Source organism: Variovorax sp. DXTD-1, assembly GCF_003984625.1.
GTDB lineage: Bacteria > Pseudomonadota > Gammaproteobacteria > Burkholderiales > Burkholderiaceae_C > Variovorax.
Genome location: NZ_RWKH01000003.1, coordinates 55,669 through 163,363, shown reverse-complemented (window position 1 = coordinate 163,363; position 107,695 = coordinate 55,669). Strand labels below are relative to the sequence as shown.

Annotated in this window: 111 protein-coding genes and 2 pseudogenes (2 of these 113 running past the window's edge); 54 read left to right on the top strand and 59 right to left on the bottom strand. The window is 66.4% G+C overall.

All coding sequences use genetic code 11. The annotated features are described in order from the left end of the window. Nucleotides 1-1,869: the 3' portion of a TonB-dependent receptor gene (locus tag EJI00_RS04270; protein WP_126746232.1), read on the top strand. 246 nt of this gene lie to the left of the window's left edge; only the last 1,869 of its 2,115 coding nucleotides appear in the window; its start codon lies beyond the left edge, outside the window; the stop codon is at nt 1,867-1,869. Nucleotides 1,870-1,949: 80 nt separating this feature from the next. Beyond that, nucleotides 1,950-2,900, top strand: a complete 951-nt coding sequence (locus EJI00_RS04265; RefSeq protein WP_126746231.1) for an AEC family transporter — start codon at nt 1,950-1,952, stop codon at nt 2,898-2,900. A gap of 97 nt (nt 2,901-2,997) precedes the next feature. Here the strand turns inward: EJI00_RS04265 and EJI00_RS04260 are convergent, their stop codons facing one another. Then, entirely contained in the window at nt 2,998-3,369 is a 372-nt protein-coding gene (locus EJI00_RS04260; RefSeq protein ID WP_126746230.1) for a hypothetical protein, read from the bottom strand. A 24-nt stretch (nt 3,370-3,393) separates the two neighbouring features. On the opposite strand from EJI00_RS04260, the gene EJI00_RS04255 reads away from it, so the two are divergent. Beyond that, nucleotides 3,394-4,596, top strand: a complete 1,203-nt coding sequence (locus tag EJI00_RS04255) for an OmpA family protein (protein WP_260590446.1) — start codon at nt 3,394-3,396, stop codon at nt 4,594-4,596. Between the two features lie 6 nt (nt 4,597-4,602). On the opposite strand, the gene pdxH is transcribed toward EJI00_RS04255, so the two are convergent. Next, nucleotides 4,603-5,256, bottom strand: a complete 654-nt coding sequence (gene pdxH, locus EJI00_RS04250; protein ID WP_126746228.1) for a pyridoxamine 5'-phosphate oxidase — start codon at nt 5,254-5,256, stop codon at nt 4,603-4,605. 55 nt (nt 5,257-5,311) lie between these two features. Between pdxH and EJI00_RS04245 the strand changes: the two genes are divergently transcribed. Beyond that, complete coding sequence (locus EJI00_RS04245; protein ID WP_126746227.1) at nt 5,312-5,884, top strand: NTP transferase domain-containing protein; 573 nt, start codon at nt 5,312-5,314, stop codon at nt 5,882-5,884. A gap of 7 nt (nt 5,885-5,891) precedes the next feature. On the opposite strand, the gene EJI00_RS04240 is transcribed toward EJI00_RS04245, so the two are convergent. Both EJI00_RS04240 and EJI00_RS04235 read right to left on the bottom strand, forming a co-directional pair. Further along, nucleotides 5,892-6,434, bottom strand: a complete 543-nt coding sequence (locus tag EJI00_RS04240) for a superoxide dismutase family protein (protein WP_126746226.1) — start codon at nt 6,432-6,434, stop codon at nt 5,892-5,894. Further along, nucleotides 6,431-7,186 (bottom strand): gamma-glutamylcyclotransferase, encoded by a 756-nt coding sequence (locus EJI00_RS04235; RefSeq protein ID WP_126746225.1) that lies wholly within the window; start codon nt 7,184-7,186, stop codon nt 6,431-6,433. The genes EJI00_RS04240 and EJI00_RS04235 overlap by 4 nt, the downstream gene beginning before the upstream one ends. 123 nt (nt 7,187-7,309) lie before the next feature. Here EJI00_RS04235 and EJI00_RS04230 point away from each other — a divergent pair, with 123 nt between their 5' ends. The 4 genes from EJI00_RS04230 (at nt 7,310) to EJI00_RS04215 (ending at nt 11,214) form a co-directional block, all read left to right on the top strand. Then, nucleotides 7,310-7,861 (top strand): OmpA family protein, encoded by a 552-nt coding sequence (locus tag EJI00_RS04230; RefSeq protein ID WP_126746224.1) that lies wholly within the window; start codon nt 7,310-7,312, stop codon nt 7,859-7,861. A gap of 160 nt (nt 7,862-8,021) precedes the next feature. Continuing rightward, on the top strand, nt 8,022-9,848 hold the full coding sequence (gene edd, locus EJI00_RS04225) for a phosphogluconate dehydratase (protein ID WP_126746223.1): 1,827 nt from the start codon (nt 8,022-8,024) through the stop codon (nt 9,846-9,848). Beyond that, entirely contained in the window at nt 9,839-10,483 is a 645-nt protein-coding gene (gene eda / locus EJI00_RS04220) for a bifunctional 4-hydroxy-2-oxoglutarate aldolase/2-dehydro-3-deoxy-phosphogluconate aldolase (RefSeq protein WP_126746222.1), read from the top strand. The genes edd and eda overlap by 10 nt, the downstream gene beginning before the upstream one ends. A 2-nt stretch (nt 10,484-10,485) precedes the next feature. Further along, complete coding sequence (locus EJI00_RS04215) at nt 10,486-11,214, top strand: haloacid dehalogenase type II (protein ID WP_126746221.1); 729 nt, start codon at nt 10,486-10,488, stop codon at nt 11,212-11,214. Between the two features lie 26 nt (nt 11,215-11,240). Here EJI00_RS04215 and EJI00_RS04210 read toward each other — a convergent pair whose 3' ends face one another. The 9 genes from EJI00_RS04210 to EJI00_RS04170 all read right to left on the bottom strand — a co-directional run bounded on the left by EJI00_RS04210 (nt 11,241) and on the right by EJI00_RS04170 (nt 19,869). Beyond that, nucleotides 11,241-12,221 carry an acyltransferase gene (locus EJI00_RS04210; protein ID WP_260590456.1) on the bottom strand — a complete coding sequence of 327 codons (981 nt, stop codon included), beginning with the start codon at nt 12,219-12,221 and terminating at the stop codon, nt 11,241-11,243. Nucleotides 12,222-12,298: 77 nt separating this feature from the next. Then, a complete protein-coding gene (locus tag EJI00_RS04205) occupies nt 12,299-13,456 on the bottom strand; it encodes a hypothetical protein (protein WP_126746219.1) in 1,158 nt (385 codons plus the stop codon). 307 nt (nt 13,457-13,763) lie between these two features. Further along, entirely contained in the window at nt 13,764-14,204 is a 441-nt protein-coding gene (gene gloA, locus EJI00_RS04200; RefSeq protein WP_126746218.1) for a lactoylglutathione lyase, read from the bottom strand. A gap of 47 nt (nt 14,205-14,251) precedes the next feature. Beyond that, nucleotides 14,252-14,929, bottom strand: a complete 678-nt coding sequence (locus tag EJI00_RS04195) for a glutathione S-transferase family protein (RefSeq protein ID WP_126746217.1) — start codon at nt 14,927-14,929, stop codon at nt 14,252-14,254. A 99-nt stretch (nt 14,930-15,028) separates the two neighbouring features. Then, entirely contained in the window at nt 15,029-15,712 is a 684-nt protein-coding gene (locus EJI00_RS04190) for an ABC transporter ATP-binding protein (protein ID WP_126746216.1), read from the bottom strand. Then, a complete protein-coding gene (locus tag EJI00_RS04185) occupies nt 15,709-17,373 on the bottom strand; it encodes an ABC transporter permease (RefSeq protein ID WP_126746215.1) in 1,665 nt (554 codons plus the stop codon). Before EJI00_RS04185 ends, EJI00_RS04190 begins: the two co-directional genes overlap by 4 nt. Before the next feature lie 49 nt (nt 17,374-17,422). Beyond that, nucleotides 17,423-18,484 carry a Fe(3+) ABC transporter substrate-binding protein gene (locus tag EJI00_RS04180; RefSeq protein WP_126746214.1) on the bottom strand — a complete coding sequence of 354 codons (1,062 nt, stop codon included), beginning with the start codon at nt 18,482-18,484 and terminating at the stop codon, nt 17,423-17,425. Between the two features lie 132 nt (nt 18,485-18,616). Continuing rightward, complete coding sequence (locus tag EJI00_RS04175) at nt 18,617-19,309, bottom strand: nitroreductase (RefSeq protein WP_126746213.1); 693 nt, start codon at nt 19,307-19,309, stop codon at nt 18,617-18,619. A gap of 14 nt (nt 19,310-19,323) precedes the next feature. Beyond that, nucleotides 19,324-19,869, bottom strand: coding sequence for a PaaI family thioesterase (locus EJI00_RS04170; protein ID WP_126746212.1), 546 nt, complete (start codon nt 19,867-19,869; stop codon nt 19,324-19,326). A gap of 50 nt (nt 19,870-19,919) precedes the next feature. Between EJI00_RS04170 and EJI00_RS04165 the strand changes: the two genes are divergently transcribed. From EJI00_RS04165 to EJI00_RS04155, 3 genes are read left to right on the top strand one after another with little or no spacing between them, the layout of a single operon-like run. Further along, nucleotides 19,920-20,417 carry a MarR family winged helix-turn-helix transcriptional regulator gene (locus EJI00_RS04165; RefSeq protein WP_126746211.1) on the top strand — a complete coding sequence of 166 codons (498 nt, stop codon included), beginning with the start codon at nt 19,920-19,922 and terminating at the stop codon, nt 20,415-20,417. Further along, nucleotides 20,410-21,645, top strand: a complete 1,236-nt coding sequence (locus EJI00_RS04160; protein WP_126746210.1) for an MFS transporter — start codon at nt 20,410-20,412, stop codon at nt 21,643-21,645. Before EJI00_RS04165 ends, EJI00_RS04160 begins: the two co-directional genes overlap by 8 nt. Nucleotides 21,646-21,679: 34 nt before the next feature. Next, nucleotides 21,680-23,089, top strand: coding sequence for an MATE family efflux transporter (locus EJI00_RS04155; protein WP_126746209.1), 1,410 nt, complete (start codon nt 21,680-21,682; stop codon nt 23,087-23,089). A 36-nt stretch (nt 23,090-23,125) separates the two neighbouring features. On the opposite strand, the gene EJI00_RS04150 is transcribed toward EJI00_RS04155, so the two are convergent. The 5 genes from EJI00_RS04150 to EJI00_RS04130 form a co-directional block, all read right to left on the bottom strand. Next, nucleotides 23,126-23,449: a hypothetical protein gene (locus EJI00_RS04150; protein ID WP_126746208.1), complete on the bottom strand. Its 324-nt coding sequence runs from the start codon at nt 23,447-23,449 to the stop codon at nt 23,126-23,128. Nucleotides 23,450-23,607: 158 nt separating this feature from the next. Beyond that, entirely contained in the window at nt 23,608-24,345 is a 738-nt protein-coding gene (locus EJI00_RS04145; protein WP_126746207.1) for an aldolase, read from the bottom strand. Nucleotides 24,346-24,391: 46 nt separating this feature from the next. Continuing rightward, the gene (locus EJI00_RS04140) at nt 24,392-25,033 is read right to left on the bottom strand and encodes a 2-dehydro-3-deoxy-6-phosphogalactonate aldolase (RefSeq protein WP_126746206.1); all 642 of its coding nucleotides are present in this window, start codon (nt 25,031-25,033) and stop codon (nt 24,392-24,394) included. Next, a complete protein-coding gene (locus tag EJI00_RS04135) occupies nt 25,030-25,938 on the bottom strand; it encodes a 2-dehydro-3-deoxygalactonokinase (RefSeq protein ID WP_126746205.1) in 909 nt (302 codons plus the stop codon). The genes EJI00_RS04140 and EJI00_RS04135 overlap by 4 nt, the downstream gene beginning before the upstream one ends. Before the next feature lies 1 nt (nt 25,939). Next, nucleotides 25,940-27,679 carry an IlvD/Edd family dehydratase gene (locus EJI00_RS04130; protein ID WP_126746204.1) on the bottom strand — a complete coding sequence of 580 codons (1,740 nt, stop codon included), beginning with the start codon at nt 27,677-27,679 and terminating at the stop codon, nt 25,940-25,942. Between the two features lie 198 nt (nt 27,680-27,877). Between EJI00_RS04130 and EJI00_RS04125 the strand changes: the two genes are divergently transcribed. The 5 genes from EJI00_RS04125 to EJI00_RS04105 all read left to right on the top strand — a co-directional run bounded on the left by EJI00_RS04125 (nt 27,878) and on the right by EJI00_RS04105 (nt 32,845). Further along, nucleotides 27,878-28,627: a FadR/GntR family transcriptional regulator gene (locus EJI00_RS04125; RefSeq protein WP_126746203.1), complete on the top strand. Its 750-nt coding sequence runs from the start codon at nt 27,878-27,880 to the stop codon at nt 28,625-28,627. Between the two features lie 47 nt (nt 28,628-28,674). After that, nucleotides 28,675-29,220: a TRAP transporter small permease gene (locus EJI00_RS04120; RefSeq protein ID WP_126746202.1), complete on the top strand. Its 546-nt coding sequence runs from the start codon at nt 28,675-28,677 to the stop codon at nt 29,218-29,220. After that, the gene (locus tag EJI00_RS04115) at nt 29,217-30,518 is read left to right on the top strand and encodes a TRAP transporter large permease (RefSeq protein WP_126746201.1); all 1,302 of its coding nucleotides are present in this window, start codon (nt 29,217-29,219) and stop codon (nt 30,516-30,518) included. The genes EJI00_RS04120 and EJI00_RS04115 overlap by 4 nt, the downstream gene beginning before the upstream one ends. A gap of 47 nt (nt 30,519-30,565) precedes the next feature. After that, on the top strand, nt 30,566-31,576 hold the full coding sequence (locus EJI00_RS04110; protein ID WP_126746200.1) for a TRAP transporter substrate-binding protein: 1,011 nt from the start codon (nt 30,566-30,568) through the stop codon (nt 31,574-31,576). Nucleotides 31,577-31,648: 72 nt separating this feature from the next. Continuing rightward, a complete protein-coding gene (locus EJI00_RS04105; protein ID WP_126746199.1) occupies nt 31,649-32,845 on the top strand; it encodes a mandelate racemase/muconate lactonizing enzyme family protein in 1,197 nt (398 codons plus the stop codon). A 25-nt stretch (nt 32,846-32,870) separates the two neighbouring features. On the opposite strand, the gene EJI00_RS04100 is transcribed toward EJI00_RS04105, so the two are convergent. Beyond that, the gene (locus tag EJI00_RS04100; RefSeq protein WP_126746198.1) at nt 32,871-33,884 is read right to left on the bottom strand and encodes an endonuclease/exonuclease/phosphatase family protein; all 1,014 of its coding nucleotides are present in this window, start codon (nt 33,882-33,884) and stop codon (nt 32,871-32,873) included. A 244-nt stretch (nt 33,885-34,128) separates the two neighbouring features. Between EJI00_RS04100 and EJI00_RS04095 the strand changes: the two genes are divergently transcribed. Further along, nucleotides 34,129-34,560 (top strand): hypothetical protein, encoded by a 432-nt coding sequence (locus tag EJI00_RS04095; RefSeq protein WP_126746197.1) that lies wholly within the window; start codon nt 34,129-34,131, stop codon nt 34,558-34,560. A gap of 77 nt (nt 34,561-34,637) precedes the next feature. Here the strand turns inward: EJI00_RS04095 and EJI00_RS04090 are convergent, their stop codons facing one another. Then, the gene (locus tag EJI00_RS04090) at nt 34,638-36,452 is read right to left on the bottom strand and encodes a DEAD/DEAH box helicase (RefSeq protein ID WP_126746196.1); all 1,815 of its coding nucleotides are present in this window, start codon (nt 36,450-36,452) and stop codon (nt 34,638-34,640) included. Nucleotides 36,453-36,750: 298 nt separating this feature from the next. On the opposite strand from EJI00_RS04090, the gene ettA reads away from it, so the two are divergent. Next, entirely contained in the window at nt 36,751-38,412 is a 1,662-nt protein-coding gene (ettA, locus tag EJI00_RS04085) for an energy-dependent translational throttle protein EttA (protein ID WP_126746195.1), read from the top strand. A gap of 166 nt (nt 38,413-38,578) precedes the next feature. On the opposite strand, the gene EJI00_RS04080 is transcribed toward ettA, so the two are convergent. Together EJI00_RS04080 and EJI00_RS04075 are read right to left on the bottom strand one after the other, a co-directional pair. Next, nucleotides 38,579-39,976, bottom strand: coding sequence for a TAXI family TRAP transporter solute-binding subunit (locus EJI00_RS04080; protein WP_126746194.1), 1,398 nt, complete (start codon nt 39,974-39,976; stop codon nt 38,579-38,581). Between the two features lie 7 nt (nt 39,977-39,983). After that, on the bottom strand, nt 39,984-41,033 hold the full coding sequence (locus EJI00_RS04075; protein WP_126746193.1) for a P1 family peptidase: 1,050 nt from the start codon (nt 41,031-41,033) through the stop codon (nt 39,984-39,986). Between the two features lie 40 nt (nt 41,034-41,073). Between EJI00_RS04075 and EJI00_RS04070 the strand changes: the two genes are divergently transcribed. Next, the gene (locus tag EJI00_RS04070) at nt 41,074-42,372 is read left to right on the top strand and encodes an NAD(P)/FAD-dependent oxidoreductase (protein ID WP_126746192.1); all 1,299 of its coding nucleotides are present in this window, start codon (nt 41,074-41,076) and stop codon (nt 42,370-42,372) included. 29 nt (nt 42,373-42,401) lie between these two features. Here EJI00_RS04070 and EJI00_RS04065 read toward each other — a convergent pair whose 3' ends face one another. Genes EJI00_RS04065 through EJI00_RS04050 form a run of 4 tightly spaced genes read right to left on the bottom strand, consistent with a single transcriptional unit; the run spans nt 42,402 to nt 44,687 of the window. Beyond that, nucleotides 42,402-42,869, bottom strand: a complete 468-nt coding sequence (locus tag EJI00_RS04065) for a DUF411 domain-containing protein (protein WP_126746191.1) — start codon at nt 42,867-42,869, stop codon at nt 42,402-42,404. Nucleotides 42,870-42,880: 11 nt separating this feature from the next. Next, a complete protein-coding gene (locus EJI00_RS04060) occupies nt 42,881-43,159 on the bottom strand; it encodes a hypothetical protein (protein WP_126746190.1) in 279 nt (92 codons plus the stop codon). Next, entirely contained in the window at nt 43,156-44,148 is a 993-nt protein-coding gene (locus EJI00_RS04055; protein ID WP_126746189.1) for a glycerophosphodiester phosphodiesterase, read from the bottom strand. Before EJI00_RS04055 ends, EJI00_RS04060 begins: the two co-directional genes overlap by 4 nt. Then, on the bottom strand, nt 44,145-44,687 hold the full coding sequence (locus EJI00_RS04050; protein WP_258501519.1) for a DUF1439 domain-containing protein: 543 nt from the start codon (nt 44,685-44,687) through the stop codon (nt 44,145-44,147). Before EJI00_RS04050 ends, EJI00_RS04055 begins: the two co-directional genes overlap by 4 nt. A 165-nt stretch (nt 44,688-44,852) precedes the next feature. On the opposite strand from EJI00_RS04050, the gene EJI00_RS04045 reads away from it, so the two are divergent. Continuing rightward, nucleotides 44,853-45,815, top strand: a complete 963-nt coding sequence (locus tag EJI00_RS04045) for a DUF72 domain-containing protein (RefSeq protein WP_126746187.1) — start codon at nt 44,853-44,855, stop codon at nt 45,813-45,815. Between the two features lie 24 nt (nt 45,816-45,839). Here the strand turns inward: EJI00_RS04045 and EJI00_RS04040 are convergent, their stop codons facing one another. From EJI00_RS04040 to EJI00_RS04010, 7 genes are all read right to left on the bottom strand, one after another. After that, nucleotides 45,840-46,607: an amino acid ABC transporter ATP-binding protein gene (locus EJI00_RS04040; protein WP_126746186.1), complete on the bottom strand. Its 768-nt coding sequence runs from the start codon at nt 46,605-46,607 to the stop codon at nt 45,840-45,842. Next, nucleotides 46,591-47,244 (bottom strand): amino acid ABC transporter permease, encoded by a 654-nt coding sequence (locus tag EJI00_RS04035; protein ID WP_126746185.1) that lies wholly within the window; start codon nt 47,242-47,244, stop codon nt 46,591-46,593. Before EJI00_RS04035 ends, EJI00_RS04040 begins: the two co-directional genes overlap by 17 nt. A gap of 18 nt (nt 47,245-47,262) precedes the next feature. Further along, nucleotides 47,263-47,919 carry an amino acid ABC transporter permease gene (locus EJI00_RS04030; RefSeq protein WP_126746184.1) on the bottom strand — a complete coding sequence of 219 codons (657 nt, stop codon included), beginning with the start codon at nt 47,917-47,919 and terminating at the stop codon, nt 47,263-47,265. 48 nt (nt 47,920-47,967) lie between these two features. Next, on the bottom strand, nt 47,968-48,768 hold the full coding sequence (locus tag EJI00_RS04025; RefSeq protein WP_126746183.1) for a transporter substrate-binding domain-containing protein: 801 nt from the start codon (nt 48,766-48,768) through the stop codon (nt 47,968-47,970). Continuing rightward, a complete protein-coding gene (locus tag EJI00_RS04020; protein WP_126746182.1) occupies nt 48,765-49,535 on the bottom strand; it encodes a GntR family transcriptional regulator in 771 nt (256 codons plus the stop codon). Before EJI00_RS04020 ends, EJI00_RS04025 begins: the two co-directional genes overlap by 4 nt. A gap of 408 nt (nt 49,536-49,943) precedes the next feature. Next, on the bottom strand, nt 49,944-50,921 hold the full coding sequence (locus tag EJI00_RS04015; RefSeq protein WP_126746181.1) for a Bug family tripartite tricarboxylate transporter substrate binding protein: 978 nt from the start codon (nt 50,919-50,921) through the stop codon (nt 49,944-49,946). A gap of 44 nt (nt 50,922-50,965) precedes the next feature. After that, on the bottom strand, nt 50,966-51,406 hold the full coding sequence (locus tag EJI00_RS04010; protein ID WP_126746180.1) for an OsmC family protein: 441 nt from the start codon (nt 51,404-51,406) through the stop codon (nt 50,966-50,968). Nucleotides 51,407-51,632: 226 nt separating this feature from the next. On the opposite strand from EJI00_RS04010, the gene EJI00_RS04005 reads away from it, so the two are divergent. Together EJI00_RS04005 and EJI00_RS04000 are read left to right on the top strand one after the other, a co-directional pair. Continuing rightward, a complete protein-coding gene (locus EJI00_RS04005; protein WP_126746179.1) occupies nt 51,633-53,333 on the top strand; it encodes a long-chain fatty acid--CoA ligase in 1,701 nt (566 codons plus the stop codon). Between the two features lie 85 nt (nt 53,334-53,418). After that, complete coding sequence (locus tag EJI00_RS04000; protein WP_126746178.1) at nt 53,419-53,955, top strand: thermonuclease family protein; 537 nt, start codon at nt 53,419-53,421, stop codon at nt 53,953-53,955. A 31-nt stretch (nt 53,956-53,986) separates the two neighbouring features. On the opposite strand, the gene EJI00_RS03995 is transcribed toward EJI00_RS04000, so the two are convergent. Then, complete coding sequence (locus tag EJI00_RS03995) at nt 53,987-54,238, bottom strand: hypothetical protein (RefSeq protein ID WP_126746177.1); 252 nt, start codon at nt 54,236-54,238, stop codon at nt 53,987-53,989. A 33-nt stretch (nt 54,239-54,271) separates the two neighbouring features. Continuing rightward, on the bottom strand, nt 54,272-55,618 hold the full coding sequence (locus EJI00_RS03990; RefSeq protein ID WP_126746176.1) for an NAD(P)/FAD-dependent oxidoreductase: 1,347 nt from the start codon (nt 55,616-55,618) through the stop codon (nt 54,272-54,274). 168 nt (nt 55,619-55,786) lie between these two features. Here EJI00_RS03990 and egtB point away from each other — a divergent pair, with 168 nt between their 5' ends. The 5 genes from egtB to EJI00_RS03960 all read left to right on the top strand — a co-directional run bounded on the left by egtB (nt 55,787) and on the right by EJI00_RS03960 (nt 60,318). After that, nucleotides 55,787-57,043, top strand: coding sequence for an ergothioneine biosynthesis protein EgtB (gene egtB, locus EJI00_RS03985; RefSeq protein WP_126746175.1), 1,257 nt, complete (start codon nt 55,787-55,789; stop codon nt 57,041-57,043). 3 nt (nt 57,044-57,046) lie between these two features. Continuing rightward, a complete protein-coding gene (gene egtD / locus EJI00_RS03980) occupies nt 57,047-58,066 on the top strand; it encodes an L-histidine N(alpha)-methyltransferase (RefSeq protein ID WP_126746174.1) in 1,020 nt (339 codons plus the stop codon). A 668-nt stretch (nt 58,067-58,734) separates the two neighbouring features. Then, nucleotides 58,735-59,019 (top strand): DUF427 domain-containing protein, encoded by a 285-nt coding sequence (locus EJI00_RS03970; protein WP_015866436.1) that lies wholly within the window; start codon nt 58,735-58,737, stop codon nt 59,017-59,019. Next, the gene (locus EJI00_RS03965; RefSeq protein WP_126746173.1) at nt 59,016-59,765 is read left to right on the top strand and encodes a 2OG-Fe dioxygenase family protein; all 750 of its coding nucleotides are present in this window, start codon (nt 59,016-59,018) and stop codon (nt 59,763-59,765) included. The genes EJI00_RS03970 and EJI00_RS03965 overlap by 4 nt, the downstream gene beginning before the upstream one ends. A 109-nt stretch (nt 59,766-59,874) precedes the next feature. Beyond that, a complete protein-coding gene (locus tag EJI00_RS03960; RefSeq protein ID WP_015866434.1) occupies nt 59,875-60,318 on the top strand; it encodes a universal stress protein in 444 nt (147 codons plus the stop codon). Here the strand turns inward: EJI00_RS03960 and EJI00_RS03955 are convergent. Further along, nucleotides 60,302-61,003, bottom strand: coding sequence for an RluA family pseudouridine synthase (locus EJI00_RS03955; protein WP_126746172.1), 702 nt, complete (start codon nt 61,001-61,003; stop codon nt 60,302-60,304). The genes EJI00_RS03960 and EJI00_RS03955 overlap by 17 nt on opposite strands. A gap of 86 nt (nt 61,004-61,089) precedes the next feature. On the opposite strand from EJI00_RS03955, the gene EJI00_RS03950 reads away from it, so the two are divergent. Further along, on the top strand, nt 61,090-62,388 hold the full coding sequence (locus EJI00_RS03950) for an MFS transporter (protein WP_126746171.1): 1,299 nt from the start codon (nt 61,090-61,092) through the stop codon (nt 62,386-62,388). 12 nt (nt 62,389-62,400) lie between these two features. Here EJI00_RS03950 and EJI00_RS03945 read toward each other — a convergent pair whose 3' ends face one another. From EJI00_RS03945 to EJI00_RS25015, 3 genes are read right to left on the bottom strand one after another with little or no spacing between them, the layout of a single operon-like run. Further along, a complete protein-coding gene (locus EJI00_RS03945; protein WP_126746170.1) occupies nt 62,401-62,682 on the bottom strand; it encodes a 2Fe-2S iron-sulfur cluster-binding protein in 282 nt (93 codons plus the stop codon). Beyond that, the gene (locus EJI00_RS03940; RefSeq protein ID WP_126746169.1) at nt 62,679-62,963 is read right to left on the bottom strand and encodes a VF530 family DNA-binding protein; all 285 of its coding nucleotides are present in this window, start codon (nt 62,961-62,963) and stop codon (nt 62,679-62,681) included. The genes EJI00_RS03945 and EJI00_RS03940 overlap by 4 nt, the downstream gene beginning before the upstream one ends. After that, a complete protein-coding gene (locus tag EJI00_RS25015; protein ID WP_164547877.1) occupies nt 62,960-63,109 on the bottom strand; it encodes a hypothetical protein in 150 nt (49 codons plus the stop codon). Before EJI00_RS25015 ends, EJI00_RS03940 begins: the two co-directional genes overlap by 4 nt. A gap of 93 nt (nt 63,110-63,202) precedes the next feature. Between EJI00_RS25015 and EJI00_RS03935 the strand changes: the two genes are divergently transcribed. Further along, nucleotides 63,203-63,721 (top strand): GNAT family N-acetyltransferase, encoded by a 519-nt coding sequence (locus EJI00_RS03935; protein WP_126746168.1) that lies wholly within the window; start codon nt 63,203-63,205, stop codon nt 63,719-63,721. An 84-nt stretch (nt 63,722-63,805) separates the two neighbouring features. Further along, nucleotides 63,806-64,705: a DUF808 domain-containing protein gene (locus EJI00_RS03930; protein WP_126746167.1), complete on the top strand. Its 900-nt coding sequence runs from the start codon at nt 63,806-63,808 to the stop codon at nt 64,703-64,705. Nucleotides 64,706-64,724: 19 nt separating this feature from the next. Here EJI00_RS03930 and EJI00_RS03925 read toward each other — a convergent pair whose 3' ends face one another. Then, a complete protein-coding gene (locus tag EJI00_RS03925; RefSeq protein ID WP_126746166.1) occupies nt 64,725-64,931 on the bottom strand; it encodes a hypothetical protein in 207 nt (68 codons plus the stop codon). A gap of 95 nt (nt 64,932-65,026) precedes the next feature. On the opposite strand from EJI00_RS03925, the gene EJI00_RS03920 reads away from it, so the two are divergent. The 3 genes from EJI00_RS03920 to EJI00_RS03910 all read left to right on the top strand — a co-directional run bounded on the left by EJI00_RS03920 (nt 65,027) and on the right by EJI00_RS03910 (nt 66,706). Continuing rightward, nucleotides 65,027-65,299 carry a DUF2164 domain-containing protein gene (locus tag EJI00_RS03920; protein ID WP_126746165.1) on the top strand — a complete coding sequence of 91 codons (273 nt, stop codon included), beginning with the start codon at nt 65,027-65,029 and terminating at the stop codon, nt 65,297-65,299. 127 nt (nt 65,300-65,426) lie between these two features. Then, nucleotides 65,427-65,849, top strand: a complete 423-nt coding sequence (locus EJI00_RS03915; protein WP_126746164.1) for a hypothetical protein — start codon at nt 65,427-65,429, stop codon at nt 65,847-65,849. Nucleotides 65,850-65,908: 59 nt separating this feature from the next. Then, nucleotides 65,909-66,706: an enoyl-CoA hydratase/isomerase family protein gene (locus tag EJI00_RS03910; RefSeq protein WP_126746163.1), complete on the top strand. Its 798-nt coding sequence runs from the start codon at nt 65,909-65,911 to the stop codon at nt 66,704-66,706. Here the strand turns inward: EJI00_RS03910 and EJI00_RS03905 are convergent, their stop codons facing one another. After that, nucleotides 66,707-67,366, bottom strand: a complete 660-nt coding sequence (locus EJI00_RS03905; RefSeq protein ID WP_126746162.1) for a glutathione S-transferase — start codon at nt 67,364-67,366, stop codon at nt 66,707-66,709. A 110-nt stretch (nt 67,367-67,476) separates the two neighbouring features. On the opposite strand from EJI00_RS03905, the gene zigA reads away from it, so the two are divergent. Beyond that, the gene (gene zigA / locus EJI00_RS03900; RefSeq protein ID WP_126746161.1) at nt 67,477-68,670 is read left to right on the top strand and encodes a zinc metallochaperone GTPase ZigA; all 1,194 of its coding nucleotides are present in this window, start codon (nt 67,477-67,479) and stop codon (nt 68,668-68,670) included. 17 nt (nt 68,671-68,687) lie between these two features. Here zigA and EJI00_RS03895 read toward each other — a convergent pair whose 3' ends face one another. Further along, nucleotides 68,688-69,152: a Fur family transcriptional regulator gene (locus tag EJI00_RS03895; protein WP_126746160.1), complete on the bottom strand. Its 465-nt coding sequence runs from the start codon at nt 69,150-69,152 to the stop codon at nt 68,688-68,690. A 108-nt stretch (nt 69,153-69,260) separates the two neighbouring features. On the opposite strand from EJI00_RS03895, the gene EJI00_RS03890 reads away from it, so the two are divergent. From EJI00_RS03890 to EJI00_RS03865, 6 genes are all read left to right on the top strand, one after another. Next, entirely contained in the window at nt 69,261-69,926 is a 666-nt protein-coding gene (locus EJI00_RS03890) for an alpha/beta hydrolase (RefSeq protein ID WP_126746159.1), read from the top strand. Nucleotides 69,927-70,109: 183 nt separating this feature from the next. Then, nucleotides 70,110-71,666 carry a glutamate--cysteine ligase gene (gshA, locus tag EJI00_RS03885; protein ID WP_126746158.1) on the top strand — a complete coding sequence of 519 codons (1,557 nt, stop codon included), beginning with the start codon at nt 70,110-70,112 and terminating at the stop codon, nt 71,664-71,666. 193 nt (nt 71,667-71,859) lie between these two features. Next, nucleotides 71,860-72,240 carry a response regulator transcription factor gene (locus EJI00_RS03880; RefSeq protein ID WP_126746157.1) on the top strand — a complete coding sequence of 127 codons (381 nt, stop codon included), beginning with the start codon at nt 71,860-71,862 and terminating at the stop codon, nt 72,238-72,240. A gap of 113 nt (nt 72,241-72,353) precedes the next feature. Further along, nucleotides 72,354-73,277, top strand: a complete 924-nt coding sequence (locus EJI00_RS03875; RefSeq protein WP_126746156.1) for an SDR family NAD(P)-dependent oxidoreductase — start codon at nt 72,354-72,356, stop codon at nt 73,275-73,277. Between the two features lie 99 nt (nt 73,278-73,376). Beyond that, nucleotides 73,377-73,802 (top strand): nuclear transport factor 2 family protein, encoded by a 426-nt coding sequence (locus tag EJI00_RS03870; protein ID WP_126746155.1) that lies wholly within the window; start codon nt 73,377-73,379, stop codon nt 73,800-73,802. After that, on the top strand, nt 73,792-74,247 hold the full coding sequence (locus tag EJI00_RS03865; protein WP_126746154.1) for a MerR family transcriptional regulator: 456 nt from the start codon (nt 73,792-73,794) through the stop codon (nt 74,245-74,247). Before EJI00_RS03870 ends, EJI00_RS03865 begins: the two co-directional genes overlap by 11 nt. Nucleotides 74,248-74,266: 19 nt before the next feature. Here the strand turns inward: EJI00_RS03865 and EJI00_RS03860 are convergent, their stop codons facing one another. The 3 genes from EJI00_RS03860 to bamE all read right to left on the bottom strand — a co-directional run bounded on the left by EJI00_RS03860 (nt 74,267) and on the right by bamE (nt 75,904). Continuing rightward, the gene (locus EJI00_RS03860; RefSeq protein WP_126746153.1) at nt 74,267-74,626 is read right to left on the bottom strand and encodes an HPF/RaiA family ribosome-associated protein; all 360 of its coding nucleotides are present in this window, start codon (nt 74,624-74,626) and stop codon (nt 74,267-74,269) included. Between the two features lie 97 nt (nt 74,627-74,723). Continuing rightward, nucleotides 74,724-75,152 carry a CBS domain-containing protein gene (locus EJI00_RS03855; RefSeq protein ID WP_126746152.1) on the bottom strand — a complete coding sequence of 143 codons (429 nt, stop codon included), beginning with the start codon at nt 75,150-75,152 and terminating at the stop codon, nt 74,724-74,726. A 143-nt stretch (nt 75,153-75,295) separates the two neighbouring features. After that, on the bottom strand, nt 75,296-75,904 hold the full coding sequence (gene bamE / locus EJI00_RS03850; RefSeq protein WP_126746151.1) for an outer membrane protein assembly factor BamE: 609 nt from the start codon (nt 75,902-75,904) through the stop codon (nt 75,296-75,298). 210 nt (nt 75,905-76,114) lie between these two features. On the opposite strand from bamE, the gene ylqF reads away from it, so the two are divergent. Then, entirely contained in the window at nt 76,115-77,086 is a 972-nt protein-coding gene (gene ylqF, locus EJI00_RS03845; protein ID WP_126746150.1) for a ribosome biogenesis GTPase YlqF, read from the top strand. 12 nt (nt 77,087-77,098) lie between these two features. On the opposite strand, the gene EJI00_RS03840 is transcribed toward ylqF, so the two are convergent. After that, nucleotides 77,099-78,748, bottom strand: coding sequence for a DUF4139 domain-containing protein (locus tag EJI00_RS03840; protein WP_126746149.1), 1,650 nt, complete (start codon nt 78,746-78,748; stop codon nt 77,099-77,101). A gap of 213 nt (nt 78,749-78,961) precedes the next feature. Between EJI00_RS03840 and EJI00_RS03835 the strand changes: the two genes are divergently transcribed. Beyond that, on the top strand, nt 78,962-79,381 hold the full coding sequence (locus tag EJI00_RS03835; RefSeq protein WP_126746148.1) for a PaaI family thioesterase: 420 nt from the start codon (nt 78,962-78,964) through the stop codon (nt 79,379-79,381). Here EJI00_RS03835 and EJI00_RS03830 read toward each other — a convergent pair. Beyond that, complete coding sequence (locus tag EJI00_RS03830) at nt 79,317-80,555, bottom strand: acyltransferase family protein (protein WP_126746147.1); 1,239 nt, start codon at nt 80,553-80,555, stop codon at nt 79,317-79,319. The two genes, EJI00_RS03835 and EJI00_RS03830, sit on opposite strands and share 65 nt — an antisense overlap. Nucleotides 80,556-80,713: 158 nt before the next feature. Between EJI00_RS03830 and EJI00_RS03825 the strand changes: the two genes are divergently transcribed. The 4 genes from EJI00_RS03825 (at nt 80,714) to EJI00_RS03810 (ending at nt 85,225) form a co-directional block, all read left to right on the top strand. Next, nucleotides 80,714-81,613 carry a LytTR family DNA-binding domain-containing protein gene (locus tag EJI00_RS03825; RefSeq protein ID WP_126746146.1) on the top strand — a complete coding sequence of 300 codons (900 nt, stop codon included), beginning with the start codon at nt 80,714-80,716 and terminating at the stop codon, nt 81,611-81,613. Nucleotides 81,614-81,802: 189 nt separating this feature from the next. Next, a complete protein-coding gene (locus EJI00_RS03820; RefSeq protein WP_126746145.1) occupies nt 81,803-83,005 on the top strand; it encodes an ammonium transporter in 1,203 nt (400 codons plus the stop codon). 73 nt (nt 83,006-83,078) lie between these two features. Then, a complete protein-coding gene (locus EJI00_RS03815) occupies nt 83,079-84,209 on the top strand; it encodes a Fic family protein (protein WP_185868061.1) in 1,131 nt (376 codons plus the stop codon). Nucleotides 84,210-84,289: 80 nt separating this feature from the next. After that, entirely contained in the window at nt 84,290-85,225 is a 936-nt protein-coding gene (locus EJI00_RS03810; protein WP_126746143.1) for a succinylglutamate desuccinylase/aspartoacylase family protein, read from the top strand. A 6-nt stretch (nt 85,226-85,231) separates the two neighbouring features. Here EJI00_RS03810 and EJI00_RS03805 read toward each other — a convergent pair whose 3' ends face one another. From EJI00_RS03805 to EJI00_RS03790, 4 genes are all read right to left on the bottom strand, one after another. Further along, the gene (locus EJI00_RS03805; protein ID WP_126746142.1) at nt 85,232-86,182 is read right to left on the bottom strand and encodes a restriction endonuclease; all 951 of its coding nucleotides are present in this window, start codon (nt 86,180-86,182) and stop codon (nt 85,232-85,234) included. A 68-nt stretch (nt 86,183-86,250) separates the two neighbouring features. After that, on the bottom strand, nt 86,251-87,165 hold the full coding sequence (locus tag EJI00_RS03800; RefSeq protein ID WP_126746141.1) for a M23 family metallopeptidase: 915 nt from the start codon (nt 87,163-87,165) through the stop codon (nt 86,251-86,253). A gap of 42 nt (nt 87,166-87,207) precedes the next feature. Beyond that, nucleotides 87,208-87,744, bottom strand: coding sequence for a pseudouridine synthase (locus EJI00_RS03795; protein WP_126746318.1), 537 nt, complete (start codon nt 87,742-87,744; stop codon nt 87,208-87,210). Continuing rightward, nucleotides 87,744-89,558: a glutamine--tRNA ligase/YqeY domain fusion protein gene (locus EJI00_RS03790; protein WP_126746140.1), complete on the bottom strand. Its 1,815-nt coding sequence runs from the start codon at nt 89,556-89,558 to the stop codon at nt 87,744-87,746. Before EJI00_RS03790 ends, EJI00_RS03795 begins: the two co-directional genes overlap by 1 nt. Nucleotides 89,559-89,693: 135 nt before the next feature. Here EJI00_RS03790 and EJI00_RS03785 point away from each other — a divergent pair, with 135 nt between their 5' ends. Continuing rightward, the gene (locus EJI00_RS03785; RefSeq protein ID WP_126746139.1) at nt 89,694-90,059 is read left to right on the top strand and encodes a hypothetical protein; all 366 of its coding nucleotides are present in this window, start codon (nt 89,694-89,696) and stop codon (nt 90,057-90,059) included. 86 nt (nt 90,060-90,145) lie between these two features. Here EJI00_RS03785 and EJI00_RS03780 read toward each other — a convergent pair whose 3' ends face one another. From EJI00_RS03780 to EJI00_RS03765, 4 genes are all read right to left on the bottom strand, one after another. After that, nucleotides 90,146-90,982, bottom strand: a complete 837-nt coding sequence (locus EJI00_RS03780) for a LytR/AlgR family response regulator transcription factor (RefSeq protein WP_126746138.1) — start codon at nt 90,980-90,982, stop codon at nt 90,146-90,148. Continuing rightward, a complete protein-coding gene (locus EJI00_RS03775) occupies nt 90,979-92,061 on the bottom strand; it encodes a sensor histidine kinase (RefSeq protein WP_126746137.1) in 1,083 nt (360 codons plus the stop codon). Before EJI00_RS03775 ends, EJI00_RS03780 begins: the two co-directional genes overlap by 4 nt. Further along, the gene (locus tag EJI00_RS03770; protein ID WP_126746136.1) at nt 92,058-92,354 is read right to left on the bottom strand and encodes a 2TM domain-containing protein; all 297 of its coding nucleotides are present in this window, start codon (nt 92,352-92,354) and stop codon (nt 92,058-92,060) included. Before EJI00_RS03770 ends, EJI00_RS03775 begins: the two co-directional genes overlap by 4 nt. A gap of 68 nt (nt 92,355-92,422) precedes the next feature. Beyond that, nucleotides 92,423-92,944: a DUF6622 family protein gene (locus EJI00_RS03765; protein ID WP_126746135.1), complete on the bottom strand. Its 522-nt coding sequence runs from the start codon at nt 92,942-92,944 to the stop codon at nt 92,423-92,425. A 229-nt stretch (nt 92,945-93,173) separates the two neighbouring features. On the opposite strand from EJI00_RS03765, the gene EJI00_RS03760 reads away from it, so the two are divergent. The 4 genes from EJI00_RS03760 to EJI00_RS03745 are packed head-to-tail and all read left to right on the top strand — an operon-like array spanning nt 93,174 to nt 102,352. Then, nucleotides 93,174-94,508, top strand: coding sequence for an efflux RND transporter periplasmic adaptor subunit (locus EJI00_RS03760; RefSeq protein ID WP_126746134.1), 1,335 nt, complete (start codon nt 93,174-93,176; stop codon nt 94,506-94,508). A gap of 43 nt (nt 94,509-94,551) precedes the next feature. Continuing rightward, complete coding sequence (locus EJI00_RS03755; protein WP_126746133.1) at nt 94,552-97,659, top strand: efflux RND transporter permease subunit; 3,108 nt, start codon at nt 94,552-94,554, stop codon at nt 97,657-97,659. Continuing rightward, nucleotides 97,656-100,898 (top strand): efflux RND transporter permease subunit, encoded by a 3,243-nt coding sequence (locus EJI00_RS03750; protein ID WP_126746132.1) that lies wholly within the window; start codon nt 97,656-97,658, stop codon nt 100,896-100,898. The genes EJI00_RS03755 and EJI00_RS03750 overlap by 4 nt, the downstream gene beginning before the upstream one ends. Before the next feature lie 11 nt (nt 100,899-100,909). Next, on the top strand, nt 100,910-102,352 hold the full coding sequence (locus EJI00_RS03745; RefSeq protein ID WP_126746131.1) for an efflux transporter outer membrane subunit: 1,443 nt from the start codon (nt 100,910-100,912) through the stop codon (nt 102,350-102,352). An 11-nt stretch (nt 102,353-102,363) separates the two neighbouring features. Here the strand turns inward: EJI00_RS03745 and EJI00_RS03740 are convergent, their stop codons facing one another. Both EJI00_RS03740 and EJI00_RS03735 read right to left on the bottom strand, forming a co-directional pair. After that, the gene (locus EJI00_RS03740) at nt 102,364-102,729 is read right to left on the bottom strand and encodes an SPW repeat protein (protein ID WP_126746130.1); all 366 of its coding nucleotides are present in this window, start codon (nt 102,727-102,729) and stop codon (nt 102,364-102,366) included. A 114-nt stretch (nt 102,730-102,843) separates the two neighbouring features. Next, nucleotides 102,844-103,535 (bottom strand): annotated as a pseudogene (locus EJI00_RS03735) (MurR/RpiR family transcriptional regulator); the annotation flags it as partial. Between EJI00_RS03735 and EJI00_RS03730 the strand changes: the two are divergent. From EJI00_RS03730 to EJI00_RS03720, 3 genes and pseudogenes are all read left to right on the top strand, one after another. Beyond that, nucleotides 103,526-104,133: pseudogene (locus EJI00_RS03730) on the top strand (transporter substrate-binding domain-containing protein); the annotation flags it as partial. The pseudogenes EJI00_RS03735 and EJI00_RS03730 sit on opposite strands and share 10 nt — an antisense overlap. Nucleotides 104,134-104,146: 13 nt before the next feature. Continuing rightward, complete coding sequence (locus EJI00_RS03725; protein ID WP_126746129.1) at nt 104,147-104,809, top strand: aspartate/glutamate racemase family protein; 663 nt, start codon at nt 104,147-104,149, stop codon at nt 104,807-104,809. An 84-nt stretch (nt 104,810-104,893) separates the two neighbouring features. Then, nucleotides 104,894-105,718 (top strand): undecaprenyl-diphosphate phosphatase, encoded by an 825-nt coding sequence (locus tag EJI00_RS03720; RefSeq protein WP_126746128.1) that lies wholly within the window; start codon nt 104,894-104,896, stop codon nt 105,716-105,718. 3 nt (nt 105,719-105,721) lie between these two features. On the opposite strand, the gene EJI00_RS03715 is transcribed toward EJI00_RS03720, so the two are convergent. Both EJI00_RS03715 and EJI00_RS03710 read right to left on the bottom strand, forming a co-directional pair. Next, the gene (locus tag EJI00_RS03715) at nt 105,722-106,408 is read right to left on the bottom strand and encodes a response regulator transcription factor (RefSeq protein WP_126746127.1); all 687 of its coding nucleotides are present in this window, start codon (nt 106,406-106,408) and stop codon (nt 105,722-105,724) included. A gap of 94 nt (nt 106,409-106,502) precedes the next feature. Beyond that, nucleotides 106,503-107,695: the 3' portion of an ATP-binding protein gene (locus EJI00_RS03710; protein WP_260590445.1), read on the bottom strand. Its footprint extends 598 nt past the window's final position; only the last 1,193 of its 1,791 coding nucleotides appear in the window; its start codon lies off the right edge, out of view; it ends in the stop codon at nt 106,503-106,505.

The following is a 107,695-nucleotide window of genomic DNA, read 5'->3' as shown; positions in this document are numbered from 1 at the left end:
GAAACGCTCAACAACCTGCCCGGCGTGAGCAGCAGCTACTTCGGCCCCAACGCGAGCCGGCCGATCATTCGCGGGCTGGACGGCGACCGCATCCGCATCCTGCAGAACGGCGGCGGCGCGCCCGATGCTTCGGCGCTGAGCTACGACCACGCGGTGCCGGTGGATTCGCTGGTGACCGAGCGCGTCGAAGTGCTGCGCGGGCCTTCGGCGCTGCAGTACGGCGGCAGCGCGGTGGGCGGTGTGGTCAACGTGATCGACAACCGCATTCCCACCGAGCCGATCAACGGCTTCGGCGGCCGTGCCGACCTGGGCTTTTCGACCGGCAACAAAGAGAAGAACGGCGGTGTGGTGCTCGAGGGTGGCAACGACCGCTTCGCGCTGCACGTCGATGCGTTCAATCGCGACTCCAAGGATGTCTCGGTGCCCATCGACCTGGAGTGCACCAAGCCCGGCCGTCCCACGCTCGCGCGCAGGATCTGCAATTCAGCCAACGAAGCGCACGGCGGCGCGGTGGGCGGCACGCTGTTCTTCGACCGGGGCTGGATCGGCGCTTCGGCCAGCACCTACCGCAGCAACTACGGCACCGTGGCTGAAGACGACGTGACCATCGGCATGAAGTCCGACCGCTATGCGCTCGAAGGCGAGTGGCGCCCGGGCGGCATCATCAGCAGCGTTCACGCCAAGCTCAGCCACACCGACTACCGCCACACCGAATTCGAAGGCCGCGAAGCCGGCACCACCTTCTCGAACATGAGCAACGATGTGCGCATCGAGGCGCGCCACCGGAAGATCGGCAACCTCGAAGGCCTGGTCGGCTTCAGCAGCGAAACCAACCGCTTCGCCGCGGACGGCGCCGAAGCCTTTGCGCCGCACAGCCGCACGCGCTCCAACGCGCTGTTCATGTACGAAGAGCTCGGTACCTCATGGGGCCGGCTGAGTTTTGGCGCGCGCACCGAGAAGGTCCGCGTCACCTCGCTCGGCTATCCGGACGATCCGACGGTGACGCGCTTTGCCGTTGGCGAGCGCACCTTCAACCCGCACAGCGCGGCCCTGGGCGCGCTGGTGAACCTGACACCGCAGTGGCAGCTCACCTCGAACCTGGCCTACACCGAGCGGGCACCGAAGGACTATGAGCTGCTTGCCAATGGCCCGCACGTGGCAACGGCCGCATGGGAGGTCGGCAACCCGAACCTCGAGAAGGAAAAGTCGACCGGGTTCGACCTGGGGGCGCAATGGAAGTCGGGCGCCAACACGGCCCGCGTCAATGCCTATGTCACCCGCTTTCGCAACTACATCGGCCTGACGGCATCGGGCCGCACGCTCGACGAAGAGGGCCAGGTGGTGACCGACCCGGAGGCGACGGACACGCTGGCCGAGTACCTCTACAGCGGCGTGCGCGCGCGGTTCACCGGCATCGAGGCGAACGGCAACCTGCGCCTGCTGGGCACCGATGGCTTCGCGCGTTCGGCGGACGGCTCGACGCTCGACCTCGAATGGCGTGGCGACATCGTGCGGGCCAAGAACCTCGACACCGGCGAGCCGCTGCCCCGCATTGCGCCGCTGCGGCTGGGCGCCACGCTCGCCTACGGCAACGGCCCGTGGGGTGCGCGCCTGGGCTTCGACTACAACGCGGCGCAGCGCCGGGTGCCGAGCGTGGGTGCGCGCGAGATCGACTCCTACACGCTGTGGAATGCGGCCGTCACGTACCGCATGAAGGTGCAGCGCACCAACCTCACCTGGTACGCGCGTGTCGACAACATCACCAACAAGCTGGCCTACAGCCCGACGTCGATCCTGACGACGACGGTGTACCCGAACGCACCGCTGCCGGGGCGCTCGCTGAAGGTCGGCCTGCGCGTGACGTTCTGACCTGAAGCCCATCAGGCCTGCTCTTTCTCGAAAGGAAAGGGCAGGCCGGGCTGAACGCACCCTCGGCTATCCTCGACCGGGTGAACCCGTTCGTCATTTCCTCGCTGCTGCCGGTCGTCGTCCTGATCGCAGCAGGCTACCTGGCCGGCCGGCGCCGCTGGATCGGCGGCAACGCCGTCAAGGACCTTTCCAACCTGATCTTCCTGCTGCTTGCACCCGCGCTGCTGTTCCGGGCGATGAGCACGGTGCACGTGGAAGAACTCAGCCTCAAGCCCGTGGCGGCGTACTTCATCGCCTCGGGCCTGCTGTTCGCGGGCACGCTGGCGCTGCGCGGCTTCAACCGCACGGCAGCCGTCATTGCGCTGGCCAACACCTACAGCAACACCGTGATGATCGGCATCGTGCTGGTCGGCCTGGCCTACGGAGAGCAGGGCATGGTGGTGCTGCTCACGCTGATCTCGCTCCACTCGCTGGTGCTGTTGACGAGCGCCACCGTGGTGCTGGAGTTGGCCGTCGCGCGCGAGCACGCGGTGGTGAGCGGGGAGGAGAAGCGCTCCATGGTTCGCACGGTGTTGAGGGCTCTCCGCAACGCCATCATTCACCCGGTGCCGATGCCGATCATCGCGGGGCTGCTGTTCGCGCAGACGGGGCTCGTGATGCCCGACTTTCTCGACAAGCCGATCATGCTGCTCGGGCAGGCCTTCGGCCCGGTGGCACTCGTCATGGTGGGCATCACGCTGGCGCTGACGCCCATCGGCCGGCACTGGCGCGGTGCCACGGTGCAGGCCCTGGTGAAGAACCTGCTGCATCCGCTGCTCGTGGCCGGCATCGGCTGGCTGCTGGGCGTGCGCGGCATTCCCCTCACCGTGATGGTGGTGGCGGCTGCGCTCCCAATCGGCGCTAACGTCTTTCTTTTTTCGCAGCGCTACCGCACGGCCGAAGACCTGGTGACGGCCAGCGTGGCCGTGTCGACGGTGCTCGCGCTGGCCACGCTCACGCTGGTGATGACGCTGGTGCAGTGGCTCCCCTGAAGTTCTAGTAGCGCCGGGCGCCTATGCCGTTCGGCAGGGTGGCCATTTGGCGAGATGGCGAGCGGCGCCTGCCGCTCTACATTTGCGGGCTGATGATTTACCAGGTGCGGTCTTCGCCGTTTTCCGCCATGGCGCCGATCGCGATGGTGGTCGCGCTGTGCTGTGCCACGTTTGCTGCGACGGCCACGGCAGATACCAAGCCGTGCAGGACGCCGTGCCTTTCGGCGGGGGTACCGAGGGAGGCGGTGCCGCCGGCAGCCGAGCCACCGGCAGCCAGGCCAGCGGGGCCCAAGCCGGCTGCGGCAACGCGGCCCAGGCCGCAGGCGGTCGCGGTGGCCGCGCAGCCGGCGCCGCTCACAGTGCCGGAGGTGGAGAAGCCCGTGGCCCCCACAAAGCCGCCGCTCTCCAGGCGCTGCAGCGAAATCAACATGCGCGCAGCGGTGGGTGAGCCGCTGTCGGACGAAGACATGAAGATCTTGAGGAGCCAATGCTGATGATGAAGACCATCCAACCGATCGGGACCGTGCTGCGCGTGCTCGCGCTGTGCGCCGCGGTGCTTTCCGTTGCGTGCGCGCACCGGCCAGCGCCGGGCAACGCCATGCCTTTCGAGCAGGCCGTCAACCAGGCGGTGGACGACCTGATCGTGCAGACGCAGAAGCTGCCGGCCTTCCTGGCCAAGGTGGAGTCGACCATCAAGCAGAGCCGCATCGTGATCGATCCGCTGCTCGAGGGTTCGAGCGGCCAGCAGACCGAAGTGACGCGCGTGGCCGAGCAGCGCGTGGTGCAGCGGATGCAGTCGCAGTTCAAGCAGTTCACCGTCACGCCGTTCAACAGCGCCGAGATCGAGCGCGCCCAATACGTGCTGAATGGCACGCTGGTGCGCGACAAGGATTCGTCCGATGGGCGTTACCGCCTCAACCTGGCGCTGACGGAAATCAAGAGCGGCGTGGTCATCGCGCAATCGGTGGCGCGCATCAGCGATACCACGCTCGACACGCGGCCGACGGCCTTCTTTCGCGACAGCCCGGTGAACGGCAAGGACCGCGGCGTGGAAGGCTACATTCGCACCGCCGAAACGCAGCCGGGGCAAGCAGCCGACGCGCTCTACCTGGAGCGCCTGCCCACCTCGACGGTGCTGCAGGAAGCCACCGCCGCCTACGAGGCCGGCCGCATGAGCGAAGCCCTGAGCCGCTACGAAGCCGCATCGCGCCGGCCCGACGGGCAGCAGTTGCGCATCTACAGCGGCCTGTACCTCACGCAGGCGCATCTGGGCCGCGCGGCCGATGCGGAAAAAACCTTCGGCACCCTGGCGCGGCTCGGGTTGGAAACCAACAACCTGAGCGTGAAGTTCCTGTTCAAGCCAGGCTCGACCGACTTCCTCGCCGACCCGAAGATCAGCGCCGCCTATCCGATGTGGCTGAGGCAGATCGCGCGCCAGGCGGCGCAGATCGATTCATGCGTGGTGGTCACGGGCCACACGAGCCGCACCGGCCCCGAGGCGGTCAACGAGCGCCTCTCGCTGCAGCGCGCGGTGAGCGTGAAGACCCGGCTCGTGGGCGAGGCGCCGCCTCTGTCGAAAAAGCTGCGCGAATCGGGCATGGGGTTCCGCGAGAACATCGTCGGCACCGGGGCGGACGACGCAAGCGATGCGCTGGATCGCCGCGTCGAATTCAAGGTCGCGGCCTGCGAGGCCTGACCGGACTCAGGGTGCGAGCCGTTCGCGCACCCAGTTGCCGCCTTCGAGCCGGTAGCGCAGCCGGTCGTGCAGGCGGCTCTTGCGGCCTTGCCAGAATTCCCAACGGTCGGGCACAAGCCGGTAGCCGCCCCAATGCGGCGGGCGCGGCGGCGACAGCAGGTGCTTGGCGGCAGCCACGGCGGCGTTCTTCACCAGCACGTCGCGGCCGCTGATCACTTCGCTCTGCGGGCTGGCCCAGGCGCCGATGCGCGAGTCCAGTGGGCGGCTGGCAAAGTAGATGTCGCTTTCCTCCGCGCTGGTTTTCTCGACCCGGCCCTCGATGCGCACCACGCGTTCGAGCTCGACCCAGTGGAACTGCAACGCCGCATACGGATTGCCCGACAGCTCGCGCCCCTTGCGGCTTTCGTAGTTGGTGTACCAGACGACTCCGCGCGCGTCATAGCCCTTGATGAGCACGATGCGGCTCGAAGGCCGCAGGTCGCTGCCCACGGTGCACAGGGTCATGGCATTGGGCTCGGGCACCTGGGCGTCGATGGCTTCGCCGAGCCAGCGTTCGAACTGCTTCAGCGGATCGTCGGCGCTGTGGGTTTCGCCGAGTTCGGCCCGCTCGTAGCTCTTGCGCAGCGCGGCCAACGTTTCGTTGGTTGGAGAAGAGGTCATGCCGACATTGTTGCGCAAGCCTTGCCCGCCGCCATTCCGCGCACATACTCGGCCCATGGCGACAAAGGCAAATTCTCCGTGGGTGATCGTGCTGGCTTCGGGGCGGGGCGAGCGTTTCAACGCGGCCGGCGGCGTGGGCTCCAAGCTGCAGGCGCCGCTCGCGGGCAAGCCGGTACTCGAGCGAACGCTCGATGCCGTTCGCGCCAGCGGACTGCCCTGGCGCCTGGAAGACGCCGGGCACCCAGGCATGGGCGATTCGATTGCCGCCGCGGTGCGGGCCACGCCCGACGCCGCCGGCTGGCTGATCCTGCCGGGCGACCTGCCGCTGGTGCGCCCTGAAACGCTGCGCGCGGTGGCGGGGGCCCTCACCGGCCGCACGTGCGCTGCGCAGCCGCAATACAAGGGCGAGCGCGGCCATCCGGTGGGCTTTGCGGCCGGATGCCGCGCGCAGCTCGCGGCGCTGCAGGGAAACTTCGGCGCCGCGCCCATCCTGAAGGCCATGCGCGCCATCGATGCGGTGGCCGACCTTGTGGTGGACGACGTGGGCATCGTGACCGACATCGACACGCCGGAGGCCCTGGCGCACGCCGAGGCCCTTTGGCGGGAGCGCTCGGCGGGTTTGGCTTAACCGGCGATCAGCGCCGCGCGATCACTGCGCATGCCGTGCGCGGGCCGGAATTGCCGGCTGGCTGGGTCGTGAAGTCGTCGCGGTCGCGATGCACGACGAGCGCGCGGCCCACCACGTTGTTGGCGGCGCCTTCGGTCAGCGAAATCGAGTGGATGTCGACGCGGAAGCGTGCCACGCCGCTGGCATCGGCCACGAGGCTGGGGAGCTCGCCGGCGTGGCTGCCCGGCGCGCCGAACTTGCCGTGCGCGCCGCCGGTGGGATTGAAGTGGCCGCCCGAGGCGTTGCCGTTGTCGCCGCAGTCGCCCTTTTCATGGATGTGGAACCCGTGCTCGCTGCCCGGTGCCAGGCCGCGCACTTCGCCGGCCACCCGCACGCCGTGGTCCAGCGCGGTGAAGGTCACCGTGCCGCGCGTGGGGTTGGGCGAGATCGCCGCGGTGGGCATCAGTTCGGCGGCCGCGCTCGGCTTGCCGCCCATCATGCCGCCGCAGGCCGAAAGCAGGGCGCTGGCGAGAATGGCGGTGCCGATGGCAATCGAGAGACGATGGTTCATGGTTTTTCCTTGGACGGTCCGGAAGATTGTTGAGAAGAAAAGGAACGGGAAGAAGAAGTCTTTTTGTCCGGAGACCCCGGAACATATACCGGAGCAGGAGGCGTGCCGCAATCAGCCGCGGCGCCGGATTGCGCCTGCTGCGCCTCACGGTCGTGCTGCTCCTGCTGCTCTTGCCTCTCGTGCGCCAGCGCAACCAGCCGGGCCAGTGCCGCATCGTGAATCGAGTGGCGGCGCAACTCCAGCAAGGTCTGGCGCGCGTAGTCGAGCGAGCTGCCGTAGCGGCCCACCGCATGGGTGAAGATGTGGCGATAACGCTCGTCGCTGAGCTCCCCCGTGAAATTGGGGCTGCGCCTGGAGAGCGTGAAGGCAAGCGCACGCACCGGGCCTTCGGGTGTGACGCACTTGAGCCATTTCGGGTCGTACACGCCGGTGGGCATTTCGCGCAGCCAGAGCCTGCGCAGGGTTTCGAGACCCTGGGACGCTGGCACCCGGAACACCATGCCGCGGCAACTGCCGCCTGACAGCAGGCCGAAGACGAGGCCCGGCGTCTGCACGCTGCCGCGGTTGATGCGGCTCCACATCTTCAACGCGCGATGCCAGCCATGCACCCAGGCGAACCGGCGCTCGGCAAAGTCGAACTCGGGGCGCCAGATGAGCGAGCCGTAGCCGAAGAGCCACAGATCCTCGCGGCCACCCCAGTCGGCGATGGCCTGTTCGAGCATCGGCTGCGGGTCGCGCAACGGCCGCGGCATCGGGTCCAATCCCGGTGGTCCGGGATCGGGTGCCGGGCCCGAGGCATCGGCGCCTACAATTTGGCGATCATGGTTCACCGCACCATTATTTACCGACCTCTTCCCTACGGAGAACGCAGACCCATGAATGAAGACGACAGCCAGCAAAAATTCGCCCTCGGGTTTCTCGTGATATTGATCGCGCTGGTGATCTCCTTCGTACTGGGCATCGCGTTCTGGCACAAGGGCAAGAACGCGGCGGCAAAGGCCAGGCCCGCCGTAGCGGCTGCAGCGGCCCCTGCGGCGCCGGCGCCCACCACCACCGTGGCCGAGGTCACCGAAACGGTCACAGTCGTGATCCCCGACGGCGCCAGCATCCGCGTGGCCAACGGCGTGGTGAACTTCTATTTCGCGACCGGCAGCGCCGATCTCGCACCCGGTGCCGCCGAGGCGCTGGCCGCCGTCATCAAGGGCGTGGAGAGCGGCCGCAAGGCCGTGGTCTCGGGCTTTCATGACACCACCGGCGACGCGGCCCTCAACGAGCAGCTCGCCAAGAAACGCGCCGATATGGTCCGCGACGTGCTGGTAGGCCTTGGCGTGCCCGCCAGCAAGGTCGATCTGCAAAGGCCCGCCGTCACGGCAGGTTCGGGCAACAACGCCGAGGCGCGCCGCGTCGAGGTCAAGCTGATCGATTGAGCGCCGTTCGCTCAAGTTGGCGCGCGGATGTAGATTCGTATTGCCAGGGTGGCCGTTTTCGATCGGCCTTGTTCTGCTGTCTTGGTACTATTGACTTCCAAGTCGAAGGTCGCAAAAGTGACAGTGGCCAGTTGCCGGCAGCGCGACCGAATACATCCCCATGAGCACACATCCCACCGTCCTTGACGTTACCGATCGCATTCGCGAACGCAGCCGGGGGCCGCGCAGCGCGTACCTCCAGCGCCTCACCGAAATCCGCAACCGCGACCGCGGCTCCGATCGCATGGGCTGCGCCAACGTCGCGCACGCCGTGGCCGGCATTCCGGCCAACGACAAGTTCAGGGTGGTGACGGAGCGCGCGCCCAACATCGGCATCGTCACCGCCTACAACGACATGCTCTCGGCCCACGCGCCGTACCAGAGCTATCCCGACATCATCAAGAACGAGGCGCGCAGCCTCGGCGCCACGGCGCAAGTGGCCGGCGGCGTGCCCGCCATGTGCGACGGCGTGACCCAGGGCACGCCCGGCATGGAGCTGAGCCTCTTCAGCCGCGACGTGATCGCCATGGGCACCGCGGTGGCGCTCACGCATGACATGTTCGACGGCGCGCTGCTTCTGGGCGTGTGCGACAAGATCGTGCCGGGCCTGTTGATCGGCGCATTGCACTTCGGGCACCTGCCCACGGTGTTCGTGCCCGCCGGCCCCATGCCCTCGGGCCTGTCGAACGGCGAGAAGTCCAAGGTGCGCGAACAGGCGGCGCAAGGCCTGGTCGGCCGACAAGGCCTGCTCGACGCCGAGATGGCGGCCTATCACACCGTGGGCACCTGCACCTTCTACGGCACCGCCAACAGCAACCAGATGCTGCTCGAGGCCATGGGCCTGCACGTGCCTGGCACCGCGTTCATCCAGCCTGGCGATGCCATGCGCGAAACGCTCACGCGCGAGGCCGTTCGCACGGTGCTCGGACGCGCGAGCGAAACCGCATTCAATTGCCCGCCCATCGGCGAGGTTGTGGACGAGCGCTGCATCGTCAATGCCATGGTCGCGCTGCTGGCCACCGGCGGCTCCACCAACCACCTGATCCACTGGGTGGCCGTGGCGCGCTCGGCCGGCATCGTGATCGACTGGGACGATTTTTCGCAGCTCTCCGACGTCATTCCGCTGCTGACACGCGTCTATCCCAACGGCAGCGCCGACGTCAACGCATTCCAGGCCGCGGGCGGCCCGGGCTTCGTGATCGGCGAGCTGCTCGACGCAGGCCTGATGCATGCCGACGTGCTGACCGTGCGCGCCGGCGGCATTCGCGAATTTGCGAACGTGCCCACCATGGCCGGCGACAAGCGCCTGGTGTGGCAATCCGCCGCGCCTTCGAAGGACGAGGCGGTGGCTCGGCCCGTGGAGAACCCCTTCAGCGCCACCGGTGGCCTGAAGCTGCTCAACGGCAACCTGGGGCGCAGCGTGATCAAGGTGTCTTCGGTGCCCGACGACCGCCACGTGATCGAAGCACCGGCGCGTGTCTTCGATTCGCAGGCCGCGCTGCAGCAGGCCTTTACCGCCGGCGAACTCGAGCGCGACGTGGTTTGCGTGGTGCGCTGGCAGGGACCGCAGGCCAACGGCATGCCCGAGCTGCACAAGCTCACGCCGCCGCTGTCGGTGCTGCAGGGCAAGGGCTTCCGCGTGGCGCTGGTCACCGACGGCCGCATGAGCGGTGCATCGGGCAAGGTGCCGGCCGCCATCCACGTTTCCCCCGAAGCCGCCGCGGGCGGCCCGCTCGCCAAGGTGCGCGACGGCGACGTCATACGCCTGGATGCGGTAGCGGGTACGCTTGCCGTGCTGGTGCCCGACGACGAATGGGCCGAACGCGAGCTTGCCAAGCTGCCCGAAGCCAAGCGCATCGCCGACGGCCACGGCCTCGGCCGCGAACTGTTCGCCGGCATGCGGCGCAATGCATTGACTGCTGAAGAAGGAGCCTGCTCATGGCTGTAGATAACAACAAACTCACCGCACTCGACGTCATGCGCGATGCACCGGTCATCCCGGTCATCGTGCTGAACGACGTGAAACATGCCATTCCACTGGCGCGCGCGCTGGTGGCCGGCGGCATCCGCATGCTCGAAGTCACGCTGCGCACGCCGCAGGCGCTCGAATGCATCGAAGCCATTGCCAAGGACGTGCCCGAAGCCGTGGCCGGTGCGGGCACCATCCGCAGCGCGGCCGATGCGCAGGCCTCGGCCCTGGCGGGTGCCAAGTTCGGCGTGAGCCCTGGCTACACGCGCGCGGTGGGCAAGGCCTGCCACGATCTCGGCCTGCCGCTGCTGCCCGGCGTGGCCTCCGGCAGCGAGATCATGACGGCGCAGGAAGACGGCTATACCGAGCTCAAGTTCTTTCCCGCGCTGCAGGCGGGCGGGCTGCCGATGCTCAAGGCCTGGCAAGGGCCGTTCGGCGACGTCACCTTTTGCCCCACCGGCGGCATCCATGCGGGCAACGCGGCGGAGTTTCTCGCGCTCTCGAACGTGGCTTGCGTCGGGGGCTCGTGGATCGTGCCGACCGACGCCATCCGTGAGGGCAACTGGGCGCTGATCGAGCAGCTGGCACGCGCCGCGAGCCAACTGCAGCGCTGACCATGCGCGCGGATTTCGACGCGAGCGACCTGAAGGTCATCGCGTTCGACGTTTTCGGCACGGTGGTCGACTGGCACAGCGGCATTGCCGCCGAGGCCGAACTCGCGTTGCCGGGCGTGGACGGCGCCACCTTCGCGCTGGCGTGGCGCGCCGGCTACCAGCCCGCAATGAAATCGGTGATGGAGCGCATTGCCGCGGGCGAGGGCGGCTTCACGCTGCTCGACGAACTGCACCTGAGCATGCTCGAGCAGGTGCTGCACGATTTCGGCCTGACCGAGCAACTCGACACCGCCGCCAAGCGCCACCTGAGCCGCGCCTGGCATCGGCTGCCCGCATGGCCCGATGCGGTCGAGGGGCTCACGCGCCTGAAGAAGAAGTTCACCATCTGCACGTTGTCCAACGGCAACATCGGCCTGCTCACCGAAATGGCCAAGCGAGCCGGCCTGCCGTGGGATTGCGTGCTCTCGGCCGAAGTGTTCAAGGCCTACAAGCCCGATCCGCGCACTTACCTTGGCGTGGCGGGCGTGTTCGACGCGACGCCAGGCCAGGTCATGCTGGCGGCGGCGCACCACGACGACCTTGCCGCGGCGCGCGTGTGCGGCCTGAAGACCGCCTACATCGAGCGGCCCCACGAATACGGCCGCGCGCAGCCCAAGGATGTTTCGCCGAACGCAGAGAACAACCTGCACGCGCGAGACATCAATCAATTGGCCGATCTGCTGGGCTGCTGATCGCGCCGAGGCTCAGCGGGCCGCAATTACCTTGCTCTTGCTGCGCCAAGCGATTTCGCGGACCTGATCATTCCGCGCATCATTTGCGTGAGCGGAAACTCCACCAGCTTGAAGACCATGTGCGAAGCCGCAATGGCCGCAACGCCGACCGCTGCGGAAATGGCGAGTATCTGCACTGCTGAGGAAATGCCGAGCAGCTTCACCGTGATGGGAATGCCGACCAGGATGAACGGGTGGAAGAGGTACAGCGAATAGGAGCTGTCACCAATGGCGAGCACCGTGCGCATTCTTTTCCAGAATGTTCCAAGCAGGATGATCCCGATGAACATCATGGCCGAAGGAATCGCCAGCGCAAATCCCCTCAGTTGGCCGCTGCCAAGGCCCTGGGATATCGCCAGGTGGGCGAGAAAAGCACCGGCAACGGTCAGGCCGATGGCGGCAGGAATGTGCTGGCGGAACAACCCCTTCTTGAACGCGACGCCAACGGCCACACCAAAGGCAAATTCCACGAACAGCGAAAAATTGATGACCTTGGGGTCTACGTTGAAAAGCAGCCCCATGAATGAACCCGCGGCCAGTACCAGGCAAGCAATGGTTGCGGTTTTTCGGTTGGCCGTGGGCAGCGCGACAAGCGCCCAGAGCGCATAGAAGATGATCTCGTAAGTCAGCGTCCAGCCGTTGTTCACCAGGTACGGCGCGGTGGTGGGCCACAAGAAAAACGAGGCGGCAATATCCGTTGCTTGCTGCGCGTTGCTGTTGATCAGGTTCGGCTTGAAGATCAGAACCAGCAATGCCAGCAACGAGAGCCCCCAATACAGCGGAAACACCCGCACGATCCGCTTTTCCATGAACTCCACATGCGTCATCGTCTTGTTGGCGGTGACAAAGTAGATGATGAAGCCGCTGATCATGAAGAAGATGTCGACACCGACGATGCCGAAATCGAACAACGGAATGGCGCCGCCCGAGAGCGCATGCGATTTTTGCGCGATGTGGTGAACGACCACCAGGAGAGCGGCAATGCCTCTTCCCGCCTGGATGGATTCAACGTACTGGGGCTGGTCGACCGCAATGGATTGAGACTTCACGAGATGCGATCCTGCTGAAGGGCGCCAACGAGAGCCGGCGAACCGGAAGGGGCGGCATTGCTGCTGCGCCGCAGCCGCCTTTCTTCACGCAGTTCGGCTTTTTGCAGCATTGCCATGGCGGAAAAAACAAGCGGACTCACAATGGCGAAGTGACGCGCGAAGGAGCCGAAATCAGGCTCGAACACGCCTTCGATAATGAGAAAAGACAAAGGCGCCAAGGCAATCTTGCCGGCCTGGATGATCTTTTTATTGTCGGACTTCGCACTCTTGACGATGACCTTCACCATCCAGATGAAGGTGAAAGGCATGATCGAAATAAATGCCAGCTGGCTGACCGATCCAAAGCGCAGAAGCTCGAGCGGGAATGCGAGCCTGAAAAACGTGATCGTCGCATTGAGCGCTTGCAGCAGTGCATTGTCGGAAGCAATGACCGCCTCGATCACCGTTCGCGATCCTTCGGCACCAACCTCCCGGTTTTCATTGACGGCGAGCCGCGCAAAGTCCAGCGTGACGCCCAGCGCAATCTGGAAAGTCAGCGCAAGTGCGATGTAAACCAGAACAATGATGACCAGCAGCCTGAACACAGTGAGCTGCTTTCTGATGAGCCTCAGCCCGAACCAGACGCCGCTGACCAGCAGCCAGTACTTTCTGACGACCCAGCCGTAAATCGTGGCGGACAACAGCCACGTGAGCCCGAACCATGGTTGCCGCGCCGCCATGACCGAGACGAGGACCACGGCGGCAGACAGCATGTCCTTGGAGAGAACCGAAAGAAAAATCGCCCGGATGACGCCCCAGGCCAGCGACGCGAGAAATACTCCCAGGGGAATGCGGGCGAACTGAAAGATGGGAATCAAGGTGAGCGACACGCTCAGCAGGGCGCCCGCCAATGGCGCGGTGCCGGCGCTCAACCCCACCGATTCAAGAAGGAACGCGCTGCAGGCGTAGGAGTTTCTTTCCTCGATGGTCGTGGATGTCAGCTGGCATGAATCGGCGCCGAAGAAGCTCAGCAGCGTGTCTTCGTCCGGAAAGATCTGGGCTGCCGTGTCGTGATACGCGAACGGAATGGCTCCAACGACGAGTGCGGCAAATAGAAATACGATGAGCGATATTGCCGGGTCGATCGCCTTGCCGCGGATGCTTAAACTGGTCAAATTCGTTCCGCTTTAGAAGAAAGCGCTCATTTGGAAGACGGGCAAAAATCAACGAGCCATTTCAATACTTTTGAACTGCTATCCGCGTTCAAGCATGAAAGTTCTTGTTGCAAATTCGGGCGTCTGAAGCGTTAAGCATTAACGCCTCTTGCCAAGGAACAGCAGCAAAGAATATGCCGGTCGCCCCTGCGAAGGCGGCTATTTTGTCTCGTTAATTCGCCCGCGCATTCCAGGCCTCGCGTTTCTTACGGTTGCTTGCAACCCGGCGGTAGCGGCCCGGTGGCCGGGCACTCATTGCGGCGGCTGATCAAGGTGCGCGCAAAGCGTCTGCGGCAGCTTCTGCCTTGTCGCCGGAGGCCTTCGATTTGTCCTGGATCAGTTCGACTTTGTAGCCGTCCGGATCGGTGACGAAAGCGATGACCGTACTGCCGCCCTTTACTGGGCCGGCCTCGCGCGTGACGTTGCCGCCGGCCGCCTTGATCTTTTCGCACGCCGCGTAGGCGTCGGGCACGCCGAGCGCGATGTGGCCGTAGGCCGTGCCGAGTTCGTAGCTTTCGGTGCCCCAGTTGTAGGTGAGTTCGATCTCTGCCTGGTCGGGGTTGCCGTTGCCGTAGCCGACGAAGGCGAGGCTGTATTTGTACTCGGGGTTCTCGGAGGTGCGCAGCAGGTTCATGCCCATCACTTTCGTGTAGAAGTCGATGGAACGCTGGAGATTGCCGACGCGCAGCATGGTGTGGAGAAGTCGCATCTCGTGGGTGCCTGTTCGTTGTTGTGGGAAGAATTCGATTGTCGGTTTTACGCGAGCGTGAGCAAGTGCGCCTCGTGCTTCTTCAGGAATTCGCGCAGGTGCTGCGGATACTCCGGCACCACGGCGCTGCGCACGCTGGGCCGCTCGGCCAGTGCCTTGCGCCATGCATTCACCTTGGGCAAGGCATCGAAGATGTGCGAGTCGCTGATCTCGTCGAACATCTCGAAGTAGCGAAAGACGGGCGCGAAGACCGCATCGACCAGGCTGAAGTCTTCGCCCGCGAAGTACGGGCCGGCGCCCAGCGCTGCTTCGACGCGCTCGAACTTGGCGGCGAGCGCCAGGCGCTTCTGCTCAAACACTTCGGCATCGCGCGTGGTCTCGTAGCCCCACAGGTCGCCCAATATGGCCGAGCCGAATTCCATCCACGCGCGGTGCTCGGCGCGGGTGAGCGGGTCTTCAGGATGCAGGCGCGGGCCGGGCTGGGTTTCTTCGAGGTATTCGCAGATCACGTTGCTTTCGAACAGCACTGCCTCGCCGCCGCTTGGCCGCTGAAGGCGCAGCAGCGGAACCTTGCCGAGCGGCGAGATCGCAATGAACCAGTCCGGCTTGTCCGCGAGGTCGATCACCACGCGTTCGAAAGGCACGTTTTTCTCGGCCAGGGCAATGGCTGCGCGCTGCACATAGGGGCACAGCAGGTGGCTGACGAGGGTAAGGGGTTGGGCCATTGGCGTGCTCCGGAAAAATAGGAAGGTGGGAGCGCCGCATTCTTGCGATCCCGAACAACCTTTTCCCGAAAAGCCCATTCGCCGAACGGGCGCCTTGTGCTATTTGGCGGTGTCCAGCCAGTGAGTGATGCGGCCCGCATGCATCACGCCGATGCGGTCGGCCATGGCATGGGCTTCGGCATCGTTGTGGGTCACCAGAATTGCGGTCTGCCCGGCGCGCTTGAGAATACCGCGCACCTCCGCCGTCAGGCGTTCGCGCGTGCCGCCGTCGAGGTTCGAAAAAGGCTCGTCGAGCAACAGCAGCGCGGGCGAAGGCGCCAGCGCACGGGCCAGCGCAATGCGTTGCTGCTGGCCGCCCGAGAGCTCGTGCGGAAAGCGTTCACCGGCGTCCGCCAGGCCGACGAGCGACAGCATTTCGGCCACGCGCGACTGCTGTTGCGCACGGCTCGAGCGGCGCAGCCCAAAGGCCACGTTCTGGCTTGCCGAGAGGTGAGGAAACAGCGCGTATTCCTGGAACATCATGCCCACGCGCCGCTGCTCGGGCGGCAGGTGCACCTGGGTCGAAGACAGCAGCACGTCGCCGAGCCGGATCGTGCCGGCGCGCACGGGCTCGAAGCCGGCGATGGCGCGCAGCACGGTGGTCTTGCCGCAGCCCGAGGGGCCGAACAGGCAGGCTATTTCGCCCGCGGGCAGGGGCAGCGAGAAGTCGTTCACCACGGTGTGCAGGCCGCGCGGTGTTTCGTAGGCGAGCTGGATCGACTCGAGGGAAAGAGGGGAACTCATGTTTTGTCCGGACCGGGCAAGGCCGATGGCGTGCCCAGTTGATTGCGTGCCAGCAGCACCACGGGCAGCAGCCCGGCCGCGACGATAGCCAGCGCGGCAATGGCGCCTTCTTCGTACGTGCCGCGGGCGGCCTCGGCATAGAGCCATGTGGCCAGCGTGTCGAAATTGGCGGGGCGCAGCAGCAGCGTCGCGGGCAGCTCTTTCATCGCGTCGACAAAGACCAGCAGCGCGCCCGTAGCGATGGCGGGCTGCAGCAGCGGCAGATGCACACGGCGCAGCGTGCCGCCGGTGGTTTCGCCCAGCAGCCGCGAGGCCTGTTCGATGGCCGGCGGAATACGGGCGAGCCCGGCTTCGATGCCGCCCACCGGCATGGCGAGAAAACGGATGGCGCAGGCCACCACCAGCACCACACCCGCGCCCATCAGCGGCAGGCCCGTGAAGCCGAAGGCGTTTGCCAGCGCGGCATCGATTGCCAGCGCGGGCGTGAGCAGCCCGATGGCGAGCACCGTGCCCGGCACCGCGTAACCGAGCGCGGCCACGCGTGCCTGCCAGCGTGCGCGGTTGGGCCGCGACCCCTGGCTGCGGGCCGCCCATGCCACCACCAGCCCCGCGGCCACGGCGACGACAGTCACGCCCGCGGCCAGTGCCAGCGTGTTGCCGAGGCTCGAGAGCAGGCCTTGCGAAATGCCGCCGCCCTGGCGCAGGCGCTTGCTGCTTTCCCAGACGAGGTAGAGAGCAGGCGCTGCGAATCCGATCATCACCGGCAACGCGGCGGTGGCGGTGGCCAGCCATGCCGCCCAGCCGTGCAGGCGGCGCGGCTGCATCGGGCGCATGCGCTGCGTCGAGCCGAAACGCTGATGCCGGCGGCCGTTGCGTTCGAGCCAGACCAGGGCCACCACCACGAACAGCATGGCGCAGGCAATCTGCGCCGCGCCGGCCAGGTCGGAGCGCGTGATCCACGTGGTGTAGACCGCCACGGTGAGCGTGTTAACGCCCAGGAATTCGGAGGCGCCGATGTCATTGAGCGTTTCGAGCAGCGCAAGGCTCAGCCCCACGGCAAGCGCCGGGCGCGCCAGTGGCAGCGCCACGCGAAAGAACGCGCCGCGCCGGCTCTCGCCCAGTGTGCGGGCGGCTTCCATCAAGTGCGCGGGCTGCGTCATGAACATCGCGCGCGCCGTCATGTAGACGTACGGGTAGAGCACAAAGCCCAGCACGAACATTGCACCGGGCATCGAGCGCAGGTCAGGCAGGCGGAACTGGCGTGGGCTGTCGAAGCCCAAGGCCCAGCGGATCGCACCCTGCACGGGGCCGATAGGGTGCAGCAGGTCCAGGTAGGCGAATGCAACGATGTAGGTCGGCATGGCCAGAGGCAGCAGCAGTGCCCAGTGCAGCACGCGGCGCCCCGGAAAGTCGCAGGCCGTGACCAGCCAGGCGCAGCCGGTGCCTATCACCAGCACCAGCGCGCCGACACCCGCAAGCAGCACCGCCGTGTTGAGCGCCGCCTGCGGCAGCACGTGCGCGAACAGCGGCCCCCAGTGCGCCACGCCGGAGCCGAACGCGAGCCAGGCGAGCGTGAGCACCGGCGCAAGCACGCCGATGGCAATTGCAAACGAAGCGCTGCGCCAGAGCGGGCCTGCGGCGTGCAGGCCACCGAAACTCATGCGAACCACAGGCCTTCCATTGCTCCCGCTCCCCGGGGGGCGAGCAACATCACTGATCGAAGCCGACCTTGTCGACCAGCGCGCTGGCTTGCTTGCGGTACTTGGCAATGTCGGTGAGCGGCAGCGGGTCGACCTTCAACTCGCCGATGGTCTCGCCGATGATCGGGTCGAGCGCCACGCCCTTGCGCACCGGGTATTCGTAGTTGGCTTGCGCGTACAGCGATTGCGCCGGCTCCGACACCAGGAACTCGAGCAGCTTGACCGCGTTGGCGCGCTGCGGCGAGTTCTTGGCCACGGCCGCGCCGCTGATGTTGACGTGCGTGCCGCCGCTCTTGCCACCCGCGAAGGTCGGGCGGATCACCTTGATGGCGTCGCCCCACTTGCGCGCGTCGGTGCCTTCCTTGGCGCTCTTCATCTGGCCGACGTAGTACGAGTTGGCCAGGCCGATGTCGCAGATGCCGCCGAGAATGTCGCGCGCCACGTCGCGGTCGCCGCCGGTGGCCTTGCGGGCCAGGTTGGCCTTGACGCCGCGCAGCCACTGTTCGGTCTTGGCTTCGCCGTCGTGCGCGATCATCGATGCGATCAGCGCCGTGTTGTAGGGGTGCTGGCCCGCGCGGATGCAGACCTTGCCCTTCCACTTCGGATTGGCCAGGTCTTCATAGCGGAGGCTCGTGATCGGCTGGTTCTTGTCGGCGTAGAGCACGCGCGCGCGCAGCGAAAGCGCAAACCACTGCCCATCGGCGCCGCGCAGGTTGGCGGGAATGGCCGACTCGAGCGCGGCCGATTTCACCGGCTGCGTCACGCCGCCGTCCACCAGGTCCATCAGGTTGCCGATGTCCACCGTCATCAGCACGTCGGCCGGCGAGCGTGCGCCTTCGGCCTTGACGCGCTCCAGCAGGCCGTCCTTCACGAACACGGTGTTGACCTTGATATTGGTCTGCGTGCTGAAGGCCGTGATCAGCGGCTGGATCAACGCGGGCTCACGCGTCGTGTAGAGCGTGAGTTCGTCGTTGGCGGCAAAGGCAGGCAGGGCGGCAGCGGCCAGCCAGGCGGCGGAGACGCCGAGCAATGCGCGGGCGGCGCGGCCTTGAACGCCGAGGCGGTCGGTCATGAAGGATCCTCCAGGTGCAGGGACAGGTTTCGAGAGAAGCATCGCGCCGCATGGCAACGATGCGAATCATTATCACTGCCATTGAGGCGGTTTTACGTCCTTGCACTTACAAGAAGCACCGGGCCGCGCCGGTTAATCCACCCATTGACAAGCCTCGCCCGGCGCTGCGCGCGTGGTGCGAAAGCGGTTGGCCGGGTGCGACGGGTCCTCGTAACCGAACGAGATGCCGCAGACGATCTGGCGGTCGTCCGGAATCTCGAACCAGCGGTGCAGGAACCTGGAGCGCGACGCGACGGCCGCCTGCGCGATGCTGGCCACGCCCAGGCTGCGTGCCGCCAGCATGAAGTTGCCGACATAGGCGCCGCAGTCCAGTGCGCCGTAGGTGCCGAGCACTGCCTCAGTGGTCACGAGGGCAAGGTGCGGCGCCCCGAAGAACCTGAAGTTCTCCTTGGCCTGCCGCGCCGAAGCCTCGCGGTCGCCGCGCACGATGCCGACGCTCTCGTACAACTGAAAACCGCATTCGCGGCGGCGTTCCTGGTACACGCCGCGGTATTCCGCGGGCGGCGCAATGTCGAACGCGGCATCGGCCGCGGCTTCGTCCGAATCGAAGGCCTGGCGCAGCCGCTCGGTGGCTTCGGCACTGGTCACGATCACCTGCCATGGCTGCGAGTTGCACCAGGAGGCGGTGCGCTGCGCCATCTGCAGGACCGCGTCGACGGTTTCGCGCGCAACGGGTTCTGCAAGGTAGGCCCGGCAGCTGTATCTCTCCGAAAGAAGAGTCTTGAAGGCCGGAGCAAGGCCAGGGTCGAGCGGCGTGAGTGGCATGGCGGCGGCCCGGCTTACCGGGGAGAAGGCATTTCGAACACCAGGCAGGTGGTGGTGGCGTGCGCGTACAGCGTACCGTCGGGGCCGAAAAGCCGCGCCTCGGCGGTGGCGAGTTGCCGGCCGCAATGGATGACCTTGCCCTCGGCGCGAACCCGCTGCACCTTGGGCGTGAGTCCTTTCACGTAGTTCACGCTCAGCTCGGCGGTGGTGTAGGCGCGGCCGACCGGCATCATGGTGTGGACAGAGCAGCCCAGCGCCGAATCGAGCAGCGTGGCAACCCAGCCGCCATGGATGGTGCCGAGCGGGTTCAGATGCTGCGGCAGCGGTGTGCCCTGGAACACGGCCACGCCGGGGCTCACCGAAAGAAGCGTGAAGTCGAGCGTCTTCGCGATGGCGGCATAGGGGATTTCGGCGCGCAGCATCGCTTCCATCATCTGCAGGCCGGTCTTGCCGGCAATCTGCTCGGGGCGTGCGAGTCCCGGGCCGGGCCCCGCGTCCAGGCGCTGGACGATCTCCGCCTCCTGGGCGATCCAGGCATCGATGGAATGGGGCTCGGACATGAAAACTCCTTGATAGTTGCAGGTGCAATTATTGTAGCTACAATGAAATCATGAATGTCGCTCTGAAGCCCCCTCAGTTGAAGCCCCAGGGATGTACCAATTTCCGCTTGCGCCGGCTCTCCAGGCTGGCGTCGCGCCTGTATGACGCGCACGTTGCGCCCAGCGGGCTCAAGACCACGCAGTATTCACTTCTCTCGCACGTGCTGCATTTCGGGCCGCTGCGTCCGGTCGACCTGGCGCGCGAGATGAACGTCGACGCCTCCACGCTCACGCGCAATCTCAAGCCGATGCTGGCGGCGGGCTTTCTGGTGCAGACCGAGGGCCCCGATGCGCGCAGCCGCATGCTGTCGATCACCGACGCGGGCCGCGAGAAGCGGGCCGAGGCGCAGCGGCTGTGGCACGGCGCGCAGCTGGCGCTCAACGATATCCTCGGCACGGAGCGCGTGCTGGCGCTGCATGCCCTTCTCGACGAAAGCCTGGAATTGCTGCAGCGCGCCGGGCTGGGCGATGCACAACCGGAAGACCAAGCGGGAGCCCGCGATGAATGAAACCTCAGTGCGGCGCCATGCGCTCTGGCTCGTGCTTCTGGCCGCCGCGGGCGCTTTCGCGCTCACGATGGGCGTGCGCCAGACGATGGGCCTGTTCCTCTCGGCACTCAACACCTCGACCGCGCTCGGCATCGGCAGCATCAGTCTCGCCTTCGCGTTCGGGCAGCTCTGGTGGGGACTCACGCAGCCCTTCGCGGGGGCCGTGGCCGACCGCATCGGCACCGGGCGGGTGGTGTTCATCGGCGTGCTGCTGGTGGCCATCGGCACGCTCGTCACGCCGCTCATGACGAGCACGGCCGGCCTGATCTTCGCCATTGGCGTGCTCGCGGCGGGCGGCGCCGGCATGGCGGGCCCTTCGGTGCTGATGGCCGCGACCACGCGCCTGGTGCCGGCGAACAAGCGCGGCCTGGCCACCGGCTTGGTGAATGCCGGCGGCTCCTTCGGACAGTTCGCGATGGCGCCGATCGCCGTCGGCCTGACGGCGGCCGTGGGCTGGGCCGGCGCGATGCAGTGGCTCGGCATGCTGGTGCTGCTGGCGTTGCCGGCCGCATGGGTGCTCAAGGGCAATTCGAACGCCATGGCCGCGGCGTCGGCGGCCGCATCGGGCACCAAGCCGCTGAGTGCGCGCCAGGCCATCGGCCAGGCGCTCGCGACGCCCAGCTACCGTTACCTGAGCCTGGGCTTCCTGGTCTGCGGTTTCCACGTCGCCTTCCTGGCCACGCACCTGCCCGGCGTCGTGGCGGCCTGCGGGCTGCCGGCCGAGGTCGGCGGCTGGGCGCTCGCGATGATCGGGCTCTTCAACATCGTCGGCAGCCTTGCCATGGGCTGGGCCGTGGGGCGCTGGCGCATGAAGTCGCTGCTGTCGCTGGTCTATGCCGCGCGCGGCATCGCCGTGCTGGTGTTCCTGCTGGCGCCGAAGACGACCACCGTCATGCTGGTGTTCGCCGCCGTGATGGGTGTGACCTTCCTGTCGACCGTGCCGCCTACCGCGGGCCTTGTCGCCAAGATGTTCGGGCCGGCCAACATGGCGATGCTGTTCGGCATCGTGATGCTGGCGCACCAGGTCGGCGGCTTCCTGGGCGCGTTCCTGGGCGGCTATGTCTTCCAGGCCAGCGGCAACTACGACATCGTCTGGTACATCGACATCGCGCTTGCCGCCGGTGCCGCGCTGGTGCACCTGCCGATCCGCGAAGCGCGGCTTGTGCGTTCGAAGCTGGCGGCCGCATGAGCGCGCACCGCGTGCAAAGCACAGGGGTCGATAAATGAACCAGGAACTCGATCCGCGCACGCGGCGGCTGCTCGAAGCGCCCATCGTGCCCACGCTGCTGCGGCTGGCCGCGCCCAATGTGCTCGTGATGGTGGCGCAGGCTTCCGTCGGGCTCATCGAAACCTACTTCGTCGGCAAGCTGGGCACCGATGCGCTCGCTGGCATGGCGCTGGTGTTCCCGATCGTCATGCTGATGCAGATGACGTCGAGCGGCGCCATGGGCGGTGGCATTGCCTCGTCCATTGCGCGAGCGCTGGGGGCGCGCCGCCGCGATGACGCTGACGCGCTGGTGTGGCACGCGGTCGTCATTGCCATCGGCTTCGGCTTGCTCTTCTCGCTCGCGCTGCTGGCCGGTGGGCGCTGGCTGTACGGAATCATGGGCGGCACCGGCGCCTCGCTCGAGGCAGCGCTGACGTACTCGAACTGGGTGTTTGCGGGCGCCGTGCTGGTGTGGCTCTTCAACTCGCTCTCGGCGATCATCCGCGGCACCGGCAACATGGCGGTGCCGGCGAACGTGACGGTGGCGGGCGTGGTGTTCCTCATTCCCGCATCGCCGTTGCTGATCTTCGGCTGGGGGCCGCTGCCGGGCATGGGCATTGCGGGCGGCGCGATGGCACTGCTGCTGTATTACCTGCTGGGCTCGGTGGCGCTCATCGTCTACCTGCGCTCGCCGCGCAGCCTGCTGCGCCCGACGCTCGCCGCGCTGAAGTTGCGCTGGCCGCTGTTCCGCAACATCCTGGGCATCGGGCTCGTGGGTGCGGTGTCCACGGTGGCAACCAATCTGTCGATCGGCATTGCCACTGCCTTGACCGGCCACTTCGGTTCAGGCGCGCTGGCAGGCTACGGAACCGCATCACGGCTCGAATACCTGCTGGTGCCGCTGGTGTTCGGCCTTGGCGCGCCATTGGTCGCGATGGTTGGCACCTGCATGGGCGCCGGGCAGCGCGAACGTGCGCTTCGTGCCACATGGGCGGGTGCCGCCCTGGCTTTTGCATTGACCGAGACCATCGGGCTCGCCGCGGCGCTGTTTCCGCGGCCCTGGCTGCTGCTGTTCGGCAACGATCCCGCCATGCTCGAAACCGGCGCGCACTACTTGCGCGTGGTGGGGCCGCTCTACGGCCTCTTCGGCGTCGGCCTGGTGCTGTACTTTGCCTCGCAAGGGGCGGGGCGCCTGCTGTGGCCCGTGCTTGGCAACATCGCGCGGCTGGCCGTGGCCGGAATCGGCGGATGGCTCGCATTGCGCTGGGGCGGCGGGCTGACCGGCGTGTTCGCCGCGCAAGGCGTGGCGCTGGTGGTCTACGGCATCGTCATCGCGTCGGCAATTGCAGGCGGCGCGTGGTTCGGCCGTGTCGGCTGGCCGCGCTCGCCTGCAAACCTGCTGCGGCGCGTGGCGGCGCAAGCCTGAGCCGGCTTTGCCCCAGGCAAGGCCTGGCGGGCGAAATCAATAGCGGTAGGGATTGTTGGGCCGGCGGTCGTAGCGGTTGGGAACGCCGTCGCCGTCGTAGTCCCTGCGGCCGTAGCGGCGCTCTTCCCAATGGCGATGCCGGCGGTGCTCGTAGCGGTCGTGTCCATGGTGGTAGCCCGGACCGTAATAGGGCCGCGGGGGCGGCGGAGCGTAGTAGTGATGGCGCGGCGGTGGCGGCGCGGGCACGACATACACCTGGGCCTGAATGAAGCGGCCGCCGGTCTGGGCTTGGGCCGGAGCGCTGAGGGCGGTCAGCGAGAGCAGGGCAGCGGCGCTGATTGCGAAGATGAGCTTTTTCATGGCAACTCCAATGGAGTGGTTGGAAGCCCTATCGTCGTGCTTCCATGTGAACGCTGTGTAAGGCTCGCGCGAAATCCGATAAAGAGCTGTAAGCCGCTGCGCAGCCGTTCCGCCATCCTAGGCGCCCTGTGCCGTGGCCGGAACCTGTCGAACGGACGTCAGCCGTGTGGCGGAGGCAGCATGCGCCGGAGCGCCTCGAAGAACAAGTCGGACTGCTCGCGTTCGCCCTGGATTTGAGCGGCGGCGTGGGCCGCCATCTCGGGGTCGACAGGAACCAGCGGGCGGCCGGTCGATTGCGCAATCACCTGGTGCAGGCTTGCGCGTTCGAGGTAATAGAGATCGTCGTAAGCGTGCGCAATGGTGGCGCCCGCCACGACGACGCCGTGGTTCGCGAGAAAGGCCACGTCTTTTCCCACCATGGCGCGTGCGATGCGCTCGCCCTCGGCATCGTCGAGCGCGAGCCCGTTGTACACCGCGTCGATCGCGATGCGGTTCATGTAGCGCATGGCGTTCTGACTCAGCGTGGGATCGAGCGCGCGGTCGACCGTGAGCGTGAGCGCGGTCGCGTAGGGCATGTGGCAGTGCAGCACGACGGCGTGGCCGGTGATGCGATGCACCGCGCCGTGGATGAAGAGGGCGGTCGGTTCCACCCGGTGGCGGCCGGCAAGCACCTCGCCGTGCACGTCGATCAGCACGATGTCGTCGGGGCCGATCTCGCTCCAGTGCAGGCCGCGAGGGTTGATCAGGTAGCGGTCTTGCGCGCCCGGGAGCATCACGCTGAAATGGTTGCAGACCCCTTCGGACAGGCCGTGGTGTGCGGCTGCGCGCAATGCGAGCGCAAGGTCTTCGCGCAACTTGCGCACGGCGGGGCTGGCGTAGTCTGAATCTGCGGACATCGACGGGGCCTCGTGGAGGTGGATGGATGTGGGTTGAAAAATTCGATCAGGCGCGGATCGCGCCCGTATAGGCTGCAACGAATTTCTGGGCATCGGCGCGCACCTCCGAGGCTTGCTTGCCCGGCTTGTACAACGCCGATCCGATGCCGAAGCCGGACGCACCGGCCGCACGCCACTCGGCCATGTTGGCTGGCGTGATGCCGCCCACGGGCATCAGCGGCGTGCCGGCAGGCAGCACGGCGAGCAATGCCTTCACCACCGCAGGCGATGCCAGTTCGGCCGGAAACAGCTTGAGCCCGGTCGCGCCCGCCGCCAGTGCGCCGAAGGCTTCGGTCGGCGTCATCACGCCGGGCAGGCAGACCATGCCGAGCCGCACGGCTTCGGCGATGACCTCGGCGTTGAAGTTGGGCGAGACGATGAGTTCGCCGCCGGCCGAATGCACATAGCGCACCTGCTGTGCGTCGAGCACCGTGCCGGCGCCCACCAGTGCCTGCGGAAAGCGCGTGCGCATCAGCGTGATGCTGGCATAGGGCTTCGGCGAATTGAGCGGCACCTCGAGCAGCCGGAAGCCCGATTCCACGATGGCGTCGCCCACGTCGGCGGCCTCGGGCGGCGTGAGCCCGCGCAAGATGGCGACCAGCGGCAGTTCGCGCATCGCGGCGTCGAATTTTTCTTGAGGAGTCGTCATGAGGGTGTTCTGTCTGCGTCGAGAAAGCCGGACAGCGCGTGCAGCCCGGCCCAGGTGGCTTCGGCGCCGAGCGTGCGGGTGGCGGTGCCGGTAGCGCTCAGCGCAAGTGTGTAGCGTTGGGTGAGTGCGGGGGAGCCGATCAGCACCACTTCGCCGAAGGCATGCAGCGATTGCGTGCGCAGCTCTTCGCCGATCAACAGGCCCGAGAGATAGCTCGCGAGTTCCTGCGTGGGCATGCGTTCGAACAGCGCCAGCGTGCGTGCGCCGAAAGCGTTGTGCAGCAAGCCCTGGCCGTTGTCGGCGCGGGTGACGCCTTGCACGAAGGCTGCCTCATCGAGCGGTGCATCGACAGCGAGCGTGCGCGCAAGAATCGAATGCTGGCTCAGCAGCGCATAGAACTCGCCGGTCATGAAGGTGCGAAATCCGGTGACGCGGCCTTTCTGGACCGTGGCCCACTTGTTGTGCGTTCCCGGCAGTACGAAGACGCCTTCGTCGACATCCATCAACGCCATGGCGCCGAAGATCTGCACTTCTTCACCGCGCATGACATCGGGAACGCCATCGTGCTCGTCGCTGAGGCCCGGAACGATGGCAATGCGCGAACCCGGTCGCGCATCGATGTCGATGATCTTGCGGCCCACTTCGACGCGGCCCGCGGGGCAGGCGCAATACGGCGCCTCGACCCAGCCCTGCTTGCTGCCGGCCATGCCGGAGATCAGGCAGCGCGTGCCTTCGAGCTGCATCCAGTCGCCGAACAGCTCATCGAATACCGCGGGAAAGCCGCCCGCGGGCACCTTGAGAATGCCGCGTGTGTCGCTGCGTTCTTCGAGCACCTTGCCGCCGGCATCGAGCAATGCGCCGCGCAAGGAGCTCGTGCCCCAGTCGATGGCTACCAGTCTGTTCATTCTAGTGATTGTCGCGCGGCACAAAGCTTCCGCGGCGGCCGCGCAGGAAGGCCAGGTCGGCCCCCTGGTCGGCCTGCAGCACCGTGTCGACATAGAGCTTCCAGTAGCCCGAATCGAGCGGCGCCTTGGGCGCGACCCATTTTTCGAGCCGCTTGGCCAGTTCTTCGTCGCTCACGTGCAGGTGCAGCTTGCGGTTGGGCACGTCGAGCTCGACGATGTCGCCGTCCTGCACCAGTGCGAGCGGGCCGCCCGCCGCGGCCTCGGGCGACGTGTGCAGCACCACCGTGCCGTAGGCCGTGCCGCTCATGCGCGCATCGCTGATGCGGACCATGTCGGTGATGCCCTTGCGCAGCACCTTCGGCGGCAGCGGCATGTTGCCCGACTCGGCCATGCCGGGGTAGCCGCGCGGACCGCAGTTCTTCAGCACCATGACGCAGTGCTCGTCGATGTCCAGGTTCTCGTCGTCGATGCGCTTGTGCAGGTCGTCGGCGTTTTCGAATACCACCGCGCGGCCCTTGTGCACCAGCAGCTCGGGCGTGGCAGCGCTCGGCTTGATGATGGCGCCGTTGGGTGCGAGGTTGCCGCGCAGCACGCAAATGCCGGCCTTGTCCTTGAAGGGCTCTGCCAGCGAGCGGATCACTTGCGGGTTGTAGTTCTCGGCGTCCTTCACGTTGTCCCACAGCGTCTGGCCGTTGGCGGTGATGGCGTCCTTGTGCAGGTGCTCCGCAATTTCCTTGATGACCACCGGCAGGCCGCCCGCGTAGCAGAAGTCTTCCATGAGAAAGCGGCCCGAGGGCTGCAGGTCGACCAGGCACGGCAGCTCCGAAGCCAGGCGGTCGAAGTCGTCGAGCGAAAGATCGACGCCGATGCGGCCGGCAATGGCCAGCAGGTGAATCACCAGGTTGGTCGAGCCGCCGATGGCTGCATTCACCTTGATGGCGTTCTCGATCGCCTGGCGCGTGAGGACCTTCGACATGTTGAGGTCTTCATGGACCATGTCGACGATGCGGCGGCCGGCCATGCGCGCCAGCACGTTGCGGCGGCCGTCGACCGCCGGGTACGCCGCATTGCCCGGCAGGCCGATGCCGAGCGACTCGACCATGCAGGCCATGGTGCTCGCGGTGCCCATCGTCATGCAGTGCCCATGGCTGCGGTGCATGCAGCTCTCGGCCTCGAAGAAGTCTTGCAGCTTGAGCGTGCCGGCACGCACCTGTTCGCTCATCTGCCACACGCCGGTGCCCGAGCCCAGTTCCTGGCCGCGCCATTTGCCCGAGAGCATCGGGCCGCCCGAGACGCCGATGGTCGGCAGGTCGACGCTGGCCGCGCCCATCATGAGCGCGGGCGTGGTCTTGTCGCAGCCCATGAGCAGCACCACGCCGTCGAGCGGGTTGCCGCGAATGCTTTCCTCCACGTCCATGCTCGCAAGGTTGCGGTACAGCATGGCGGTGGGGCGCAGCAACGTTTCGCCGAGCGACATGACCGGAAACTCGACGGGAAAACCGCCTGCCTCGTACACGCCGATCTTGACTTGCTCGGCCAGCGTGCGGAAGTGCGAGTTGCACGGCGTGAGCTCGCTGAAGGTGTTGCAGATGCCGATGACCGGACGTCCGTCGAACTGGTCGTGCGGCACACCCTTGCCCTTCATCCAGCTTCGATAGATGAAGCCGTCGCGATCATTGCGGCCGAACCATTGCTGGCTGCGCAGGTCTTCGGGATTTTTCTTCTTCGGCGGGGTGGTCATCGCTTGTCTCCGGTAACTGGAAGTGTGCCGGCAGGTCAGGGTTTTTCCTGCCGAAACGCGTTTTCAATCATCATATGATAAGCGTGAGACGCTATCGCTGCGTTCAGGGTTTTCGAGTGGCTGGCAGTGCGCGCACCCAGTCATTAACGGCAAGAAGCAAGAGCAAGAAAACCCAACAAAGACAAACAACAGGCACGCATGATCAAGAACGTTCACGGCAATACCGTCGACCGCATCGGAAGCGACATCGTCGCTGGCCGCTATGCGCCCGGCGCGTCCATTCCGCCGGAACCTCTTCTGTGCGAGGAGCTCGGCGTCAGCCGCACCGTGATTCGCGAATCGATCAAGTCGCTGATTGCGAAGGGCCTTGTCACCAGCGGGCCCAAGGTGGGCACGCGCGTGCAGCCCGCGGACCAGTGGAACTGGTTCGATGCCGACGTGATCGTCTGGCAGACCGAGGCGGGCCTGTCGGCCGAGTTTTTGCGCGACCTGCAGGACCTGCGCCGCGTGGTCGAGCCTGCCGCCGTGGGGCTGGCCGCTCTGCGCGCCACGGCCGAAGACATCGCCGACATGGAAGAAGCCTACGCGGGCATGAAGCGCGCCATCGAGTTCGGCGGCGACTACATCACGCCCGACCTGCGGTTTCATCAGGGGCTCATCCGCTCCAGCCACAATCGCATGCTGGTGCAGATGAGCCGTGCGCTGGGAGCGCTGCTGCGTACGAGCTTCGAAATATCGACCAGCCGCAAGAACGGCCCCGCCAGTTCGCTGCCGCTGCATCGCGCGGTGCTCGACGCCGTGATTGCGCGCGATTCGGCGCGGGCTGAAAAAGCCGTGCTGGTGCTGATCGACGGTGCACGGCACGACATCGAGCAGGTGCTCGCCTCGCGCAAGAAGCTCCCGCGCATCAGCCGCCCCGCCACCAGGCTCAAGGCCTTTCCGCTCTAACGGGCGATAAATTTCATAACAACAGCAGAAGTGACAGGAGATGGGCTATGAATAGAGTGATCGACGGGTTTTTCCGCGTGCTGGAATTCCTTGTGGTGGTGTGCATGGTGGCCATGGTCATCATGGTGTTCGGCAACGTGATCTTGCGGTACGGCTTCAACTCGGGCATTTCCGTGTCCGACGAAATGTCGCGCTATTGCTTCATCTGGCTCACCTACATCGGTGCCATGGTGGCAATGCGCGAAGGCGCGCACCTGGGTGTCGACACGCTCATCAAGCGCCTGCCGCTGGGCGGCAAGAAGTTCTGCTTCTTCATGAGCCAGTCGCTCATGCTGTTCTGCAACGTGCTGTTCCTCATGGGCACTTACGAAATGCACGAACTGCAGGTCACCAACATATCCCCCGTGGTCGGCATTTCGATGATCTGGATCTACGGCATCGGCTACGTGGTTGCCGTGGTCATGGGCATCTTCAATATCGAAAAGCTGTGGCGGCTGTTCCGCGGAAGGGTCTCTGAGCAGGAGCTGATCCAGGTCATGGAATCTGAAGAGCAGGTGCTCGAAGTGGCTGCACACGGCAAGGTGGCGCAATGACAGTCACCATCTTCATCGTGTCGCTGCTTGGTGCCATGGCGCTGGGCATTCCAATTTCGTATTCGCTGCTGGTGTGCGGCGTGTCGCTGATGGGCTGGCTGGCCTACACCGGTGGCCTGCCGGCGTTCGACAGCCAGATCATTGCGCAGCGCTTTGTCGACGGCGCCGACAACTTTCCGCTGCTTGCCGTGCCGTTCTTCCTTCTGGCGGGTGAATTCATGAATGCCGGGGGGCTGAGCCGCCGCATCGTCAACCTCGCGATGGCTTGGGTGGGCCATTACCGGGGCGGCATGGGCTACGTGGCGGTGCTGGCGGCCATCATCATGGCGTCGCTGTCGGGCTCGGCCGTGGCCGATACGGCCGCGCTGGCCGCACTGCTGATTCCCATGATGAAGGCCGCCGGGTACCGGCTCGATCGCTCGGCCGGCCTGATTGCCGCGGGCGGCATCATTGCGCCGGTCATTCCGCCGTCGATCGGTCTCATCGTGTTCGGCGTGGCCGGCAACGTGTCGATCACCAAGCTGTTCCTGGCCGGCATCGTGCCCGGCATCCTGATGGGCGTGGCAGTGGGCATCGCCTGGTGGATCGTCGCCAAGAAGGAGAACGTGAAGTCCGCGCCGCGCGTCGGCTGGGGCGAGCGGCTCAAGGTCACGGCACAGGGAAGCCTTGCGCTGGCGCTGCCCCTCATCATCATCGGCGGCATGAAGTTCGGCATCTTCACGCCGACCGAAGCGGCCGTGGTGGCGGCGGTCTACTCGCTGATCGTCGGCCTTTTCGTCTACGGCGAGCTGAAGTTCAAGGACCTGTACCGGCTCACGCTGGCGGCCGGCAAGACGACCGCCGTGGTGATGTTCCTCGTGGCGGCCGCCATGGTGAGCGCCTGGCTCATTACGGTAGCCAACATCCCGGGCGAAGTGGTGTCGCTGCTCGAGCCGTTCCTCGACAACAAGATCCTGCTGATGTTCGTGATGATGGTGCTCATCGTCATCGTGGGCACCGCGCTCGACTTCACGCCCACCGTGCTGATTCTTACGCCCGTGCTGATGCCGGTGGTGCTCAAGGCCGGCATCGACCCGGTGTACTTCGGCGTGCTGTTCATCATGAACAACGCCATCGGCCTCATCACGCCGCCCGTGGGCACGGTGCTCAACGTGGTGAGCGGCGTTGCGCGCATCTCGATGGACGACGCTTTCAAGGGCGTGATGCCGTTCTTCATCGCTCACCTGGTCGTGTTGTTCACGCTGGTGTTCTTCCCTCAGATCGTGACCGTTCCGCTCCAGTGGTGGATGGGTCGCTAGTTGCTTTTTTCGTCAGTTCATTCAACCTCAATCGAAGGAGACAAACCATGTTGTTCCGCAGAACCCTGATGACCGCCGCCCTCGTGGCCGGCGGCCTGATGGCATCGACCGGTGCCATTGCGCAATTTGCCGAGCGCACCATCAAGTTCACCAATGGGGTGAACGAAGACCACCCGGTGGGCGTGGGCGTCAAGAAGATGCAAGAGGTGCTGGCCGCCAAGACCGGCGGCAAGATGAAGATCGTCGCCTTCTGGGGCGGCGCCGCGGGCGGCGACCTGCCGGCCACGCAGGCGCTTCGTGCCGGTACGCAAGAGATGGTGTGCACCTCCAGCTCGCCGCTGGTCGGCATCGTGAAGGAGCTCGGCGCGTTCGACCTGCCGTTCCTGTTCGCCAACGAGAAGGAAGCCGATGCAGTGCTCGACGGCCCCGCCGGTGAATACTTCAACAAGAAGCTCGAAGCCGCGGGCCTTGTGAACCTGGCCTACTGGGAGAACGGCTTCCGCAACCTGACCAACAGCAAGAAGCCTGTGGCCAAGCCCGAGGACTTCGAAGGCGTGAAGCTGCGCGTGATGCAGAACAACATCTTCCTGGACTCGTTCAAGACCCTGGGGGCCAATGCCGTGCCCATGGCTTTCGGCGAAGTGTTCACCGCACTTGAAACCCGCACCATCGACGGCCAGGAAAATCCCTTCGTGACCATCGAGACCTCGAAGTTCAGCGAAGTGCAGAAGTACCTGAGCGTGACGCGCCATGCCTACACGCCGTTCCTCATCCTCTACAGCAAGAAGCTGTGGGACCAGCTCAACCCGCAAGAGCAGGCCGTCCTGCGCGAAGCCGCCAAAGAAGGCCAGAAGGTCCAGCGCGAAGCCAATCGTGCGCTCAACGAGAAGGCGCTCGCCAACCTGCGCAAGACCATGACGGTGAACGACGTGTCGCCGGCCGAGCAGAAGCGCATGCTCGACAAGGTGAAGCCCGTGTACGACAAGAACGTGCCCAACATCGGCGCCGAAGCCGTAGGCGTGGTGACCGACGCGCTGAAGAAGGCGCGCGGCGGCTGATCGATTCCTGACGTGGTATCGGGGCCGCGCAGCGCAAGCTGCCGCGGCCCTTTTTTTGTGGAGTTTCAAAAATTGAAGATCACCGAAGTCGAAACCATCCGCCTTGGCGAGTTTCCCAACATCCTGTGGGTGCGCCTGCACACCGACGAGGGCCTGGTCGGCCTCGGCGAAACCTTCATGGGCGCGGAGGCGGTCGAAGCCTATCTGCATGAATGGGCGGCGCTGAAGCTGCTCGGCACCGACCCGCTGCAGATCGAGGCGCGCAACCGCGACATCACCGGCTATCTGGGCTGGCGCGGGTCGGGCGTGGAAACGCGCGGCAACTCGGCCGTCGATATTGCGCTGTGGGATTTGTTCGGCAAGGCCGCCAACATGCCGGTGCACACCGCCCTGGGCGGCAAGAGCCGGGACGCGATCCGCATCTACAACACCTGCGCCGGCTATCAATACATTCGCAGCGCGACCAACCAGACCAGCTCCAACTGGGGCCTGTCCAACAACAACGGCCCCTACGAAGACCTGCAGGGCTTTCTGTACCATGCCGACGAGCTGGCCGAATCGCTGCTGTCCGAAGGCATCACGGCCATGAAGATCTGGCCGTTCGACCCCGCTGCGGAAAAGAGCCACGGCCAGTACATCAGCAATGCCGATCTCGACACCGCCTTGGAGCCGTTTCGCAAGATCCGCAAGGCCGTCGGCAGCAAGATGGACATCATGGTCGAGTTCCACAGCCTGTGGCGCCTGCCCATGGCGCAAAAAATCGCCCGCGCGCTGAAGGAGTTCGACACCTTCTGGCACGAAGACGCCATCCGCATGGACAGCCTCGACCTGCTCAAGCAGTACGCGAAGGATTGCGATGCGCTCATCTGCGCCAGCGAGACGCTCAGCTACAAGTGGGGCTTCAAGGACTACCTGCAGACCGGCGTGGCCGGCGTGGCCATGCTCGACCTGAGCTGGTGCGGCGGCCTTACCGAAGCACGCAAGATCGCCGCCATGGCCGATGCCTGGCAACTGCCGGTGGCACCGCACGACTGCACCGGCCCCGTAGTGTGGGCTGCGTCGACGCACCTGAGCCTGCATGCGCCCAACGCGCTCATCCAGGAGAGCGTGCGCGCCTTCTTCACCGGCTGGTACAAGGAACTCGTCACCGAGCTGCCGAAGGTCGAGAACGGCATGATCAGCCTGAACGACAATCCCGGGCTCGGCCTCGAGCTGCTGCCCGACCTGCACAAGCGGGCCGACGCGATGGTGCGGGTTTCGAAGCTCTGAGCTTTGCTTCGTTGGCCGATTGCGTTCAGTCGGTGCGCAGCCTCAGCAGCGCACGCACAAAGCCGTGGTCCGAGCGCGAGCGGTCGCGCCCTTCGTGGAGGTGATCGTTGAAATAATCGACCCGGCGCACGTCGCCCAGGCTGCGCCGGCTGGCCGCAACGAACTCCTCGCTCACGAAGATCTGGTCGAGCACCGCCGGAAAGCCCTGGTGGATGTGCGAATAGGCCACGTCTTTCTTGAGCGCCGACTCGCCCTGCATCTCGTAGGCGTTGAAGAGCGCCACGTCGCGCGCGGCCTTGTCGTAGGCCACGTCGGAAGTGGCGGCCACCAGTTGCGTGGTCACGCTGTGCGGCTCGTCGTTGAAGTCGCCCATCACCACCAGCGGCGTGTCCGTCCCTTGCAGCAGATCGATCACGATGCAGCGCAGGGCGGCGGCCTCGACCCCCCGCATGACCAGAGAGCGCAGCGAAGCCATCGCGCCCACCTTGCGGTCCTCTCGGTCTTCCAGGTGATTGCCTTGCGCGTCTTGAAGGAATTTCGGGCGCTTGGACTTCAGGTGCACCGTCAGCACATGCACCTGTTGCCCGTGCTTCATGCGCAGCGTGACCAGAAAGGGCGGTCGCTCGAAGCGCGTGTGCGGGCCCAGGCCCGGCACGTCGACGCCGAAGCCCGGCGGAAAGCCGACAAAAGACTGGGCGTGGTCCACGTGCAGCCGCGTGGCAATGCCGACCCGCGGCGTGCCTTGCGCACCGTCGTGCGGCGGCGTGTTCTCGGCGCCGGGTACCGAGACGAAGTCATAGCGCAAGCCGCTGCGCGCAATGGCGGCCTTCAGCGCGCTCTCGTCCCAGACCTCCTGCACCGCGAGCACATCGGCGTTGAGCGCATGAAAGCGCTCGCCGATCCAGCCGATCTTGCGTTCGTATTCACGCTCGTCGTAGGCATCCTGGTTCTCGTAGAACACCCGATGCGGGTTCGCGAGATTCAGCAGGTTGCACGTGGCGACAAAGAGCGTGGCGTAGTTGGGCGGGATGTATTGCATGGCCCCGCGATTGTGTCCGCCCGTCGTGGCGGACGGAGCGATACCTTTGGTATTAATGGGCGAAGAGGCGGCCGGTGCGGCTTTGTTGCGTCGCTGACAAAGGCGCGAGGAATGTGCTGAATTTGTGTTCTGACGACGTTTATGTCGGGACTTGTAAAACGACAATTCAATGCTGCGGCCTTTTGAGTCCGCACTCGCGCAGACCCATGCTCCGCGCCAAATGCCCAACGGGAGGAAATAGAAGATGACGATTCGATCGACCTGTGCTGTCTTGCTGGCGTGCGCTGCACTCGCCGCGTGCCAGTCTGCCCCTTTGTACGAGCCTGGCCGGCGCGCGCTCGTTGCCGCGCAGGAAGACGAGGAGCGCACCGTGGTCGGCCAGCCGGTGCCCGGCACTGCGTTTGCGCAGCTTCGGCCCAGCATGAGCTACGCGGAAGTCATCAAGATCGCGGGCAAACCCAACGCCGAAACCGTCAGGAACACAGGCAAGGCCTGGATCCCCACCTACAACGGAACAGACCGGTGGCGTCACTACCTGGCCTACAAGGGGCAGGGCGTGCTGGTCTTCGCCGGCACCGCAGGTGGGGAAATCGCCGAGATCTCGCGCACCAAGTCGTACACGCCCGACGTGCTGATCCAGATCGTGCACAACCCCGCGGACAGTGGGAAGCTCTGAGGCGGTCTCGGAAAAAACAAAGGGCACCTCGGTGCCCTTGTTCAATTGCGGGGTAGGTGTTCTACCCGCGGTTCCGCTTAACGGCCGAACGAACGCCCACCGCCGCCGCCACCGGAACGGTTGCCACCGCCACCGCCGTAGCCACCGCCGCCACCCGAGCGACCACCGCCGCCCGAACGGTTGCCGCCGTAGCCACCACCGCCGCCGCCCGGACGGCCGCGACCGCGTCCGCCGCCCATGTGGTCGACGCTCGTGCGCAACGGATCAGGCTGGCCGTCGCCGCCCGCGACCGCTTCGGCGCGCAGGTGCGCAACCTGGTTGGCTTGCGTCGGGCTGTGGCTGTTGCCGTGATGGCGCGGTTGGCGCTCGTCATGCGGCAGATGATTCTGCTGTTGATGATGCTGGGGCGCATGGTGCGGTGCGCGCGCCGGGCCTTGCGGTCCGCGGCCTTGTGCCGGACGAGCGCCCTGGCCGCGCGGGCCTTGGCCTTGGCCACCGCCGCCATTGGCGTTGCGGCCTTGACCGCCGCCACCTTGGCCGCCGCCACGGCGTTGACCGCCTCCGTTGCCGCCACCGCCACCGGCGCGTTCGCCGCCACCCTGGCCGGCCTTGTTCTCGCGAATGCGTTGCAGCATTTCGGTGCGGGCAGCCTTGGCGGCCGCCTGCATCACGTCGCGGCTCGGCGGACGGCCTGCGCCGCCCCAGATCGTCTGGCGGCCCATGGCGATGGGCTCGGCGCGTTCGCCGTCTTCAGGGCCGAAGCCTTCGATGAACTGCACCGGAATCGTCTGCTTGGTGAAGCGTTCGATTTCCTGCATGAAGCCTTCTTCGTCCAGACAGACAAAGCTCACGGCCTCGCCGCTCGAACCGGCGCGGCCGGTGCGGCCGATGCGGTGCACGTAGTCTTCGCTGACGTTCGGGATTTCGTAGTTGACGACGTGCGGCAGCTCGTCGATGTCGATGCCGCGGGCGGCGATGTCGGTGGCCACCAGCGCGCGGATGTCGCCGCTCTTGAAGCCGGCCAGCGCCTGCGTGCGTGCGCTCTGGCTCTTGTTGCCGTGCAGCGCCATCGCCTGGATGCCGTTCTTGGTCAGGAACTCGGCCACGCTGTTGGCGCCGAACTTGGTGCGCGTGAACACGAGCACCTGGCTCCACTTGTTCTCGTTGATGATGTGCGCGAGCAGCGCCTTCTTCTTGCCGCGGCCCACCGGGTGAATCACCTGGGTGATGCGCTGCACGGTGGTGTTGCGCGGCGTGACCTGGATGCTTTGCGGGTTCTTGAGCAGCGTGGCGGCCAGATCGCGGATTTCGTCGCTGAAGGTGGCCGAAAACAGCAGGCTCTGCTTTTCCCGGGGCACCAGGGCGAGGATTTTCTTCACGTCGTGGATGAAGCCCATGTCGAGCATGCGGTCGGCTTCATCGAGGATCAGCATCTGGACCTGGCTCAGGTCGAGCATGCCTTGCTGCTGCAGGTCGAGCAGGCGGCCGGGGGTGGCCACGAGAATGTCGACGCCCTTCTTGAGCTTGCTGATCTGCGGGTTCATGCCCACGCCGCCGAAGATCACGGTGGAGTCGAGCTCCAGGTACTTGCCATAGGTGCGGACCGACTCTTCGACCTGGGCCGCGAGTTCGCGCGTGGGCGTGAGCACCAGCGCACGAATGCCGATGCCGCCGAACTTGTTGGTGGCGCTGGCGCCCGTGCTGAGCTTGTGCAGCATCGGCAGGGTGAAGGCGGCCGTCTTGCCGGTGCCGGTCTGGGCGCCGCCGAGCAGGTCGTGGCCATCGAGAACCGCGGGAATGGCTTGCGCCTGGATGGGGGTGGGGGTGTCGTAACCGTGCTCGTGCACAGCCTTCAAGATGGCGGGAGCCAGCTTCAGTTCATCAAAATTCATTGGAAACAATAAGCGCCATACACGGCGCAGTGGCATCGGCCCGCTTGGCGTCTTTTGGTAACGCCGAGCCAGTCAAGGCAGATGAAGGTCAGGGGTGGGAGCCGGAAAGTCCGCCCTCGCAAAAGGGTTGGAAAGGTCTTTCTTCGTCCCCGGCAGAGAGCCGGTGTTGCGGGCAACTGGACCCGGCAACGGTGCCTATTGTCGCATGAGTCGATAATCCATGGTTTGCCGCGTCCGAAAGCTTCTTTGGGCGCCCGCACTTTCCCCTATTTCCGCTACCCAAGGTAACTATCCACAGATGGCCCAATACGTCTATTCGATGAACCGTGTCAGCAAGACCGTGCCGCCCAAGCGGCAGCTCTTGAAAGACATTTCGCTCTCCTTCTTCCCCGGCGCCAAGATCGGCGTGCTCGGCCTGAACGGCTCGGGCAAGTCCACACTGCTCAAGATCATGGCGGGCGTGGACAAGGAGTTCGAGGGCGAGGCGCTGCCCATGCCGGGCATGACGATCGGCTATCTGGAGCAGGAACCCAAGCTCAACCCCGAGCACACCGTGCGCGAATCGGTCGAGGAGTCCATGGGCGCGGTGTTTGCGGCCAAGGCGCGCCTCGAAGAGGTGTACATCGCCTATGGTGCCGAAGACGCCGACTTCGACGCGCTGGCGGCCGAGCAGGCCCAGCTCGAAGCCATCATCGCCACCGCCGGCACCGATTCCGAGCATCAGCTGGAAATTGCCGCCGACGCGCTGCGCCTTCCGCCGTGGGACGCGAAGATCGGCCTGCTGTCAGGCGGCGAAAAGCGGCGCGTGGCGCTGTGCCGCCTGTTGCTGTCCAAGCCCGACATGCTGCTGCTCGACGAGCCGACCAACCACTTGGACGCCGAATCGGTGGAGTGGCTCGAAGTGTTCTTGCAGCGTTTCACCGGCACCGTGGTGGCCATTACCCACGATCGCTACTTCCTCGACAACGCGGCCGAGTGGATCCTGGAAATGGACCGCGGCCGCGGCATTCCGTGGAAGGGCAACTACAGCACCTGGCTCGAGCAGAAGGGCGAACGCCTGGCGCAGGAGCAGAAGAGCGAAGAAGCCCACGCCAAGGCGCTGAAGAAGGAACTGGAATGGTCGCGCCAGAACCCGAAGGCTCGCCAGGCCAAGAGCAAGTCCCGCCTGGCCCGCTTCGAAGAGCTGAGCGACATGGAATACCAGAAGCGCAACGAGACGCAGGAAATCTTCATTCCTGTGGCCGAGCGGCTGGGCCAGCAGGTGTTCGAGTTCCACAACGTCAGCAAGTCCTTCGGCGACCGCATGCTGATCGACAACCTGAGCTTCACCGTGCCACCGGGCGCGATCGTCGGCATCATCGGCCCGAACGGCGCCGGCAAGTCGACGCTGTTCAAGCTGCTCGCGGGCAAGGAGAAGCCGGATTCGGGCGAGGTCATCATCGGCCAGACCGTGAAGATGGCCTTCGTCGACCAGCACCGCGACGAGCTGGCGTCCGAAAAGACCGTGTGGGAAGACATCTCGAACGGCCTGGACATCATCAATGTCGGCAAGTTCCAGATGGCGAGCCGCGCGTACGCGGGCCGCTTCAACTTCAATGGCGCCGACCAGCAGAAGAAGGTCGGCACGCTGTCGGGCGGTGAACGCGGCCGCCTGCACCTGGCCAAGACGCTGATTGCGGGCGGCAACGTGCTGCTGCTTGACGAACCGTCGAACGACCTGGACGTGGAAACCCTGCGCGCCCTGGAAGATGCATTGCTCGAGTTCGCCGGCACCGTGATGGTCATCAGCCACGATCGCTGGTTCCTCGACCGCATCGCCACGCACATCCTGGCGGCAGAAGGCGACAGCCAATGGACCTTCTTCAACGGCAACTACCAGGAGTACGAAGCCGACAAGAAGAAGCGCCTGGGCGAAGAAGGCGCCAAGCCCAAGCGCATGCGCTACAAGGCTCTGAAATAGGCTCGCCCCCAGTCTTCACGCACTTCGTGTCGCTTCGCCAACCCCTATCCCGGGGGGGCAACACCTGAGGCCCGGCAAGCCGGTTCCTCGGTGTTTCCGGAAGAGACCTCAGGGTGCTTCGACAAGAGCGCGCTGCTCCGCAAGGGGCAGCGCGCTTTTTCGTCGATCAAGCGGTCTCTGCAGCAGGCGCTTTCGGCGGCGGCGTGCGGGGCGCGAAGTCGCCCGGCTGCGGCCAGCGCAGTTGCACGCGCTTTTGCACCGCGTGGATGTTGTTGCGCAGCGCATAGAGTTCGTCGGCGTAGGAAAGCGGCACGGCCACCTTGTTCACCACGCGGTCGAGTTCCTCGAGTTCGCTCAGCAATTCCTCGCGGCCGCCCTGCTGCGCGTCGATCTTGGCTTCGATGTCGCGCAGCCGCGCATACCAGCGGAACACACGGCGCCGCACGCGGAATTGGTACAGCGGCGGCACCACGCGGCTCAGCGGCAGCATCAGCACCAAGAGGCCGCCAAGCACCAGCCACATGCGCTCGATCAGGTTGCTGGCCCAGAACGGCAGGTAGCGCTGCCAGAACGGCGGCGTGCCGTTGATGGCGCGGTCGCCCTCGGGGCTCACGGGCAGTTCGCTGGTGCGGGTATTCGGAAAGTCGCGCGCGCGGTTGAACCAGCCCGCATCGCTGTGCAGGCCTTGAGCGGCCTGCGCGAAGAGTTGCCGCAGCGCCGAGTGCGTTTCTTCGCGTGACAGCATCGAGGTGGTGGCCGCGAGCAGGGTGACGTCCGAGGGCGGAAGGTCTTTCGACAGGTCGACCACGCCGCGCGGCAGCGTCACGGCCGAAAGAAAGGGAAAGCGCCGCGAATAGGCGTCGGCTTGGCCGAAGTCCATCAGCTTGATGTCGGGTGCGCGCAGCAGGCGCTGCACCTGCGGCGACTGCGGCGCCGAAGCCAGCACGATGACGTCGAGCAGGCCGGCCTGCAGCGCCTCGGCCGCGGCCGCCTGTTCAAGGTTCGAAAGCTGCAGCGCGTCGGCCTCCAGGTGGTTGGCCTTGAAGAGCCTGTCCATGATCTCGGGCAGGCCGCTGCCCGGCATGTCGACGTTCACGCGCAAGCCGCGCAACTGCGTGAGCGAGGTCAGCGTGGCCGTCTTGCGGTCGATCTTCTGCGCGGTGTCGGCGCGATAGAAGAGCCATATCGGTTCGAAGAAAAGGCTGCCGAGCGAGGTGAGCCCGGCCTCCTCGTCGGCCACCGGGTCGGCACTGCCGCCGCGCACAAAGCCCACGTCGGCGCCGCCCGTGCGCAGCAGCTGCAGGTTCTCGGTCGATCCCGTGGTGGCCTTGAGCTCCACCTCGATGCCGCTGCTCTTGAGCACCTCGGCATAGCGTTTGCCGAACTGCGCGTATGCGCTGCCGGTGGGACCGGTGGCCAGCGTCACGTGCTTGGGCGGTTGCGGCTGCAGCCACCAATAGGCGGCAATCAGCACGCCGATCACGAGGAACACGATCGGACCCGCGGAGGCGATGAGATCGCGTATCGACAGCAGGATCAGTTTCAACGTCTTGGGCATGGCCATGGGGAGTTCAATCTTTCGTTGCTGCGAGGTCGCCCGCGCAGGGAACATGCAATTCGCCGACGGTGACGGCGCGTGCCGCGAGCACGGCGCGCAAGGTGGCGCGCGCCACCGCTTCGGCCGCCATGGTGCCGAGCACGGTCATGCCGGGCCTTGATTCGGAGCCGGGCCCTTCGAGCGGAACGCGGCCGGTGGCCAGCGCAAACAGCGTGTCGCCGTCGCTCATGGTGTGCACCGGGTTGATGGCGCGCGCGAGGCCGTCGTGCGCCACGCTGGCAAGGCGGTTGGCCTGCACCTTGGTCAGCACCGCATCGGTCGCGATCACGCCGAGCGTGGTGTTGGTGCCCGCGAGCAGCGGCTTGGGGAGGTCGCCGCGCAAGAGTGCACGGCGCGTGTCGAGCAGCGCAAGGCCGTCTTCGGTGCGTGCGCCGGCCACCGGCTGCGCGGTGTCGGGGTCGATCACGTCGCCCAGCGCATTGACCGCGATGAGTGCGCCGACCGTCACGCCGCCCACGGTGACGGAGGCGGTGCCGATGCCGCCCTTCATTGCCCGGTGCACGCCGAAGAGCTTGCCGACGAGCGCACCGCTGCCGGCGCCCACGTTGCCTTCTTCCGGCGCATCGCGGGTGGCGGCCTCGCAGGCTGCATAGCCGGCCGCGGCATCGGGCCGGATGCGCGCATCGCCCATGGGCAGGTCGAACAGCACGGCCGCGGGCACGATGGGCAGGGTGCCAAAGCGCACGTCCATGCCGATGTTGCGCTCCTCGAGCCAGCGCATCGCGCCTTCGGCGGCAGCCAGGCCCCAGGCGCTGCCGCCCGCCAGCATGATGCCGTGCACCTGCTGCACCAGGTTGCCAGGCGCAAGCAGGTCGGTCTCGCGCGTGCCCGGTGCGGCGCCGCGCACGTCGACGCCGGCCACCGCGCCCTCGCGGGCAAGGATGACGGTGCAGCCGGTGGGCCGGCGCGTGTCGGAGAAGTGGCCGACTTCGATGTCGGAGACATCGGTGATGGCGCCTGAAGACGAAGAAAGAGAAGTGGGTGCGGATGACGAAACAGGCATGGCGGCCGATTATGGGACCGCGCCCTCTACGATAGGCGCCATGACAGTTGCAAGAAGTTTCTCCGCGGGCGGCGCTGTGCGCCACGCGGTCGTGATCGGCGCGGGCGCCGTGGGCAGCGCAACAGCCATAGAGGCACTGCGCGCGGGCCTGCGCGTGACGGTGATGGAGCCTGGCGAACCTGGCGGCCCGCACGCGACGAGCTATGGCAACGCGGGCTGGTTGTCCTCTCACTCGGTGGTGCCGCCCGCGCTGCCGGGCGCATGGCGCAAGGTGCCGGGCTGGCTGGCCGATCCGCTCGGCCCGCTGGCGCTGCGTTGGCGCTACCTGCCGCGCGCGTTGCCGTGGCTGCTGCGCTACCTGGCTTCGGGTTGGACCGAGGCACGCGTGCAGCGCACCGCCGACGCGCTGCGCACGCTGCTCGCCGACGCACCGGCGCTGCATGCCCGGCTTGCCGCCGAGGCCGGCGTGCCGCAGCTCATCGAACAGCGCGGGCTGCTGCATGCCTACCGTTCGCGCGAAGAGTTCGAGGGCGACGCGCTCGGCTGGCGCGTGCGTGGGCGCACCGGCGTGCAATGGGAAGAATGGGCTGAGCCGCAGCTGCGGCAGCGCGAGCCGGATCTCGATGCGCGCTACACGCTCGGCATCTTCGTGCCCGAGGCCGGGCATTGCCGCAATCCGGGCGCCTACGTGGCCGCGCTCGCGCAGCATGCGCTCGCGGCCGGTGCGCAGCGCGTGGCAACGCGCGCGACGGGTTTTCGCATCGAAGGCGGGCGGCTGCGCGCGGTGCTGACGGAAGCCGGGGAAATCGCCTGCGACGCCGCTGCCATCTGCGCCGGCGCGCGCTCAGGTCCGCTGGCCGCGGCGGCCGGTTCCCCGGTGCCTCTGGAATCGGAGCGCGGCTATCACGTCGTTGTCGAAGGCGCCGCAGTGGGGCCGGGCACGCCGACGATGGTGGCCGACGGCAAGCTCATCGCGCACTGGATGGACAGCGGGCTGCGCGCCGCGGGGCAGGTCGAGATCGGCGGGCTCGATGCCGCGCCCGACTGGCGCCGCGCCGAGATCCTGCACCGGCATCTGCAATCGATGTTCCCCGCGCTCGGCGATCAGCCAGTGGAGTCAACTTCGGTGAAGCACTGGCTCGGCCACAGGCCCAGCCTGCCCGATGGCCTGCCATGCATCGGCGCCTCGAAGGCCAGTGCGGATGTGGTGCTGGCTTTCGGGCATGGGCACGTCGGCCTGTGCGGGTCTGCGCGCACAGGCAAGCTCGCAGCGCAATTGCTTGCGGGCACTACGCCCGAGACGCCGCTCGCCCCTTTCGACCCCGGCCGCTTCAGCTGACCGGAGCGTTCCCTCGGCGCGGGTCCGCCTCAGCGATAGCTCTGGTAGACGCGGCTGCCGCCATCGGCGAGCACCAGCAGAACGTCGTAGGGATCGCGCCTGTCCCCGTAGGCGGCGCCGTCCATGCCGGGTGAACCCACCGGCATGCCGGGCACGGCAAGGCCGGCGGCCTTCGGCTTTTCACGCAGCAGCCTGTGCACCTCGCGCGCGGGCACGTGGCCTTCCAGCGCATAGCCGCCGACGAGGCCGGTGTGGCACGAGCCCAGCTTGGCCGGAATGCCGAGCCGCGTGCGTGCGGCATCGTTGCCGCTGTCGTGCACACGGGTTGCGAAGCCGTTCGCGTTGAGGTGCTTTACCCAGTCCTGGCAGCAACCGCAGTTCGGGTCTTTCCAGATCTCGACCATCGGCGCGGCGGCCCATGCGGCCAGTGGCCATGCTGTCGTCGATGCGAGCGCCAGCACCGGCGCGGCGCGCAGAAGAAGGGTTCGTCTTTGCATGCGGGTTCTCCTCAGGACGCCAGTTGCGCACGGGCCTTGCCGACCCATACCTGCAGGTTGTCGAGCAGGTCCTTCTGGCTGAAGGAACAGCTCTCTTCACTGAACAGCGCGCTCGATTCCAGCCGGTCGAGCAGGTTCAGCAGCACTTCGCCATAGCGCGGCGGCAGGGCCGCGAGCAGTTCGCTGCTTGCGCGTGCTTCGTTCGACAGCGCGGTGATCGATTCGCCGCGCCCGTTGCGCAGCCCGTCGATGCGCGCGCCGATGGCGTCGAGTTGCGCTGCGGCGCTCATGTGCCGGCCTTTCCGGGCGGCGGCAGCGAGAGGCCGCGCTCGCGCATCAGTTCGCGCAGCACGTCGGGGTAGTCGGTAATGATGCCGTCCACGCCCCAGTCCATGAGCCGCAGCATGTCGGCGCGCTGGTTCACGGTCCAGGGCAGCACCTTGAAGCCGAGCTTCTGCGCTTCCTTGATGGCGGCCGGCGTCAGGTCGGCATAGGCCGGGGACCAGGCCACGGGCGCGCCGGTCTTGCCGGCGGCGGCCTTGACCAGCTGCGGTGTCGAAGCGAAGTCGGCCGCGTTGAGGCCGGCCGTCCAGCGGCTGTCCTTGAGCGTGCGCGGGGAGCTCAGGTAAGCCCGCGGCAACTGGGGCGCAAGCTGGCCGACCAGCGCCAGCGTGCGCCAGTCGAAGCTCTGGATCGTCACCCGGCCGCCCATCTGCGCCTTGTCGATTTCTGCCAGCAGGGCGCGCACCATCGGCTCGGGCGCGGCGGTATCGTCGGGCCTGGTCGGGTCGATCTTGGTTTCGATGTTGAAGCGGACCGTGGCCGCACTCGCGCCGCGTGCGCGCACGTGGTCGAACAAGGCCGCCAGCGTGGGAATGCGCTCACCGTCGCGCGGCTGCTGCAGCGCGAACTGCTTGCCATAGTTGCTCGTGGGGTTCAGCCGGCCCACGTCGTAGCTCTGAAGCTGCGCCAGCGTGAGAGAGCGGACGGTTGCGCCGGTCTTCGGCGCGAGCCAGGCGCCGTTCGCATCGCGCGTGTGGTCGGCATTGAGCGCGGTGTCGTGCGAGATGACGACCACCCCGTCGGCCGTGAGCCCGATGTCGAGTTCGAGCGTGGTCACGCCCAGGTCGATGGCCCTGGAGAACGCCGCCAGGGTGTTCTCGGGCGCAAGGCCGCGCCCGCCCCGGTGGGCCTGCAGGTCGAAGTGCTGCCTGGCCGTGGGGAGAATGGCCGCGCAGCCCGCAACGAGGAGTGCGGCGGCAAGCAGTGGGTATTTCATTTCAGCTGCACCTTGATACCGTCGTCCTGAACGGTGATGTCGCCGATCTCGTAGGTCTTGCGTCCCACCGTGAGCTCGTCCGCGGTAAAGCTGCGCAGCACCTGGCCCTGCAGCAGTTCCTGCGCCACCACCGCTCCCATCTTTTGCAGCCGCTCGGCATCGCGCCCCTCCACGCCCTGCAGCTCGAGCCGCTCGGCCTTGGGCTGGTCGAGCCGCAGCGCGCGCGTGGCGGCGTCGTAGCGCAGCGCGCTGCTGACCGAAACCACGCCTTGCACGGGCGATGTGGCGAGCAGGGGGCTCGCAATGGTCAGCGTGGCCGTGATGGCCGCGCGGTTGCCGCGTGCGTCAAGGCCCAGCTGCGGGTCGCGCAGGCCGACCATGAAGATCTCGGCGTAGCGCTCGGCCACCGGAAAGCGCTTGGCGATCTGCGTTTGCAGCTCATCGCGGGTTGCGGTGTACTCGCTGGTGAAGAAGTTGAAGCCGGCAAGCGCCGAGAGCGGCGACTGCAAGGCCGCGGCGCCCAGGAGAGCGCGCAGCATCCAGCGGCGGGAAGGGTAGGGCAGGGGGCAGGTTTCCATACTCCTCGGAGCTTGCCACAGCCTGCATGGTTCCGTTCCCCGCGCTGCTATGCGAACAGGCAAATTTCCTATGCCGGGGCCGCGCCATGCGAGACACGTTCAAGGCTTAAGCGGAAAAAATCAACAATGCAGGGCGCGACGCGAATCGGGATTTCTGGCTGGCGCTATGCGCCATGGCGGGGCCGTTTTTACCCGAAAGGCCTGGCGCAGCGCCTCGAGCTCGACTTTGCTTCGCGCATGCTCCCCACCATCGAGATCAACGGCTCGTTCTATTCGCTGCAGCGCCCCGTGTCGTACCAGGCGTGGCACGACGCGACGCCCGACGGTTTTGTTTTCGCGGTGAAGGGGCCGCGCTACATCACGCACAACCTGCGGCTCAAGGAGCCGCGTACCGCGCTGGCCAATTTCTTTGCGTCGGGCGTGTTCGCGTTACGGGCCAAGCTGGGGCCGATTTTGTGGCAGTTGCCACCGTCCTTCGTCTACAACGCCGATCGGCTCGAGGAGTTTCTGGCGCTATTGCCAAAGGACGGCCGGTCCGCCCTTGCGCTGGCGCGGCAGCACAACGAAAAACTGGGCGACGATCGCGCGTTTCTGAAGGTGCCCGCAAAGCTGCAAATCCGGCATGCGATGGAGGTGCGGCATGCGAGCTTCGAAAATCCAGGCTTCATTGCAATGCTGCGCCGGCACGGGGTTGCGCTGGTCGTCGCCGATACCGCGGGGCGCTGGCCCCTGCTCGAAGATCTTTGCGCCGATTTCGTCTACATGCGGCTGCACGGCGACAAGGAGCTCTACGCGAGCGGCTACAGCGACGAGGCACTCGATCGCTGGGCCGAGCGCATCGATGCCTGGCGCAACGGGCGGCAGGTCAAGGACGCAAGGGTGGCCGAACCCTCGCGCCTGCTGTCCCGCAAGAAGGGGCGCGACGTGTACTGCTACTTCGACAACGACGTGAAGGTGCATGCGCCGTACGATGCCGCGCACCTGGCAGCCCGGCTCGGCCTGGAGACCGGAATCGGGCCCGACGACAACTTCGATCCGCCACCCGGAATGGTTGTGGGCAAGCGTACGAAGGCGCGGGCCCGCAAGTAGCGAAAGCTTTCCGCCTCGGTCGCCTTAGTCGTGCAACGACGAGAGAAACTGCTTCAGTTCGGGCGTCTGCGGATTGCCGAACAGTTCCGCCGGCGGCCCCATCTCATGCACGCGGCCCTGGTGCATGAAGATCAGGCGGTCGCTCACCTTGCGCGCAAAGCTCATCTCGTGCGTGACCATCAGGAGCGTCATTCCTTCATCGGCCAGCGACTCCACCACGCGCAGCACGTCGCCGACCAGCTCGGGGTCGAGCGCGGAAGTGATTTCGTCGCACAGCAACACCGCCGGCTCCATCGCCAGCGCGCGTGCAATGGCCACGCGCTGCTGCTGGCCGCCCGAAAGCTGGTCGGGCATGGCGTCGAACTTTTCGGCCAGGCCCACGCGGTCGAGCAGCTTGCGCGCTTGCGAGGCCGCTTCCATGCTGCTGCGCTTTTTCACCAGCGTGGGCGCGAGCATCACGTTCTTGCCGACGGTGAGGTGCGGAAAAAGGTTGAAGCTCTGGAAGATCATGCCCACGCGCTGCCGCAGCTCGCGCATGGCCATGGCGCTCTCGTGCAGCAAGGGCTTGCCGTCGACCGTGAGCGAGCCTTCCTGGAACGCCTCAAGCCCGTTGATGCAGCGCAGCAGCGTGCTCTTGCCCGAGCCGCTCTTGCCGATGATGGCGATGACCTCGCCGCGCTTCACTTCAAGGTCGATGCCCTTGAGCACTTCGTTGGCACCGTACGATTTGCGCAGCGCGGTCACGCGCACGATCGGCGCGGCGGAAGCCTGGGTTTCAAGCATGGCGGCCATGGGATTTCCTCTCGAGGTTCTTGGCGTACAGGCTTACCGGGAAGCACAGCACAAAGTAAAGCAGCGCCACGCAGCTGAACACCACAAAGGGCTGGAAGGTGGCGTTCGAAATCATGCTGCCTGCCTTGGTGAGCTCGACAAAGCCGATCACCGAGGCGAGCGCCGTGCCCTTGATCACCTGCACCAGAAAGCCCACCGTCGGCGCAATGGCGATCTTCACGGCCTGCGGCAGGATCACATGGCGCATCTGCTCGGCAAAGCTCAGCGCCAGGCTGCCCGAAGCCTCCCATTGCCCCTTGGGAATGGAGGCCACGCAGCCACGCCATATTTCGGTGAGAAAGGCGCTGGTGTAGAGCGTGAGCGCCACGCTGGCCGCGGTCCAGGCAGACACATCGACACCGAACAGCGCAATGCCGAAGTAGGCAAGAAACAGCTGCATGAGCAGCGGCGTGCCCTGGAAAAGCTGCACGTACAAGCCGACGCCCCGGTTCATGATGCTGCCGCCGCCCAAGCGCAGGAACAGCAACAGGCCGCCCACCAGCCCGCCGCCGACAAAGGCGATGAGCGAAAGCACGACAGTCCAGCGCAGCGCCATGAGCAGGTTGCGCAGGATGTCCCAGAGAGAAAAATCGACCATATGTTTTTCCCTCTTCTTTCAGCGGCCGAAGAAAAATCTTGGCCCGGCCCAGTTGAGCAGCCGGCGCAGGCCCACGGCGAGCGCCAGGTACACCAGTGTGGCGACGATGAAGGCCTCGAAGGCGCGGAAGTTCCGGCTCTGGATCAGGTTGGCCGCGTAGCTCAGCTCTTCGGTGGAAATCTGTCCGCACACCGCGGAGCCCAGCATCACGATGATGATCTGGCTGACCATGGCGGGCCATACCTTCTTGAGTGCCGGCGGCAAGATGACGCGGGTGAACACCTGCACCTTGTCGAGCGCCAGGCTCACGGCCGCTTCGATCTGTCCCTTGGGCGTGGCCTCGATGCCGGCGCGAATGATTTCGGTGGCGTAGGCGCCGAGGTTCAGCACCATCGCAATGATCGACGCCGTCTCCGGGGTGAGTTTGACGCCCGCAGCCGGCAGCCCGAAGAAGATGAAGAACAGCTGCACGATGAAGGGCGTGTTGCGGATCAGCTCCACATAGCTGCCGACCAGCCAGCGAAGCCACGCGGGCCCGCTGGCGCGCGCCCAGGCGCAGGCCACGCCCACGGCCATGCCGATGAGGGTGGCAATGGCCGTGAGGCCGACCGTCCAGGCCACCCCTTTGGCGAGCAGCCGCCAATCGACAAGAACTGCACCGAAGTCGAATTCCATGGGCGCGCCTTCTTCTCTTCTTTACTCGTGGGGTTCAGCGGTGGCCGATCAGACGGGCAGGTCGCCGGCGGCCTTGCCGAGCCACTTCTTAGACATCGTGTCCAGCGTGCCGTCTTTCTTGGCAGCGGCAATGATCTCGTTGACCTTGGCCTTCAATGCGGTCTCGCCCTTGGCAATGCCGATGAAGCAGGGGCTGTCTTTCAGCAGCAGCTTGAACTCGGCGTTCACCTTCGGGTTCTTGGCGAGCATGTCGCCCGCCACCGCCGCGCTGGTTGCAAGGGTTTGCGTCTGGCCGGCCACGAAGGCGGCGATGGTCGCGTTGTTGTCCTCGAAGCGGCGGTAGTCGACATTCGGCGGCGCCACCTTGTTCAGCTCCTGGTCTTCCATTGCGCCGCGCGTCACGGCCACGGTCTTGCCGACCATGTCGGCAAAGCTGGTGAGCTTCATGCTCTTGGCTGCATACACGGCCTGGAAGAAGGGGGCGTAGGCGGCAGAGAACTCGATCACCTTCTCGCGCTCGGCGTTCTTGCCCAGCGTGGAGATCACGAGGTCGGCCTTGCGGGTCTGCAGGTAGGGAATGCGATTGGCGCTGGTCACGGGCACCAGCTCGACCTTCACGCCCAGCTTGGCGGCAATGAGCTCGGCCATTTCAACGTCCAGGCCCTGGGGCTTCATGTTCTTGTCGACCGAGCCGTACGGCGGGTAGTCGGTCGGCACGGCGATCTTGATGGTCTTGGCCTTCAGCACGTTGTCCAGGGCGTTCTGGGCCTGGGCGGTGCCAGCCGCGGCCAGCATGGCAACGGAAGCAAGCGCGAGCGCGAGGTGGCGTTTGGACGAAGAGAAAGTCATAGCAGGGCTCCTAGGTAAGTCGAAGAATCGGTGTCATTGGGAGAAGACGCGGCCGCCTTGCGCCGCCTTGGCTTGGCCGCGGTGTTCTGTTGCAGCGGCGCCAGCGCGTCGCGCAGTTGCGCGAGCGGATCGGTCGGCGCCTGCACACGCAGCGCTGACTGCACCGTGCCGATGTGCGCGGCCATCAGGGCTTCGGCGGCGGCGTGGTCGCCCCGTTCGAGTGCGGCAACGATCTGCACGTGGTCTTCGCACGACTGCACTGCGTCGTGCGTGCTTTGATAGAGCATGGCGATCAGCGTGGTGCGCGCGGTGAAGTCGCGCAGCGTGTCGGCCAGCAGCGTGTTGCCCAGGCATTCGGCCAGGCACACATGAAAGTCGCCCAGAAGAAAGCTGCGGTTCCCGACGTCGCTTTCCTTCAGCGCCGCCTTTTCACGTTGAAGGTGCGCCTTCAACTGGCGCAGCGCGGTCTTGTCGATCTTGCCGGTGCTGCCCGTACTTCGGATCAGGCCAAGCTCGATGACGCGGCGCGCCTCGAAGGCTTCGCGCGCTTCTTCCTGCGAAGGTTCAATGACGAACCAGCCGCGCCGCGCGCTCACCGTCACGATGCCGCGCGCTGCCAGGCGGGTGAGGGCTTCGCGCACTATGGTGCGGCTGCAATCGAAGAGCATGGCCAACTGCTGTTCGCCCAGGCGCGAACCTGGGGCGAGCTTCTGCGCCATCACCGCTTCTACGATGCGTGCACTGATTTCGGATGCGGATGTAGACATTGGTCTGCATACCAGCAGCTTTTGTGCCAACTGGTATGCAAGATATGTGCACCGAAATGGGTTTGCGCTGCATGCCGGTGGTGCGTGGCGCTTGTTTGGGCGCCGCTGTCCGGGGCGGCGCGCCTGCCGACGGGGTACCTTTCTCCGCGAATGTCCCCCGGCCTGCGGCCTCCTCCTTTATTTCGCTGCGCAAGGCACCCCGCCAGCGGGTGCGTTGTAAGGAGCAGTCGTTGATCAGCGGTACACCACGAGCGTGCCCCAGTGCACAGGGCATCGGGTGCTCCGCGCAGCGAAATAAAGGAGGAGGGGCGCAGCCCCGGGGGACATTCGCGGAGGGGAGTACCCGGTGGCCTTTGCACACGCCCTGAACTGAACCCGCCAGCGACACCCTACACCGAACCCGCGAAATCAATCCATCCGAGCGCCCGAAGCCTTCACCGCCTTGTCCCAGCGCGGCGTCTCGGTGGCAAGAAAGCGCGCGAAATCTTCGCTCCCCAGATAGGCCGGGTCTGCCCCCTGACTCACCATGCGGTCGCGCACCTCGGGGCTGGTCAGCACCTGCTTGAACGCATCGCTCAACCTTGCGACCACGTCCTTGGGTGTGTCCTTCGGGGCGAAGAAACCGTAGAAGCCCACCACCTCGAAACCCTTGATTCCCGATTCGATGACCGTCGGTACATCGGGCAGCGCCGGGTTGCGCTCGCGGCTGGTCACGGCCAGGGCGCGGACCTTGCCCTGCTTGTGATAGTTGGCGGCCTGCGGAATCGACTCGGCCATGAACTGCACTTGACCGCCCATCAGGTCGGTAAACGCCGGGGCGCTGCCGCGGTAGGGGATGTGCACCATGAAGATGCCCGTTGCCGTCTTGAACATCTCTGGCACCAGGTGGCTGATGCCGCCATTGCCGGCCGAGCCGTAGTTGACCTGGCCGGGCCGCGCCTTGGCATAGTCCACGAACTGCTTGAGGTTCTGCACCGGCAGCTTTGGCGTGACCAGCAGGGCCAGCGGCTGCATTGCGGTGCGCGCAATGGGAACGAAGTCGCGCTGCGTGTTGTAGGGCAGCTTGCTGTAGAGCGCGCCATTGATCACCGCCACGCCGGTGTTGGCCAGCATGAGCGTGTAGCCGTCGGCCGGGCTCTTGGCGACGGCGTCCGCACCAACCGAGCCGCCCGCGCCGGGCTTGTAGTCGACGATCAGTGGCTGGCCGAGCACGGCCTGAAGCTTGTCGGTCAGCAGGCGTGCATGCTGGTCCAGAGGGCCGCCGGCCGGAAATCCGATGACGACCTTGATTGGCTTGTCGGGATAGGCGGCCAGGGCTGGGGCGGCCGCGCCGAATGACGCGATGGAAAAAGCCGCCAGGATGGCGGCGCGGACGGGGTGAGCCATGGATCGTCTCCTCTTTTTAGTGGAGACGATCATAAGCAGCAGCGCTAGCCCGCCAGCGTCGCCTTCAACGTGATCTCCGGCACGCTGGCCAGCGCCTTCGACAGCGGGCAGCCCGCCTTGGCAGCGGCTGCGATCTGCTGGAACTTGGCTTCTTCCAGATTGGGCACGGTGGCGTCGAGCTCGAGCGCGATGCGGTCGATCTTGAAGCCCTCGCCGTCCTTGGCCAACCGCACGGCGGCTCTGGTGTCGACCTTGGTGGCCGTGAAGCCTTCTTTCTCGAGCGCGAAGGCAAAGGCCATCGTGAAGCAGGCCGCGTGGGCTGCGCCGACGATCTCCTCGGGATTGGTGCCTCGCTTGTCGTCCTCGAAGCGGCTCGCGAAGCCGTAGGGGTAGTCCTTGAGGGCGCCGGTCTCGGTGCTGATCTGGCCCTTGCCGGTCTTGCCGGCGCCTTCCCAGTGAACGCTTGCGTGCTTGTCTGCTGCCATGAGAGTTCCTTCTTTGCGGTGGATGGATGGAGGGACCGACAGGTATCACCTGAAAAGCCCGCCGTGTCTGTAGTCGCACGGCGCGTGCGCGGTATGTCCAAAGTGCGAAGAATGGGCGTCACCAAGGTGACGCTCCGGGGGGCTTCCCCGATGGGAGCCGCGGCCGGGGCGGCTTAGGCTGCGGGCTGCTTTTTTCCTTTCCCTCCTTCGTCCGTCTGCCTTGACCATGCAACAACGCCCGCACCACAAGTTCTGGCCCAAGCGCCTCCCGCATTCGATCACTGTTCCCGCCACCTCGCTGTGGCACAACCTCGCGACCTCGGCGGCGCGCTACCCCGACAAGGCCGCGCTCGTGTTCTTCGGCCGCGTGATGAGCTACCGCGAATTCGCCGGCCAGGTCGAGCGCCTGGCAGGCACGCTGCATGCGCTGGGCGTCAAGCGCGGCGACCGGGTGGTGCTCAATATGCAGAACTGCCCGCAGCTGGTGATCGCGCATTTCGCGATCCTGCGCGCCAACGCCGTGGTGGTGCCGGTCAACCCGATGAACCGGGCCGAAGAGCTCAAGCACTACATCGTCGACCCCGATGCGAAGGTGGCCATCACCACCGGCGACCTGGCCGGCGAGCTGGCCAAGGCCAGCAACGCGCTGCCGCCCGAACAGCAGCTCGACCACCTCATCGTGACCCAGTTCACCGACGCCTTCGACGCCGATGCAAACGGCGACGACGCGCCCGCGCCGGCATGGAAAGAGTGGCTCACCACCCGCCACCCGCTGCCCGAACTGGCGCAAGGCAAGGCCATGGCCTGGACCGATGCGCTGGCGGCCGGCCACGCGGCGCCCGAGCATGCGGTGGGCGCCAACGACATGGCACTGCTGCCCTACACCAGCGGCACCACGGGTCTTCCCAAAGGTTGCGTGCATCACCATTCGAGCCTCATGCACAACGCGGTGGCCGGCCAGCTCTGGGGCCAAGCCACGTCCGAAGCGGTGGTGCTGGCCGTGGTGCCCATGTTCCACATTACCGGCGTGGTGAGCATGATGCACACCTCCATCCTTGCGGCGGGCACGCTGGTCATCATGCCGCGCTGGGACCGCGAGGTGGCAGGGCGGCTCATCTCGCGCTGGAGGGTCACGAGCTGGACCAACATCCCGACCATGGTGATCGACCTCATGGCCAGCCCCAACTTTGCGAGCTACGACTTGTCGAGCATCACGCACATCGGCGGCGGCGGCGCCGCCATGCCGCAGGCCGTGGCGCAGCGCCTGTTCGAGCAATACGGCCTCAAGTACCAGGAGGGCTACGGCCTTACCGAAACCGCGGCGCCGTCGCACACCAACCCGTCGGACCACCCCAAGCAGCAGTGCTTGGGCATCCCCTTCATGAGCACCGATGCGCGCGTGGTCGACCCCGACACGCTGGCCGAAATGCCCGTCGGTGAATCGGGCGAGATCATCATCCATGGCCCGGAGGTGTTCCAGGGCTACTGGAAACGGCCTGACGCGACGAAGGCGGCTTTTGTCGAATTCGAGGGCAAGCGCTTCTTCCGCTCAGGCGACATGGGCCGCATGGACGAGGACGGCTATTTCTTCATCACCGACCGGCTCAAGCGCATGATCAACGCGAGCGGCTTCAAGGTGTGGCCCGCCGAGGTCGAGCTGCTGATGTTCCGCCACCCCGCCATCCAGGAGGCCTGCGTCATCTCCACCAGGGACAGCTACCGCGGCGAATCGGTCAAGGCGGTGGTGGTGCTGCGCGCCACGCACAAGAACACCACCGAGCAGGAAATCATCGACTGGTGCCGCGAGAACATGGCCGTCTACAAGATTCCGCGCAAGGTGCAGTTCGTCGACGCGCTGCCCAAGAGCGGCAGCGGCAAGGTGATGTGGCGGCTGCTGCAGGAAGACGAGAACGAGACTGTCGCGTAACAGCGGGTTCGTGGGCGGGGGCCGGGGCAGTTCGCAACGAGAATCCGTGGCTTTCTCCGCCACGTTCCTTTTCTCTCTCTGCTCCATGCGTTTGCGTTCTCTCGCCGCCGTCTGCCTCGCGCTCCTGCCCCTGCTTTCGCCCCAGTTGTCGCACGCGGCCACGCCGCGAACCTGTCTCGTCGTGGGCATCAGCGACGGCGACACGCTCACGGCCCGCTGCGGGCGCTTCGGCTCCTACGAGGAAGTGAAGGTGCGCATCGCCGCCATCGACGCGCCGGAACGAGCCCAGCCCTACGGACAGCGCAGCAGGCAGGCCCTCAGCCGCCTGTGCTACTTCGAGCAGGCCGTGATCACCGAACGCGACACCGACCGCTACGGCCGCACGGTGGCCGACGTGAACTGCGACGGCCAGGACGCCGGAACGCGGATGGTGGCCGAAGGGTGGGCCTGGGTGTACGACTTCAACGGCATCGCCACGCGGCGCGGCGGCGGATTGTTCAAGCTGCAGGAAAGCGCGCGTGCACAGCGCCTGGGCCTGTGGGCCGGTGCCAAGCCGACTGCGCCGTGGGAGTGGCGGCGGCGCCAGCGCGAGACCGCATCGTCGAACGACTTTCTGTTCTGAGCTGTTCGAGAGAAGCCGTCGGAACAGCGCCTCAGCAGGCGCCCCCATAAAAGCAGCGCAGCGAGGGCACCAAAACACCTGCGAGAAAACTGATGGCGCACACCACCAGCATCAAGAGCGCGAACATGCGAAGGCCTTCAGCGCTCCAGCGCGGCGCGAAGATGCTGACCAGAAAGCCCGAGGCAAAGGTGCCTTCGAGCCATGTAGCGCCGCCCCAGCGCAAGACCCACAGCCAGAACACCGCGTCGAGTGCATGCAGGGCAATCCACAGGGTCAATGACATGTCAGGCGAAGCCCTTGCGGCTTTTGCGGCTGGCTAAGACTCGCTCTTGCCCTGCACGTCAGCCACCACGCGCGCGTTGCGCTGGAAGCTCCAGTAGGCGCTGGCCCAGTCCATCATCACGACGATGCGGTTGCGAAAGCCGATCAGGAAGTACGCGTGCGCAAACAGCCAGAAGAGCCATGCGAGCCGCCCGCTGAAGCGCAACGGACCGAAGGGCGTGCCCAGGTCGACGACCGCCGAGTTGCGGCCGATGGTCGCGAGGTTGCCGTAGTCGCGGTAGCGAAAGGGCACTGTGGGCGTGCCGGCAATGCGGCGAAGAATGTTCGAGGCGGCGGCGCGGCCCATCTGCTTGGCACCGGGCGACACGCCCGGCACGGGCTTGGGCGGCTTGCCGGGCGCGTAGCTCATGGCGGCCGCAAGGTCACCGACCACGCTGATTTCCGGGTGGCCGGCCAGGCTCAGGTCGGGCTCGACCTTGATGCGGCCCGCGCGATCGCATTCGGCGCCGGTCGCTTCGCCCAGCATGCGGCCGAGCGGCGAGGCCGCAACGCCCGCTGCCCACACCACGCAACTGCTCTCGATGCGGTAGCTGGTGGCCGGTGCGCCGTCCGCGCCGCCGCCTGACTGCACTTCGAGTCCGTTGGCGTCGATGGCGGTCACGCGCGCATTGAGCCGCACTTCGACGCCGAGTTTTTCAAGCTGCTCCAGCGCCTTCTGGCTCAGGCTCTCGGGCATGGCCTGCAGCACGCGCGGGCCGCCTTCGACCAGCAGCACCTGCGCGCTGCCCGGATCGATGTGGCGGAACTCCCCGGAAAGGGTGTGCTTGGCAATTTCGGCCAGGGTGCCGGCCATTTCGACGCCGGTCGGCCCGGCGCCGATCACCACGAAGGTCAGCAGCGCGCGGCGGCGCTGCGGGTCGGTGGCGGTTTCGGCCGCCTCGAACGACATCAGCACGCGCCGGCGGATCTCGAACGCATCGGCCAGCGTCTTGAGGCCCGGCGCGAGGGGCGCCCATTCGTCGTGGCCGAAATAGCTGTGCGTGGCGCCGGCCGCGACGATCAGGTGGTCGTAGCTCACCCGGCTGCCGTTGGTCAGCTGGACCGCGCGGGCTGCCGCGTCGATGGCGCTCACTTCGCCGAGCAGCGTGGTGATGCGCGGCTGCTTGCGGAAGAGGGCGCGCACCGGCGCCGCGATCGACGGCGCGGCCAGCCCGGCGGTTGCCACCTGGTAAAGCAGGGGCTGGAACAGGTGGTGATTGGTTTTCTCGATCACCGTCACGTCCACGTCGGCGCTGTCGAGCCTGCGGGCCGCTTCGAGCCCGCCGAAACCGCAACCGACGATGACGACGTGGGGGCGGGCGGAGGCGTTGTTCGTTTGCATCGAACGGATGATACGCAGCCGCCCTGCACGCCGGCGCGTCTTGTGCCAAAGTGGCTGCCCCCACCGATTTGACGCCCCCGCCGCAAGAGAGCCAGGGCGAGAACTTGTCCTACGTGCAGCGGCAATACGAATCGGCTACAACGAGCGGCTGACCCGACTGGAGACTCCATGACGCTTTCCCGGCCGATCACCCAGGCGGCGAGCGCATTGCGCGACAAGTTCCGCGAAGTGCGAGCTGCCAGCCTGGCGCTCGCCGCGCCGCTGTCCGCCGAAGACCAGTGCATCCAGTCGATGCCTGATGCAAGCCCCACCAAGTGGCATCTTGCGCACACCACGTGGTTCTTCGAGACCGTGCTGCTCCAGCCTCACGCCGCGGGCTATCGGCCCTTCGACGTGCGCTTTCACTACCTCTTCAACTCGTATTACGAGGCGCTCGGCCCGCGCCACCCGCGGCCGCAGCGCGGGCTGCTCACGCGCCCCTCGGTGGACGAGGTGCATGCCTATCGCAGCCACGTCGACGAGGCGGTGCTCGCCTTGCTCGACCGCGACATCGGCGAGCAGGACTGGGCCGCCATCGAGCCCATCGTCACGCTGGGCCTCAACCACGAGCAGCAGCACCAGGAGCTGTTGCTCACCGACATTCTTCATGTGCTGTCATGCAACCCGCTGCTGCCCGCCTACAAGTCGGCAGCGGGTCCGGCCCTGCGACTGGCCGCTGTGCCGCCGGCCATGCGCTGGCTGCCGCAGACGGGCGGGGTGGTCCAGGTCGGCCATGAGGGGCCGCAGCTGGGTTTTGCCTTCGACAACGAAACGCCGCGCCATGCCGCGCTGCTGCAGCCCTATGCCATTGCCGACCGGCTGGTGAATTGCGGCGACTACGCCCAGTTCGTTGCCGACGGGGGCTACAAGCGGCCCGAACTCTGGCTGTCCGACGGCTGGGCCGCGGTGCAGGCGCAGGGCTGGCAGCACCCGGCTTATTGGCTCGCGCCCGACGATCCGCGGCTCGGCCCGCAGCAGCACCAGGGCGGCTGGCAAGTGTTCGGCCTGCACGGCGTGCGGCCCATGGAAGCCGATGCGCCCGTCTCGCAGCTGAGTTTTTATGAAGCCGCCGCGTATGCCGAATGGGCCGGCGCGCGGCTGCCCACCGAGTTCGAGTGGGAGGCCGCCTTCGACGCCCCCGGCATCTCGCAGATGACCGGCCACGTCTGGCAGTGGACGCGTTCGTCGTACGACCCGTATCCCGGTTTCAGGCCCATGCCCGGTATTGCCGCCGAATACAACGGCAAGTTCATGGTGGGTCAACTGGTGTTGCGCGGTGGCAGCGTGGCCACCCCGGTTGGGCACACGCGGCCCAGCTACCGCAACTTCTTTCCGCCGGCGGCGCGCTGGCAGTTCTCGGGGCTAAGGCTCGCAAAAGACGTCTGAATCATGCGCAATCCAACATCCTCGTCCTCCTTCTCGTTCGCCGCCGCACAACAGCAGCGTAAGCCCGCGGCGCCAGCCACCGCCGCAGCGGCAACGAGCGAGCCGCTCTGCGAATTCGGCCGTGCGATGCTGGCGGGCCTTGCGCGCAAGCCGCGCAGCATTTCACCCAAGTTTTTTTACGACGCGGCCGGTTCGCAGCTGTTCGACCGCATCTGCGAGTTGCCGGAGTACTACCCGACGCGAACCGAGCTGCGCATCCTCGGCGAATGCGCCGGGGAGATCGCCGAGCAGATCGGCCCCGGTGCCGAGATCGTGGAGTTCGGTGCCGGCTCCCTGACCAAGGTGCGGCTGCTGCTGGATGCGCTCGAGGCGCCCAAGCGCTATTTGCCCATCGACATTTCGGGCGAACACCTGCAGGCCGCCGCCGCACGGCTGAAGGCCGACTACCCCGAACTGGTGGTGCAGCCGATTGCGGCGGACTACACCATGCCGCTGGTACTGCCGGCGCCGATGCCCGGCGCGGGCAAACGCGTCGGGTTTTTTCCGGGCTCGACGATCGGAAATTTCGAGCCTGAAGAGGCGCTGGCTTTTCTGCAGCTTGCGGCGCGGATGCTGCGAGGAGGCGGGCTGCTGATCGGCGTCGACCTGGTGAAGGACCCGGCTCGTCTGCATGCGGCGTACAACGATGCGCAAGGGGTGACGGCTGCGTTCAACCTGAATTTGCTGCGGCGCGCCAATGCCGAGCTCGATGCCGACTTTGACCTTGATGGCTTTGCGCATTCGGCGTTCTACAACGCGCCGAGACAGCGGATCGAGATGCACTTGGTGAGCCGTCGGGACCAGGCTGTTTCACTGCACGGTGAGCGGTTCGGGTTCGAGGAAGGGGAGACGATTCATACCGAGTACTCGCACAAGTTCACTGTGGATGGGTTGCGGGCGCTGGCTGTGAAGGCGGGGTTTCGGCCGCTGGCGGTTTGGACGGATCCTGAGAGGCTTTTTAGTGTGCATTGGTTGGGGGCCTGACTTTGGGTCTTTAGCTGGTTTGTGTTCCGAGGCCGGGTTTCGCCCCGGCGGGCGACTCACTTTCTTTTGCTTCGCCAAAAGAAAGTAAGCAAAGAAAAGGCGACCCCACTGTCTGCGACCCCTGCGCTTCGCTACGGGGCAACCTGTGGTGCTCGCGTTTCGCGGGGTCCGCAGAACTCGCTTCGCTCAAACAGCTGCGGCCCTGATCCGCGAAACGCTGCGCTCCTCGGCGCATACAGAGGGGCTTGGAAACCGAACGGGCCTTTGCTTCGCTCGGCGACCAAGCCACTGCGGTGCTGCGCGCCGCGGTGGTTGGTATCGGCTGTTGGCTGTTCGTGTTGGGGCCGAGCGAAGCGACGGCTGCCCGCTCCCACCCCTTCTGTATGCGCCGAGGAGCGCAGATGGAGGCGGGATCAGGGCCGCAGCTGTTTGAGCGAAGCGAGTTCTGCGGACCCCCGCCGGAGTCGAGCACCGCAGGTTTCCCCGTAGCGAAGCGCAGGGGACGCAGACAGTAGGGGTCGCCTTTCTTTGCTTACTTTCTTTGGCGAAGCAAAGAAAGTGAGTCGCCCGCCGGGGCGAGACCCGGCCTCGGGAAGCAAACCAAGCCCACCAACAAGCCGGGCCCAAAGCCAAAGGGCACAATATCCCTTCCCCGTGGAGAGCAACACATGAAAGCAACCTGGAACGGCGTCACCATCGCCGAAAGCGACGACACCGTGCTCGTCGAAGGTAACCACTATTTCCCGATGAGCTCGCTGAACCGCGACCACGTCACCTTCAGCAACCACAAGACCACCTGCCCCTGGAAGGGCACGGCCAGCTACTACTCGCTGCTGGTCAATGGGGAGCTGCACACCGATGCCGCCTGGTACTACGCAGACCCCAAGCCCGAAGCCGAAGAAATCCGTGATCGCGTCGCGTTCTGGAAGGACGTGAAGGTCACCGCGTCGTGACCAACGCTGCCTTCGCACCGCCGTTCATCCAGCCGGCCGAACTGCTGCCCGCGCTGCGCGAACAGGGCTATGCAGTGCTCAGCCCGCAAGGCGTGAGCGACTGGCTCGGCGTGCCGCTTCGTGACCTGGAAGCACTGCACGCCGATTGGAACGATCTTCCACCGGATGAATACCTGAAAGACGGCGGCCGCTACCGCACGCGGCGCCATGCGTGTTTCACCGTCGAGGACGAGGCGATTGCGCAGGTGCCGCATCGTGCGCACTGGCAGCCGGTCGAATACAACGCGCTGCACGGCGGCATGCAGCGCTGGTTTGCGCCCATGCACGAGGCCACGGTGGCGCAGCCGGTGTGGCAGCGCCTGCTGCAGCGGCTGGGCGAAGCGGCAAGCGGCATGCGCAATGCCGCGGCGCTACCGTGGTTTGTCGAGGCGCACCAGTTCCGCATCGACACCGCGGGCGGCATCGGCCGGCCCACGCCCGAAGGCGCGCACCGCGACGGTGTCGACCTGGTGGCGGTGGCGCTGGTGGGGCGCAGCGGAATCAAGGGCGGCGAAACGCGCGTGTTCGAGGCCAACGGAAGGCGCGGCGAGCGGTTCACCATGACCGAGCCGTGGACGCTGCTGCTGCTCGACGACGCACGCGTGATCCACGAGTCCACGCCCATCCAGCCGACCGAGGAGGGGGCCGCCGGCTGGCGCGACACCCTCGTGGTTACCTGCCGCGCTCAGGGTTTCCAGGGGGATTGACCCCGCTGGCTTGAGTCCTACAGTCACGCCCCGGCCAAGGGGTTAAATTGGAGGCCCGGTTCGGTTGCGAGCCGCGCCTGTCTGCGAACGAACGAAAGTGAGGTCCGCCATGTTCAATCACATCCTGGTTCCGATCGACGGCTCCGAAACTTCCATGCTCGCGGTCAGCAAGGCCAGCGGCCTGGCGCTGGCGTTCGGAAGCCGCATCACGTTGATCCACGTGATCGACAACTATCCCTTCATTGGCGTGGGTGCGGACTACGCGCTCGGCCAGAACGAATACCTGGCTGCGGCCACCGCAAGCGCCAATGCGGCGCTCGCGCGCGGCGTGGCCGCGCTTGCGGCCGAAGGCCTGCACAGCGACCAGCGCGTGATCGACGGCCACGTGGTGCACGAAGGCATCGTCGACACCGCCATTGCCATTGCGGCCGACCTGATCGTGATGGGCTCGCATGGCCGCAGCGGCATCGAGAAGCTGCTGCTCGGCAGCGTGACCCAGCGCGTGCTCCAGGACGCACCGATGCCGGTGCTCGTGGTTAAGGGCGGGCTGTAGAAAAAAGAGAAGAAAAAGAAAGAAGAAGAGGAGCGAAATCCGGCTGGCTCTGAAAGCGAAGCATCTGCTGCGTTGCTGGGTGCACGAAGCCCAGCTCGCTCGCATGCAGCAGCAGGCGCGGGGCGCGCGCCTGGACCTCGGCACTGCCATAGAGCGCATCGCCCAGGATTGGATGGCCAATAGACAGCAGATGCACGCGCAGCTGATGCGAGCGGCCCGTGAGGGGCTCCAGCAGCACATGCGTCGCCGCAGTTTCTCCATCGGCTGTTGAAGAAAGCGCCCGCCAGCGCGTGACGCTCGGCTTGCCCGCGGGGTCTACCTTCTGCAACGGGCGCCGCGGCCAATCGGCCATCAGCGGCGCATCGATGACGGACCATTCATCGCGCACCGGCATGGCGCCATCGACGACGGCCTCGTAGCGCTTGTGCACCACCCGGTTGGCAAACGCATCGCCGAGCGCCCGCTGCATGGCGGCGCCGCGCGCCATCAGCACGAGCCCGCTGGTCGCCATGTCCAGCCGGTGAACGATCAGCGCATCGGGCCACCGCTGCATGGCGCGCGCGCTCAGGCAGTCCTGCTTGTCTTCGCCGCGTCCCGGCACGCAAAGCAGGCCCGCAGGCTTGTTCAGCACCAGCAGGTGGGCGTCTTCGTGAACGAGGTCGATAAGAAGGTCGGTGTCGGGCATGGATGCGGCAGAGTGTAGAGAGGAGAAGGCGGAAGGAGAGCCCGCCCTCATGCGAGGCTCATGAAGCCTCGGCTATCCTCGAACGAATGTCCGGCCCCGTTTCTCCTGCCTCTCCTTCTCCCATTTCCGCCGCCGTTCCCGCGCCCCCGAGCTTTGCCCAACTCAGGCGCGAGCGTCCGTTCATGCAGCTGTGGGTGGCGCGGCTTTTCGGCACCGCGGCGTCGCAGATGCTTTTGGTGGCCATCGGCTGGCACATGTACGAACTCACCAGCAGCGCCTGGGATCTCGGCCTCGTCGGCCTCTACCAGTTCGTTCCCGCATTGCTGCTGGCGCTGCTGGCCGGCCACGTGGTCGATCGCCGCCATCGTGGCCGCATCGTGGCGGCTTGTTTTGCGGTGCAGGGCGTGGTGGCATTGGTGCTGCTGCTTGCTGTGGCGCAGCGCTTCGATACGCGCGGCCTGCTGCTGGGGCTGTCGCTGGTGCTCGGCGCGGTGCGGGCCTTCCAGATGCCGGCGCAGCAGGCGCTGACGCCGCTCCTGGTGCCGCCCACCATGCTGCCGCGGGCCATGGCCTTCAGCTCGGCCGGCATGCAGGGCGCAATCATCGGCGGGCCGGCGCTCGGCGGCCTGCTGTTCGTGGCGGGCATGGCGCTGGTATACGGCGCGAGCGTGCTGTGCTTTGCCATTGCCTGCGTGCTGGTGCTGCGGCTGCGCTATGCCCATACCCCGGCGGCGCGCGAGCCGGTCACGCTGGCCACGGTGTTCGCGGGGGTCAATTTCATCTGGAAGCGCAAGCCCGTGCTCGGCGCCGTCTCGCTCGATCTTTTCGCGGTGCTGCTGGGCGGCGCCGTGGCGCTGCTGCCCATCTACGCCAAGGACATCCTGCACACCGGGCCATGGGGCCTTGGGCTGCTGCGCAGCGCGCCCGCTGTGGGCGCGCTCGTGATGTCGATTGCGCTCACGCGCCGGCCCATCGAGCGCCACATCGGACGCACGCTGCTGATTGCCGTCGGGCTCTTCGGGCTGTGCATGGTGGTGTTCGGCATTTCGCGCAGCTTCGTCGTTTCGCTGATTGCGCTGGCGGTGTCCGGCGGGGCCGACATGGTCAACGTGGTGATCCGCCAGACGCTCGTGCAGCTTGAAACGCCCGACGCCATGCGCGGCCGGGTGAGTGCGGTCAATTCGATCTTCATCGGCGCCAGCAACCAGCTGGGCGAGTTCGAATCGGGCGCCACGGCCGCGCTGCTGGGGCCGGTGGGCTCGGTGGTGCTGGGCGGCGTGGGAACCATGATGGTGGCGCTGGGCTGGTTCAAGCTGTTCCCGTCGCTCGCGCAGCGGGACCGGCTGGTGGTCGCGATGCCGGCCCAGACAGTCAAGCAGAGTTGAGCAGGGCCGGTCTCAGAAGACCGAAAACGCCTTCGGCGCCTCGATTGCCAGATCGCTTTGCGCCTCGGCCACGCAGGGCAATATCCAGCCCTCGGCCTTTTCTTCGGCGCTCAGGCCTGGCCATTCGACGGTGTGGCGTATCGAGCCCGACAGCAGCTGGCAGATGCAGGTGCGGCAGGTGCCGTTGCGGCAGGAGCTCGGCATTTCGATGCCGGCTGATTCGGCCGACTTCAGGAGCGTGGTGCCGGCCTCGGCCTCGAAGCCGAGGCCCGACGGTTCGAGCCGGACCCTCATCGCTGCGGGGGTTGCTGTTGCTGCTGCTCGCGGCGCTGTTCGCGCAGCATGAAGAGATAAAGGCTTTCGACCTTCTCGCGTGCCCACGGCGTCTTGCGCAGGAACTTGAGGCTGGAGCCCACGCTCGGCTCGAAGGTGAAACAGCGGATGGGAACGAGATGGCCGAGCTGTTCCCAGCCGTAGTAGTCGGCCAGCGCCGTGACGATGGCTTCCAGCGTGAGCCCGTGCAACGGGTTCCGCGGCTGGGCCGGCTTGGCGGGCGCTGGCTTTTCGTCGGTCACTTGTTCTTGAGCTTGCCGCGCGGAATGACCGCGGTGGTGATCGTGCGGACCGGCTCGATGCCGCCGGTGCCCGCGGGCTTGGGCGGCGAAGTGTCCTTCTTCGGTTTCTTGGCTTCCTTGTTCGCGCGTTGTTGACCCTTGGCCATATCTACCTCCTGTTGATGTGTGTCTGGTGCGTGTGCAACAAGCAGTTTAGCGGTGCGGCGACAATACCCGGTTCCATTTGATTTTCCGCATTCATGTCAGATTACGAAGTTCGCCCCGCCACGATGCGCGACGCCAAGGCCGTCGCCGAAGTCCACACCCTGGCCGCCCAGGCTGCCTACCAGGGCATCCTGCCCGAGGAAGAGCTGCGCACGCTGGCCCCCGCCACCCGCGAAGCCAAGTGGCGCGAAGCCATCGAGTTCAGCGAGCCGCAGGTGCAGGTTGCGGTGCTGGGCGGCGAGATCGTCGGCTTCGTCGGCTTTGACCGCTCGCGCGATCCCAAGACGCCTTCCACCGCAGGCGAGATCTGGGCCCTTCATGTCAAGCCCGAGCATTGGGGCAAGGGCCTCGGCGTGGCGCTCTGGGACGCCGCGCGCGAGGGCCTCGAAGAAGAAGGCTGCACCACCGTGACCGCGTGGGTGCCGATTCGCAACGACCGCGCCATGCGCTTTTTCGAGCTCGCCGGTTTCAAGCGCGAAATGAAGACCGCCAAGACCACGGCGCTCGGCACGGTGCGCGTCGAAGAAATCCGCCTCAAGCGCAACGTCGTCTGACGCGCCTGCCGCGTACGGGTATTGCCGGCGAGGGCCGCGGTTGCGGCTAAGCTCGCCGATTCTTTTTTTACACCGACCATTGCCATGGCCACCAGCCTGCTTCTGCTGCTCGACGACATCGCCACCGTTCTGGACGACGTCTCGATCCTCACCAAGGTAGCCGCCAAGAAAACGGCCGGCGTTCTGGGCGACGACCTCGCGCTCAATGCGCAGCAGGTCTCGGGCGTCAAGGCCGACCGCGAGCTGCCGGTGGTCTGGGCGGTGTGCAAGGGCTCGTTCGTCAACAAGCTCATCCTGGTGCCCGCGGCGCTGGCCATCGGCACCTGGTTGCCGTGGCTCGTCACGCCGCTGCTGATGATCGGTGGTGCGTTCCTCTGCTTCGAAGGCTGCGAGAAGCTGGCCCACAAGTTCCTGCACAAGCAGGAGCACGAGGCTGACACCGCGCGCCACGAGCGGGCGGTGGCCGACGAGACCATCGATGTGGTCGCCGTCGAGAAGGACAAGATCAAGGGCGCGGTGCGCACCGACTTCATTCTTTCGGCGGAAATCATCGCCATCACGCTGGGCACTGTTCAGGGCCAGCCCTTCGTCACGCAGTTCACGGTGCTCGCGGGCATTGCGCTGATCATGACCGTCGGTGTCTACGGCCTGGTGGCCGGCATCGTGAAGCTCGACGACGCGGGCCTTTACCTGAGCCAGCAGGCCAGCAAGGCCGCGCAGGCCCTGGGCCGCGGCATTCTGGTTGCGGCGCCCTGGCTCATGAAGGGGCTGTCGATTGCGGGCACCGCCGCCATGTTCCTCGTGGGCGGCGGCATCCTGGTGCACGGCGTTCCCGCATTCGGCCATGCGGTCGAACACTGGGCCGAAGCCACCGGCGGTGTGTTCGGCGCGCTCGGATCGATGGGCGTGAACGCGGGTGTCGGCCTTGTTGCCGGCGCCGTGGTGCTTGCGGTGGTCGAACTCATCAAGAAGCTCCGCCGCTGAGCGCGGCGCGGCATTTTTACTAACGCCGCGCCTTGGCGCGCTGCACCAGGTCGACCACGATCAGCGCCACGCCCAGCGCAAGGGCGAACCAGCCGACCACCGACGCGCCCGCCACCATCTCGAACCACCGCGTGCCTTGCAGGAAGCGCGGCCCCAGCAGCACGGCGGCACCGATCAATACGCAAAGAATGCCGCGTTCGAGCGTGCGGAGTTGTCTTGAAGCCATGGTGTCGTGGAGTCGCTGGTGAAGATCGGCAGGTGCGCCATTGTCGCAAGACGAATGCGCTGCAGAATCGAACGGCAAAACCTCCAAGGAACCGCATGACCATCGAGATCGCCAAGGAAGCACGGCAGCAAGCCATCGCATCGATCGAGCGCTACTTCCGCGAGAACATGGAAGAGCCGATCGGGAACATCGCCGCCGGCGCGCTGCTCGGTTTCTTTCTCGAGGAGGTCGGGCCCATCGTCTACAACAAGGCGGTGGCCGACGTGCAGGAGCGCCTCCAGGCTCGCATCTCGGAGGTCGACCTCGAAGTGCACGAGGATGAATTCCAGTACTGGCGCAAGTTCGACCGGCAGAAAAAGGGCAAGTGACCGGGGCGTCTGGAGCGAGCGAATGCGCCAGCGGGCGTTGTGCAGGGACGACGCGGGCGCAGCATGCTGAGGCCGGGCTTTCAGTGAACATACACATGGTTACGCCGCCGCTGCAAAATGGGAACCCATGCAATACAACCGCGCGCCCATCTTCTCCAGGTTTTCGCTGCTGCGCAGCTTCGCCGCCGTGCCGCTTGCGCTGGCCGCGACCCTTGCCGCCGCACAGCCTGATCCTTCGGGTTTCCCGCTGGAAGCCGTGGGCTATCTCAACGAGGAACTGCCCCGCATGGAGGCCGCCATCGCGGCCCGCGACCGCAGCTTCTTCCACGGCGCCACCGCCCGCGTGGTGCAGTTCTCCGAGCGCTGGGGCTTCAAGGCCCAGGCCAACCCCGACCTGGCGAAGTACCCGATGTGCACCGAGGCCGTGATGGACTATGCGGTGGTCGGCATGTGCAAGCTCAACCCCTCGGGCGACGTGTGCGAGCCCGGGCTGGCACCGCGCTTCGAAGCCAACGTGCAGCGCTGCCGCGAGCTTGCCGCGCGAAAATAGCGTTCCCGTCTTTCGACGCAAAAGAACATCCCCCGCACGCATGCGGGGCGGAGACACGCATGGACTACACCCGCTACCAGACCCTTGCCATCACCCGCCGCGGCATCCACGATGCGGTGCTCGACATCCAGATGCGCGCGGCCAACGGCAAGCTGCCGACGGCCGGCCATGACGGCCACCGCGAGCTTGCCGAAATCTGGCGCAACGTGGCGGCCGACGACACGGTGCGCTGCGCGGTGCTGCGGGGCGAAGGGCTGGGCTTTTCCGGCGGCGGCGACCTGGCCATGGTGCAGGACATGACCACCGACGACGCTGTGCGCCAGCGGGTATGGAAAGAAGCGCGCGACCTCGTCTACAACATCATCAACTGCGACAAGCCGATCGTCAGCGCCATGCACGGCCCGGCCGTGGGCGCCGGGCTGGTGGCGGGGCTGCTGGCCGATATTTCCATTGCGAGCAAAGGCGCGAAAATCGTCGACGGCCATACGCGCCTGGGCGTGGCGGCGGGCGACCACGCGGCCATCGTCTGGCCGCTCTTGTGCGGCATGGCCAAGGCCAAGTACCACCTGCTGCTGTGCGAGCCGGTGAGCGGCGAGGAGGCCGAGCGCATCGGCCTGGTGTCGCTCGCGGTGGACGAGGCCGACCTGCTGCCGCGCGCCTACGAAGTGGCCGACCGGCTCGCAGCCGGCAGCCAGAGCGCGATTCGCCTCACCAAGTACGCGCTCAACAACTGGCTGCGCCAGGCCGGGCCAACCTTCGACGCCTCGCTGGCGCTCGAATTCATAGGCTTTGCCGGCGCCGACGTGCGCGAGGGCGTGGCCTCGCTGCGCGAACGGCGGGCACCGAATTTCGGCTGATCAAGCCGGCGGGTAGGCGACGCCGGCCGAGCTCGATACCCACGGCTCGTACTTCCTCATCGCGCGCTCGAACAGCTGCGACCCGGTCCAACCCGCGAGCCAGCTGCGCAGCTGTGGCCAGGGCTGGCTTTCGAGCCATGCAGGATCGACCATTGCGAACTGCCGCACGAAGGGCATGACGGCGGCATCGGCCAACGTGGCTCGCGCGCCGAAAAGCTGGCCCGAACCCGCGGCAAGCATTGCCTCGAGCCGCAACAGAAATTGCGAGCCGCTTTCGCATGCGTTCTCGGGTAGTTCGCTGAACCGTCCTGGGTATTTGTAGCGGTCGAGCTGCGGCTTGAAGTCGTTGTCGCAGGTGGCGATGAGCGCGAGCATGTCGTCCAGCGTGCCCGCCTCGGGCTCGAGCCAGCGCAGCGGGTCGTTGCGGCGCAGGGCCCACAGCATGATGTCGAGGCTTTGTTCGAGCACCGTAGCGCCGGGCAGCACCAGCACGGGCACCGTGCCCTTGGGCGACGCGGCGAGCATCTCGGCGGGCTTGTTCTTCAAGACCACTTCGCGCAGCTCGCACGGCTCGCCGCTGGCGGCCAGCGCCAGGCGGGCGCGCATTGCGTACGGACAACGGCGAAAGCTGTAGAGAACGGGAAGGCTCAAGTGCTGCATCTGACGCAAGAGTCTATGCGGGGCCGGGCGGAGAATTGCTGCATGGGATAAACGCAACATGGTTGCATTGATTCATATAATGCAATTCTGTTGCATATAAAGCCACGCCCATGAACCAACGCCTTCCCGTTACCGTGCTGTCCGGCTTTCTCGGCGCCGGCAAGACCACGCTGCTCAACCACATCCTGCACAACCGCGAGGGGCGGCGCGTGGCGGTCATCGTCAACGACATGAGCGAGGTCAACATCGACGCGGCCCTGGTGCGAAACGGCGGCGCCCAGCTTTCGCGCACCGACGAGAAGCTGGTCGAGATGAGCAACGGCTGCATCTGCTGCACGCTGCGCGAAGACCTGCTCATCGAGGTGGGCCGGCTCGCGAAGGAAGGGCGCTTCGACCAGCTCGTGATCGAATCGACCGGCATCTCGGAGCCGCTGCCAGTGGCCGAGACCTTCACCTTTGCGGGCGAGGACGGCAAGAGCCTGGCCGATGTGGCGCGCCTGGACACCATGGTGACGGTGGTCGACGCCTTCAACTTCCTGCGCGACTACGGCTCGCCCGACAGCCTGGGCCAGCGCGGCCAGTCGCTCGGCGATGAAGACACGCGCACCGTGGTCGACCTGCTGATCGAGCAGATCGAGTTCTGCGACGTGCTGGTGGTCAACAAGACCGACCTGGTCACCGCCGAAGAGCGCGGCCGGCTGATGGCCATTCTGCGCAGCCTCAACCCGCGTGCGCGCATCGAGACATCGGAGTTCGGCCGCGTCGCGCTCGACCGCGTGCTGGACACGGGCCTGTTCGATTTCGATCAGGCCGAACAGGCGCCCGGCTGGCTGGCCGAGCTGCGCGGCGAGCACCCGGCGGAGAGCGACACCTACGGCATTCGCAGCTTCGTGTACCGCGCGCGGCTGCCGTTTCATCCGCAGCGCTTCTGGGACCTGGTGCAAACCGAGTGGGAGGGCGTGGTGCGCTCCAAGGGATTCTTCTGGCTCGCAAGCCGGGCCACGCGCGCGGGCTCATGGTCGCAGGCGGGTGGCGCCTGCCGCTACGGCGTGGCCGGCCTGTGGTGGGCCGCGGTGCCGCGCGAACACTGGCCTGCCGATGAAGAAGCGTTGGAGATCATCCGAAAGAACTGGGATCCCGCCACCGGCGATGCGCGGCAGGAGCTGGTGCTGATCGGCATTGGAATGGACGAAGCCGACCTGCGCGCGCGGCTCGATGCCTGCCTGCTGACGGAGAGCGAAATGCGCTACGGCGCTTCGTGGTGGGCCAACCTTCCGGACCCTTTTCCGTCCTGGAACGTGTAGCCGTCCCGAGGCGACGCTCAGCCCCTGCAATCCCCGCAGGTGCCGTGCAGCGTGAGCGCGGTGTGGCGCGTGTCGATGCCTTGCTTGCGCAGCTCGCGGCCGAGCCGGCTCATCACCTTGGGCAGTTCGGGGTCGGAAGGCAGCGCCAGCACCTTGTGGCATTGGTCGCACTCGAAGATGTTGCCCGAAGCGGCTTCCACGTGGCGCGCAAAGCGGTTGATGCGGTCCGCGCCCACGCGGCGGTCGCACAGGCCGGCCTCGACCAGGCGGTCGAGCACGCGGTAGATCGTCACGCGGTCGGGCGGGGCTCCGGTGGCACCGGTGTAGGCGGCAACCACGTCGTCGTGCGTGAGCGGCTGCGGCGCGTGCTCCAGCAGGTCCAGCACGGTTTGTGCAGCGCGCGTCACGCGCAGGCCGCTGCTGCGCAGCAGGGCTTCGCTGCCTGATGCCGTGGAGGGAGAGGGCTTTGGGTGTGGGCTCATGGGTTTTGCGTGAACCGCCATTGTGTTGCATTCCGTGAGCCCGCGCCCCGGTTGGCCCGAATGCGCTAAGGTCTGGTTTTTGGCGTCTCTGAATACCTTCTACCGACCATGTCCCGCTCCCCGATCGAAATCGAAACCGCTCCCCATCCCACCGCCACGGTGATCGTGATGCATGGCCTTGGCGCCGACGGAAACGACTTCGTGCCGATTGCCAACGAACTCGACCTGTCGAGCGTGGGGCCCGTGCGCTTCGTGTTCCCGAATGCGCCGGTGATCCCGGTCACCATCAACGGTGGCTACCAGATGCCGGCGTGGTACGACATTGCGGTGGCCGACCTGGCCGCGCGCGAAGACGAGGCGGGCCTGCGCCGCTCGCAAGCCGCGATCGAATTGCTCATTGCCAACGAGAAAGCCCGCGGCATCAAGGCCGAGCGCATCGTGGTGGCCGGTTTCTCCCAGGGCTGCGCCATGGCGCTGATGACCGGCCTGCGCCATACCGAGCGGCTGGCGGGCATCGTCGGCCTCTCGGGCTATCTGCCCATTGCAGCCACCACCGCGGCGGAGCGCCATGCGGCCAATCACGAAACCCCGGTTTTCCTGGCCCATGGCCGGCAAGACCCGGTGGTGCCGTTCGACAGGGCGCTGATGTCGCGCGACGCGCTCACCGCGCTGGGCTACACCGTGGAGTGGCATGAATACCCGATGGCGCATTCGGTCTGCATGGAAGAAATTGCCGACCTGAACCGGTTTTTGCTGCGCGTGCTGGCGGCATAACGCGGCGGCCTGCGACTGGCTCCAGCCTTCCATCCGGCCACTCCAAAAGCGCAAGCTCCATGAACTCTGCTAGCAAAACGATAGCGGCGGCCAGCATAGCGGAAGGAGGGATTCCCTGCACGAGCAGTGCCCGCGCGGGCGTGCTACCTTCCAGCCCCTCAGAAGATCGACGGGTATAACAATATGAGCAGCAGATTGCAGGAAAGGTTGGGTGCACTCTCAGCCGCGCGGTTGAAGGGGATGCGGCGGGGCATCGAGAAGGAAAGCCTGCGCGCGCTGCCGGACGGCAAACTTGCGCTCACGCCGCACCCCGCCGCACTGGGCTCGGCGCTCACTCATCCGCACATCACCACCGACTTCAGCGAATCGCAGCTCGAACTCATCACGGGCGTGCATGCCGATGTCGAATCCGCGCTCGAAGAGCTGACCCGCGTCCACCAGTTCACCTACCGCGTGCTCGACACGCTCGGCGACGAGCGGCTATGGGTGTCGAGCATGCCCTGCGGCCTGCCGACCGACGAAACCATTCCCATCGGGCGCTACGGCTCCTCGAATGTGGGGCGCGCCAAGAGCGTCTACCGCATGGGCCTGAGCCACCGCTATGGGCGGCGCATGCAAACCATCTCGGGCATTCACTACAACTGGTCGCTGCCCGATGTGTCGAGCGAACAGTATTTCGCGCTCATCCGCAACTTCCGGCGCCACGCCTTCCTGCTGCTGTACCTGTTCGGCGCATCGCCGGCGCTGTGCTCGAGCTTTGTCGCGGGCCGCCCGCACGAGCTGCAGCCGCTGGGCGACGGCAGCATGTTCATGCCGCACGGCACGTCGCTGCGCATGGGCCCGCTCGGCTACCAGAGCGATGCCCAGGCCTCGCTGGCCGTGAGCTACAACAGCCTGGAGGGCTACGGCGCCTCGCTGCAGGACGCGCTCACGCGGCCCTGGCCGGCCTACGAGGCCATCGGCATCCGCAACCTCGGCGGCGACTACAACCAGCTGGGCACCAGCCTGCTGCAGATCGAGAACGAGTTCTACGGCACCATCCGCCCCAAGCGCGTGATCAACCCCGGCGAGCGCCCGCTGCATGCGCTGCGCGAGCGGGGCGTCGAATATGTCGAAGTGCGGCTGATGGACCTCGACCCCTTCGAGCCGGTGGGCATCAATGCGCAGACGATGCGCTTCATCGACGTGTTCCTGCTGCAGTGCCTGCTGAGCGACAGCCCGGCCGACACCCCGCAGGAAATTGCCGAGCTGGCCCACAACCAGCACCTCACCGCCGCGCGCGGGCGCGAGCCGGGCCTGCACCTGCTGCGGGGCAGGCGCGAGGTGGCACTGGCCGACTGGGGCATCGAACTGGTGGAGCAATGCCTGCCCATTGCCGCCGCGCTCGATGCCGCGAACGGCGGCACGCACCATGCCGACGCGGTGCAAGCGGCGCTTGCCGCCCTGCAAAACCCGGACAGCCTGCCTTCGGCTCGCGTTCTGGCGGCGGTGGAGCAACGCCACGGCAACTCCTTCATCGGCTTCATTCGCGCGCAGTCCGAGCAGACTCGCGCGGCGCTCCTGGCCCTGCCGTTCCCGCCCGAGCAGCAGGCCGAGTTCGAGCGCATGACCGAGGAATCGATCCAGGAGCAAAAGCGCATCGAGGCCGCCGACACCATGCCGTTCGAGATCTACCGCGAGCAGTACGTGTCGCCGGCTCGCCTGGGGCTTGGCCGTGGGCGGATGGCCGTCGCGGCCTGACCCGGCTGGCTGTCCTACGCGTCTCAGCCAAGGTGCAGCCCGCCTGACGACAGGCGCGGGCGCCTATGGCCTACAGGCATTGGCCTGCATGACTCACCGCGCGCGGGGCCGCGCCGGAGACCATGGGCAGCATGCACCCCGCAAGCAGCAACAGATTCGTATTCCGGCCCGTGGCGCAGCCGGAGATCCCGGCATGAGCTTCAAGGCCTATCTTGTCGAGGACAGCGCCCTCATCCGTGAAAACCTCGTCGGCTTCCTGCACGATGTGGCCGATGCGGAGGTGGTCGCCTGCGCCAGCAGCGAGGAAGAGGCGGTGCGCTGGCTGCGCCAGCATCGCAACGACTGGGACCTGACCATCGTCGATCTTTTCCTGGAGCGCGGCAACGGCCTGGGCGTGGTGAGAGCCTGCCGCGACCGCATGGCCAGCCAGAAAGTCGTGGTGCTGAGCAACTACGCCACCTCCGACATGCGCCAGCGCGCCGCCCAGCTGGGCGCCGATGCCTTCTTCGACAAGTCGGCCGAGCTCGACCAGCTGGTGGCTTACTGCGAAACGCTGCGTCACGCGCGTGACTGAGCGCGCGCGCGGCCGCTCGCGCCGACGTGCTTTTCTGGGGTAAAACGCCACGCGGCCGCCCGCGGCGGCCATACGCATACCCCACCCCAAGCAAAGAAAGCAGAGAGCAAGAGATGACCCAAAGCACCATCGACTTCAAGGGCCGAGTGGCCATCGTGACCGGCGCCGGCGGCGGCCTCGGCCGGCAGCATGCGCTGGCCCTGGCGGCGCGCGGCGCCAAGGTGGTGGTCAACGACCTGGGCGGCGCGGCCGACGGCTCGGGCGGCTCGGTGAGCGCCGCGCAAGCCGTGGTCAACGAAATCAAGGCCGCCGGTGGCGAGGCCATGGCCAACGGCGCCTCGGTGACCGACTTCGACGCGGTGCAGGCCATGGTGCAGCAGGCCGTCGATGCCTGGGGCCGTGTCGACATCCTGGTCAACAACGCCGGCATCCTGCGCGACAAGAGCTTTGCCAAGATGGACCTCGCCGACTTCAAGCTGGTGGTCGACGTGCACCTGATGGGCGCGGTGAACTGCACCAAGGCCGTCTGGGCGCTCATGAACGAGCAGAAGTACGGCCGCATCGTGATGACCACTTCGTCTTCGGGCCTGTACGGCAACTTCGGCCAGAGCAACTACGGCGCCGCCAAGCTCGCGCTCGTCGGGCTCATGCAAACGCTGAGCATCGAAGGCGCCAAGAACGACATCCGTGTCAATTGCCTCGCGCCCACCGCGGCCACGCGGATGACCGAGGGCCTGATGCCGCAGGACGTGCTCGACGCCCTCAAGCCCGAGGCGGTGGTGCCCGCCATGCTGGTGCTGGCCTCCGGCGACGCGCCGAATCGCACCATTCTTTGCGCTGGCGCAGGCACCTTCGAGGCCGCGCACATCACCCTTACGCAAGGCGCCTGGCTGGGCATCGGCGCGGACACGCCCGAGCAACTGGCCGCGCGGCTTGCCGAGGTGACCTCGCGCGAGGGCGAGATCGTGCCCCAGAGCGGTTCGGCCCAGGGCAGCAACGAAGTGGGCAAGGCCATGGCCAACGCGAACAAGGGCTGACGCAAACCCGTTCACGGCGCTTGACCTGGAGTGCACTCGAGCATTTCCAATGAATTCACCGGGACTTCCGGTTCATTCATTCCACGAGGAAATGCAGCCATGAACACGACGACAGACAACAAGGCGCTGGTGCAGCGCATCCATGCCGCGCTGGACGAGGGCAACGGCCAGCTCTTCATCGACAGCCTGGCCGACGATGCCGCCTGGACGCTGGAAGGCACCACGCCCTGGTCGCGCACCTATGCGGGCAAGGCGGCCATCCGCGAAGAGCTGATCAAGCCGCTGTTCGCGCAGTTCGCGGGCCCCTACCGGAGCAAGACCGAGCGCATCATTGCCGAAGACGACCGGGTGGTGGTGCTGTTCAGCGGCGACGTGCCCACCAAGGCCGGCAAGCGCTACAACAACCGCTATTGCTACGTCTATCGACTCGAAGGAGGCAAGGTGAAGGAACTGACCGAGTACTTCGACACCGCACTGGTGCAGGAGGCGCTGCAGGCGCCGTCCGCCGCCGCCCATGCCGGCTGACGGCGGCACCCCGTTCCACATCGGCGAGCTTGCCACGCGCACCGGCCGCACGGTGCACGCCATTCGCTGGTACGAGGCGCAAGGCCTCGTGCCCGGCGTTTCGCGCGACGAGGGCGGCCGGCGCCTCTACGGCGAGTTGCACGTGGGCTGGCTCGACCTGATGGACCGGCTGCGCCGCACCGGCATGACCATTGCCGAGATGCGGGAATACACCGCGCTCGCGCTGCAGGGCAAGACCACGCTGCCGCAGCGGCGCGACCTGCTCGCGGCGCACCGCGCGCGCGTGACCGAAACCATTGCCGAGTGGAAGCGCGCCTTGTCGCTGGTCGACCGCAAGATCGACTTCTACGACGAGTGGATGCACACGGGCCACCGCCCGCCGTTGATTCCGGTCGAGACACCCGGCCCCAAGGCTCCCGCGCGGAAGCCCCGCACCCGGCGGTGAGCACGGGCGCTTGCCGGAGCTACTCCGCGATAAAGCCCGCGTCCTTGCGGATCGAGTCGCGGTCGCGGTGGTTGTTCAGCCGGCCCAGCGTGTTGTCGAGCAGGCGCTTGAGCTTTTCGGCCGCGCCGCGAAAGGCTTCGTCCAGGGTGGTGGCGTATTGCGTCACGGCCAGCGGCTGGTGGTGCGCAAGCCGTGCTTCCATCACGCAGCACTTGTTGCCCGCACCGGCCTTGTCGTGGTTTTCGTCGCTCAGATGCACTTCGACGCGCGTCACGTCGTCGACGAAGCGGCTCAGCTGTTGCTTGATCTCCGTATCGGCCCAGCGCTCCAGCGCGTCCTTGTTGTTGACACCGTTGCTCGTGTTGACCTGAATCTGCATGCCGTGTTCCTGCTGATGGATGAACGAGCCCCTACTGTGCGCCCTAAACAGGCCGGGCGCGCGTAGGCGTGTTCCCCACCTTGGGGCAGGCATGGGATCAACTCTGGATATAGGTCGTGAGCTGCGCGATGGTCACTTCGTGGTCGGCAATGATGTCGTCCATCAAGTCCTGGATGGAGATCATTCCGACCACCTTGTCGCCGTCGACCACCGGCAGGTGGCGGAACTTGCGCTGGCTCATGAGCGCCATGCAGGCGCGCGTGCGGGTTTGCGGGGTCACGGTCATCACGTCGGGCGTCATGATCTCCGAGACCTTCATTTCCTTGGAGTTCTTGCCCTGCAGCGCCACCTTGCGGGTGTAGTCGCGCTCGGAGAGAAAGCCCACCAGCTTCTCGCCGTCCATCACCATGAGCGCGCCCACTTCGAAATGCGCCAGGGTGGCCAGCGCGTCGAACACGCTGGCGTCCGGCGAGGTGCGCCAGGCCGCGGAGTCGTGGCGCTTGAGCAGTTCGGAGACGGGTTTCATCGCGGTAACTCCATCAAAAGTTTCAATTCGACCGACGCGCCGATGCGCCGCGTTCAGTCAAATGATAGGGGCGGAACAGCCCCCCGCGATGCAAAACATCTAATGGATTGCACGTGTCTCGCCGAGACGCGCGCCAACGCGAACTAAGGTGTTGGTGCCAGCACGCGGCTGAGCGCCACCGGGTCGCCGATCACCGACTTGACCAGGCCCTTCTCGTCGAAGTTGACCTGGTACTCGGACCAGCTGTCGCGCCAGTAGCGCCACGTGGGTGCGTCGAGGCTGGGGTTCTCGGCCGCAACGGGGTAGCCGACGGCCATCAGCACCTGCTCGCGCGTCATGCCGGGCATCACCTTCACGGAAAGGATGGCATTGCGGATCGCGGGCGGAAAGGCCGCCATCTTCTGCTTGGGGTCTTCGGTCACGACGTAACGCCTGGCAAAGTCGATCAACGTGATGTTGCGGCTGTAGTCGTTCTTGATGCGCTGCGGCTTGCCGGCCAGGTCGGCGCTGAACCAGCGCATGTCGTAGGCCGTGATGCGGGCCGGCGTGCCCACGGCCACGATGCTCGTGCCTTGCTCGTCGTAGTTGATGTCGCTGATGGAGCTGCCGTAGGTGCGCATGTTGCAGCACAGGTAGCCGTCGATCATCGGGCCCTGCGGCGGCGTGGGGCGCTGGGCATGGGCAACGGTTGCGACTGTCGCGGAACCAACGGTGGCTGCCAGCAGGGCGGCAGCGGCAAGGCGCTTGAGCATGGATTTCCCTCGGATGATTATTTGAAAGCGGCTGCAGGTGCAGCGCGCGGATTCTAGGGGCGCGCCGCGCCGCAGCGCAGGCAAAATGGCCGCCTGCAGCTATGGAAAATGTAGCGGTGTGATCTGCCGCACGTTCCCCGTCGACAATGCGCACCCGGCCTTCGGGCCTGCCCCCTCCCCAGACAGAGCGAAACGAAAGAGCATCCATCGATGGCGATCCAGTGGTTCCCCGGGCACATGTACACGACCCAGAAGGCCATCACCGAGCGGGTGAAGGACATCGACGTGGTCATCGAACTGCTCGACGCGCGGCTGCCCGGCTCCAGCGCCAATCCGATGCTGGCCGAGCTCACGGCCGGGCGGCCCTCGCTGAAGGTGCTCAACAAGCAGGACCTGGCCGACGCCGCGCGCACCGCGCTATGGCTCGCGCACTACAACGCGTTGCCGGCCACGCGCGCCATTCCGCTCGACGCGAGCCAGACCACGCCGGCGCAGGCCATCGTGCGCGCCTGCCACGAGCTTTCGCCCAACCGCGGCGGCATGGCCAAGCCGATGCGCGTGCTGATCTGCGGCATTCCCAACGTGGGCAAGTCGACCCTCATCAACACGCTGACCGGCAGCCGCAAGGCCAAGACCGGCGACGAGGCCGGCATTACCAAGCTGGAGCAGCGCATCACGCTGGCCGACGACTTCTACCTGTGGGACACGCCCGGCATGCTGTGGCCGCGCATCGTGGTGCCCAAGAGCGGCTACAACCTGGCGGCGAGCGGCGCCGTGGGGCGCAATGCCTTCGACGAGGAAGAAGTGGCGCTGGAGCTGCTCAACTACCTGAAGGCGAACTATGCCGAGGGCATTACCGCGCGCTTCAAGCTGGCGGAGCACGACGCCGCTGCCATTGCCGCCATGAAGGACGAAGAGCTGCTCGACGCCATCGGCCGCAAGCGCGGCGCGCTGCTGGGCAAGGGCCGCGTCAACCTGCAAAAGGCCGCGGAAATCGTCATGCATGAGTTCCGCGCCGGCAACCTGGGGCGCATCACTCTCGAGACACCTGAAGAGTTCCTGCAGTGGTTGGCAGAGGGCCAGCGCATCGATGCGGAACGCGCGGCCAAGAAAGCGGCACGCGGCAAGAAGCGCAAGCCGGGCGCCGAGCCTTCGGAAGGCCAGGCGCCCGAGCCGCGCTGAAGCACGTCGCGCTCAGCGCATCTGCAGGCGCGCGTCCTTCGGGTAGCTGATGGTGTAGTCGGCCGCCACGCGCGCGGTCTTGCCGGCATCGAGGTCGAAGCTCCACATCGCGAGGCCCGGCTGCTTGTTCCAGGCCAGCTCGCCAGGTTGCGGTGTGAACTGCGCGGCCACGCGCACCTGCTCGTCGACGGAAACCGGCGCGGCCTCGAGCACCTGCACCGCAATGGGCGTGCGGTGGCGGTTCTCCACCACATAGGCGCGCTGCACCTTGCGCTCGGCGCGCGAACCGACAAAGCCGCCTGTGCCCTGGCTGTCTTGCTCGGGCTCGGCCTGCACGCGCACGAGTTCGTCGCGGCCGAAGGAGAGCGTGAGCTTTGCATCGTTGGGCGCATTCCATCGGCCGCTGCCGACGAAGTTGCCGTCGCGGTACAGCTGCAGCGCCCCGGCCGGCCACACACCCGAGGGTTGCGCGAGTTCGGCGACCAGGAAGGCGCTGGCGTCCACGCGCGGGCTGGTGCGCGCCGCGAGCTTCGCCGTGTCTTCGTGCTGGCCCAGTGCCAGCGCCACGCGCTGGCCGTTGGAAGGCACATCGATGCTCTGCGGCACGGCAAATTCGGTGGAAAAGCTGTTGTCGAACACGGCCACGTCGAAAAGCGGCTCTGCAGCTTCAGCCATGGCGCGCTTGCGGTCGAGCGATGCAGCGGGTGCCGGCGCTGCCATCATGGCAACGGCCGGGCTTGCGGGCGCGCGTTGCGGCGGCTCGATGCCGATGCGCCACGCGCTTGGCGTGCGGCCTGTGGTTTCGCGGCGCGGCTGGCCGGTGGAAAGCACCAGCTTCACGCCGCGCCAGTCTTCGCCCGTGGCCTGCGCCACCAGCGCCTGGCGCTCGATGCGCACCTTGCGTGTGGCGGTGTCGAGCAGTGCGCGGTAGGTGGGCGTCCAGCCCGGGCCGTTGACCTGGTAGCTGAGCTTCACGTCGGTATCGGCGCTGGCGGCCAGCGTGACGGTCACGGCCGCGACCTGCGTGCCGTTGCCCTGTGTGCGCGTGCGCTCGGCCAGGAGCGGGTTGAGCTGGCGGTCGATGTCGGTCTGCTTGCGCTGGATCTGGTGCTGCTTCAGCAGCGAATCCTGCCCGGTGCGGCGCATCGCATCGGTCATCGCGGCAAGATTGCGTGCGTCCATCGGTGCGCGGGCGCCTTGCGCCGGCTCGCCGCTACCCGAGAGGCCCTTGAGATAGCCGGTGACCAGGCCGATTGCATCGCTCTCGGCCTGCAGCGCGGCCTTCTGGTCCTCCAGGTCGCGAATGCGGCCGTCGAGCGCACTGGTCGCGCAACGTGCGGAGAGTTCGCGCGGCTCGTTGAGCACCGAGGTTTCGCCCAGGCGCACCGAAGCGCCGGCCGATACCTGCAGGCTCTGCACGTCGAGCCCGGCGGGCAGGCAGGCAAAGGTGACCGACCGGCTGCCGGCCGCGACCCGCGCCACGCGCTCTATCGTGGCGCTGCCGGGGTACACCTTGACTTGCGTGATGCGCGACGCGTCCGCGCCGGCGGCGGTTGCCATGACCTGCGCATTGGCGCCGGTGCCGAGCACCAGGCAGGCTGCGGCAAGGACGGTGGCGCGCAGGTCGGCACGGAAGAAGGAGGAAGAAGAGATTGCTTTCATCGGAGCCTCGGTAGTGGATCGTTCCTCCACTCATACGGCGGGGCTCGCCGATCGGGGTTAAGCCGGTGAAAAAAAGTGCGCTGTCGCCAAGGCAACTGTCGAAGCGGTGCGGGTCGCCCGCGTGACGGCACCCGGTGGAGCCGCTTCGTAGAGTGGCTCTCCGTATCTTTCATCGTCTTCGACGCTCCACCCTTTCTTTTTTGAAAGACCGCCATGCTCGACACCATCCAGGCCATCAACAAGACCGCCGCCTTCAATCGGTGGGCGGGTTTCGAAGTCACCCGCGCCGCCCGGGGCGAAGCCGAACTGCGCATGGAGTGGCGCGAGGAAGACATGGGCCAGTACGCCGGGTTTCTGCACGCGGGGCTCATCGGCGCAATGCTCGACACGGCCTGCGGCTTTGCGGCGTCGACCGTGGCGGGCCGGGTGCTGGCATCGCACTTTTCGGTGAACTGCCTCTCGCCCGCGATGGGCCGCGCCTTCATTGCGCGGGGCAAGGTCGTGAAGGCAGGCCGCAAGCAGGTGTTCACCACCGCCGAACTCTATGGTCAGGGGGAGGGCGACAGCCTCAAGCTCGTGGCGACCGGGAGCGCCATCCTGGTTCCGGTGGAAGAGGCTCCGCCGGTGAAGTGACTTCCGTCTTGCCACCGATGCGCCGGGGCTTGAGCCCGAACAGTGGCCGCAGCCAGTTGAAGCGACGAATCAGCCCGTCGGTGAGCAGCCAGCAGCCGGCGATGGTGAGCACAACCAGCAGCATCGGTTCCAGCACCGGCCCCATCGCGAGCGGTGCCAGCAGCGCAATGCCCGCGATGATCAGCGTCTGGTGCAGCACGTACCACGGGTACACCGACTCGTTGGCCCAGCGCAGCCACGGCCAGGGCCTGTTCAGGTAGCGGTGGCCGTGGCCCAGAATGGTGGCGACCGCCAGCCACAGGTAGAGCATGCGCAGCGTGTCCATCAGCACGCCCGAAGGCGGGCCCTTGGCGCCGAGCCGCAGCAGGATGAAAGCCGCAATCGCCACCGCGGCCAGCGCGAGCGACACGCGGCGCAAACGCGCCAGCTCGCGCCACACGCCCGTGTCCGCTCCCATCCAGTGGCCGTACAGAAACACGGTGAAGAAAATGCTGTGCAGGTAGAAGTCGCGAACCAGGTTGTGCGTCGGCGGAAAGTGCCGGGCCAGCAACATCGTCCAGAGCAGCAGCGGAAGCGCCGGCAGCAACAGCAGCTTCCAGCCGCGCAGCCCGTTGAAGCTGCGCCGCATCCACTGGTCCGCGCGGGAGCGCCACAGCGGCAGCGTGACCGCAATGAGCGCCGTGTAGGTGAACAGGTAGGGCAGGTACCAGAGATGGTTCCAGGTAATGCCGAACTCCGCGCCGGCGAACGCCTGCTTCGGCCATGGGTCGTTCATGGGCAGGTAGCGCAGCAAGAAGGCGCCGAAGCCTGGCGCCACCAGTCCGTTCGCCACGCCTTCGGCATAGGCCTGGTACGGCACGATCATCGCCATGCCGAAGACCAGCGGCAGCATCAACCGGGCGCCGCGGCTGCGCAGCAAACGCCAGGTGCCCTGGTTGCGGCTCAAAAAACCCAGCGACACGCCCGAGATCAGGAACACGAGGTCCATGCGCCACAGGTTGAGCACCCGCATCGGCCACTGCAGCCATTCGGCCGCATGCGGGCTTTTCAGGTGCCAGGGCCAGTCGGCCACGTAGTACATCGCCACGTGGTACAGGATGACCAGCAGGAAGGCCAGCGCGCGCAGCGCATCGATGTCGTGCCGGCGATCGAGCGGGACTGGGGGTGCAGGCATCGAAACTCCTCGAATGACGCAAGAGAGAAGCCGATGGTCCTGTCGGGCCGCCGCCGCCGCGCACCGAAGGGACGGATCGCGCCCTGTTTGTGACGAGCGGTGCCCGTCAGGGACGAAATTCGCCCGCCGGTGCGCGGATCATCGCGAGAATCCCGGACATGGGAGACTCCCGAAAGAACCTGTACGAGCGCTACGAGCCCATCCGCCGCTGGGTGGAAGTGGGCTTCTGGGTCGTCTTCATGGCGCTGCAGGCGGTGTTCAACACCACCGTGGCGTTGATCGATGCGCGCGATCGCGCGGTGCCGCGCGCCGCCTGGGAAATCGTGACCTGGGAGGTGTCCAGTCACCTGGTGCTGCTGGCGCTGGTGCCGGCCGTTGTCGCCGTCCAGCGCCGGCTTTCGCCGCTGGCGCGCACGCATCTGCTGCGCTACCTGGCCTGGCACCTGGCCGCCAGCGTCGTCTTCAGCCTGGTGCACGTGGCCGCGATGTTCGCGCTGCGGGCCATGGTCTATTCGGCCATGGGCGAGCGCTACGACTTCGCGGGCTGGACCGGGCGCTGGGGCTACGAATATCTGAAGGACGTGCGCGCATACCTGTCGATGGTGTTCGGCATCTGGGTGTACGGCGTTTTCATGCTGCGGCTGCAGGGCGAGGCGCGCGTGCTCGACGCACCCGAGGGGGCGCCCGCCGAACCTGATGTCCATCAACCGGCGCCGCCCGCGCAGCCCTCTCGGCCCGAGCGCTTTCTGGTGCGCAAGCTGCGGCGCGAATTCCTGATTGCCGCCGGCGACATCGATTGGCTCCAGGCCGAAGGCAACTACGTCGGCCTGCACGTCAACGGCCACGACTACCTGCTGCGCGCCACGCTCACGGACTTTCTGACGCAGCTCGACCCCGCCCGATTCGTGCGCGTGCACCGCAGCCACGCGGTCAACCTGGGGCGCATCAAGGAGATAGAGCCGCTCGACGGCGGCGACGCCCGGCTGCACATGCACGATGGTTCCACCGTGCCGTGCAGCCGGCGCTATCGCGATGCGCTGCGCGCGGGCCTGGGCTGACGAAGCTGACGAGGAGGCCGCCTCTTCGCGCGTCCTGTTCCGGTGCGGTGTTTGCACTGAGAACGCTCATTTCGCGCCGATGCGCACCATGAAAGAGCCTTCAGGCACCATTTTTGCTTCCCTGCGGCGCTGCCCCGAGCGATTCGGGTGCGATGCACCAATTCAAACCAAAAACTGCAAGAAGCTCCCATGGACGCACTCAAACAGGGCGCAGATGCGCTGTTCATCCTTCTCGGCGCCATCATGGTCTTTGCCATGCATGCCGGCTTTGCCTTTCTGGAACTGGGCACCGTGCGCAAGAAGAACCAGGTCAATGCGCTGGTCAAGATTCTGGTCGATTTCTCGGTCTCGACCGTCGTGTATTTCCTGGTCGGCTATGGCGTGGCGTATGGCACCCACTTCTTCGTGGGCGCGACCGAGCTGGCTGCCAAGAGCGGCTACGAGCTGGTGAAGTTCTTCTTTCTGCTGACCTTTGCCGCGGCCATTCCGGCCATCATTTCGGGCGGCATCGCCGAGCGCGCCAAGTTCTGGCCCCAGCTCATTGCCACGGCCGTCATCGTCGGCCTTGTCTATCCGCTGTACGAGGGCATCGCCTGGAACAAGGCATTTGGCATCCAGGAGTGGATTGCCTCGGCCACCGGCCATGAGTTTCATGACTTCGCGGGTTCGGTGGTGGTGCACGCGGTGGGCGGCTGGCTGGCGCTGCCGGCCGTGCTGCTGCTGGGAGCGCGCCGCAACCGCTACCGCGGCGACGGCTCGCTGAGCGCGCACCCGCCCTCGAACATTCCGTTTCTGGCGCTGGGCGCGTGGATCCTGTGCGCGGGCTGGTTCGGCTTCAACGTGATGAGCGCGCAGACCATCGACAAGATCTCGGGCCTGGTGGCTGTCAACTCGCTCATGGCCATGGTGGGCGGCACGCTGGTGGCGCTTGCCATGGGCAAGAATGACCCCGGCTTTGTGTACAACGGCCCGCTCGCCGGGCTGGTGGCCGTGTGCGCCGGCTCCGACCTGATGCACCCCTTGGGCGCGCTGGTGGTGGGCGGCGTGGCCGGCGCCATCTTCGTCTTCATGTTCACGCTCACGCAGAACAAGTGGAAGATCGACGACGTGCTCGGCGTGTGGCCGCTGCACGGCCTGTGCGGCACCTGGGGCGGCATTGCGGCCGGCATCTTCGGCACGCAGGCGCTGGGCGGCATCGGCGGGGTGAACGTGTGGGCGCAACTCATCGGCACCTTGATGGGCGTGGCGTGGGCTGCCCTTGCGGGCGCGGCGGTGTACGGCGTGCTCAAGGCCGCGATGGGCCTGCGGCTCACGCAGGAAGAGGAATACGACGGCGCGGACCTGTCGATCCATCACATTTCGGCAACGCCGGAGCGTGAGGTGAACTGGTAAGCAAAGCCGGGCTGAAGCGTATTTTCCCTAGATACGCTTCAAATATGAAGCGCATTTGCCTAGAATGCGCTTCATGTGGATCTGGCAAGCCAAAAAATGGCCGCGCTTTGAAGTCGACGCGCAGGCACTGCAACCGGCGCTGTCGGCTGCGCGCCTTGCGCAAGGGCGCATGCTGGGCGTGGCGGGCAACCTTCAACTCGTCGACCTGAGCGAGCTCCAACTCGGCGAGTGGACGCAAGAAGCCATTTCTACCGCGCAGATCGAGGGCGAAACGCTTCAAGTCAATTCGGTGCGCGCCTCGGCGGCCCGGCGGCTTGGGCTCACGCCGGCCGATCGCGTGCCAAGAGATGCGCGTACGGAAGCCACGCTCGACATCGTTGAAGCAGCCGTTGCGCGTTGGGATGAGCCACTTTCAGAAGAGCGGCTTCTCGATTGGCACGCGGCGCTTTTTCCGAACGGACGAAGCGGCATCACGCGCATCGTGACGGGTGGCTACCGAGTCCACGAAGACCCCATGCAGATCGTCACCCCACGCATCGGCAAGCCGGATACGGTGCACTATGAAGCGCCGCCTTCACGTGATGTGCCGGCTCAGATGAAGGCATTGCTCGAATGGTTCGAGGACGGCCGGGAGCAGCCCGCAATGGACGGCATTGTGCGCAGCGCCATCGCGCACCTTTGGTTCGAAACCATCCATCCATTCGAGGACGGCAATGGGCGGATCGGCCGCGCTCTGAGCGACTTGGCGCTGGCGCAGGATCTGCGCAGTAACCAGCGTCTCTTCAGCATGTCTCAGCAGTTATGGCTCGACCGCGTGGGTTACTACAACCAATTGCAGGCCGCCAGTGCCCAGGAGAGCATGGGTGTCACACCCTGGGTACGCTGGTTTGTCGGTTGCGTTGAAAAGGCTTGCCTCGCAACGCTGGCACAGATCCAGGCTGCGGGCGCCAAGGCTGGCTTCTGGGCACTTCTGGACACCGCACACCCGCAACTCACGCCAAGCCAGCGCAAGGTGTTGAACAAGCTCTATGACGCGGGTCCTGATGGATTTCTGGGTGGCATGAGCACAGAAAAATACGTGGCTATTGCGGGCGTGTCGCGCGCCACCGCGTATCGGGAGCTGACCGAGATGGTGGCATCGGGCTTGCTCGAAAGAACAGGGCAGGGCAAAGCAACCCGGTATGCGCTTGTTCGACCGATGTAGCTGCGGCCAGCACAAGAGCAAGAAAGCGCGGCCTGTAGCAAACTCGCTCGACCGCTCCGCTTGAATACTCACCACCGCCAATGACCCAAACGCCCCCCGCCTTCGAAGTCCTCCCCCGCGACATCTCCGCCTACCGCAAGGGCAACATCGGCATCGACTACGTGCACCGCTTCGAATCCGGCAAGCCCGGGCCGCACGTGCTGATCAACGCCCTCACGCACGGCAACGAAATCTGCGGCATGACCGCCGCCACGCACCTGCTCGACATCAACGTGCGCCCCAAGATCGGCACGCTCACCGTGAGCTTTGCCAACGTGGAGGCGTACGAGTCGTTCAACGAGGCGCTGCCCTCCGACAGCCGCCAGCTGGTGCATAACCTCAACCGTATCTGGTCGCCCGAATGGCTCGACGGCCCCGAAGACAGCCCCGAACTGCGCCGCGCCCGCGTGCTGCGCCCCGTGGTGAGCGCGGCCGACCACATCCTGGACATTCACTCCACCAGCCAGCCTGTGGTTCCGTTCTGGGTGTACCCGGCCTATGAGCGCAATGCCGAAGCGGCACTCGCCCTCGGCCGCCCCCCGGTGCACCTGGTCATGCCCGACGGCCTGGGCTCCGGCACGCCGCTGATCCAGCATGGCCGCCACGGCCAGCCCGATGGCAAGGGCGTGGCGCTGGTCGCCGAATGCGGCCAGCACTTCCTGCGCTCAGCGTCAGAGCTGGCCATTGCCATTTCGCTCGACTTTCTGGCGCACTTCGGCCTCATCGACAAAGACCCGGCCGTGCCCGCGCCCGGCCCGCAGCGCCGCTTCGAGCTGCTGCAGACGCACATCATCAAGTCCGAAGAGTTTGCGTTCGTGCGCCCGCTGATCGGCTTCGAGACCTTTGCCAAGGGCGAGCTGATTGCCACCAATGGCCCCGACGAGATTCGTGCACCGTGCGATGAGTGCACGATCTTCATGCCCGCGCAGCACGTGATCGTAGGGCGTGAGGCGGTGTATCTGACGAAGCCGATTTGAGACTGGCTACGCGGCGGACGTTTTCGGCTTCGGAATCGTCCTGCCGCGGCACTTGGGGAAGTTGGCGCAGCCCCAGAAACTGCCTTCGCTCTTGGCCGAGGGTCTCTCGACCATCTTGGTGCCGCAGCTTGCGCAGGTAGGCCGCCAATATTCGCCTTCGTAAGCCACGGCCAGCAATGCGGCTTGCTGCTCAGGCGTACGCTGGCCGATCAGCGCCAGCAATGCGGCGCCATCCTGCGCATGAATGCCGTTGGCCTTCGCAAACGCCTTGGCGTCGGTGGAGAACGCCCCGCTCGTAACATAAGTGCCGCTCTTCAGTTGATGCGACGCCATCACGCCGAAGAACTCCCGCATCTCCTTTACTCCCACCACTCTGCCTTGCCAGTGCTTGCATTGGACGATGCGTGGCACGTCGCTGTGCTTGGACTGGAGCCAGATGTCGACGCCGCCGTCCGCACCGTGCGATTGGCTGCGTGTGGTGAAGCCGGCCTGCGCATAGAGCGCTTCGCACAGGGCCTCGAAGCGGCGCCATTCGATGGCTGCGAGTACGGCCGGGCTCCAGCGCTGCGCGTGCTGCGGCGCGGGTTCTGCGGGAGAGCGGCTTGGCTGGGAAGGCGTTGACGCAAATACAGGCTCGCGTCGCGCGGCGCCAGAAGGTGGTGGTGGTGTGGGCTGCGTCACTTTGGCGATAGGCGGCTGTTGTGCAGCGCGCTTCACCTCAGGGAGCGCCGCCTTGCGTGCGACGAAGTAATGCAGTGCCAGCAGCACCGCTCCGAGCGCCAACGCTGCCCAGCCGGCCGGTCGAAGTGCGGGGCCGATGGTCCCGATGATCGAGCCCTGCATGAAGCTCGGTCCCACCAGCAGCAGAACGCCGACGATGATCACCGTCCATCCCTTGCCCGCCAGTTCTTTTCGTGCGCGCTCCTGGCGTCGCTCGGCTCTTGTCTGCTTGGCCATTGCCCACCCCTGATTTTGAGTGGCGCGAGTTTATGAGGAGAGCGAAATTCAGGCCTCAGGGTGAGTACTCAAGCCGCAATGAATAGCGCCGGATCCACCATCGCCCGGTTCAGCATCACCGACCAGTGCAGATGCGGCCCGGTCACGCGCCCGGTGGCGCCCACGGCGGCAAGCTGCTCTCCGGTCTTCAGCACGTCGCCCACCTTCACGTCGACGCGGCTCAGGTGGCAATACATCGTCAGCAGGCCGCCGCCATGGTCGAGCCACACGGTGCCGCCGTTGAAAAAATAGTCGCCCGTATCGATCACCCGGCCCGGCAGCGGTGCCAGCACCGGTGTGCCGGTGCCGGCCGCGATGTCCATGCCGCTGTGCGGATTGCGCGACTGGCCGTTGAACACGCGGCGCAGGCCGAACGAACTGGAGCGGCGGCCCGGCACGGGGACGCGCATCTGCAGCGAGGCATCGGGCCGCAGCTCGGTGAACGTGGCCATCACGGTGGCCAGGTGCGCGCGTTCGCGCTCGTAGCGCGCCTCGTCTTCTGGCGAGAGGTCGACGGTGCGCGGCGGCACGGTCAGGCGTTGCTCGCGGTATTGCTTGGGCGCCACGGTGTAGGCGATCTGTTTTTCTGCACCGCTTTCGGGGCGCACAACGATACTTGCGTCGCCCGGCGTGGCTGCAAGCGGAATGCCCACGAGCGCCGTCCACTCGATGGCGTCGCCCACCACAAGCAATGGCACATCGCCTGAAAAGGCGGCCGGTCGCTTGGCACTTGGGCCGAGCGACAGGCGTGCGACGCCGCCAGGCACCTGCGACGCGTGGGGCCAGACGTCGGAGCGCTGTTGCTTCGGCTTCGCAGCGGGCGCGGCGCTGACATGCGTTGCAGCGGGCAGCGCAAGCAGGCCCAGCGTGCCGAGCAAAGCGCGGCGGCGATTCAGCAGAGTGGGCGAGAGGAGATCGGAGAAATGGGAGCGGTTGCTGCGCATAAGAGATCGAATGTATGAAAGGTGTGCCGAGGCGCTGCTGCGCTACGCCAGCCAGGTGCCGGGCGCCAGTCCGTCCAGCGTGTGCGGCCCGATGGCAGCGCGAATCAGACGGAGTGTGGGAAGCCCCACGGCGGCGGTCATGCGCCGCACCTGGCGGTTGCGGCCTTCGCTGATTGCCAGTTCCAGCCACGCTGTGGGAATGCTCTTGCGTTCGCGGATGGGCGGTTGCCTCTCCCACACAGCTGGCGGTGGATCGAGCAGGCGCGCGCGGGCCGGGCGCGTAAGTCCGTCGTTGAGCTGCACGCCTTCGCGCAGCGCGGCCAACGCCTCTTCGGTGGGCACGCCTTCCACCTGCACCCAGTAGGTCTTCTCCATCTTGAAGCGCGGATCGGCGATGCGCGCCTGGAGCTGGCCGTCGTTGGTGAGCAGCAGCAGGCCCTCGCTATCGGCATCAAGGCGGCCGGCGACGTACACATCGGGAATATCGATGAAGTCTTTCAGCCCGCGCCAGCGGCCCTCGGGCGTGAACTGGCTGAGCACGCCGTAGGGCTTGTTGAATCGGATGAGGCGGGAAGGGATTACTTGCCCCAGCTGTCCCGCATGCCCGCGGCTCGGTTGAACACCGGCTTGCCGTCGGCACCGGTCTTGGCATCGCGCACAAAGTAGCCATGCCGTTCGAACTGGATGCCCACGCCAGGCTCCGCCTTTGCCAACGAAGGCTCCACATACGCTGTGCACGCTTCGAGGCTGGCCTTGTTCAACTCGTCCATCAACTCGCCGCTGCCCGGGTTGGCTGCCGCAAACAGCCGCTCATACAAGCGCACTTCGGCCTGCACGGCGTCCGCCGCCGCCACCCAGGTGATGTTGCCCTTCACCTTGATGGCGTCCGCGCCGGGCGTGCCGCTCTTGGTGTCGGGCACCAGCGTGGCCTGCACTTCGATGAGCTTGCCGCTTGCGTCCTTGGTACCGCCGGTGCATTCGATGACATGGCCGTATTTGAGGCGCACCTTGTTGCCGGGGAACAGGCGGAAGAAGCCCTTGGGCTGCACTTCCTCGTAGTCGGTGCGCTCGATCCACACCTCGCGGCCGAGCTTGAACTCGCGCTTGCCCATTTCGGGGTGGTGCGGGTGCACGGGCGCCGAGCAGTCGTCGAGTACCTCGTCGCTGCCCATGAGTTCGCCCCAGTTGGTGATGACCAGCTTTACCGGGTCGAGCACGGCCATGGCGCGCGGCGCGATGGGGTCCAGGGTGTCGCGCAGCGCGGCTTCCAGGCTGGCGTAGTCGATCCAGCCGCCGGACTTGGTGGTGCCGCTGCGTTCGCAGAACAGCCGCAGCGCCTCGGGCGTGTAGCCGCGGCGGCGCAGGCCCGCCAGCGTGGGCATGCGGGGGTCGTCCCAGCCATCCACGTGCTTTTCTTCGACCAACTGGCGCAGCTTGCGCTTGCTGGTGAGCACGTGGGTGACGTTAAGGCGCGCAAATTCATACTGGCGCGGATGCGGGCTGGCGATGAGTCCGCCCTCGGCCAAGCGGTCGAGCAGCCAGTCGTAGAACGGGCGCTGGTCTTCGAACTCCAGCGTGCAGATGGAGTGGGTGATCTGCTCCAGCGCGTCTTCGATCGGGTGCGCAAAGGTGTACATCGGGTAGATGCACCACTTGTCCCCGGTGTTGTGGTGCGTAGCCCGCCGTATGCGGTACAGCGCCGGGTCGCGCATGTTGATGTTGGGGCTCGCCATGTCGATCTTGGCGCGCAGGATGGCGGCGCCGTCGGGCAACAGGCCGTCGCGCATCGCGCGGAATCGGGCGAGGTTTTCTTCCACGCTGCGGCTGCGGAAGGGGCTGTCGGTGCCGGGCGTGTTGAAGTCGCCGCGGTTGGCGCGGATTTCTTCGGCGCTTTGCTCGTCCACATAGGCCAGCCCGGCACCAATCAGGTATTCGGCGGCGCGGTACATGAAGTCGAAGTAGTCGCTCGCAAAGTACTCGTGCGGCTGCAGGGTGCCGGGGGCGCTGGGGCGGTCGGCCAGGTAGGTCTCGTAGTCGAGCCACTTGACCGCGTCGCGAATGGAGTCGACGTATTCCTGCTCTTCCTTCTCGGGGTTGGTGTCGTCGAAGCGCAGATGGCACACGCCGCCGTATTCCTTGGCCAGCTCGAAGTTGAGCCAGATGCTCTTGGCATGGCCGATGTGCAGGTAGCCGTTGGGCTCGGGCGGAAAGCGCATGCGAACCTTGGCCGGGTCGGGCATGCCTTGGGCGTGATGGGCGGCATCGCCGGGCGAGCCACCCCACTTGCGGCCAGAATAGGCACCCTGCGCAAGGTCGTTTTCGATCACGTGGCGCAAGAAATTACTCGGTGCAGCGGCCGTTTTCGCGCTGTCTTTGTCGGTCGGGGAGGTCATTGCGGCATTCTAGAGGGCACCCCCTGGAAGTTACGTTTGGCAACGTTCTTCACATTACGGCGGGCAACCGCTTTGCATTTGGCGCGTTCAATACCTACATGGGCGGGAAACGCCCCAACCAGGAGTTCAAAGATCATGAGCCTCACACGTTCAACCTTCTTCAAATGGGCCGCCGCGGGTGTCGTGGCAGCCGGTGCTTTGTTTGCGGCCACTTCGGCCAGTGCCCGCGGCGACGTGAGCTGGTCGGTGGGTGTGGGCCTTCCGGGCGTGTCCGTGGGCGTTGGCGCTCCGGCCTACTATCCGGCCCCGGTTTATGCGGCCCCCGCGCCTGTGTATTACGCACCGCCGCCTCCGGTGTACTACCGTCCGCCGCCGCCGGTCTATTACCGCCCGGCCCCGGTGTACTACGCGCCGCCGGCGTACTACGCACCGCGCTACTACGGTCCGCGTGGCTACTATCGCGGCCATGGTCATGGCCACGGTCACGGCCACTGGCGCTAAACGGAGGGCCCCTTCGGGGGCTCCGTCAACTGAAAAGCCGGTCCTTCGCGACCGGTTTTTTTATGCGCGTTGCGGGCTCATCGATTTCACATGGCGCGAAACAGTTGGCCGTAGAGCCGGCTGACTGGAATTTTTTCGGTCCGGCCCCGCAGGTCGAGGTGCAGCTTGCCGGCCTCGTCGCGGTGCACGGCCTCGATGGCCGCACTGCGCACCACCACCGCGCGGTGCACCTGCCAGAAGACCTCGGGGTCGAGTTGGGTCAGCAACTGCTTCAGCGGCGTGCGGATCAGGTATTCATGCGTGGCGGTCAGCACGCGGATGTACTTGTCGGCCGCCTCGAAGTACAGCACCTCGTCGATGGGAACCATGCGCACGGTGTTTCCACCGGCTTCGCTGGCTGCAATCATGCGCAGCGGAGCGATGGGCGCGGGCGGCGACGCGCCATTGCCCACAGCCGCCAGTACCTGGCGCCACTGCGCCAGGGTTCTCTCCAGTGCTTCGTCGGCCGCCGCCGGAGCCGGGTTGGCCTGCTGCTGCGCCGCCAGCGCCTGCCGGAGCCGCAGCACGGTCTTGCGCAGGCGTTCGGGCTGCACGGGCTTGAGCACGTAATCGATGGCCTGGGTCTCGAAGGCGCGGGCGGCGTATTCGTCATAGGCGGTCACGAAGACCAGTTGCGGCATGGGCGCTTCGTCGGTGGGCCAGCGGTCGGCCAGTTCGGCCGCGGCACCCAGGCCGTCGAGGCCCGGCATGCGAATGTCGAAGAACAGCACCTGCGGCAGCAGCCGCAGAGCCTCGCGCACGGCGCTGCGGCCGTCGCCCGCGGTGGCAAGCAGTTGCAGCTCGGGCCATGCCGCGGCAAGTTCGGCCTTGAGGGCGTGGGCGAGCAGGGGCTCGTCTTCAGCAATGAGGGCGGTGGGGTTCATGCGTGTGGCGACAAGGGAAAGCTGAGTGTGGTGCGGGTTCCGCCCGCAGGCTCGGCGGCGAGGCTCATGCGGCCCTGATCGCCGTACACGGCGGCAAGCCGTTCGCGCACCTGTTCGAGCCCGAAACCGCTGCCTTCGCTGCCGTCGGATTGCGAGGACTGGGCCGCGTCGATGCCGACGCCGGTGTCGCTCACTTCCATGACGAGCCGGCCCGCGTCTTGCCGCGCCCGCACGACGATCTCGCCGCCTTCCACCTTGGGCTCCAGCCCATGGCGGATGCTGTTTTCGACCAGCGGCTGCAGCAGCAGCGGCGGCACCGGCGCGTCGCGCAAGTCTTCGGGCAGATCGAGCGTGTAGCAGAGGCGCTCGCCCATGCGCACCGACATCAGTTCGAGGTAATCGGCCAGCCGTTCGAACTCGGCCGACAGCGGATGCGCCAGGGCGCGCGAGCCGCTGAGCGTCATGCGCAGGTAGTTATTGAGGCGGTCGAGCATGGCCACGGCGCGTGGCGGGTCGGTCGTGATCAGCACACGCAAGTTGGCCAACGTGTTGAACAGCATGTGCGGTTCAAGCTGCGTTTCGAGCAGCTTGAGCCGGGCCTCCGTGGCGTTGCGCTGCGCCACGTTGAGCTGGCTTTGCATGTGCTTGCTTTTGCCGAGGCTGAAAAAGAAGAAGCACATGCCGATGGTGGCAACCAGCGTGATGACGATGGTCGAGGCCATCTTGCGCGCGGCGAGGTTGCGGAACTCGAGCGGTGGCGCGCCGACCCAGGCGTCGCCGATGACGTTGCCGCCCAGAAAGCCGACGGTGATACCCAGCGCTATCAGCCCATAGCTCCAGAGGCCGTGCGGCCACAGCACCTCCTTGTGACCGCTCAGAAGCAACCGGCCGGTGTCGATGACGAGCCAACAGATCGTTCCGATCGACAGCGAATACACCATCTGGGATTCCCAACTGCCGTTGCCCGAGATGGCCAACGCCGAAGCGATGAGGCAGCAGAAGATGACGGTGATCAGGCCATGCCGAAGCATGCCGCGGATGTTCTCTGCGCGGAAGCGAGGCAGCGCGCCGACGCTCATCCGCGTTCCCCGGCTCGCAGCGCGCGCCGTTCGCGCTCCACCAGTCGGTCATAAAAACTGCCGCCGGGCGCAATGAACCAGATGACGGCGCCGTGAATCAGCAGGCCCAGGCCCCAGCCCATGAGCGGATACACCGCCCAGCTGTGGCCGCGCGATGCGGAGATGGCTACCAGCCCGAGGTTGACGAGTACATAGACGAAGGCATGGATGTACCAGCCCATCTTGGCGCCGGCGCGGCGGCGGGCGCGCTTTTCGATGTCGCCGGCGGAAGGGTTCGCTTGTGTGGTGTTCATGACAGTGCTCCGATAACGATTGGCTTGAATGGCTGGTTTGGCGGCAGTCGATGAATCGGCTGGCGATCTTAGGCCGCACGGGCCTGCACGGCCATGGCGTCGGTGCGGATGGCCAGCTTCCAGAGCCGCACGGCGCGCGCCGCGAAGATGCCGCTGAAGGCGCCGTAAAGCATCGGAACTGCCACGGCAAAGCTGGCCTGCTGGCGCAGTTCGGGGTGCATGGCAAGGGACACACCCACCGCGTACTTCGTGAAGAAAATGCCCATCATCAGCACCAGCGGCACGGCGCTGCCGGCCACGTGAAACTTGCGAGCGTCGCGGTCATAGCGCGTGGTGGCGGGCAGGGGCTGCTGAAGCACCAGCAGCACCAGCGCGGCGGCGGCCACGGCCCAGCCGAGCAGGGCGCCCGGCGAATCGCCGAAGGCCGAGATCACGCCCGCCAGCGAAAGGCCGGTCATGGCAACGGGCATCACCGTCACCTTGGCCAGGCTGACGTGGCCGGTCAGCAACTGCCTGCAGCCGAGCCACAGGAGCAGCGCAAAAACGGCGAAGACCCACTTCGGGGTATGAAGAATGATCTGCAGCAGCATGGCGTTTCTCCTGGGTGAAAAGATGATTCGATGGGCCGGACTGTGCCGGCGCACCCGAGCCCGGGCCACGGGTCTGCGACGAAATGCGGGCTGGGCGCGTGGAATGCCGCCAACGGGCGCGAAACGCGCCGTTTTCCGAAGCTTTACCGATGCTTTACGGTTCATAAGACAGGAGCGCTACGATCCAGCGCTCCACTAGCGGCTGTACTTGCGACTGCCACACCCACACATGGAATCACCGAACTCCGAGCCTTCTTCCGGCGATTCGCCTGCTGTTCAACCGGTACACCCCGCCTCATCCCCGCCGCCCCGGCCGCCCTCGCGCCGCCGGCTCTGGCTTGGCAGCCTGATTGCGCTGCTCTTGTTGCTGCTGCTCGGAGGCGGCGCCTGGTACCTCATCAACCGCAAGGCCAGCACCGCCGGCGGACCGGGCTTCGGCGGCGCCACCGTCACGGTTGGCAATGCGCTGGCGCGCGAGATCGAGCTGCCGGTGACCATCGACGCGCTCGGCACCGTCACGCCGCTCGCAACCATCACGCTCAGGGCGCAGGTGGGCGGGGTGCTTACCGAGGTGCTGTTCACCGAAGGGCAAACCGTTGCCAAGAACCAGCTGCTCGCGCGCATCGACCCCCGGCCCTACGAGCAGGCGCTGATGCAGGCGCGCGGCACGCGCCAGCGCGACGAGGCGCAGCTCGAGGCCGCACGCGTCACCCTGGCGCGCTACCGCACGCTGCTGGGGCAAGACTCCATCGCCCGGCAAGACGTGGACACCCAGGCCGCGCTGGTCCGGCAGCTCGAAGGCACGGTCACCACCGACCTGGCCGCCGAGGCTGCCGCCAAGCTGAACCTCGACTACACCCGCATCACCGCGCCAGTTGCCGGCCGCATCGGCCTGCGCGCGGTGGACGCGGGCAACACGGTCACGGCCAACGCGACCACGGGTATTGCGGTCATCACGCAGATGAACCCGATCGACGTGCAGTTCTCGGTGCCGCAAGACCGCGTGCCCGACATCCAGGCACAGCTGGCCAAGGGCGAGCCGCTGCCGGTCACCGCGTTCGACCGCACCCGCGCGGCAACGCTCGACACGGGCACCTTCTCCACGCTCGACAACGTGGTCGACACCACCACCGGCACCGTCAGGGCCAAGGCCCGCTTCGGCAATGCGCAGACCACGCTGTTCCCGAGCCAGTTCGTCAACGTGCAGATGCTGCTGCGCAAGGTGCGCGCGGTGGTGGTGCCGGTTACCGCGGTGCGCACCGGCCCCAATGGCGACTATGTGTATGTCATCAATGAAGACCGCACCGTTTCCATGCGCCAGGTGAAGCGCGGCGAGGCCAATGTCGATGTGGTGGCCATCACCTCGGGCCTGAAGACCGGCGAGAACGTGGTGACCGAAGGCGGCGACCGCATCAAGGACGGCGCCGTTGTTCAGCTGCAGGGCGAAAGGCCGGCCATGGGTCCGCGTGGCGGCGCGTCGGGGCCCCGCGGTGCGGCATCGGGCCCGCGTGGCGAGCGCGGCGAAGGCGGTGGAGAGCGGCGGCGCCAGCGCCCGCCGCAATGAAGAGCATCGGCAACAACCCACGGAACAAGCGAGCGCGTTCGCGATGAGCCCCTCACGCCCTTTTATCGATCGGCCGGTGGCCACGGCGCTGCTGATGGTGGCCATTGTGCTGGCCGGCTTCGTGGGCCTGCGGCTGCTGCCGCTGGCCGCGCTGCCGCAGGTCGACTACCCGACGATCCAGGTGCAGACCCTCTACCCCGGCGCCAGCCCCGAGGTGATGAGCCGCACCGTGACCGCACCGCTGGAGCGGCAGTTCGGCCAGATGGCCGGGCTCAACCGCATGAGCTCGGTGAGCTCGGCGGGCGTGTCGATCGTCACACTGCAGTTCGCGCTCGACCAGACGCTGGACGTGGCCGAGCAGCAGGTGCAGGCCGCCATCAATGCCGGCGGCTCGCTGCTGCCGGCCGACTTGCCGGCGCCGCCCGTGTACGCCAAGGTGAACCCGGCCGACGCGCCCATCCTCTCGCTGGCGGTGAGCTCCGAGACCATGCCGCTCACCGAGGTGCAGAACCTCGTGAACACGCGGCTCGCGCAGAAGATCAGCCAGGTCAGCGGCGTGGGGCTGGTGTCGCTTTCGGGCGGGCAGCGCCCGGCCGTGCGTATTCAGGCAGACACCAACGCACTGGCATCGGTGGGCATCGGCCTGGACACGCTGCGCAGCGCCATCACCGCGGCCAATGCCAACAGCGCCAAGGGCAGCTTCGACGGCCCGCGCCGGGCCTACACCATCAACGCCAACGACCAGCTCGTGACGGCGGACGACTACAAGAACCTCATCGTCGCCTGGAAGAACGGTGCGCCGGTGCGCATGACCGACGTGGCGCGCGTGGTCGACGGTGCCGAGAACACACAGCTGGGCGCCTGGGCCGCCTTGCGCGTGGGCGAGCGGGAGCCCGTGCTGTACCCGGCCATCATCCTGAACGTGCAGCGCCAGCCCGGCGCCAACGTGATCGGCACGGTCGACGCCATCAAGAAGCAGCTGCCCGAGCTCGAGGCCTCGTTGCCGGGCTCGCTGAAGGTGGAAGTGCTGAGCGACCGCACCACCGGCATCCGCGCATCGGTCTCGCATGTGCAGCTCGAGCTCGGGCTGGCCGTGGTGATGGTGGTGCTGGTGATCTTTTTCTTTTTGCACAGCGTGCGCGCGACCATCATTGCGAGCCTTGCGGTGCCCATCTCGCTCATCGGCACCTGCGGGCTGATGTACCTGCTGGGCTACAGCCTCAACAACCTGAGCCTGATGGCGCTGACCATTGCCACCGGCTTCGTGGTCGACGATGCGATCGTCATGATCGAGAACATCGCGCGCTACCTGGAAGAGGGCGATCCCCCGTTCAAGGCCGCGCTCAAGGGCGCCACGCAAATCGGCTTCACCATCATCTCGCTCACGGTGTCGCTCATCGCGGTGCTGATTCCATTGCTGTTCATGGGCGACGTGGTGGGCCGGCTGTTCCGCGAGTTCGCCGTCACGCTGGCCATCACCATCCTGATTTCCGCCGTGGTGTCGCTCACGCTGGTGCCGATGATGTCGGCGCGCTGGCTCAAGCCGCAGGCCGAAGAGGGTGGGCGCTTCGGTGCCAGCGTGCAGCGCTTCTTCGACCGCGTGATCGCCCGCTACGACGTGTGGCTGCAATGGGTGTTGCGCCATCAGCCTCTGACGCTCGTGGTGGCGGTGGCCACGCTGGCGCTCACGGTGCTGCTCTACATGGTGATTCCGAAGGGGCTCTTCCCCACGCAGGACACCGGGCAGCTGCAGGCACGGATCGAAGCCGCGCAAGACGTGTCGTATACCCGCATGGCCGAGCTGCAGCAGCAGGCGGCCAACGCCATCCTGGCCGACCCGGAAGTGGCCAGCGTGAGTTCGGTAGTGGGTGTGGACGCCGCCAACAACACGGCGCTGAACACCGGCAGCATGCTCATCAACATGAAGGCCGACCGGGGCAACCAGGAAGCCACCATGCAGCGCCTGCGCGAGCGGGTGCGCTCGGTGGCCGGTGTCACGCTGTACCTTCAGCCCACGCAAGACCTGACCATCGACGCCGAGACGGGTCCGACCGAATTCCGCGTGTCGCTCGAAGGGGTGGACACCACCACCGTCGACACCTGGGCGCAAAAGCTGGTGGAGCGCCTGCGCTCCGAGCCGCTGGTGCGCAATGCCACCACCAACGCGGGTGCCAAGGGCCTGGCCGCCTATGTCGACATCGATCGCAACACGGCGTCGCGCCTCTCGGTCACGGCCAGTTCGGTGGACGACACGCTCTACAGCGCATTCGGCCAGCGCATCGTCTCGACCATCTTCACCGAGACCAACCAGTACCGCGTGATTCTCGAGGCGCAGCGCGAAGCCCTGGCCTCGCCGCAGCTGCTGGGCAACCTGCAGTTGCGCACCGGCAGCGGCGCGCCGACCACGCTCTCGTCGATTGCCACGGTGCGCGAGCAGGCCGCGCCGCTGCAGGTGACGCACGTGGCGCAGTACCCGGCCGCCACGGTGGGCTTCGACACGGCCGAGAACGTGGCGCTCGGAAAATCGGTGGCGGCCATTCGCGCGGCGGCCAATGAAATCGGCATGCCGGCGAGCATGACGATGAGCTTCCTGGGTGCGGCGGGGGCCTACGAAAAATCGCTCTCCAACCAGCTGTGGCTCATTCTTGCGGCGGTGGTGTGCGTGTACATCGTGCTGGGCGTGCTGTATGAGAGCTACATCCATCCGCTGACGATTCTCTCGACACTGCCTTCGGCCGGCGTGGGCGCGCTGCTCGCATTGATGGTCACGGGCAACGACCTGGGCGTGATCGGCATCATCGGCATCATTCTTCTGATCGGCATCGTGAAGAAGAACGCGATCATGATGATCGACTTTGCCATCGACGCCGAGCGGCGCGAGGGCAAGTCGCCGCAGGAGGCCATTCACCAGGCGGCGCTGCTGCGCTTCCGGCCCATTCTGATGACCACGCTGGCGGCGCTTTTCGCGGCGCTGCCGCTGATGTTCGGCTGGGGCGAGGGCGCCGAGCTGCGCCGGCCACTGGGGCTGGCCATCTTCGGCGGGCTGGTGGTGAGCCAGGTGCTCACGCTGTTCACCACGCCGGTGGTGTATCTGGCCTTTGACCGCATGGGCCGCCGGTTCGGGCGCAAGCCGGAGGTTGCGGCCGAATGAACCTCTCCAGGCCTTTCGTCGAACGCCCGATTGCGACGGTCTTGCTGACCATCGGCATCGCGCTGGCCGGGATTGCGGCGTTCTTCGTGCTGCCTGTGTCTCCGTTGCCGCAGGTCGACTTTCCCACCATCTCGGTCACCGCCAGCCTTGCGGGCGCGAGCCCGAGCACCATGGCATCGAGCGTTGCCACGCCGCTGGAGCGGCGGCTGGGCGTGATTGCGGGCGTCAACGAACTCACCTCGACCAGCTCGAACGGCTCGACCCGCATCAGCCTGCAGTTCGACCTCAAGCGCAACATCGACAGCGCCGCGCGCGAGGTGCAGGCGGCCATCAACGCGGCCCGGGCCGACCTGCCGGCCACCTTGCGCAGCAACCCGACCTACCGCAAGCGCAACCCCACGGCCGCGCCCATCGCGATCCTGGCGCTCACCTCCAAGACGCGCACGCCGGGGCAGATCTACGAGGCCGTGTCCAACATCGTGAGCCAGAAGCTCTCGCAGGTGGAGGGCGTGGGCGAGGTCGAGATCGGCGGCGGCTCGCTGCCGGCCGTGCGGGTGGAGCTCGAGCCCTTCTCGCTCAACCGCTTCGGCATCAGCAGCGAAGACGTGCGCGCCGCCATCCAGGCCAACAACGCCAACCGGCCCAAGGGCGCGATCGAGAACGACGACCGCCGGCTGCAGATCTACACGCCGTCACCGGGCCGCCACGCCGTGGAGTACCGCGACATGGTCATTGCCTGGCGCAACGGCGCCGCCGTGCGGCTGGGCGACGTCGCGCGGGTGATCGACAGCGTCGAGAACACACGCACGCTGGGCCTCTTCAACGGGCAGCCCGCGGTGATCGTGCTGGTCACGCAGGAGCCCGGCGCCAACATCATCGATACCGTGGACGGCGTGCGCGAACTGCTGCCCGAACTGCGCGCGCAGTTGCCGCAGGACATCGAGGTGCAGGTGGCTTCCGACCGCACCAACTCCATCCGCGCCTCGCTGCGCGAGATCGAGGCCACGCTCATGATTTCCATCGCGCTGGTGGTGCTGGTGGTCGGCCTGTTCCTGCGCAAGGCGCGCGCCACCATCATTCCGGCGGTGGCCACGGTGGTGTCGCTGCTCGGCACCTTCGGCGTGATGCACCTGCTGGGCTACAGCCTGAACAACCTGAGCCTGATGGCGCTCACGGTGGCCACGGGCTTCGTGGTGGACGACGCCATCGTGGTGCTCGAAAACACCAGCCGCCACATCGAAGCCGGCGTGGGCCGCATCGAGGCGGCATTGCGGGGCGCGCGCGAAGTCGGGTTCACCGTGCTGTCGATCAGCCTCTCGCTCGTGGCGGTGTTCATTCCGCTGCTGTTCATGGACGGGCAGATCGGCCGGCTGTTCCGCGAATTCGCGGTCACGCTGTCGGTGGCGGTGCTGATATCGCTGGTCATCTCGCTCACCACCACGCCCATGCTGTGCGCCATGCTGCTGAAGCCCGAGGAGCCGGACGCCAAGCCGCCGGGGCGCTTTGCGCGCATGTCGGAGAGCGTGTACCAGTGGAGCCTGCGCACCTATGCCCACAGCCTGGATTGGGCGCTTGCGAGCAAGGCCGTGGTCATGGTGGTGCTGCTGGCGGTGGTCGGCCTCAACGTGTATCTGTTCTCCGCCATTCCCAAGGGCTACTTCCCCGAGCAGGACAACGGCCAGCTCAATGCAGGCCTGCGTGCGGACCAGAGCATTTCGTCGGTGGCGCTGAGCGAAAAGCTGCGCCAGGCGGTCGACATCATCCACAAGGACCCGGCGGTCGATTCGGTGGTGGGCTTCGCGGGCGGCAGCCGCTCGGGTGGCGGCTTCATGTTCGTCAACCTCAAGCCGCTGTCGGAGCGCACCGAGAAGACCGCGGCGGTCGTCAACCGGCTGCGGCCGCAGCTCAACCAGCTGACCGGCCTGCGCGTGTTCCTGAGCCCGGTGCAAGACCTGCGCATGGGCGGGCGCTCGAGCAACTCCGCCTACCAGTACACGCTGAAGGGCGACAACCTGGCCGACCTGCGCACATGGACCGCCAAGCTGGCGGACAGGCTGCGGCAGGAAACCGCGCTGACCGACGTCGACAGCGACCAGTCGGACAACGGCGTGGAGACCTTTGTCGACGTCAACCGCGAAAGCGCCGCCCGGCTGGGCGTGACTTCGAGCGCGGTCGACAACGCGCTCTACAACGCCTACGGACAGCGCTCGGTCGCCACCATCTACGACGAACTCAACCAGTATTCCGTGATCATGGAGTGGGCGCCGCGCTACCAGCGCGCGCCCGTGGTGCTGAAGGACCTGTACGTGCCTTCGACGCTCACCACCAGCACCACCGCGAGCGGCGCCACCACGGTGAGTTCGCTGGCCAATACCACCGATGCCAGCACCGGCACCTCGACCACCACGTCGGCCAACCCGGGCCTGCGCACCGCCTCCACCGGCCAGGCGCTGGCGGCGAACACCACGCTCATGGTGCCGCTTTCGGCCATCGCCGAGGTGAGCGAACGCGCGGTGCCGAGTTCCATCGACCATCAGGACACCGAGCTCGCGAGCACCGTCTCGTTCAACCTGGGCGAGGGCGTCACGCTGCAAGAGGCGCGGCGCATCGTTGCGCAGGCCGAGGCCGACATTGCCATGCCCGTGAACGTGCGCGGCAGCTTCCAGGGCACGGCGCTCGCGGCGCAGCAGTCGCAGGGGCAGCAGCTGGCGCTCATCGTGGCGGCCATCGTGGTCATCTACATCGTGCTCGGCGTGCTCTACGAAAGCCTGATTCACCCCATCACGGTGCTGACCACGCTGCCTTCCGCGGGCGTGGGCGCGGTGCTGGCGCTGCTGCTGTTCCGCATGGATTTCTCGATCATTGCGCTGATCGGGCTCTTCCTCTTGATAGGCATCGTGAAGAAGAACGCGATTCTGATCATCGACTTTGCGCTGGACGCCGAGCGCGCACGCGGCATCTCGGCCGTGGAAGCGGTGCGCGAGGCCTGCCTGCTGCGCTTCCGGCCGATTCTCATGACCACGCTCGCCGCCGCGCTGGGCGCGCTGCCTCTGGCCATCGGTTTCGGCCAGGGCTCCGAGCTGCGCCAGCCGCTGGGCGTGGCGATCATCGGCGGCCTGGTGGCGAGCCAGCTGCTCACGCTGCTGACGACGCCGGTGGTCTACGTGCTGCTCGACAAGCTGCGCCGCCGCTCCGGCAACGAGCGGCACCTGAGCCGCGCCGCAAGCTCGCCGACATGAAGAGAAGAACAATGAACGAACCTGCCATGAAACAACGACAACGCATTCGCTCGCATCCGCCCGGCAGGCTGTCCGCACTCGTGTTGGCCGCCATGGTGGCCGGCTGCGCCGTAGGCCCCACCTACCAGGTGCCAAGCTCGGCCGCGCCCGCCGGATGGAAAGAGCAGAAGGCCGCCGAAGGCTGGTTGCCCGCCGCACCGGCCGATGCGCTCGACCGCGGCGAATGGTGGAAGCTATTCGGCGACGCCACGCTCGACGAGCTGGCCGCCCGCGTGCAGGTGTCGAACCAGAACATCGCCGCCGCCGTGGCCAACTACGCGCAGGCCCAGGCGCTGGTGCGGGGCGAGCGCGCCGCGCTGTTCCCGACGGTGTCGCTCGACGGCAGCGGCAGGCGAAGCGGCAACGTCGGCAGCACCAGCAATGCGGCCAGCACTTTTTCCGCAACGCTCGGTGTCGACTGGGCGCCCGACGTATGGGGCCGGCTGCGGCAAGCGGTAAGCAGCGCGCAGGCCAATGCCGAGGCCAGCGAGGCCGACCTGGCTTCGGCACGCCTGTCGGCCATCGGCGACCTGGCCACCAACTACTTCTCGCTGCGCGAAACCGATGCCGAGATCGTGCTGCTCGACCAGACCATCGAGGGCTACCAGCGCGCCTTCGAGATCACGAGCAACCGCTACAAGGCCGGCATTGCAGCGCAGACCGACGTGCTGCAGGCGCAGACCCAGCTCGTGAGCGCCCAGGCTGAGCGCGTGGGCCTGCAGCGCACCCGCGCTACGTTGGAGCACGCCATCGCCATGCTGGTGGGCGTGGCGCCTGCAGACTTCAGCCTGCCCGCGGCGCAGTGGACGCCCACGGTGCCGGGCATTCCGACCGGCGTGCCGTCGACGCTGCTGCAGCGCCGGCCCGACATCGCGGCGGCCGAGCGCGCGGTGGCGGCGGCCAATGCGCAGATCGGCATTGCGCGCTCGGCGTACTTTCCGAACTTCGGGCTCAGCGCCTCGGTGGGCGGCAACGCAAGCCGCGTGAAAGACCTGTTCAACGCATCCAACACGCTCTGGGCGCTCGGCTTGTCGGTCGCTCAGGTGGTTTTCGACGCGGGCGCCATCGGTGCGAGCGTCGATTCGGCCAAGGCGGGCCACGAAGCCAGCGTGGCGCGTTACCGGCAAACGGTGCTCTCCGCTTTCCAGGCCGTGGAAGACCAGCTGACCACCGGTGCCGCGCTGGCGCAGCAGGAAGGCCTGCGGCGCGAAGCCTCGGCCGCGGCCGACAAGACCGAGCAGCAGCTGCTCAACCGCTATCGCGCGGGCCAGGTCAGCTACACCGAGGTGGTCACTGCGCAGGCAGCCGCGTTGAACGCACGCCGCACGCTGGTGCAGCTGCTTGTAAATCGCCAGACCGCCGCAGTGGCGCTCATTCAAGCCCTTGGCGGCGGCTGGCAGGCTGGGGCAACGTAATCAACGTGCCTTCAGTGCGCGTGACGGTCCATCGACCCGCCCAGGTAGTCCTTGTCGGTCACAAGCACCCAGAGTGCAAGCACCAGGATGGCCGCGGACACGAGCACTGCGTTGACCATCGCGTTCTCGACAGTGGCAAAGCCGAGCACCCAGGGGGATACGGCCAGCCAGATGGCGAGCGCGCCTTCGGTCCACTCTTCCCAGGCGCGCGGAACCAGGGTTGCCCCCAACGCCAGGGCGCCCAGTGCGATGCCGGTCACTACCGTGCTCCACATCGCGAAGGTCACGTCCTGGAAACCTAGGACCCAGGGCGAGACGACCAGCCACACACCCAGAACGATGTTGACCGGGTCTTGCCAGTGTTTCACTTGCTTCATGGTCATTACCTCCTGTCGCAACACAAAGCGGCGACTGCTGTTTGACCGTGCGGTTTTGATCGGGTTCCGCAATGCGGCACCGCAGCATGCGATTGGTCGGCCGTACCTAGTTTTCTAGTTGCCGCGCGCCACCGGCGGCACCAGGTACGCGCCCGACTCGAACAGCTGCGCCTCCGCTTGGTCGATGCGCCGGATCACCGGCTTGCCCGCCCGGCTTGCAAGCAGTTCGACCAGCGCCTCGGTCACGGCCACGCCGGCCGCCACCGAGGGAAAAACGAGGGGCTGTTGATCGTGAAGAGCAGTGTTTCGTCCGCCAGCAGCGACAGCGGCGAAGCCATGCTATCGGTAATGGCAACGATGCGGCAGCCCGCCGCCTTGGCCGCTTCTGCCACCTGCAGCGCCTCGCGCGAGTAGGGCATGAAGCTGGCCACCACCAGCGCATCGCCCTTGGCAAAGGCGCGCTGCTGCATTTCGAGCGAGCCGCCTTGGCCGTCTACCAGGTGCACGCTGGCGCGAAAGAGCCGGTACACATAGACGAACGAGAACGCGATCGGAAAGCAGGCCCTGAACCCTGCCGCGTGCACCGCGGGCGCCTTCTCGATCAATGCGCAGGCCTTCTGCAGCGCCTGCTCGCTTTGCTGGTGCGTGGCCTCCAGGTTGCGGCGCTGCACTTCGAACATCTCGCCCGTGAGGCTCCTGTCCTGCGCGCGGCCGATGAGCTGCTTGGCGCGCCCGCCGTAAGTTTCGGTGCCCAGGCCCATGTCGCCGGCAAAGGCTTCCTTCAGCTGCGGCCAGCCCGCATAGCCAGAACGGCACGGTCGACATCGAGTGCGGCTCCACCACCAACCTGGTCGAGCGCCAGAAGCAGGTGGCGTTCTCGCCCGACATCTTTCGCTACAACGTGCGCATGCTGGTCAAGGCCGATTCAGGCATCAAGAGCATTGCCGACCTGCAGGGCAAGACGGTGGCCACCACCACCGGCACCACCTCGTTCCGCCTGCTGCGCGAGGCGGACAAGGGCCGCAACCTCGAAGTGAACAACCTCGGCGGCAAGGACCACAGCGATTCGTCCTGCTGGTGGAAAGCGGCAGGGCGCAGGCCTTTGTGCTCGACGACATCCTGCTGGCCGGCCAGATCGCGAACGCGCGCAACCCGAAGGACTTTGTCATTGCCGGCGAGAGCCTGCGCACCGAGAACCAGTCGCTCACGTTCCGCAAGGACGACCCGGCCTTCAAGGCGCTGGTCGACCGCGTGGTGTCGGGCATGATGAAGTCGGGCGAAATGGAAAAGCTCTACAACAAGTGGTTCATGTCGCCCATTCCGCCCAAGGGCATCAACATCAACTACCCGCTCAACGCCGAGACGAAGGAGGCCTTTGCCAATCCGTCGTCCAAGGGCATCTGACAGCCGCTCCCGCATGACCCGCATCGCCCTGATCCACGCGCTTTCGCATTCGGTTGCGCCCATCAACGCCGCCTTCGAGCGCGACTGGCCCGAGGCCGAGCGCATGAACCTGCTGGACGACAGCCTCTCGGCCGACCTGGCACGCGGCGGCCGGGGGCTCGACGCTGCGATGCACGAGCGCTTTCAGCGGCTCGCGCAGTATGCGGTCGACACCGGCGCGCGGGGCATTCTCTTCACCTGCTCGGCCTTCGGCCCATGCATCGAGGCAGTAGCAAAGCGGCACGCGGGCATTCCGGTGCTCAAGCCCAACGAGGCGATGGTGGCCGAGGCCGTGCAGGCGCAAGGCGAAAGGCAGGGCCGGCTCGGCCTCATTGCGACCTTCGCAGCCACGCTGGCGTCGATGCCGCCCGAGTTTCCGCCCGGCTTCGATTTGGAGCCCGCCTTGGCCGAAGGCGCGCTCGACGCGCTGAATGCCGGCGACACCACGCGGCACGACGCCCTGATTGCCGCGCAGGCAAAGGCCCTGCGCGAGCGCGGCTGCACGCGCATTGCACTGGCGCAGTTCAGCATGGCGCGCGCGCGTGCCGCTTGCGAGCAGGCCAGCGGCCTGCCGGTATTGACCACGGTCGATAGCGCCGTGCGGGCACTGCGGCTGCGCTCGGGCCGCGGCTCCTGACAAAAGCCCGCAGCCGCACGGGGCCGCCTGAACCCGGCCTGACTCGATGCCTCGCCATAATTGGCGCTCTTTAAAGGAGTAAGCGTGGACATCGTTTTGCTGGTGAAGGCCGCTGTCATGGGCATCGTCGAGGGGCTGACAGAATTTCTGCCGATCTCGTCGACCGGGCATCTGATTCTTGCGGGCTCGCTGCTCGGCTTCGACGATGCCAAGGCCAAGGTGTTCGACATTGCCATTCAGACGGGCGCGATCTTCGCGGTGATCCTGGTGTACTGGCAAAAGATCCACTCCACCGTGGTGGCGCTGCCGCGGCAGCCCAAGGCCAGGCGCCTGGCCATCAACGTGGTGATCGGTTTTCTGCCCGCGGTGGTGCTGGGCCTCATCTTCGGCAAGATGATCAAGGCGCACCTCTTCACCCCCGTGGTGGTGGCCAGCACCTTCATCATCGGCGGCTTCATCATTCTCTGGGCCGAAAAGCGGCCGCCGGGTTCGGTGCGCATCGAGCACGTCGACGACATGACGACGTGGGACGCCCTCAAGGTCGGCCTGGTGCAGTGCTTCGCGATGATTCCGGGCACCAGCCGCAGCGGCTCGACCATCATCGGCGGCATGCTGCTGGGCCTCTCGCGCCAGGCGGCCACCGATTTTTCGTTCTTCCTTGCCATTCCGACGCTCATCGGCGCCGGGGCCTACAGCCTCTACAAGGAGCGCGCGCTGCTGTCGATGGCCGACATTCCGCTGTTCTCGGTGGGGCTGGTGTTCTCGTTTTTGAGCGCGTGGCTCTGCGTGCGCTGGCTGCTGCGGTACATCAGCACGCACAACTTCATTCCCTTTGCTTGGTACCGCATCGCCTTTGGCATTGTGGTGCTGGCCACGGCATGGACCGGCTTGGTGGTCTGGGCGGAGTAAGCCTCAGCGCGAAAAGGAATCTTTGCCGCCCGCGTGCGCCGCTTCGGCCCGCGAGCCGAGCGCCAGTTTCCTGTAGATGCCCTTGGTGCGGCACTCCAACACCAATTTGGGCGCCGAAAGCGTTTCGGCAATGTCGCTGTAGCTGCGCCCTTGCACCACCAGTTCGAGCATCTTGCGTTCGCGCAGCGACAGCGTCGTGTCCGAATCATCGGCCGGCGAATCGGCCGCGTGGCTCGAGTCCCATGCCAGGATGCGCCGCGCAATGGCTGCGTCGATCGGCGCGCCGCCTTGCTCGATGCTGCGCAGGCCGATGCTGAGCTCGAGATCGTCGCGCTCCTTCAGCAGGTAGGCCACCGCGCCAGCGCGCAGCGCTGAAAAAATGGTTTCGTCGGTGCGCGTTGCGGAAACCGCGACGGCGGGCACTTTCGGTTGGTGGGCGTGCAGCCAGTCGATGAGTTCGATCCCGCTGCCGTCTGGCAAGCCGATGTCCACAAGAGCCACACCGAAGCGCTGGCTCTCGAGCAGTTGCATGGCCGTCTCACCGCTCTCGGTCCAGACGATCTGGGGCTCGTCGCATCCGAGCGTCGACAGGATGTAGCGAAAACGTTCCTGCATCGACGGATCGTTCTCGACGACGAGCGTCGGACTCAGAGAAACGGCTTCAACGGCTTCCGGGTAGGAAGTTGACATTTGCTCGACATTTTGAAGCTGGGGCCGATGAACTGGGACGTTTTTACTTATTTTCAGCCATTGTTACCGATGATTGCAATTTGTATCGCCCCGTTTATCCCGTCTTGACAGGCATGCGCAACGTGAGCTGAGTGGCACCTGGGCGAGACTCCAGCCGAAGCTCGGCGCCCAGCCTGCGGGCGCGTGCGTGCAGGCTGCGCAGCCCCGAGCCGCCGCCCTTGGCAGCGTCTGCCACGACAAAGCCCTGGCCGTCGTCGCGCACGTCCAGTTGCAGGTCGGCGCCGGCGCAGGTTACGGCTACGTCCACACGCCGGCCGCCGCTGTGCTTGAGGGTGTTCGTCAGCGCCTCCTGCAAAAAGCGCAGCAAGTCGAGGCTTTGCGAGGGCGGCAGCTCCAGCGTGTCGATGCCTGACACCTGCCACCGGCAGTCGATGCCGTTGGCGTCGAGCAGCTGCGAAGTGCGATGCCGCAGCGGCACCAGCAGCTCGCCGAACGCGCGTGCGCCGTCGTGCCGGCCCGTGGCGTCGATGATGAGCCGCAAGTCGTCGCGCAGGCTCTTGAGCATGGCGAGCAGGGCCGGTGCCGAAAGCTCCTCGGGCCTGCGCTCGAGCGTTGCGATGCTGCCGACCAGCATGCCGCCCAGGCCATCGTGCAGGTCGCTCGCAAGATTGACGCGCTCGCCGATGCGCGCATGCGCGAGCTCCAGCGCGTGCTGCTGCGCAAGCGTGGCGGCCAGTTCCGACTTGGCGGCGTTCACTTCCTCGATCAGCTCGGTGTTGAAGTTCTCGATGCGCTTCAGGCTGCTCACGAAGCGGCCGGCCTGCGTCAGCGCCATGCCCAGCAGCAAGCCGTAAGAGGACATGGTCGTGTAGTAGATGTTGCTGTCGATCACCTGGGTGAACACCAGCAGGTCGTGCGCGCCGGTTGCCGCCGACAGTGCCATGAAGGGCGCAAGCGAGCGCATGGGGCTGCCCCGGTGCCGCGCGGCGTGAACCAGCGAGGCGCTGTTCACGGCAATGATCGTGAGGCCGCCCACCAGCGTCCACAGGGCGCGGTGAGTGACCAGGTTCGCGGAGCCGGCAAGCCACAGGTCGAGCACGCCGGCCACCGCGACCAGCAGCGCAAAGCCTTCCAGGCGCGGCATGCGGTGTTCGCAGAAGCGCAGCGCAAAAACGGCATAAGACACGCTGAACAGAAGCAGCAGCGAGGTGTTCGACGCCTGCCAGCTGTGGTTGCTCGCAAAAGGCCAGGGGCTGGTCGCGATCTGGTTGTAGCCGAACAGCAGCC

Excerpts from the sequence above, each read along its gene's own strand:
- EJI00_RS03910 (WP_126746163.1), top strand. The coding sequence starts at position 65,909 with ATGGACTACACCCGCTACCAGACCCTTGCCATCACCCGCCGCGGCATC.
- gshA (WP_126746158.1), top strand. The coding sequence starts at position 70,110 with ATGAGCAGCAGATTGCAGGAAAGGTTGGGTGCACTCTCAGCCGCGCGG.
- EJI00_RS03890 (WP_126746159.1), top strand. The coding sequence starts at position 69,261 with ATGTCCCGCTCCCCGATCGAAATCGAAACCGCTCCCCATCCCACCGCC.
- ettA (WP_126746195.1), top strand. The coding sequence starts at position 36,751 with ATGGCCCAATACGTCTATTCGATGAACCGTGTCAGCAAGACCGTGCCG.
- EJI00_RS04010 (WP_126746180.1), bottom strand. The coding sequence starts at position 51,406 with ATGGCAGCAGACAAGCACGCAAGCGTTCACTGGGAAGGCGCCGGCAAG.
- EJI00_RS04260 (WP_126746230.1), bottom strand. The coding sequence starts at position 3,369 with ATGTCTTCGTCCGACAGCGGCTCACCCACCGCTGCGCGCATGTTGATT.
- EJI00_RS04080 (WP_126746194.1), bottom strand. The coding sequence starts at position 39,976 with ATGGCCATGCCCAAGACGTTGAAACTGATCCTGCTGTCGATACGCGAT.
- EJI00_RS03955 (WP_126746172.1), bottom strand. The coding sequence starts at position 61,003 with ATGCCCGACACCGACCTTCTTATCGACCTCGTTCACGAAGACGCCCAC.
- EJI00_RS04060 (WP_126746190.1), bottom strand. The coding sequence starts at position 43,159 with ATGAGCGCCGCAGCGCAACTCGACGCCATCGGCGCGCGCATCGACGGG.
- EJI00_RS04065 (WP_126746191.1), bottom strand. The coding sequence starts at position 42,869 with ATGCAAAGACGAACCCTTCTTCTGCGCGCCGCGCCGGTGCTGGCGCTC.
- EJI00_RS04235 (WP_126746225.1), bottom strand. The coding sequence starts at position 7,186 with ATGCCGCGGCCGTTGCGCGACCCGCAGCCGATGCTCGAACAGGCCATC.
- EJI00_RS04050 (WP_258501519.1), bottom strand. The coding sequence starts at position 44,687 with ATGCTGCGCGCTCTCCTGGGCGCCGCGGCCTTGCAGTCGCCGCTCTCG.
- EJI00_RS03740 (WP_126746130.1), bottom strand. The coding sequence starts at position 102,729 with ATGAAGCAAGTGAAACACTGGCAAGACCCGGTCAACATCGTTCTGGGT.
- EJI00_RS03780 (WP_126746138.1), bottom strand. The coding sequence starts at position 90,982 with ATGAACCCCACCGCCCTCATTGCTGAAGACGAGCCCCTGCTCGCCCAC.
- EJI00_RS03990 (WP_126746176.1), bottom strand. The coding sequence starts at position 55,618 with ATGCAAACGAACAACGCCTCCGCCCGCCCCCACGTCGTCATCGTCGGT.
- EJI00_RS04120 (WP_126746202.1), top strand. The coding sequence starts at position 28,675 with ATGAATAGAGTGATCGACGGGTTTTTCCGCGTGCTGGAATTCCTTGTG.
- EJI00_RS03840 (WP_126746149.1), bottom strand. The coding sequence starts at position 78,748 with ATGAAAGCAATCTCTTCTTCCTCCTTCTTCCGTGCCGACCTGCGCGCC.
- EJI00_RS03825 (WP_126746146.1), top strand. The coding sequence starts at position 80,714 with ATGGGAGACTCCCGAAAGAACCTGTACGAGCGCTACGAGCCCATCCGC.
- EJI00_RS03815 (WP_185868061.1), top strand. The coding sequence starts at position 83,079 with ATGTGGATCTGGCAAGCCAAAAAATGGCCGCGCTTTGAAGTCGACGCG.
- EJI00_RS04110 (WP_126746200.1), top strand. The coding sequence starts at position 30,566 with ATGTTGTTCCGCAGAACCCTGATGACCGCCGCCCTCGTGGCCGGCGGC.
- EJI00_RS04255 (WP_260590446.1), top strand. The coding sequence starts at position 3,394 with ATGATGAAGACCATCCAACCGATCGGGACCGTGCTGCGCGTGCTCGCG.
- EJI00_RS03860 (WP_126746153.1), bottom strand. The coding sequence starts at position 74,626 with ATGCAGATTCAGGTCAACACGAGCAACGGTGTCAACAACAAGGACGCG.
- eda (WP_126746222.1), top strand. The coding sequence starts at position 9,839 with ATGGCTGTAGATAACAACAAACTCACCGCACTCGACGTCATGCGCGAT.
- zigA (WP_126746161.1), top strand. The coding sequence starts at position 67,477 with ATGAACCAACGCCTTCCCGTTACCGTGCTGTCCGGCTTTCTCGGCGCC.
- EJI00_RS04095 (WP_126746197.1), top strand. The coding sequence starts at position 34,129 with ATGACGATTCGATCGACCTGTGCTGTCTTGCTGGCGTGCGCTGCACTC.
- EJI00_RS03790 (WP_126746140.1), bottom strand. The coding sequence starts at position 89,558 with ATGACCTCCCCGACCGACAAAGACAGCGCGAAAACGGCCGCTGCACCG.
- EJI00_RS03960 (WP_015866434.1), top strand. The coding sequence starts at position 59,875 with ATGTTCAATCACATCCTGGTTCCGATCGACGGCTCCGAAACTTCCATG.
- EJI00_RS04215 (WP_126746221.1), top strand. The coding sequence starts at position 10,486 with ATGCGCGCGGATTTCGACGCGAGCGACCTGAAGGTCATCGCGTTCGAC.
- EJI00_RS04165 (WP_126746211.1), top strand. The coding sequence starts at position 19,920 with ATGAATGTCGCTCTGAAGCCCCCTCAGTTGAAGCCCCAGGGATGTACC.
- EJI00_RS03925 (WP_126746166.1), bottom strand. The coding sequence starts at position 64,931 with ATGGCTTCAAGACAACTCCGCACGCTCGAACGCGGCATTCTTTGCGTA.
- EJI00_RS03880 (WP_126746157.1), top strand. The coding sequence starts at position 71,860 with ATGAGCTTCAAGGCCTATCTTGTCGAGGACAGCGCCCTCATCCGTGAA.
- EJI00_RS04020 (WP_126746182.1), bottom strand. The coding sequence starts at position 49,535 with ATGTCTACATCCGCATCCGAAATCAGTGCACGCATCGTAGAAGCGGTG.
- EJI00_RS04140 (WP_126746206.1), bottom strand. The coding sequence starts at position 25,033 with ATGACGACTCCTCAAGAAAAATTCGACGCCGCGATGCGCGAACTGCCG.
- EJI00_RS04190 (WP_126746216.1), bottom strand. The coding sequence starts at position 15,712 with ATGAGTTCCCCTCTTTCCCTCGAGTCGATCCAGCTCGCCTACGAAACA.
- EJI00_RS04000 (WP_126746178.1), top strand. The coding sequence starts at position 53,419 with ATGCGTTTGCGTTCTCTCGCCGCCGTCTGCCTCGCGCTCCTGCCCCTG.
- edd (WP_126746223.1), top strand. The coding sequence starts at position 8,022 with ATGAGCACACATCCCACCGTCCTTGACGTTACCGATCGCATTCGCGAA.
- EJI00_RS04160 (WP_126746210.1), top strand. The coding sequence starts at position 20,410 with ATGAATGAAACCTCAGTGCGGCGCCATGCGCTCTGGCTCGTGCTTCTG.
- EJI00_RS04025 (WP_126746183.1), bottom strand. The coding sequence starts at position 48,768 with ATGACTTTCTCTTCGTCCAAACGCCACCTCGCGCTCGCGCTTGCTTCC.
- EJI00_RS03785 (WP_126746139.1), top strand. The coding sequence starts at position 89,694 with ATGAGCCTCACACGTTCAACCTTCTTCAAATGGGCCGCCGCGGGTGTC.
- EJI00_RS04170 (WP_126746212.1), bottom strand. The coding sequence starts at position 19,869 with ATGTCCGAGCCCCATTCCATCGATGCCTGGATCGCCCAGGAGGCGGAG.
- EJI00_RS04035 (WP_126746185.1), bottom strand. The coding sequence starts at position 47,244 with ATGGTCGATTTTTCTCTCTGGGACATCCTGCGCAACCTGCTCATGGCG.
- EJI00_RS03750 (WP_126746132.1), top strand. The coding sequence starts at position 97,656 with ATGAACCTCTCCAGGCCTTTCGTCGAACGCCCGATTGCGACGGTCTTG.
- EJI00_RS03775 (WP_126746137.1), bottom strand. The coding sequence starts at position 92,061 with ATGAGCGTCGGCGCGCTGCCTCGCTTCCGCGCAGAGAACATCCGCGGC.
- EJI00_RS03895 (WP_126746160.1), bottom strand. The coding sequence starts at position 69,152 with ATGAGCCCACACCCAAAGCCCTCTCCCTCCACGGCATCAGGCAGCGAA.
- EJI00_RS04115 (WP_126746201.1), top strand. The coding sequence starts at position 29,217 with ATGACAGTCACCATCTTCATCGTGTCGCTGCTTGGTGCCATGGCGCTG.
- EJI00_RS04030 (WP_126746184.1), bottom strand. The coding sequence starts at position 47,919 with ATGGAATTCGACTTCGGTGCAGTTCTTGTCGATTGGCGGCTGCTCGCC.
- EJI00_RS03770 (WP_126746136.1), bottom strand. The coding sequence starts at position 92,354 with ATGAACACCACACAAGCGAACCCTTCCGCCGGCGACATCGAAAAGCGC.
- EJI00_RS03855 (WP_126746152.1), bottom strand. The coding sequence starts at position 75,152 with ATGAAACCCGTCTCCGAACTGCTCAAGCGCCACGACTCCGCGGCCTGG.
- bamE (WP_126746151.1), bottom strand. The coding sequence starts at position 75,904 with ATGCTCAAGCGCCTTGCCGCTGCCGCCCTGCTGGCAGCCACCGTTGGT.
- egtB (WP_126746175.1), top strand. The coding sequence starts at position 55,787 with ATGACGCTTTCCCGGCCGATCACCCAGGCGGCGAGCGCATTGCGCGAC.
- EJI00_RS03970 (WP_015866436.1), top strand. The coding sequence starts at position 58,735 with ATGAAAGCAACCTGGAACGGCGTCACCATCGCCGAAAGCGACGACACC.
- EJI00_RS04090 (WP_126746196.1), bottom strand. The coding sequence starts at position 36,452 with ATGAATTTTGATGAACTGAAGCTGGCTCCCGCCATCTTGAAGGCTGTG.
- EJI00_RS03915 (WP_126746164.1), top strand. The coding sequence starts at position 65,427 with ATGCAATACAACCGCGCGCCCATCTTCTCCAGGTTTTCGCTGCTGCGC.
- EJI00_RS03765 (WP_126746135.1), bottom strand. The coding sequence starts at position 92,944 with ATGCTGCTGCAGATCATTCTTCATACCCCGAAGTGGGTCTTCGCCGTT.
- EJI00_RS04055 (WP_126746189.1), bottom strand. The coding sequence starts at position 44,148 with ATGAAATACCCACTGCTTGCCGCCGCACTCCTCGTTGCGGGCTGCGCG.
- EJI00_RS04045 (WP_126746187.1), top strand. The coding sequence starts at position 44,853 with ATGCAGGGCGCGACGCGAATCGGGATTTCTGGCTGGCGCTATGCGCCA.
- EJI00_RS03870 (WP_126746155.1), top strand. The coding sequence starts at position 73,377 with ATGAACACGACGACAGACAACAAGGCGCTGGTGCAGCGCATCCATGCC.
- EJI00_RS03760 (WP_126746134.1), top strand. The coding sequence starts at position 93,174 with ATGGAATCACCGAACTCCGAGCCTTCTTCCGGCGATTCGCCTGCTGTT.
- EJI00_RS04155 (WP_126746209.1), top strand. The coding sequence starts at position 21,680 with ATGAACCAGGAACTCGATCCGCGCACGCGGCGGCTGCTCGAAGCGCCC.
- EJI00_RS04130 (WP_126746204.1), bottom strand. The coding sequence starts at position 27,679 with ATGACCACCCCGCCGAAGAAGAAAAATCCCGAAGACCTGCGCAGCCAG.
- EJI00_RS03830 (WP_126746147.1), bottom strand. The coding sequence starts at position 80,555 with ATGCCTGCACCCCCAGTCCCGCTCGATCGCCGGCACGACATCGATGCG.
- EJI00_RS04070 (WP_126746192.1), top strand. The coding sequence starts at position 41,074 with ATGACAGTTGCAAGAAGTTTCTCCGCGGGCGGCGCTGTGCGCCACGCG.
- EJI00_RS03905 (WP_126746162.1), bottom strand. The coding sequence starts at position 67,366 with ATGCAGCACTTGAGCCTTCCCGTTCTCTACAGCTTTCGCCGTTGTCCG.
- pdxH (WP_126746228.1), bottom strand. The coding sequence starts at position 5,256 with ATGACCTCTTCTCCAACCAACGAAACGTTGGCCGCGCTGCGCAAGAGC.
- EJI00_RS04245 (WP_126746227.1), top strand. The coding sequence starts at position 5,312 with ATGGCGACAAAGGCAAATTCTCCGTGGGTGATCGTGCTGGCTTCGGGG.
- EJI00_RS03875 (WP_126746156.1), top strand. The coding sequence starts at position 72,354 with ATGACCCAAAGCACCATCGACTTCAAGGGCCGAGTGGCCATCGTGACC.
- EJI00_RS03945 (WP_126746170.1), bottom strand. The coding sequence starts at position 62,682 with ATGAGGGTCCGGCTCGAACCGTCGGGCCTCGGCTTCGAGGCCGAGGCC.
- EJI00_RS04015 (WP_126746181.1), bottom strand. The coding sequence starts at position 50,921 with ATGGCTCACCCCGTCCGCGCCGCCATCCTGGCGGCTTTTTCCATCGCG.
- EJI00_RS04125 (WP_126746203.1), top strand. The coding sequence starts at position 27,878 with ATGATCAAGAACGTTCACGGCAATACCGTCGACCGCATCGGAAGCGAC.
- EJI00_RS03800 (WP_126746141.1), bottom strand. The coding sequence starts at position 87,165 with ATGCGCAGCAACCGCTCCCATTTCTCCGATCTCCTCTCGCCCACTCTG.
- EJI00_RS25015 (WP_164547877.1), bottom strand. The coding sequence starts at position 63,109 with ATGGCCAAGGGTCAACAACGCGCGAACAAGGAAGCCAAGAAACCGAAG.
- EJI00_RS04175 (WP_126746213.1), bottom strand. The coding sequence starts at position 19,309 with ATGCCACTCACGCCGCTCGACCCTGGCCTTGCTCCGGCCTTCAAGACT.
- ylqF (WP_126746150.1), top strand. The coding sequence starts at position 76,115 with ATGGCGATCCAGTGGTTCCCCGGGCACATGTACACGACCCAGAAGGCC.
- EJI00_RS04075 (WP_126746193.1), bottom strand. The coding sequence starts at position 41,033 with ATGCCTGTTTCGTCATCCGCACCCACTTCTCTTTCTTCGTCTTCAGGC.
- EJI00_RS04195 (WP_126746217.1), bottom strand. The coding sequence starts at position 14,929 with ATGGCCCAACCCCTTACCCTCGTCAGCCACCTGCTGTGCCCCTATGTG.
- EJI00_RS03725 (WP_126746129.1), top strand. The coding sequence starts at position 104,147 with ATGACCCGCATCGCCCTGATCCACGCGCTTTCGCATTCGGTTGCGCCC.
- EJI00_RS04005 (WP_126746179.1), top strand. The coding sequence starts at position 51,633 with ATGCAACAACGCCCGCACCACAAGTTCTGGCCCAAGCGCCTCCCGCAT.
- EJI00_RS04145 (WP_126746207.1), bottom strand. The coding sequence starts at position 24,345 with ATGTCCGCAGATTCAGACTACGCCAGCCCCGCCGTGCGCAAGTTGCGC.
- EJI00_RS03950 (WP_126746171.1), top strand. The coding sequence starts at position 61,090 with ATGTCCGGCCCCGTTTCTCCTGCCTCTCCTTCTCCCATTTCCGCCGCC.
- EJI00_RS03935 (WP_126746168.1), top strand. The coding sequence starts at position 63,203 with ATGTCAGATTACGAAGTTCGCCCCGCCACGATGCGCGACGCCAAGGCC.
- EJI00_RS04150 (WP_126746208.1), bottom strand. The coding sequence starts at position 23,449 with ATGAAAAAGCTCATCTTCGCAATCAGCGCCGCTGCCCTGCTCTCGCTG.
- EJI00_RS03745 (WP_126746131.1), top strand. The coding sequence starts at position 100,910 with ATGAACGAACCTGCCATGAAACAACGACAACGCATTCGCTCGCATCCG.
- EJI00_RS03810 (WP_126746143.1), top strand. The coding sequence starts at position 84,290 with ATGACCCAAACGCCCCCCGCCTTCGAAGTCCTCCCCCGCGACATCTCC.
- EJI00_RS03755 (WP_126746133.1), top strand. The coding sequence starts at position 94,552 with ATGAGCCCCTCACGCCCTTTTATCGATCGGCCGGTGGCCACGGCGCTG.
- EJI00_RS04100 (WP_126746198.1), bottom strand. The coding sequence starts at position 33,884 with ATGCAATACATCCCGCCCAACTACGCCACGCTCTTTGTCGCCACGTGC.
- EJI00_RS03835 (WP_126746148.1), top strand. The coding sequence starts at position 78,962 with ATGCTCGACACCATCCAGGCCATCAACAAGACCGCCGCCTTCAATCGG.
- EJI00_RS04230 (WP_126746224.1), top strand. The coding sequence starts at position 7,310 with ATGAATGAAGACGACAGCCAGCAAAAATTCGCCCTCGGGTTTCTCGTG.
- EJI00_RS04135 (WP_126746205.1), bottom strand. The coding sequence starts at position 25,938 with ATGAACAGACTGGTAGCCATCGACTGGGGCACGAGCTCCTTGCGCGGC.
- EJI00_RS04040 (WP_126746186.1), bottom strand. The coding sequence starts at position 46,607 with ATGGCCGCCATGCTTGAAACCCAGGCTTCCGCCGCGCCGATCGTGCGC.
- EJI00_RS04180 (WP_126746214.1), bottom strand. The coding sequence starts at position 18,484 with ATGACCGACCGCCTCGGCGTTCAAGGCCGCGCCGCCCGCGCATTGCTC.
- EJI00_RS04185 (WP_126746215.1), bottom strand. The coding sequence starts at position 17,373 with ATGAGTTTCGGTGGCCTGCACGCCGCAGGCCCGCTCTGGCGCAGCGCT.
- EJI00_RS03930 (WP_126746167.1), top strand. The coding sequence starts at position 63,806 with ATGGCCACCAGCCTGCTTCTGCTGCTCGACGACATCGCCACCGTTCTG.
- EJI00_RS03865 (WP_126746154.1), top strand. The coding sequence starts at position 73,792 with ATGCCGGCTGACGGCGGCACCCCGTTCCACATCGGCGAGCTTGCCACG.
- EJI00_RS03820 (WP_126746145.1), top strand. The coding sequence starts at position 81,803 with ATGGACGCACTCAAACAGGGCGCAGATGCGCTGTTCATCCTTCTCGGC.
- EJI00_RS03805 (WP_126746142.1), bottom strand. The coding sequence starts at position 86,182 with ATGGCCAAGCAGACAAGAGCCGAGCGACGCCAGGAGCGCGCACGAAAA.
- EJI00_RS04240 (WP_126746226.1), bottom strand. The coding sequence starts at position 6,434 with ATGAACCATCGTCTCTCGATTGCCATCGGCACCGCCATTCTCGCCAGC.
- gloA (WP_126746218.1), bottom strand. The coding sequence starts at position 14,204 with ATGCGACTTCTCCACACCATGCTGCGCGTCGGCAATCTCCAGCGTTCC.
- EJI00_RS03920 (WP_126746165.1), top strand. The coding sequence starts at position 65,027 with ATGACCATCGAGATCGCCAAGGAAGCACGGCAGCAAGCCATCGCATCG.
- EJI00_RS03995 (WP_126746177.1), bottom strand. The coding sequence starts at position 54,238 with ATGTCATTGACCCTGTGGATTGCCCTGCATGCACTCGACGCGGTGTTC.
- egtD (WP_126746174.1), top strand. The coding sequence starts at position 57,047 with ATGCGCAATCCAACATCCTCGTCCTCCTTCTCGTTCGCCGCCGCACAA.
- EJI00_RS03715 (WP_126746127.1), bottom strand. The coding sequence starts at position 106,408 with ATGTCAACTTCCTACCCGGAAGCCGTTGAAGCCGTTTCTCTGAGTCCG.